A 94,985-nucleotide genomic window follows, 5' to 3' on the forward strand; every position below is an offset into this window, starting at 1 on the left:
CGTATACCCGGCATGGGCAGCAACACCCAGGTCGCGTTCGGTCTGAAAAACCTGTTCGATCAGCAGTACTACAGCCTGAGCGGCCCGGACCAGCCCTACGGCGCCGGTATCGACATCGGTGCGCCGCGCACCGCCTACCTCGAACTGTCGATGGGCTTCTGATCCCTTCAGCGTACAGGAGTACGGACCGACCGGCAGGGACGCCGGACCCCCAAAAGTTTGATCGGCATAAACCTGGGCTTTTAATCGTCAGCATTTTCCGTATGCGGGTTCCGGACCTAGACTGGATGACAACTGACTCACAATACCCAACACCGCAGCACAGGTTTGTACGATGAAGAACTACACAAGCATGGATCATTTCTGGATGCCGTTCACCGCGAACCGGGCATTCAAGGCGGCGCCGCGCATCATCGAGCGGGCCGAAGGTATGTGGCTCTACGCTGAGGATGGTCGCAAGATCCTCGATGCCACCGCGGGTCTCTGGTGCGTCAATGCCGGTCATGGCCGTCAGAAGATCGCTGACGCCATCGCGCAGCAGGCGATGAAACTGGATTACAGCTCGCCGTTCAACCTGGGCCATGATATCGGCTTCGAATTCGCCGAGCGGCTGACGAAATATACCCCGGACAATCTGAACCGGGTGTTCTTCACCAATTCGGGCTCCGAGGCGGTGGAGAGTGCGCTGAAGATCGCCCTGGCCTACCAGAACGCCCGCGGCAAGAAGGGCAAATACCGCTTTATCGGCCGCGAGAAGGCGTATCACGGTGTCAATTTCGGCGGTATCTCCGTCGGCGGCCTGACCCCGAACCGCAAGGGGTTCGGTCCGCTGCTGCCGGTCGACCACCTGCCGCATACGCTGGACCTGCAGCGCAACGCCTTCAGCAAAGGGTTGCCGGAGCACGGCATCGAGAAGGCCGATGAACTGGCCAATCTGCTGCAGTTCCACGATCCGGACAGCATCGCCGCGGTGATCGTCGAGCCGATCTCCGGCGCCGGTGGCGTGGTATTGCCGCCGATCGGTTACCTGAAAAAGCTGCGTGAACTATGCACCAAGCACGATGTACTGCTGATCTTCGACGAAGTGATCACCGGCTGGGGTCGCCTAGGCGCCTCCTTCGCCTCCAACCGCTTCGAAGTGGAGCCGGATATGATCACCTCCGCCAAGGGGATCACCAACGGCGCCATACCGCTGGGTGCCGTGTTCGTGCGTGACGAGATCTGCGATACCGTGATCAATGCCGGTGCGCAAGGTGCGATCGAGTTCTTCCACGGCTACACCTACTCGGCGCATCCGATCGCCTGTGCCGCCGGCCTGGCGACCCTGGATATCTACGACGAAGAGGGTTTGCTCGAGCGTGCCAGCGGCGAGATCGGTGCCTACTGGCAGGAGTCGCTGCACTCGCTGCAGGGCGAGCCGGGCATCGTAGACGTGCGCAACTACGGCCTGATCGGTGCCGTGCAGTTCGCCGCGCCGGACGGTTCGCTGGTCGGTCCGAAGATCATGCAGCGTTGCTACGAGAAGGGGATGTCGGTGCGTGCCGTCGGCGACATCATCGCCTTCTCGCCGCCACTGATCATCGAAAAAGAGCATATCGACCAGATCGTCGAGACGCTGAGCGCCATCGCCCGCGAGATGTTTGCCTGAAACTGAGGGTTTAACGCCGTTTCGCCCTCATCACCCCCAGTACGATATTGACATCGTGCATTGCCGGACCTTCTGCCGCAGGGAGGTCCGGTTTTTTTTACCCGCCATTGCGGTTCTTGCTCAGCCTGTCAGATTTTCAGATGAAATAGTTGCCGGGTTCCCATTACAGCGGATCACAACCGTTCCTGTCTGGCTTTTTTTGCACAGTGGGGGAATGGAAACCGGTGGAAAGTATTATATTAAGTGAGGTTAATTTAAGACTCTCTTAAGTTTGGGGATGCTAGCCTTTGGCAAAAAAGGGGATAGGCAGCGTGAAACTCTCAACCGTTATATTGGCAGGCGTCGCACTCTCGACAGCCGCTCCACTCTATGCAGGCGAGCTACCACTTGGCGCCGTGGCGATCTATTCAAATGGACAGGTCAGGAAGCTGGTTCAACAGGGGCCGGATTGGACGCTTTGGGAAAGCGCGCGGAAAAGACTCTACAAGGAGTCTTACCTGCCCTATCTGCCGACACTGGAGTATCGCCGTTTCCCCGCCGAAAGCGGTGGCTATACGCAGCGGGTCGTAGCGGGAGATGTAGCGCAGTTGGTGCCCTTCGGTGATCGGCGCTCCGTTGACTTCACGGTTGATCGTCGCAAAAGCGATGGCACCAGTGATCAACGTCAGTGGCGCTGCAGTTACGAAGGGACGGGGCGGGAGTCGTTGATGGACAGGAGCCTGGGCGTTCAGCTTTACCGCTGCACACGCTTCGCTGCGACCTCCGGGAGCGAGATCAAGGAGCTAAGGGAGATCAGCTACGCCCCCGATCCGGGGATCCAGGTCAAGGAGACCGTATCGCGTCCGGGCAGAGAGAGCGAAGTGACCCGTCTGGAGTATCTGTTGTCGCCGCAAGAGGCGAGTTATGAGCGCATAGCCGATCTGGTCAAGGCGCTGCGCTAGTGTGGTGATTAGTGAGGCGGGTCGCTCGACACGAGCCGTATGTGAGAGGGAGAAAATGTTGATCTCGAATCTGATTGCCGGTGCGAAACGGGCATTCATCACCCGCAATGTCGATCTGTCATTGGCAACGGGTTTTGGCGGCGCGGCCCCCGAAGCGGGGGATCTGGTGATCGCGCGCGTCGAACGAATCCGCCAGCATGCGCGTCTGGAGGATATCTACGGCAGGCGCGTTTGGTTGTATCCGGGTGACCGGCTGGTGTTGGCGGCCGGATCCCGGTATTCCACCGCGCAGTATCGCGCAGAGCTTCCGCATGAGCTGGGCGAGTGTCAGCTGGTGGCCGCGGGTGGCATAGCGGCTCGCGTTGCCGATCGCAACGCTCAGGTAAAGCCGGCAACGGACCTGTTTATCGAGGGGATACTGGTCGATAGCGAAGGCGCCCCGCTGAACCTGAAACGGTTTCAGCGTTTGCCGGCAGCTCCTGTGCTGACGGGTTCCGCCCTACCGGCAGTGGTGGTGTTTGGCAGTGATATGGATGCCGGAAAAACCACCACGGCCTGCGCCGCGATCAGGGGGCTGAGTAACGCCGGATATCGGGTGCAGGGGGCAAAATTGACCGGTACCGGTGCCGGCCCCGATTTCTGGCGAATGCACGATGCCGGGGCCGTCGATGTTGCCGACTTTGTCGATGCGGGGTACGCCTCGACGGTGGGCATGACGCCGACGCAGATTCTGGAGATATTGTCGCGCATCGAGCAGCGGGCACTGCAGCACAGAGCCGATGTGATGGTGATCGAGATTGCCGATGGGGTGTTGCAGCCGGAAACCTCGGCACTGATCGCCGACCCGGATTTTGTCGGTCGCTTCGATGGTGCTTTGGTTGCCGCGGATAATGCCGCTTCTGCCGCCTATGTGGCGCAGCGGGTTGCGATGGCCGGCCTGCCGATTCTGGCGATCAGCGGTGCGCTGACACGTTCTCCGGTCGCCTGTCAGGAGGTGGTGGCGGCGACGGCGCTATCGGTGTTTACGCCGGACCAGTTACAGACCGCCGAGGTTATTCAAACGGTGTTGGCTCCGCTGTTCAGAGGTGGCGATGTTGCCCTCGGTGCTGGCGAGTAACCTGAGAGCCAGGTTGCTCGGTCTGCTGATCTGCAGCGGGCTTATGCTCTCGGCTGCGCTGGCCTCCCTGGTTCTGCTCACGCGTCGGCTGGGTGGAACTGCGCCGACGGGCGATAGCCTCTATCCGCTGCTGGGCATTCTTCTCGCGCTGGTTGTGCTGGCCTGCGGACGTTTTGTCGAGCGTTATGCCGCAGAGGTGATGGCGCAGGATTACGTACATGAGCTGCGCCAGATGGTACTGGCGCATGCCTTGAACCTCCCCGCTCGTCACAACGGCAGAATCGCCAAAGGGGGTACGTTGCTGAGGTTGACCGGTGACATGGGTGCGGTCCGCAACTGGATCGTTCAGGGCATAGCACCGATGGTGGTGCTGGGCACCTGGTTGATCGCTTCGATGATCGCGCTGGCATTTTTGCACTGGAGTCTGGTGGCGGCGATCACTCTGCCGTTGTTGTTGTCGGTGTTCGTCAACTATCGGTTGGGTCGCCGGTTGTACCGGGTGTCGGAGGCTGCACGGCTCAAGCGGACGCATCTGATCCGCAACGTAACCGAGAAACTGGCCGCGATCGATGTCGTGCGCTCGTTCAATCAGCTGGGGCGGGAGAGTCGTCGTTTCGATCGCCAGGGCGCCCGCCTGCGTGATGCGCTTAACCGTCGTGCGCGGGTTTCGGGCCTGCTCCGTGGCGCCAACGAGGCGGCGGTACTGATCACGCTGGTGATTTTGGTGCTCGTCGGTCAGCAGCTGGTGTCCCGGTCGATCCTGACGCAGGCGGACTTTTCATTGATGCTGATTGCGGCGATCTACCTGCTGGCCAATCTGCGGCGATTGAGTCGCATCTACGAGCTGTGGACGTTGAACAGGGTGGCCAGCGACAAGCTTGAACACTTCCTGTCGATCAGGATACCGCCGCGTATCAAGGCGTCTGGCAAGATGCGGCGGAGCGAACGCGCGCCCCTTACGCTGATCGGCGCCGCAATTCCCGGGCGGTTGATGCCGGTCGATGCCGCCCTCGATACGCGGGATCGAGTGCTGTTGAGCGGCCCCGGTGGCAGCGGTAAAACCACGTTGTTGCGGATGCTGGCCGGGCTTGAGTCCGGTATCGAAGGTCGCATAGAGCTGGACGGTGTGTCTCAGCGAAAAATCGAGCCCAAGGCGTGGAGCAAGGTTGTGGCGCTGGTGAGCAACGATCTGCCGTTGCTGCGCGGAACCGTGCACGGCAACCTGTTCTACGGTCGCCGCCAATACGATGAAACCTACTATGCCGAAGTACTCCGGCTCTGCGGCCTGGAACACGCGATCGAGGCCGAACTGAGCCCCGATACCGCGCTGATCGAAGGCGGTGCGAATCTTTCCAGCAGCAACCGCTATCGCCTGATGCTGGCGCGTGCCATGTTACGGCGCCCGCGCTACCTGCTGCTCGACAGCCATGAAGCCCATCAGGACCAGGAGATCATCGCAGTGCTGATCGAGGTGTTGAGCCGGTATCGAGGCGGCGTCCTGATCTGCACCAATCTGGCGGAGCTGCAGCCGCACTGTACCCAGAGCTGGCAGTTGACGGCGGACCGGGGGTTCAGTGTGCGGCAGTTGAGGTTGCCTGCCCAGCAGTCTGAGATGGAGGTCGGATATGTCGTCTGAGTTTTTCACCCTGCCGGCGCCCGGTGAAATGGGCGAACTGACCCTGGCAGCGGCTCAGTCGCTAAAGTGCCTGATCTACAGGCCTAATGTAGAGCAGCGCCCGGACCGCCTGCTGGTTGCGGTGCACGGCATATCACGCAACTACCGGAGCCAGGCAGCTGCATTCCGTTCGATGGCGGATCGTCTCGGCGTCTGCTTGATTGCACCGCTTTTCGACACTGAACATTTTCCCAACTACCAGCGGCTGGCCGCCAAACCGGGTCAGCGCCGGGCTGATCAGGCATTCAGTATGCTGCTGCTGGTGTGGCAGACCGCTCGTAGTCTGCCGGAATTGAAAATACATCTGTTCGGTTACTCGGGAGGTGCACAGTTCGCGCATCGATACGCCTGCCTGTACCCGGAGCGTATTGCGACACTGAGTGCATGCAGTGCCGGTTGGTACACCCTGCCCAGCCCGGAGATTCCTTATCCTTACGGTCTCAAGAACTGGCCTCGGTGGTTGAGTACGCCGCGCGCTGACGAGTTTATACGCTTGCCGGTACTGGGTCTGGTCGGCGAGCTGGATTGTCAGCGCGATGCTTCCTTGCGCAAGAGCGCCCGTCTGGACCGCTGTCAGGGAGGTAACCGAATCGAGCGGATCGAGGCCTGGATCGCGCATATCAACAGACGACGTTCCGAACTTGGCATAACGAGCCAGGCGTTACTGCAACTGATGCCGGGGCTAGGCCATGACTTTGACGCCTGTGCACAGAGCGGCCTGATGTTGCCGCCGATCGAACAATTTATTCAGCACCAAGGGGGGTAGGGGATGATGTGGGGGAAGATGTTGGGTGGCGCTGTGGCGTTGGCTGTCCTGGCGGGTTGTCAGATCAAGCCTCAAAGTGACAGGACGCAGCTCAGCGGGGCGGAGCTCAGGGCGCTTTTCGTTGGTAAAACGGTCGAGTCCTACAGCCTCTCTTCCGGGGCAACGAGTTTCAGTTATTACCATCCGGATGGGCGGGTGGAGCAGCTGCGGTATTGGGAGCCGCGAGAGGGGCACTGGAAGATCAGCGACAACCAGATCTGCCTGAGTATGGAGGGCAGGGATTTCTCCTGTCGTCCCGTGTTTCGGGAGGGGGATCGTTACTATAAGTATCGGTCTGAGGGCGATAAGCTGGTCAAGATCCTGCGCTATCGCCAGTTTCTGGAGGGGCGACGGCTTTAACCCAGGGGCGCTATGGTGTCAGGCGGCGTGATTGACTAACTTTTAATTGTCGGTAGTGATCGGAGTGCTTGTCGAATCGCACCGATGATGTCAGTCCCTCTAGCTGGCGGGCAGCTCTTGCCTCAAGGGCAGGAGGGCTTCGTCGACAGGATAATGGCAGGTAAATGCAGTCAGACTTAGCGCTCAGTGTCGATCTGCGCCAGATGATCATGGCGATCGAAACCGCCGTGTCACTGGTCGGTATGAACGATACCAACCATGGCAAGCGGGTGGCGTTTATCGCCAGTCAGCTGGGCCAGGAGCTCGGCTATGACGAGCAGGAGCTGGCGTATCTGTTCGAGCTGGGGTTGCTCCACGACTGCGGTGTATCCACCGAGCAGATGCATGCCGGCCTGGTCAACCATTTCGACTGGGACGAGGCGCATATCCACTGCGAGATCGGCCATCGGCTACTGAGCCATTTCAAACCGTTGACCGGATTTTCCGTACCGGTACTGCACCACCACACCCATTGGACCGACTTTGCCGGCCTGGCGGTGAGCGAGCGCGACGCGCGGATGGCGAACCTAATCTTCCTGGCCGACCGTATCGACGTGATCGCCTTTCCCCATTACGGGGTGGACATCCTGCTGGAGCGGGACGAGATCCTGGCATCGATCCGCCGCTATTCCGGTAGCTACTTCAACCCTGAGTTTGTCGATGCGTTCAGTCGGGTTCAGCGGCACGAAGCGTTCTGGATCGCGCTGGAAGATCGTCATATCACCCGTTATGTCTGGGATATGGGCAATCTGCAGCGGCGCGAGCCGTTGACGTTGAAGCAGCTCAAGCAGTTGTCGATGATCCTGGCCTACATCGTCGATCAGAAAAGCCCCTGTACCGCCAAGCACGCGTTGCGGGTGGCAGATCTGGCCAAGTATCTGGCGAATCGTCGGGGCTTGACCCAGGTGCAGTGCGACAAGATCGAGATCGCCGCCCTGCTGCACGATCTGGGCAAGTTGCATACCCCGGACCGCATACTGGAGAAGGCCGGACCCTTGAGTGCGACGGAGCGGGCGATCATGCATCAGCACAGCTTTGAAACCTACGAGATACTCCGTCATATCAGGGGGTTGGGTGATGCGGCCCGGTGGGCGGCCTATCACCGCGAAGGGGTCAACGGTGGCGGATATCCTTTCCATCCGCACGAGAGGGATCTAAGTATCGAAGCGCGCATTATCGCCGTGGCGGATATTTTCCAGGCGCTGGTGCAGCGGCGCCCCTATCGACCGGGGCTGGAACTATCCGAGGTGCTGGACGTGTTGGATGAGATGGCTGCCGGTCGACGGGTGGATGCCGATGTGGTGGAGCTGGTCGAACGACACGCGGCGGAGTGTTTCGAGATCGCGCGGGGTAACGATGTCGCCTTCAACCAGCCCTATATCGACTTTTCTCGCGCTGACACCGACGGGGTCAGTCGCCGCTCGTAAGTCCGCGTGCCGCCATGATATCGGTGATGATCGGCACCGGGTTCATCATATGTTCGAACATGATTCGCCGCGCCCGGGTACTGTCGCCGGAGAGGAGCACGTCGAGAAGCTGGCGATGCTCCTCGCGCTTGGTCTCCAGCGCCTCGGCAGAAAAGACCGTCTGGCGTAACCAGAGTTGTCGGTAGCGTTCCGCCTGTTCCAGCATGGTCAGGCGCAGCTCAAGCAGCTTGGCCGAGCCGCAACCCCTGGCGATCGCCAGGTGGAACGCCTTGTGTCGGCTGTCCCAAAGCCCGAGCATCTCCTCGGCGCTGTGCACCTCGGTCACCTTCGACAGGGTATGGGCGCTGGCGATCACGCCCGCCTCCCAGCTTTCGTCTCCTCGCTCCACCGCCAGCTCGGTGATCATCGCCTCCAGTTGCGCACGGGCGAAGTAGATATCCTTGAGCTCCGCGATCGACATCGGCGCGACGCGAAAACCCTTCTGGCTCTCCGCCGTTACCAGCCGTTCCGCCACCAGGCGTGACAGTGCCTCGCGCATCGGGCCGGCACCGATCTCATAGCGCTCACGCAATGCACTCATCAGCAACTTGTCACCGGGGATAAAGGCTCCCTCGGTGATGTCACGCTTGATCAACCCATAGGCGATATCCGCCAGGTTGCTCTTTGCCTCTTTTTCGCTCATCCGGTGACGGCCTCTGTCTGCACGGGTGAGGCGATTATAGCGACTGTCGAGATAATGCCGCAAAAATGATTATTTGTTGACGTTTTTTAAAAATGTAGATATTTTTACGAAACGTAAATATTAATGCTCTGCGAGTGTGCGTCTTAAAAAAGAGGTCCCGTCATGTCCCTTGTAGCCGAGAAGATCGAATCCGCCGATGTTGCCGAAAGTGCCGACTGTGGTTTTACCCTGAGCCCCTCCGCAATCAGTCCGCGCCTGTTGGAGCTGCGCTTTGAACCGGCAGTTGTCAGCGCGTTTCTGGAGGCGATCGCCGATTGGCCGGTGCAGGCGCTGGAGTACAAGTCGATGCTACGTTTCCGGGTCGGCAAGATCCTGGATAACCTGTGCGCCAACCAGCTCCAGCCGCTATTGGTCGAGACCTTGGTTAACCGCGATACCGGCGCGTTGCTGATTACCCCCGAGGGGCTGGACAGCGTGGAGCAGGCCGAGGATATGGTGCGCTTCACCACAGCCGTGGCGCATCTGTTCGGCCGCTCCAACTTCGATGCCATGAGCGGCCAGTACTACGCGCGCTTCGTGGTGCAGAACCAGGACAGCTCCGACAGCTACCTGCGCCAGGCGCACCGCGTCATGGAGCTGCATAACGACGGCACCTTTGTCGAGCAGGATACCGACTACGTGCTGATGCTGAAGATCGACGAGCAGAACATGGTGGGTGGCAACTCCCTGCTGCTGCACCTGGATGACTGGGAGGATCTGCACAGGTTCAGCTCCAATCCGCTGGCGTACCGCGAAATGCGCTGGTCGGCGCCGCCGAGCAAGAACACCCGCCAGGATGTGTTCCACTCGGTGTTCGATATCGACCGCAGCGGCAAGCCGATCATGTCCTACATCGATCAGTTCGTGCAGCCCAAGGACGATGAGGAGGGGAACTGGCTGACCGACCTTTCCGAGTCGCTGGAGGGCAGTCCGGCGATCCTGTCGGTACCGGTGCCGGTGGGCAGCTTCCTGCTGATCAACAACCACTTCTGGCTGCACGGGCGCGACAAGTTCACGGCGCACCCGGGACTGCGCCGTGAACTGATGCGTCAGCGCGGCTACTTCAGCCATGCCAAAACCCTGCGCAATCCGCGCCAGTAATCGATCAGCTAAGTTTAGGCGCGAACTCGCGATATCATGTTAAACCACCGGCCATGATGCCGGTGGTTTTTATGTACAGGATCTAAGCTATGCCGCAGGCGCGGCCGCTTTTTGCTCCTGCAAAAGCGGCATACGCGCGGGGCGGCCATCCGCCATCCATGGCGCTTATGCGCAGGAGCGGCGAAGGGGGCAGTATGTACGATTTTCTGATCATTGGTGGCGGCATCGTCGGCATCTCCACCGCCATGCAGTTGCTGGATCGCTATCCGGATAAAAAGGTGCTGGTACTGGAGAAAGAGGCTTGTGCCGCCCAGCACCAGACCGGGCATAACTCGGGCGTTATCCATGCCGGGGTCTACTATACGCCGGGCAGTCTCAAGGCCAGGTTCTGTCTCGAGGGCAACCGCAACACCAAGGAGTTCTGCCAGCAGAACGGTATCCGCTACGATGAGTGCGGCAAGCTGTTGGTGGCCACCAACGCGCTGGAGCTGGAGCGGATGAAGGCGCTGTGGGAACGCACCGAGGCCAACGGCCTGGAGCGTTACTGGCTCAGTGCCGAAGAGCTGCGTGAGCGGGAACCCAATATCACCGGCATCGGCGGTATCTTCGTACCCTCCAGCGGTATCGTGAACTATCGCGAAGTGACCGACGCGATGGCGCGCAGATTCGCTGAGAAGGGTGGCGAGATCCGCTACGGCGCCGAGGTCACGGCACTGAAAGAGACGGCGACCGAGCTGCGTGCGCACACCGCCCAGGGCGAGTTCCAGGCCCGTTACCTGATCTCCTGCTCCGGCCTGATGGCGGACCGGGTGGTGCGGATGCTGGGCCTGGAGCCGGAGTTCCGCATCTGCCCCTTCCGTGGCGAGTACTACCTGTTGCCGTCGCAGCACAATCAGATCGTCAACCACCTGATCTATCCTATCCCCGATCCGTCGATGCCGTTCCTCGGCGTGCACCTGACCCGGATGATCGACGGTACGGTAACCGTCGGCCCCAACGCCGTGCTGGCCTGGAAACGGGAGGGTTACAACAAGACCGATATCTCGTTGAAGGACAGTCTGGAAACTCTGGGCTACCCCGGTATTCGCAAGGTGCTGTACAAGAACCTGAAGCCCGGCCTGATAGAGTTGAAAAACTCGTTGTTCAAGGGCGGTTATCTGAAGGAGGTGCAGAAGTACTGCCCGAGCCTGACCAAGGCGGATCTGACCCCTTATCCGGCCGGTGTCAGGGCGCAGGCGGTGTCGCGGGATGGCAAGCTGGTGGATGACTTCCTGTTCGTGAAGACCGCCCGCACCATCAACGTATGCAACGCGCCCTCGCCGGCGGCGACCTCGGCCCTGCCGATCGGGCGCTATATCATCGCCGAGGCCAGCAGCCAGTTTGACCTGGTCTGATTCCGTCCCGCATCGCGAGATAAGTTTGAACCCGGTGAAACTGAACGTTTACAGCCGTGTAACTGTGACCGGCGGTGCCGGTGCTAGTATGGGGTAAAGTGGCAGCATGAGACTGCCAGAGGTAACCCATAAAGAGAGAGGGCTATGCAGAGCACAATTATCCGTACCCAGGCTTATATCGATGGCCAGTGGGTCAGCGCTGCCTCCGGCAAGACGCTGGCCGTGACCAATCCGGCAACCGGGGAACACCTGGCCGATGTGCCGGATATGAGCGCTGCCGAAGCGGCGGCGGCCGTCGAGGCCGCGGATCGCGCATTCACCAGCTGGAAGAAGACCACCGCCAAGTCCCGCGCCCAGCTGTTGCGTCGCTGGTACGAGCTGATCATGGAGAATCAGGAGGCCCTGGCCCAGTTGATGACCGCCGAGCAGGGCAAGCCGCTGGCTGAGTCGCGCGGCGAAGTGGCCTACGGCGCCTCCTTTGCCGAGTGGTTCGGCGAGGAGGCCAAGCGCACCTATGGCGAGCAGATCCCGTCGCCGTCACCGACCTCGCGCCTGGTGACCATCCGCCAGCCGGTGGGTGTAGTGGCCGCGATCACGCCGTGGAACTTCCCGGTGGCGATGATCACGCGCAAGGTGGCGCCGGCCCTGGCTGCCGGTTGTACCGTGGTATTGAAGCCGGCGGAGGATACGCCACTGTGTGCGCTGGCGCTGATGGCGCTGGCCGAGGAGGCGGGTTTCCCGGCCGGGGTGATCAACATGGTCACCACCGCTAACCCGATCGCTGTCGGCGATACGCTGACCTCCCATCCGCTGGTGCGCAAGGTCTCCTTCACCGGCTCGACCCCGGTCGGCAAGCATATCCTGCATCAGGCCGCCGATACGGTGAAAAAGGTCTCGCTGGAGCTGGGCGGCAACGCGCCGTTCATCGTGTTCGAGGACGCGGACCTGGACGCGGCGGTTAAAGGTGTTCTGGTGTCGAAGTACCGCAACGCCGGTCAGACCTGCGTCTGTACCAACCGTGTCTATGTTCAGCGCAGTGTGATGGAGGCATTCGTCGCCAAGTTCACCGAGCAGGTGGCAGCACTGAAAGTGGGCCGCGGCGACCAGGAGGGGGTCGAGATCGGTCCGCTGATCAACCGCAAGGCGATCGAGCGTGTGGAGCAGGTGGTGAGCGATGCCGTCAACGAGGGTGCGCAGCTACTGCTGGGCGGTGCCCGTTCAGACGCGGGCGAACTGTTCTATCAGCCGACCCTGCTCGGCGACGTCAATGAGACGATGGCGATCGCCAACCAGGAGCTGTTCGGGCCGATCTCGACCCTGTTCGTGTTCGACGAAGAGGATGAGGTGATTGAGCGCGCCAACGCCACGCCGTTCGGTCTGGCCGCCTACTTCTATTCGCGCGATATCGGCCGCTGCTGGCGCGTCGCCGAGGGACTGGAATATGGCATGGTCGGTATCAACGAATGCATCCTGTCCAACGAGGTGGCGCCCTTTGGCGGCGTGAAGGAGTCCGGTACCGGCCGCGAAGGTTCCCGCCACGGCATCGACGATTATCTGGAGATCAAGTATCTCTGCATGGGCGGCATCTGATCCGCCATGCTCTCCCGAAACCGCCCGCCTTGCCGGGCGGTTTTTTTATTCTGACGGCAGTTTTCCGAACAGACATTAAAAAGTTATTCCGGCCCGCGGATTGCCCTGCGTTATCCCAAGGGAGTTGGGCGCATGGCGCAGGGTGAAGCCCAGGCGGTCTATTTGATGGCGTATATTTTTACATACTCATACTAAAGTAGTAAAAAACACCGCGAATCAGTAAATCTTAACTTTTATTTATGCGTAAACCGCATAATTAGTGGTAGATTGTGGTGCCAGTTCCCGCACTGGATAAGTGCATCTCTGTTTTCCCGAAAAATACCCCCTGCGACATATTGATTTTGTTTGACCGGCCTCAAAGTGAACGTGTGGCTGGCGTTGTTTATCGTCATTCAGCGCTTTGAGATAGTCGATTAAAGGCTGTCATCTGACCGTCTCAAAGCGGGCCCGGCTCCCCATCCGAGGACCCGCTCGATAACTAACTAAATGGAGAGACCGATAACATGAAGAGCATGTTGGGAAAGTTTTCACGCACCGTTGCCGCGGGCGCAATGGCGTTGTCACTGGCGGCCGGTTCTGTCACCAGCGCGGTTGCTGCCGAATATAACTGGCGTTTTGCCAACCTCTACAGCCGCGGAACCGCGTTTGGCGAGGTGTACCAGGGGATGGCGGACAACATTGAAAAGATGTCCGGTGGTCGTATCGCGGTGAAGATGATGTACGCCGACGAGGGGGTCAGCACCAACGGTATCTTCGGCGCGGTCAAATCCGGTCTGATCACCATGGGCGCGCCGTTCCAGCCGATGCACGCCGGTGAGATGCCCGCCGGTATCGTCGAGGTCGGCCTGCCGGGCGGTACCGCCGATGTCGGCGAGCTGATGGACCTGTTCAACGAGAAAGGCTTCGGCGACATCCTGGATGAAGCCTACGCCTCCTACGGCATCAAGAATCTGGAGCCCTACATCCAGCCGCCGGTCTACATCATCACCAAGAAACCGATCAACTCCATCGAAGATTTCAAAGGGCTGAAGATCCGTGCGCCGGGTGCTTACGGCAAGTTCCTGCGCAACCTGGGCGCCTCTCCGGTCAACCTGACCTGGGGCGAGATCTACACCGCCCTGTCTACCGGCGTTATCGACGGCTCCATCGGTTCCAACCTGATCGACCACCGCGATGGTAACCATGTCGAAGTTGCAAAGTACATGTACCGTCTGCCGCTGGCCGGTGCGCAGGTGTTGCCGGTGATCGTCAACCAGAAGGCCTGGGATCAGCTGCCGGAGGATCTGCAGGCGATCGTGCGCGCCGCTACCGCGGTTCATGCCCAGGAGCAGCTGACCAAGTCCCGCGCCTGGGAAGCTCAGGCCGTGGCCGATATGCAGGCCAAGGGCATGGAGTGGAGCCCGGAGCCGAGTGCGGCTGACCGCGAAGCCTGGAAAGCGGCCGGTGCCGGCCTGTGGGATGAGTACGCCAAAGAGGGCCCGTTCAGCGCCCGTCTGATCGACGTGCTCAAGCAGGACGCCAAGTAAGCGCTAGCTTTGATCGGGGCGGATACTCATCCGCTCCTCTTTCAGCTTACACGGATGGATCGGAAGCCGGAGTGCTTCGGGTGTGCATCCGCGTAAGCTGATCCTTTTTCAGGAAGTTCATTATGGTAGCCACGCTGTTAAGAGCCTACTGTCTGAGCGTTCAGTTCATCGTCCGCTTCGTTGGCCGCTCGGTCTCCTATCTGGTCCCGCTGCTTGCGTTCGTCGTCGCCTTCGAAGTGTTTTCCCGCTATGTGCTGAATCGCCCGACCATCTGGGCCTACGACCTGTCGCTGTTTATTTTCGCCTATATCGCGGCATTGGGCGGCGCCTTTGCCCAGCAGAAACAGGCGCATATCAACGTCGACATTCTTTATCTGAAGGTGTCCGAGCGCACCCGTCGCCTGTTCAACCTGCTGACCTATGCGCTGGCGATCTACTTCATGCTGGTGCTGATCGATATCAGCTACGACAAGCTGCTTGAGGCACTGAAGTACAACTATCGCCGGCAGAGCGAGTGGGCGCCGCATATGCACCACTTCTGGGTGATGATGATCAGCGCCGGCGGTCTGATGGCGGTGCAACTGCTGGCGCAGTGGTTAGAGGATATCTACGCCCTGATCAGTGGGCGCGAGCTGTTTGTAGAGCGGGAGAGCAACAATGATGAGTATTGAGATGCTGACCGCGGTGCTGCTGGTCTGCCTGCTGGTGGCGTTCGCTTTCGGTGCGCCGGTGGGGCTGGGCCTCGGCGGTATCGCCATGGCGGTGGGTTACCTGACCTGGGGCGAGGGGATCTTCAACATCATCCCCTCGACCATCGATTCCACCTATTTCAGCTTTATCCTGCTGGCGATCCCGCTCTATATCTACATGGGCCAGCTGCTGACCCGCTCCGGCATCGGCGATGCCATGTTTAACGCCAGCCAGCTGATCATCGGCCGGGTGCGTGGCTCGCTGGCGATCAGCGTGATCGGCGTCTGCTCGATGATCGGTGCGATGGTCGGCATCATCGGTGCCGGTATCATGACCTCCGGCAGCATCGCGCTGAAACCGATGCTGGAGCGCGGCTACGACCGTCGCCTGGCGCTGGGCGTGATCATGGCCGGCGGCGGCCTGGGTATCCTGATTCCGCCCAGCGTGCCGATGATCATGTTCGCCTCTGCCACGCAGAACTCGGTCGGCCGGATGTTCATCGCCGCGCTGGTGCCGGCGGCGATCTCGGTGGTGTCGCTGGCGTTGTACGTGATCATCAGCTGCCGGCTGAACCCGGAGCGGGCGCCGATGGGCACCGGCGACGAGGTGTCGATGACGCCGAAGCAGAAGGTGGTGACACTGCGAGATGGTTTGTTCTCGGTGCTGCTGATATTCGCTGTACTGGGCAGCATCATCTCCGGTATCGCCACTCCCACCGAATCGGGTGCCATCGGCGTGATCGGCGCGATCATCCTGGCGATCCTGTTCAAACGCTTCAAGCTGTCGATGTTCCAGCACGCCGGGTTCGAGACCTCCATCCTGATCAGCGTGGCGATGTGGATCATCTTCGGTGCCACCCTGTTCAGCAACTTCCATCTGCTGATGGGGGTGCAGGATATGGTCGCCTCCTTCACTGAGGACCTGGGGCTGCCGCCGCTGGGCGTGATCATTATGATGCAGCTGATCATGATCCTGCTCGGTTTCATCATCGACGAGTTCATCATTGTGTTGATGTGCGCGCCGCTGTTCACGCCGATCGCGGTATCGCTGGGCTTCGATCCGATCTGGTTCGGTATTCTGATGATTCTCAATATCGAGATCGCGGTGCAGACGCCACCCTACGGTTTCGCGCTGTTCTACCTTAAGGGTATCGCGCCGCCCGGGGTAACCATGTCCGATATCTACCGCTCGGTGCTGCCGTTCATCAGCATCAAGCTGGCGGTGTTGATTCTCTGCATGCTGGTGCCGGAGCTGGTGCTCTGGTTGCCGAACAAGATCATGGGGTAAGGCGATGTACAGCAATATTCTGATACCGATGGATCCGGACCATGCCGATCTGTTCGGCGCCCAGGTGAAGGCGGCCCGGCGGCTGCTGTCGCCGGGCGGCACCATCTCCACGCTCTACGTCAACCAGAACTACGTGCACCACGTGCTGGCGGCGACCTCCTCCGAGCGGCCCACGGAGATCGAACAGGCGATCCTGCAACAGGTGAAAGCGCTGTTCGAGGCCGAGGTGCCCAAGGAGCAGCGCGGACATGTCTACTCCAGACGCGGTGTGGTGCACGACGAGATCGTGAAAAAGGCCAGGAAGATCGGCGCCGATCTGATCATCATGGCGGCGTGCAAGAAACCGTTGGAGCGCTACTTCCTCGGCTCAAACACGCGCAAGGTGATGACCGAAGCGAGCTGTTCGGTGTTCGTACAGCGCTAATCCGCTGTCACCGGTAAGCTCTCTTTGTCGACTGGGGGATCCTAATCCGTTGTCAGCTGTCACACTGGCAATGAGAGGGATAGAATCCCCCTATCGGTCCAGCAGAGAGAGCTCACCATGCGCGACACAGTCAACAGACCCCTGCATCGAATTCTGGCGTTCCTGGCCCTGTTGCTGGCCACATCGATGGCCGCTGCCGAGCTGGCGCCGGCGCGGATCGAAGCCTACATCGCCAGCCTGAGCAGCGTGCGCGAGCTTGGCGATCAGCTCAAGGCGGAGGGCAAGCAGGAGCTGCTTGCTCGTCAGATCATGCCGCGCGCCGGCGAGCCGTTCGATCCGCACCAGCGTGCGGTTCGAACCTTGAATCGCGACGAGCCGAACTATTTTGTACGGCTTGAAAAGAGTGTGCTGCAGCAGGGCTTTACCAGCGTCGACAGCTGGGCCAAAACCGGCGATCAGATCGTCCTCGCCTATGGCGCGGTGAAAGTGTCCGCCGAGAGTCCGCAGATGCTGGCACTGGCGGCGCGCAGTGGCCCGGAGCAGGAACTCCTGTTGCAAACCCTGCCCGAGCCGCAGCAGGGGCAGCTCAGGCAGGCACTGGTGGTAGCCAAGGCGCTGGCACGGGTGCCGGAAGCGGATAAACGGGCGGTACGGCCCTATGTGGGGCAACTGGACAACATGTTCAGTCAGTAGAGTGTTACTTCAGACTCTCAGCCAACCGCTGCACCGCCAGCTCCAGCAGCAGCGGGCTGATCTCGTGATCCGTACCCTGTTCTGTATCCAGCGTGACTTGCGCGCCGAGCGATTCCAGGCGCGCGCAGGCGGCGCGGGCATGACTGACCGGGATCACGCTATCGCTCTCGCCGTGCAGCAGGTGGATAGCGGTGTGCTTGGGCGCGTGGTCGGGCAGCGATGCGTAACGGCCGGAGAAGCCGAGCACCTGACCGGCGATACCATCGCGCGCTTTGATCGCCTCCAGCGACATGATGGTACCCTGGGAGAAACCGACCAATACGGTGTGCCCGGCATCAACGGTATAGCGCTGCTGCAGGGTTTCGATCATCTCGATAAAGGCGGGCAGGGCGGCGGCTACCCGCTGCGGACGGTTATCTTCGGTAACGCCGCGCAGGGAGAACCACTGGCGGCCGCCGAAGCCGCCGTCGAAGGGTTCGAAACCGTCGACTACCAGGCAGCAGGCGTGGGGGAAAGCCGCATGCAGGGCATGACCCAACGGGGCCAGATTCTCTTTGTTGGCGCCGACGCCATGGGCCAGGATAAACAGCTGGCGGGTTTCGCCCTGTGCCGGAATTTCGACCATCGCCGGTAGTGTCATCTGCTTCTCGACCTTTCAATCACTCAACTGACAATGTGTGTTTTATACAGGTTTGCGCAGCCTATACGCCAGTCTATTCGGCTGTTGTATTAGTAGGTGCGATCCACTAGGCTGAATGTGTGGATCCAATCTGTCTAGACCGGACCGATGCGGTGAGAGTATGACGCAGTACCTGCGATTCCCGTTCACCCTGCTGCTCGCGGTCACTGTTGCTCTGCTGTTGCTGCAGCTTCCGCATGGCAAACTGGCTGATGAGCGAAATCTGAATACCCTCGTACTGGTAGAGGGGGTATTTAACCTCGAACTGCAGGGCGGCGTAATACTGGATCCAGATAGTGGTTCAGCCCTGCCGTTGAGGTATGAAGTAACCACATCACGAGTTCATCACCTATCTGGCGCGCGCCCTGCATACGCGATCATCAGTTCTCCACTCACGTTACCGCCATCGCGGGCACCGCCGACGCTGACCTGATCCCTGTTGTTCGGTTTCTACACTATATCTACCATTCTGCCCTCATAGGGCAGGAGGAGTCTGTTCTATGCATCCTTATCATGAATTGAAAACCGTCGGTCTGAGTGACTACCCCTCCGTCATTGAATCGGATCAGGTGGAGAGTTTTGACCTTAACAGCCCCGCACGCCTGGTCATGACCGACTTCCTTTATCATCGACCACTGACGCTGCTGGCGGACGTGAGTATCGATGATGCCATCGCCGCCATGCGTCGGGCGCATGTGCGTTCGATCCTGGTCACCGACACCGCCGACGCGTTTCGCGGCATCATCACCGTAGCCGATCTGGAGAGTCGCAAGGTGCTGAGCCTGGCGACCAGCTCCGGTCAGGCACGAGGTGATCTGACCATCGGCGATCTGATGACGCCGAAAGAGAAGCTGCGCGGCGTGACGCTCGGCGCGGTGGAGAAGGGCAGCATCGGTGACCTGCTGCAAACGCTGAAGAACGAGGGGCAACCGCACATGCTGGTGGTGGACCCCGATAGCCAGCGTATCCGCGGCATCATCTCCTCCAGCGATATCGCGCGGCGCCTGCGCATCTCGGTCGAGCTCAACCTGCGCGCCACCAGCTTCCGCGAGCTGGTCGATATTATCTCCTCCGGACGCGAAGTGGGCTGAGCAAGCATCGTTCGCCGTCTATCCTGATACTGGCACGGACCCTTTCTGCAGCGGAGTTGGTCTGTGTCAGTTTCTCTGCGTGAGTCACCTGAGATACTCAGGTAATAGCTCAGGTAATAAATACGTGCCGGCGGATAGAAGGAGAACCGAATGGCGCCCGAATACCGCATGATGGATGGCAACGAAGCCGCTGCCACCATCGCTCACCTGCTCAACGATGTGATCGCGATCTACCCGATCACTCCCGCCTCGCCCATGGGTGAGCTGTGCGATAGCTGGAGCGCCAACGGGCGCCCCAACCTCTGGGGTGCCGTGCCCGATGTGATCGAGCTGCAGAGCGAGGCCGGTGCCGCCGGTGCCGTGCATGGCGCGCTGCAGGCCGGTGCCAAGACCTGTACCTTCACCGCCTCCCAGGGGTTGCTGCTGAAGATCCCCAACATGTTCAAGATCGCCGGTGAGCTGACGCCGACGGTGTTTCATGTCGCCGCGCGTTCGGTGGCCACCCATGCCCTGTCGATCTTCTGCGATCACTCCGATGTGATGGCCACGCGCAGCACCGGGTTCGCGCTGCTGGCCTCGAATTGCGGCCAGGAGGTGATGGATTTTGCCTGTATCGCCGAGATGGCGACGCTGGAGGGACGGGTGCCGGTGCTGCACTTCTTCGACGGTTTCCGCACCAGCCACGAGGTGAGCAAGGTGGAACTGGTCACCGCGGAGCAGCTGCGCGAACTGATCCCGGCGCATCTGGTCCAGGCCTGTCGTGACCGCGGCATGTCGCCGAACCGGCCCCAGGTGCGCGGCACCTCACAGAACCCGGATGTTTTCTTCCAGTCGCGCGAGGCGAGCAACCCCTTGTACAACGCCTTCCCCGGCATCGTGCAGTCGGCGATGGACCGTTTCGCCGCGGTCACCGGTCGCCAGTACCGGCTCTATGAATACTGCGGTGCGCCCGATGCCGAGCGGGTGATCCTGCTGATGGGCTCGGGTGCGCAAACCGCGGTGGAGACGGTGGCGCATCTGAACGCGTCCGGCGGCAAGGTCGGCGTGCTGAAGGTAAGACTGTTCCGCCCCTTCGATGGCAAGCGGCTGATCGCGGCGCTGCCGGCGACAACCAAGGCACTGGCGGTGCTCGACCGCACCAAGGAGCCCGGCGCCGACGGCGAGCCGCTGTACAAGGATGTGGCTACCGCGCTGCTACAGGCATACGCCAGTGGCGACTGGCAGGGGGCAACTCTGCCGCGGATCGTCGGCGGCCGTTTCGGCCTGGGTTCCAAGGAGTTTACCCCGGCGATGGTCAAGGCGGTGTTCGACTACCTGGACGGCGAGACACCGCGCCACCCGTTTACCGTCGGTATCGACGACGACCTGAGCCAGCTGAGCCTGGCCTACGATGCCGATTTCCGCACCGATGCCTGCAACCAGTGGGTGCAGGCGGTGTTCTACGGCCTGGGCGCCGATGGTACCGTCAGTGCCAACAAAAACAGTATCAAGATCATCGGCAGCGAGCCGGGGCGCTATGCCCAGGGCCATTTCGTCTACGACTCGAAGAAGTCCGGCGCGGTGACGGTATCCCATCTGCGTTTCGGTCCCGAGCCGATCCACGCCGCCTACGAGATTCAGCCGGGGCAGGCGGATTTCGTCGCCTGTCATCAACCCCAGTTCCTCGACCGTTATCCGATGTTCGAACTGGCGAAGCGGGGCGCCTGTGTATTGATCAACACACCTTTGACCGGCGCAGCCTTTTGGACCAGCCTGCCGGGTGAGGTGCAGCGGTTGATGCAAAACCGCAAGCTGCGTGTGTATCTGATCGATGCCTACAAGGTGGCGGAGGAGGCCGGGCTCGGCAAGCGGATCAATACCATCATGCAGACCTGCTTCTTTGCCCTGACCGAAGTGCTGCCGAAACAGGCCGCGATCGCGGCGATCAAATCCGCGGTGGAAAGCAGCTACGGCAAACGCAGCCGCCGGATCGCCGATATGAATATCGAGGCGATCGATAATGCGCTGGCCCACCTGAACGCCTTCGAAGTGCCTGCCAAGCCACCTGGGCAGATCCCGATGCGGGCGATCGAGGTGGCAGAGGATCCCTTCCTGAAGAGCATCACCGCCGAGCTGATCACCGGACGCGGTGATGCGTTGCGCGTGAGTCAGCTGCCGCTGGACGGGGCCTGGCCCTCGGGCACAGCACAGTATGAAAAGCGCGACCTGGCGCTGCAGATCCCCAGCTGGGAGCCGGATCTGTGCACCCACTGCGGCAAGTGCGTGCTGGTCTGCCCGCACAGCGTGATCCGCTCCAAGGCGTTCGATGCTGCAGCACTGGCGGACGCGCCGGATGGGTTCAAGGCGGTGCCGATCAAGGGCGCGAAGGAGTTCCCGCCCGATACGCTGATCAGCTACCAGCTCTCGCCGGAGGACTGCACCGGCTGTACCCTCTGTGTCGAGATCTGTCCGATCAGCGACAAGAGCAACGCCAGCCGCAAGGCGATCAACATGGTGCCGAAGGCGCAGACGCTGGAGCAGGAGACGCGCAACTGGACCTTCTTCAACGCGCTGCCCGAATTCGACCGCACCCAGGTCAAGGAGACCACCCTGAAGGGCGCGATGCTCTATCAGCCACTGTTCGAGTTCAGTGGCGCCTGCTCCGGTTGCGGCGAAACGCCTTACGTGCGCCTGCTCAGCCAGCTCTATGGCGACCATATGCTGGTGGCCAACGCCACCGGCTGCTCATCGATCTACGGTGGCAACCTGCCCACCACGCCCTGGACCCATAATGCCGAGGGGCGCGGCCCGGCCTGGAACAACTCCCTGTTCGAGGACAACGCCGAGTTCGGCCTGGGGATGCGCGCGGCGCTGGATGCGCAGAGCGCCTACGCGCGGGCGCTGCTGGAAGACCTGGCCAGCAAGCTCGACGCGGAGCTGGTCACGGCCATTCTGAACGCCGACGAGAGCAGCGAGGCGGGGCTGGCGGCGCAACGAGAACGGATCGAAACACTGCGCGATGCGTTGGCTAAGATCGACGACCCTTGTGCCCGTACCCTGTTGGCGGTGGCGGACAAGCTGGCGCGGCACAGCGTCTGGATCGTCGGCGGTGATGGTTGGGCCTACGATATCGGCTACGGCGGTCTCGATCATGTGCTCGCCTCCGGGCGCAACGTCAACATTCTGGTGCTCGACACCGAGGTCTACTCCAATACCGGCGGCCAGACCTCCAAGGCCACGCCGCGGGCGGCGGTGGCCAAGTTCTCCGCCGGTGGCAAGCCGGGACCGAAGAAGGACCTGGCGCGGCTGGCGATGGACTACGAGCATGTCTACGTGGCCCACGTGGCCTATGCCGCCAAGGATGTGCAGACCCTGCGCACCTTCCTCGAGGCGGAAAGCTACGACGGACCCTCGCTGATCATCGCCTATTCGCCCTGTATCGCCCACGGTTTCGACATGGCCGACAACCATGAGCATCAGCGGCTGGCGGTGGAGTCCGGGCACTGGCCGCTGTTCCGCTACGACCCGCGCCGGGCGATTGAAGGGCAAAACCCGTTACGGATGGACTCCAAACCGCCTTCGATTCCCTACTCACATTTTGCCCGCACCGAAGCACGTTTCAGCATGCTGATGCGCACCCACCCCGAGGCCGCCAAGACGTTCCTCGATGCCGCCCAGCACGAGGTGACCGAGCGTTACCACCGTTACGCCCAGCTCGCCGAGCTGAGCTGGGAAGAGGTGGCATCGCCGGCCGAGGACGAGCAGCCGCAAGCAACCGGTGCCGAGGAGGTACAACCATGAAACAACGACTGAACGCGCGCTATCTGGGGCTGGATCTGAAAAGCCCGCTGGTGCCCTCGGCCTCGCCGTTGACCGCCACCCTGAGCGGCGCCCGCGCACTGGAGGATGCCGGTGCCGCGGCGATCGTTATGCACAGCCTGTTCGAGGAGGAGTGTCAGAAGGATCAGCAGATGCTGCATCAGTTCCTCTATGACCGGGAGCAGGGCCATGCCGAATCTGAAGGTTATCTGCCGGAGCCCGATGGCTTCAAGACTGCCGAGGAGCGTTACCTGGAGACACTGCGGCAGATGAAAGAGCATCTGGAGGTACCGGTGATCGCCAGCCTGAATGGCGTGACCCGGCGTGGTTGGTCAGATCATGCCTGGCAGATCGCCGAGGCCGGCGCCGATGCGCTGGAGCTGAACGTCTATTATGTCGCCGCGGATGCGGACGAATCGTCGCAGGATGTAGAGCGGCGTTATCTGGATATCCTGCATGCGGTCCGCTCCTCGGTACCGGATCTGCCGCTGGCGGTGAAGATCTCCTCCCAGTTCACCAGTCCCGTGCATTTCGTCAGTCAGCTCAAGCAGGTGGGTGCCAATGCCGTGGTGCTGTTCAACCGCTTCCTGCAACCGGACATTCAGCTGGAGACCCGCCGTCTGCGCTCGCTACTTGAGTTGTCGCGCTCCGAGGAGCTGCGCGAGCGGTTGCGCTGGATCGCCATCGTGCGCGCCCAGGTGGCGATCGATATCGCCGTCACCGGTGGTGTGCACAGCGCCGAGGATGTGCTGAAGGCACAGATGTGCGGTGCCGACATCACCCAGATGGCCAGTGCCCTGATGCAGCGCGGCCCCGGCATCATCCGCGAGATGGAGGCGATGCTGCTCGACTGGCTGGATGAGAACGAATACGACAACCTGCTGCAGCTCAAGGGCAGTGTCTCCTACCGCAATGCGGCCGACCCTGCAGGGTTCGAGCGGGCCAATTACCTGGAGACATTGGACAGCTGGCGGCCTTGACCGAATGGTCAGGGGTGACAACTCTATATCTGGTGTTAGTATTCTGTGAACGAATGTTTTAATCGGGCGTGCAGGTGACAGAACAACCTATCACTCTGTAATCTGATCGGGGCATTATCCATGAGGTAGCGGGAATGCTAACCCACACTCCGATGACCAAAGGGCTTTGGAATGGATATTAAAGCGATAGAAAAAATACTGGAGGCGGACGGCATCGTCTTCCTCACGTATGGCGGTTTCATCACTCAGTCCCTGATCGCCGGCATGACCGACGCGCTGGAGCGCGAGAGTGAAAAAAAGGATATTAATCAAAGGCTGGCGAACAATATATTCGTCATATTCATCGAGCTTTCGCAGAATATGATGAACTACTCCAAGAGTCGCGAGAGTGCAGGTGAGGCGTTCGATCCCAAGGGGCTGATCGTTGTCGGCAAGGGCGAGAGTGATTCTTACTACATACTCAGCCAGAATATCCTCGATCGTAGCGACAGAGACAAGATTCAGCCCAAACTCGAGGAGATCCAGAGACTGGACAACGAGGCGTTGAAGCTGCGATACCGGGAGCTGCGCAAAAGTGGTCGGGATAGTCACGGTAAGGGAGCGGGGATCGGCTTCTACGAGATCGCCAAACGCTGTGACCGGATCCAGTACGAATTCATTCCCATCGGCGACGACAAATATTACTTTCAGTTCAAAGCTATCGTGAAATGATCCGGGGTGCTGTCATGGAAAAACTGCATTTGGAAGCGACTCAATACACACCGGAGATCAGCCTGGATCCCAACGGGGTCATAGCCTTTACCGGCAAGTCCTATCCGGAGAACACCTTCGATTTCTACCAGCCGGTAATGGAGTGGCTGGACCAGTACTTTGGCAATGAGTTGCCGGAGCGGACGGTGGTCAACATGGAGATCATCTACTTCAACTCCAGCAGCTCCAAGTTGTTCTTCGACATGTTTGACATGATGGAGGAGGCCGGCAGCGAGCATGCTCTGGAGGTTAACTGGATCTACGATCCTGAAAACGAGAGCGCACGCGAGGCGGGTGAAGATTTCATCGAAGATTTCGACAAATTGACCATTAACCTCATCGAAAAGGGATAAACCGATGAGTATCAATCCGGACGAAAAGCTCATCATGGAGCTTGAGGGGTTGCGCGAGCGATTCAACAAGACCACCGACAAGATCATCAGGGATATCAATCGTCAGAAGAAGATCATGGAGCGCAGCGACAAGCGCCAGCGACAGGAGTATGACGAGATCCAGAAGCGGGTGGCGGAAGTCGAGGCGCTGAACCGCGAGATCGAGGAGACCCAACGCGAGGTGGTGTTCACCATGGGCGCCATCGGCGAGAGTCGCTCCAAGGAGACCGGTAACCACGTCAAGCGTGTGGCAGAGTACTCTAAACTCTTTGCCCTCTATTATGGAGTGGACCCGGATCAGGCCGAGCTGCTCAAGCAGGCTTCGCCGATGCACGATATCGGCAAGGTCGCCATCCCCGACAGCATCTTGAACAAACCGGGTCGTCTCGACGACGAGGAGCTGGAGGTGATGCGCACCCATGCCCAGTTGGGGCATGAGATGCTGGCCTACTCCACCCGGCCATTGCTGAAGCTGGCGGCCACCGTGGCCCTCGAGCATCATGAAAAATGGGACGGCAGCGGCTATCCACGGGGACTGAAGGGTAAGGATATCCATATCGCCGGCCGGATCACGGCGTTGGCTGATGTGTTCGACGCACTGGGCAGCGATCGCTGCTATAAGAAAGCCTGGGACGATGAGCGGATCTTCGCGCTGTTCCGCGAGGAGCGCGGGCGCCATTTCGATCCCGATCTGATCGATATCTTCTTTGAACATATCGATGAGTTTCTGGAGATCCGCGAACAGTTGAAGGATGACTATTGACCGGGTGTCCGGTTAAGGCTCATTGATGGGCCGGGCCGGCTGGAGGACAGTTCTAGACGGAGTCCGGCGCTTGGTCGGTCCGTGGCAGCACAGGGATTTCAGGATGAGAAGATTGTGTGCACTGCTGTTGCTCCTGTTCAGCTGCCTGGTACAGGCCGACCCCGCTCAATTCAGGGCCTCCCTCGACAGAACGCAGCTGGGGTGGCTCGATAGCCACCCGCAGATCCGTATCGGTGCGATGGATGGCTGGCCGCCGATGAATTTCGTCGACTATCGCCAGCGCCCGCAAGGGATAGGTGCCGACCTGGTGGCGGCCCTGAACCGGCGCCTGGACGGCCGTCTGCAGATCGTCTCCGGCCCCTGGAGCGAGATCTACGAGCAAACCCGGCAGGGCGAGCTCGATGCGCTGCTTGATATAACGCCAAAACCGGAGCGGGAAGCGTTCTTCAACTTCACCCGACCTTACCTGCATATCCCTCACGTGATTGTCGCCCGTAAGGACGTTGCCTACCTGTCCAGCCTGGACGCGTTGGCCGGTAAGACCGTGGCCTTGGAGGCGAGTATCGGTACGGTCAAATATCTGCAAACCCACTACCCGCAGATCACCATTCGCGAATACCGCGATACCTCTCACTGCCTGGACGCGGTCAACCGGGGCGAAGCGGATGCCTATGTCGGTAACCGCGCCGTTGCCGATTATCTGATCGCACAGGAGCTGCTGCAGAACCTCAAGGTACACGGGCGAGACAACACCCGGCCGGGTTCGGTGCTGGCGATCGGCACGCCGAAACAGGATCCGATACTGCGCGATATTCTGCAGCTTGCACTCGACGATATCGCGCCGCCGGAGTTCAACACCATCCTCTCCCACTGGAGTGCGGCACAGGCAGACGATATCGAACTGACGGCACAGGAGCTGGCCTGGATTGCGCAACAGACCGAGGTTCGGGTCGGCGGTGAAACCGACTGGCCACCGTTCGACTTTGTCGGCCAGGATGGCCGTTACCAGGGAGTATCGCGCGATATCCTGGATCTGGTCGCGAACAAGACCGGTCTCAAGCTGCGTTACATCACCGGCCAGAGCTGGGCGGAGATGCTGGCGGCATTCAAGAGCGGTGAGCTGGACATACTGCCGGCGATCTACAAAAGCGAGTCGCGTGCCGAGTATACCGAATTCACCGACCCCTACCTGGAGGTCAAGGACTACGCCTTCATGCGCAGCGATGCACCGCCACCGGCCTCGCTGGAGGCGCTGGCGAAGATGCGCATTGCGGTGATCGAGGGGTATCAGATTGCCGAAAACCTGCGTAATCGCTTCCCCGATATCAAGCTGGTGCGAGTCGATTCATTGCAGCAGGGGATCGATGCCGTACTGCTTGGCCGTGCCGATGCCTACATCGACGGTTATGCGGTTGTCAGATATCACCTGGCGCGTAATCTGCAGACGGGAATCGAACCAGTGCTGCCGGTGGACTTTTACGTCAATACGCTGCATGTGGGGGTGAGCAAGCGCCAGCCTCTGCTCGCCGGCATAGTGCAGAAGGCGGTCGCCTCGATCAGCGACGAGGAAAAAAATGCGATCCTGTTGAAGTGGTTTGGCGAGCAACCGACGCTCGTTCGGCAGCGGATCGAACTCTCCGCACAGGAGCGCACATTTATCGCGGAGCATCCGCAGATCCGGGTATTCCACGATGCCAACTGGCCCCCTTTCAGTTTCGAGGAAAAGGGGCGGGCAGAGGGACTCTCCGTTTCGTTGATGAACCTGATCGCCGAGAAAACCGGTTTGAGCATCGACTATGTTACCGGCCCCGCCTGGGATGAGGCGATGCAGGATGCACGTGACGGCCAGATCGACCTGCTGCTCGACGTGTCGCCGTCGCCCGAGCGGGCCGAGTATCTGACGTTTACCTCACCCTATATCCAGGCGTTACGCGGCATCGTAATGCGCCAGGGAGCGCCCCCGGTAGAGCGTTTCGAGCAGTTGCTCGACAAAACCATCGCCTTGCCGCGGGGGTTCTATTACACCGAGTATTTCCAGAAATACCACCCCGAGGTGAAGCTCTACCTGGTCGACACCGATGAGGAGGCGCTGCAGGCGGTCGCTTACGGCAAGGCCGACCTGACCCTGGGGGTGATGGCGGCGCATCAGTATCTGATGGAGAAGAACTACATCACCAACCTGAAGATTGTCGGCTTGCCCGAGTCGGAGCTGGATTCGGATCTGTTTCAACCTTCGCCGCTGGCGATTGCCATACGCAAAAGCGCTCCCGAACTGGCCTCGATCCTGGACAAGGGGCTGGCCGCGATCAGTACCGATGAGATGCGCGCCCTGATCCAGCTCTGGCTGGGGGACTCCAACAGCTATCCCGATCCGGCGGCGCTGGAGGCGCTGAACCTGTCCCGGGAGGAGAAGGAGTGGCTGCGTAGCCATTCGGTTGTCCGCTATAGCGAAGTCAATTGGAAACCGCTGTCGATCATCGACAACGGGCGGATGACCGGCATCATGGGCGAGTACCTGTCGCTGGTGGAGCGGCGCACCGGCATTGAGTTCCAGTACGTACCGGCGCAGAGCTGGCCGGAGGTGCTAGACCTGTTTACCAGCGGTGTGATCGATATGGTTCCGGGCGCGGGCGACTCGCCGCAGGAGCGCTCTCTGGGCCTGATGAGCGACCGTTATGCCGGGTATCCGATGGTGATCGTGACCAACAGCCAGATCGCCTATGTGCGCTCGCTGGATGAACTCGGTCAACGCACCTTTGCCGTGCCCCAAGGCTATACCAGCGCTTACTATCTCAAGCAGGCGCTGCCGGGGGCGAAGCTGATAGAAACCCAGGATATTCCCGAGGCGCTGGGTCTGGTTGCCAGCGGCAAGGCCGACGCATTCGTTGGGCATCTGGCGCCGGCACTCTACTACATGGGGCAGATGTCCGGCGGTGAGCTGCGCATCGCCGGCAATGCCGATTTCCAGTTCAGTCATCACTTTCTGATCTCGCCGCGCTACCCGGAGCTGCTGTCGATCGTCAACAAGGTGTTCGCTACGCTGACCGAGAAGGAGCGTGAGCAGTTCTATCACGACTGGGTGCAGGTCGAAGTGCAGCAGGGCTTCGACTACTCGCTGTTCTGGAAGGCGTTGGCGGTGGTTCTGGCCCTGGCAGCGGTGATGATCTACTGGAATCGCTCGCTGAAGAGCCGCGTGCAGCGGGCGACCGCCGAGCTGACCGCACTGCTCGAATCGTTTGACCGCCATGTCATCGCATCAAAAACCGATACCGAGGGACGCATTACCTACGTATCCGATGCTTTCTGCGCGATCAGCGGCTACTCCAGGGCGGAGCTGCTGGGCCAGAATCACCGAATAATCAAGCACCCGGATAACGATCCTGCCCTCTATCGGGAGTTGTGGCACACCATTGCCAAGCAGCGGGAGACCTGGCGTGGAGAGCTGAAGAACCTGCGCAAGGATGGCAGCCATTTCTGGGTCGAGGCGATCATCCAGCCGGAATATAACCATCGGGGTCAACACCTTGGTTACAGTGCCATTCGCCAGGATATCACCGCCAAGAAAGAGGTGGAGGAGCTGAGCGACTCGCTGGAGCAGAAGGTGGTGGAGCGCACCGAAGAGCTCAATCAAAGCCGGCTACAACTGGAGGCCTATAACCGCAAGATTTCCGATTCCATCGAATATGGCTCGCTGATTCAAAACGCCCTGTTGCCAGAGCCAGCCCTCATGCAGACGTTTTTCGACGACCACTTCACCCTCTGGGAGTCCAAGGATGTGGTCGGTGGCGATATCTTCCTGTTCGACCCGCTGCGCAACGAGCATGAAGCGCTGCTGTTTGTTATCGATTGCACCGGACACGGCGTGCCGGGAGCGTTCATGACCATGCTGGTCAAGGCGGTGGAGCGGGGTATCGTCAGCGATCTGCGCTCGAACGGGCTGGAGGTGCACCCGGCCGAGATTCTGCAGCGGTGCAACCGTACCATTAGGACGCTGCTGCGGCAGGATAATCCCGATTCGGTCAGCAATGCCGGGCTTGATGGTGCGGTGCTCTATTTCGATAAGCAGCGTGATCTGCTGCGTTTTGCCGGAGCCGAAACCCCGCTGTTCTACTTCGACAGGCTGGGCAGCCTGCAGACGATCAAGGGGGATCGCCAGGGGATAGGTTATCGCACTTCGGACCCCAACTTCGTCTTCAACGAACATGAGCTGAGGATCAGCGAGGTGCAGCGCCTGCTGCTGACTACCGACGGCTATATTGACCAGAATGGCGGCGAGAAGGGATTTCCATTAGGTAAGCGGCGATTGAAAGAGTTGTTAACGACCTACCGGGATCGACCTCTCGACGAGCTCTATGAGGGGTTGCAGGCCGCGTTGATCGACTGGCAAGGAGCACAGGAGCGCAACGATGATCTGACCCTGGTCGGGATCGACCTGCATCGCCCTGATTGAGCGACATAACGGCTACTGTTTGTCGCCACTATGCTCCAACAACAGCTGTGTCATCGCCTCAGCCGGTACCGGGCGGCTGATCAGGTAACCCTGGGCGAAGTCGCAGCCCTCGTCGCGCAGGAACTCCAGCTGCTGCTGGGTTTCCACCCCCTCGGCGATCACCTTCAGGTTGAGGTTGTGGGCCAGGGAGATGATGGCGCGCACGATCTCCGCGCTTTTCTCCTCCTGGAACAGCCGCTGTATGAAGATGCGGTCGATCTTCAGCGCGTCCAACGGCAGGTGTTGCAGGTAGCCGAAGGAGGAATAACCGGTGCCGAAGTCATCGACGGATACTGCGATGCCCAGAAACTGAAACGCGCTGAGGGTGGCTATGGCGCTTTCGGGGTCGTGCATCATCATGCTTTCGGTGATCTCGAACTCGATAGCCTCACGGGGCAGCTGATACTGGTCCAGCAGCATCCCGACCTGTTCCGGTAGTGCCTCCTGCTGCAGTTGCTTGACCGACAGGTTGACCGCCACGCACTGGCTCAGGCCATGTTGGTCACGCCAGTGTTTCAGTTGGCGGCAGACCTGGTCGATGATCCAGTCGCCCAACTGGCCGATACGGCCCATCTCCTCCAGCTTGGGTATGAAGATGTCGGGACCTATCGTCATATTACCGTCCGGTTTCCAGCGCACCAGCGCTTCGCAGCCCTGGATCCGGCCGCTGCTCAACTCCAGCTTGGGCTGGTAGTACAGCTCGAACTCCTGCTCGACCAGCGCGCGGCGCAGATTGCGCTCCAGCTCCATAGCCGCCAGCGCCTGTTGCTGCAGCTCCTCGGTGAAGAACTGAAAGTTTTGTCGCCCGCTGCTCTTGGCCTTGAACATCGCCAGCTCCGCCGCCTGCAGCAGCGGCTCGAACAGCTCCCCCGATTCGGGGAAGGTGGCGATGCCGATGCTGGCGCCGATGAAGAACTCGTGGCCGTGGATCTTGAACGCTTCCGACAGTACGTCGATGATCCGTTCCGCCAGTTGGGCGGCGTTGCGGTTGTGATGCTCGGTGAAACTCTCCAGCAGGATAATGAACTCGTCGCCGCCGAGGCGGCCGATCAGATCACCGTCATGGAGCAGGCGGCAAACCCGGTGGCTGACCTCCTGCAGCAGCAGGTCGCCCACGTCATGGCCGTACTGATCGTTGATCTGGCGAAAGTGATCGATATCCAGGTGCAGCAGCGAGAACCCGCGCCGATTGGTATCCGCCCGTTCGATGGCGCGATGCAGATGTTTCTCGAAGGTGCTGCGGTTGAGCAGGCCGGTCAGGGTGTCGAACTGAGCCAGCCGTGATAGCTGCTCCTCGATCTTGCGTCGCTGGGTGATGTCTTGAAACGCGATCACCACACCGACCATGCGGTCGCCGTCGTGGATCGGGTTGGCCAGGTATTTGACCGGGAAGACCTGTTTATCCTTGTTGTAGAACAGGCCGAACTCCTCGCGGAAGGTGAGGCCGGTGCTGCAGCGCTGGAACACCAGTGAGTCCTGCCAGGCGATGTGCTCCTCCTGCTGGTGCGACAGGTTGACGAACTCCTGTATCCCGCGTCCGCTCAGTTGCGCCTCGGGCAGCCCAAGAATCTTCTCGCAGGCGGGGTTGGTGTAGGTGATGCGGCCCTGGGCGTCGACGCCCAGAATCCCTTCGCCGATCGATTCCAGCAGCAGCCTGTTCTTGCTCTCCAAGCGCTGCACGTCGCCCAGTGTGCGCTGCAGTCGGATGCGCTGATCCTCCAGATCGAGAAACACCTGTATCTTGCTGCGCAGGGTATGGGCGTTGATCGGTTTGAACAGGTAGTCGACGGCGCCCACCTCGTAGCCCTTGAACTCAAGTTCCTCGGTGGGGTCGGCGGCGGTGATGAAGATCAGCGGCACATGCCGGGTGCTTTCGTTACAGCGCAGCAGCGAGGCGGTCTCGAAGCCGTCCATCTCCGGCATCATCACATCGAGCAGGATAACGGCATACTTCTCCCTGAGCGCCATCGCCAGCCCCTCCTTGCCGGAGTGGGCGTAGTGAAAGGTCGCCTCGACCTCATGCAGGATACGTTTGATGACGCGATGGTTTTCGGGGCGGTCATCCACGATCAGTATGTTGGGCCGCGCGCCGTCGCTGCGGCGGGACTCTACACCATGTTCTTGCTGCACCTTGGTTTCTCCTGTCCTGGCTGCGCGAGCGGTTTCCTTGGAGTTCCCCCCATGTCGGTGACAATGTGGTCATGCTCGGCGGCGAGGCTGTCAGCATTGACCGTCTGTTTGCGATAGATACGTGCCTTCCTGTCCAGTAGCTCGAAATGTGACTGCTCCATCTTCCGGTCCAGGCTCTCCTTGTCGCCCAGACACAGGAATCCGTGTGGATCGAGGCTCTGATGGAACAGGGACAGAGCCCGCCGTTTCAGGTGCCGGTCGAAATAGATCATCACATTGCGGCAGATGATCAACTGCATCTCGCCGAACACGCCATCGACCGCCAGGTTATGGTGGGCGAAGGTGATATGCTCGCGCAGCCGCCGGGCCGGTTTTGCCACGCCGTAGCGGCAATGAAAATGCTGTTTCAGCGCGCCCTGGCCGCCGGACTGCCGGTAGGCCTCCTGTCGTGCATCCAGGTCGACCTCCTGGAACACCGCTTCCCGGGCCCTGGCCAGGATGCCGTGGTTGAAGTCGGTGGCGTAGAGGCGGGCGCGATCGAGCAGGCCCGCCTCGTCGAGCAGTATCGCCAGGGAGTAAACCTCCTCGCCGCTGGAGCAGCCCGCATGCCAGATCTTGAAGAAGGCGAAGGTCTTCAGCACCGGCAGAACCCTCTGCTGCAACGCGCTGAAAAAAAACGGATCGCGATAAAACTCCGTTACGTTGATCGACAGACACTGCAGCAGTCGCTGCAGGGCATCCGGTCGATACAGGATCAACGGGATCAGTTCCGACAGATGCTCCAGCCCTTCGATCTGCAGATGCTGGGTGATACAGCGCTGCACCGAGGTGCGCGAGTAGTGGCGGAAATCGTAACCGCTATGCTGGTAGAGACACTCCAGCAGGGCGGTCAGTTCGATCTCGGAGACAGTTGTATTGCCCTGCATCGGCCGCCTCCTAGTGGTATAACCAGACCTTCATCATCGACAGCAGACTGTTGATATCGACCGGCTTGGGCATGTAGTCGCTGGCGCCGGCCTCGATGCACTTGTCTCTGTCGTCGGCCATCGCCTTCGCCGTCAGCGCGATGATCGGCACCGAGCGGGAGATCTGGTCTCGAATCCGCTTCATCGCCTCATAGCCGTCCATGATCGGCATCATGATATCCATCAGGATCAGCTCCACATCCTCTTCCGCCTGCAGCTTCTCCAGCGCCAGCTGGCCGTTGTCGGCCAGACTGACCTTCAGGCCGTGCTCCTTGAGCACCTTGGCCAGGGCATAGGTGTTGCGCAGGTCGTCGTCGACCACCAGCACCTTGCGGCCGTTGAGATCCACCGCCTGAATCACCTCCTGCCCCTGCTGTAACGAAGGCGGTAAGGTTTGGTGCACGCTGTGCAGAAATAGTTCCACCTCCTCCTGCAGTCGCTCGGGTGAATGGCCGTCCTTGATCACGATGCGGTCGGTGTAGCCCATCAGTCGCTTGTACTCCTCTTCGCTCAGCTCCTTGCCGGTGTAGACCACCACCGGCGGCATGCTGAGCTCGGGGTCCTGGTCCACCTGATCGAGGAAATCGAAGCCGCTGATATCCGGCAGGCTGAGATCCAGGATGCAGCAATCGATATGCTGCCGCTTGAGCAGTTCCAACGCCTGCTCACCGCTGTGGGCGGTATGGATCTCCAGTGAACGGCTCGCGAGCAGGCGTCGGATCGCGTGGCAGGCGTTGCTGTCGTCCTCGATCAGCAGTAACTGCTTGATATTCTTATGGGTTACCGCCTCAAGGCGGGCAAAAGCCTTGTCCAGCTCCTCCATCGAGGCGGGCTTGGTGAGGAGGTTCAGAGCCCCCTGTTGCAGCGCCTGCGGGTCGTCGTCGTGAGCCGATACGATATGCACCGGGATATCGCGGGTGTGGGGCGAGGCCTTGAGCGCCTCAAGCACCTGCAGACCGTCGGTGTCGGGCAGCCCCATATCGAGGATAACCGCCTTGGGTTCATGGCTGAGTACCAGTTTCAGCGCCTCCTTGCCCTGGTTGGTCACCAGGCTGGTGAAGCCGCGTTTCTCAGCCATTTCAGCCAATATCCCGGCGAACTGGGGATCGTCTTCGACAATCAACACGTGGTTGCCCGGCGGCGCTACAGCGCTCGATCCCTGGATCGGCCCGGGCGTTGCCTGCTGTGCCGGGTAGGTGGCCGGTGTAGCTGTCGGCAGGGGCGTGTCCTCGCCGTTGCCCTTGGCCTTACGGCCGGTAGGGGCAGGCGTGAGGCGGGCCTGGAGGGGCAGGATAAGGCTGAAGGTGCTGCCCCGCTCCAGTTCGCTCTGCAGCTGAATCTCGCCGCCGAGCAGGCCGGCCAGTTCGCGCGAGATGGTCAGCCCCAGTCCGGTGCCGCCGTAGGCGCGGCTGGTGGAGCCGTCGGCCTGCTGGAACGCCTCGAAGATCGCGTCCTGCTTCTCCTTGGCGATGCCGATGCCGGTGTCGATCACCCGAAACGCGAGGCCTGTGTCGACCGCTTCGATCAGCAGGCGGACACTGCCGCTACGGGTGAATTTGAAGGCGTTGGAGAGCAGGTTGCGCAGGATCTGCTCCAGCCGCTGCTCGTCGGTGTGGATCTCTGGAGTGGGGGCGGTGGTGATCTCTATTGCAAACTCCACCTCCTGCTGCTGGGCGACCGGCTTGAACTGGCTCAGCAGCCGCTCGCATAGCGCGTCGAGATCGGCCCGGGTGTTGTTGATCTGCAACTTGCCGGCCTCGACCTTGGACAGGTCGAGGATGTCGTTGATCAGTAAAAGCAGCGCCTTACCGCCTTCATGGATGACCTGCAGATCCTCGACCTGGGTGTCGCTCAGGTTGCCCTCCCGGTTGTCCGCCAGCGACTGCGACAACAGCAGCAGGCTGTTCAGTGGTGTGCGTAGCTCATGGGACATGTTGGCCAGGAACTCCGACTTGTAGCGGCTGGTGATCGAGAGCTGTTCCGCCTTGTGCTGCAACTCGGCGCGGGCCTGTTCTACCTCCGCCTTCTGCCGCTCCAGATCGCCGGTTTTCAGCTGCAGTTCGCGGTTGGATTTTTCCAGCAGTTCCTTGCGCGAGGTCAGCTCCTCCTCTGAGCGTTTCAGCGCCTGGGCCTGCTCCTCCAGCTCCTCGTTGGCCGCCTTCAGCTCCTCCTGCTGCGTCTCCAGCTCCTCGGCTGTCTGTTGTGACTCCTCCAGCAGTTGCTGCATGGTGTCACGGTCCTGGGCGGAGCGGATGCTGATGGCGACGGTCTCGCCGACCTGATCGAGCAGGTCGAGCTGGGCATCGCCGAAGTCGGCGAAAGCCCCCAATTCGATCACCCCCGAGACCCGGTCATCGTAAATCAGCGGCTGCACGATGATGTTGCGGGGGACCTGCTCGCCGAGACCGGAGCTGACGGCGATATAGTCGCTCGGCACATTGGTCAGCAGAATCGGCTTGCGCTCCTTGAGCACTTGGCCGACCAGCCCCTCACCCGGTCTTATCCGGGTCGACAGATGCTTGCGACGGGTAAAGGCGTAGCTGGAGGCCAACTCCAGCGTACCGTCGGTCTGGGTGACGTAGAAGACGCCGATCTGCGCCTGCAGGTAGTCGGCCAGGAAACGCAGGATCCTGTCGGTCAGCTCTGCGATATCCGGACCGCCGCGCACCAGCATCGCCAGGTCGGCCATGCCGGTCTTCAGCCACTTCTCCCGCTCGCTCTCGGCGCTGAAGCGGCGCAGGCTGTCGACCATCTGGTTCAGCGCTCGACTGAGCCGGTCCTTCTCCCCCTTGGGGTCCAGACCCACGTCGTAGTTGCCTTCGGCGATCGCCTCGGCAACCCGGCCGATATCCTGCAGCGAGGCGACCATCCGGTTCATCGACAGGCCTAGTTGATCCCTGTCGTTGCGCGGGCGGACCTGGATGTCATAGTTGCCCTCGGCGATCTCCCGCGCCTGGCCGGCGACCAGCCCCAGGCTCTCGATCAGCTGGTTGATCGGCTGTTCCAGGCCGTCGTCCTGCTGTTGGCTGACGTAGCGGACGTTGAAATCCCCGGTCGCCGCCGTGTTCACCACGCGGGCGGTCTCGGCCACGATCTTGTTGGTCAGCTCGCCCTGCAGACGTATGGTTTCCATGCTCTGCCAGGAGTACACATGCATGACGATATTGGCATCGAGCTGCACCAGCTTGCCGATGGCGGTGATCAATTCGAAGCAACGATCGCTCTCCTCGATCTGCCGGCGGGCGTGGTTGCCGAGCCAAACCTGGCAGAAGTTCATGCCGGCCAGGTAGGCCGATACCGGCAGGTTGATCGAGGCGTGCACCTTGCCCACGGTGATCCGTCTTTCCGTGTAGGCGTCGTCCACCTGGGCCTTGAGAAAGTCCCGCCAGTAATCGTTTTGCAGCGATTTGACCCGCGGTGGTACCCCGGAGGCAAAGAAGTCTCGGTACCAGCCCTGGTACTGCAGCCATTCGTAGAAATCCTCGATCAGATTGTCGACATCGACCTGAGGCAGTTGACCGAATTCGCGGATGAGTAGAAGGTCTGACTCGCTGATCTGAAACTGCTTGAGCAGCTCGGAGGCCCTGATCTGTTCGAACGCCATGATTCCCTGCTCCCTGCGTATTTGCGCCTGCCGCAGGAGTCTGCGGCAGGCTGAACCTGTGCCGCGATTAGTATAGTAAACAGGTTGGTTTTTGCTGCATCAGACCAGGCAGAGATTGTTTACATCTCCCACTCTTTCATGATGATGTGGGTCTTCACGCGCATCATCTTGTGGAAGTTCTCGATCGCCGCGCGGATCTCGATCAGCCGCGCCATGCTGGCCGCCTCGATGTAGACCAGCATGTCGGTTTCGCCGCTGATGCCGCAGCAGCGTTTTACCTCCGGAAAGGCTCGGATCAACTCCACGTAATCCTCGCAGCGACTTTCGTTGTAGAACAGCTCGAGAAAAGCGCGCACGCTGGGTGCCTCGGGGGAGGCGATGCGGGCATGGTAGCCCTGGATGATCCCCTGCTGTTCAAGATGGCGGATCCGCTCGCTGACGGCGGTGCGCGACAGATTCACCGCGCGCGCGATCTGCGTCACCGGTGTTCTGGCATCGTTGCGTAACAGGGTGAGTATCTGCTGGTCGAACTTGTCCACGGTGCTCCTTTGCTGCTGTGTCCGGCGCTCCTGGCGCGCCATGCCCCTATCATCGCTCTTTTTTCCCGCCGCCGGCAGATCGCCGCTCAGTTCCGACGAACTGCAGGTCAAAACCGCCGCTTTGCCAGCTAACCGCCGGCCTGGCGCGGCTTACTATATCAGCACCCGTTACAACCACCTATGCGCAGGCGGCGAGCCGGTATGACCCCACCTCACTGCGCACCGTAGAGCATCCGATCATGAGTCGATTATCAAAGGAGTTGAGCCTGGCGCAGGGGGTCGGTCTGCTGACCACTTCGCTGCTGGGCACCGGTATCTTCATCGTGCCCGCCGTTGCGGCCACACTGGCGGGGCGTGCGTCGCTCTGGGCCTGGCTGCTGTTGATTCTGCTGGTGCTGCCGATCGCCTTCACCTTCGCCCAGCTGGGCAAGCGCTTTCCCCATGCCGGTGGTGCACCATCGCTGATCGGGCGGGCGTTCGGTGGGCGCATGGAGCAGGGCACCGCGTTTCTGTTTCTGGCGGTGATACCGGTCGGCCTGCCGGCGGCACTGAAGATGGCCAGCGGTTTCTGGCATGCGCTGTTCGATCTCTCCTCTGCACAGGAGCTGCTGATCCAGCTGGCGACGCTTGGGTTGATGCTCTGGCTGGGGCAGCGACCGGCACAGGCCTCTGGCCGGGTGCAGACCGCAATCGCCGTGTCGATCATTGCCACGGTGGCGGCGATCTGGTGGCGCGGTGGGTTGCTCGGTGGCGAGCAACCGCTGCAGCACCTGGATGATCTGAGCTGGGGAGCCATACCGGCAGCGCTGGCGGTGATGTTCTGGTGCTTTGTCGGTATCGAGGCATTTACCCATATGGGTGAGGAGTTTCGCAATCCGCAGCGCGACTTCCTGCCCTCGCTGCTGATCGGCGTGCTGCTGGCCGGCTTGGTGTACTGGAGCTTCTCGGCTGCCGTGCTCCACTTCGGTATGTATGGGGATGCACAGAGCAACGCGACCTCGCTGCCGGCGATGATCGGCAGCCTGTGGGGGCCGCGAACGAGCTGGCTGGCGGCGTTGATCGGTTACCTTGCCTGTTTTGCGTCGGTGAATATCTACCTGCAGGGCTTCGCCCGGCTGATCTGGAGTCTGGCCGACGAGGGCAAGTTGCCCTCGTCACTGGCCCAGCGTAATGGGCAGGGCGTACCGGCCCGGGCGCTGGCGGTGGTGGTTGCTGGCTGTGCATTGGCAACGATACTGGCCTGGTGGAACACCACATCGGTCGATGAGCTGATCCGCTACGCCAACGGTAACTTCGTGTTGGTCTACCTGTTCAGCATGGCGGCGGGGTGGGTGCTGTTGCCCGGGTTCTGGCGCTGGCTGGCCGGGATCAGCGCACTGCTGTGCGGGCTGACGCTGGTAATGCTGGGCATGCAGATGCTCTATGCCCTGAGCATGCTGGCGCTGTTTATGCTGGTGGGTTACCTGAGGCCGATGATCCTGCGCGGTCGCCGCGGCACGCTCTGAGCCAGCCTGGCGTAGCGCATATCACCGGGCTTCAGCGGCCAGCGCGTGCAGCCCGGCCATGACGAACGCTTTGATATGGGCGGCGACCTCCTGTGCCGGGCGCTGGAAGATCGGTTTCAGCGGTGTCGGCAGATCGGGATTGATCACCATCAGCATCAGGCAGGGTGACATCAGACCGAGCAGGCTGTAGCGCAGTTTCACATCCGTAATGCTTAGGCCAGTGATCTCGGCCAGGATCGGCATCGCGATCTCCACCCTGGGCAGGGTTTCCGTTTCCAGTATCCGGTCGATCAGCGGCGAGGGGGTCAGGATCTCCCGGGCCCAGACCCGCGGGTGCCAGCTGCGCTCGTCGATCAGGCCCTGCACCAGGCCGTCGATCATCTGGCCCAGTTTCTGTTCCGGAGTGTCGCCGCTGCCGGCGATCCGGGCCAGATAGTCCAGATTCAGCAGGTGCTGCATCACCTCGTTCATTACCGCCAGATAGAGTTCGTCGCGGCTGCCGAAGTGGTAGTTCACCGCGGCGATATTGGTACCGGCCTTGGCGCAGATCGCCTTGCTGGTGGTCTCCTGATAACCGCGCTCGGCGAACAGTTGCCCGGCGGCTTCCAGGATCAGCGCGCGGGTAGCGTCGCCGTCGGTGCGCCCCCGGCGGGTAGCGGTTTTGGCTGTCGGGTGTTTCCTATTCTCTGTATTCGGCATAACAGGATTGAGGCTGTCTCACAGTTGCGTTGTTAGTTGTAATTTAAATTTGAATTTAATATTGTGCAAGCTAATCTACAGACTAAACGGTTACAGCGACAGGGACTGGGCAATGCGAAAGCTAGTCGTTCTGATTCTGATAGTGGCACTGGCCGTCGGTGTCGGTTGGTGGCAGTACACCCAGCCGGCTCAGGTGGAGGGACGGCTGGTGCTCTATGGCAACGTGGATATCCGCCAGGTGTCGCTGGCGTTCAGCCTCAGCGAGCGCATCACCGAGATGAGCGTGGAGGAGGGTGACAGGGTCGTTCAGGGGCAAGCGTTGGCGCGGCTCGATACCGAGACCCTGAAGCTCCAGATTGCGCGCACCGATGCCGCCATCGCGGCGCAGCAACAGCAGGTCGACAAACTGCACAACGGCAGTCGGCCACAGGAGATCGCCCAAGCCAGGGCCCAGGTCGAGGCCGCGCGGGCGGAGCTTGGCCTGGCCCGCAGCCGTTTGAACCGCTTACTCGACGTGGCGCAGAAAACCGAGGGCCGGGGTGTCAGCGCCCATGAGATCGATGCCGCCCGTGCGCAGCTGCGCGCGAGCCAGGCTCAGTTGAACAGCCGCGAACAGGCGTTGGCGCTGGCCGATGCCGGGCCCCGGGCCGAGGATATCGCCCAGGCCGAAGCGCAGCTGCAGGCGTTGCGGGCAGACCGGTCGTTGCAGCAGCACCAGCTGGAGTTGTCGACGCTGATCGCACCAACCGATGCCGTGGTCCGCTCCCGCCTGCTCGAACCCGGTGATATCGCGTCGCCGCAGAAACCTGTCTATACCTTGGCGCTGACCGATCCGAAATGGGTGCGGGTCTATGTCGCCGAGCCCGATCTTGGCCGTATCCGTCCCGGCATGGCGGCGCAGGTGGTCACCGACAGCTATCCCGACCAGCCGATCGAGGGGCGCGTGGGGTATATCTCATCGGTGGCCGAGTTCACGCCGAAATCGGTGCAAACCGAATCGCTGCGTACGGCGCTGGTCTACGAGGTGCGCATCCTGGTCGAGGATGTCGGCGACCGCCTGCGCCTGGGGATGCCGGCCACGGTGTATATCGATACCGGCGCAGCTGGTGACAGCAGCGGACACTCCTGATGGACGTCGGGCAGTTGGCGGTGCGCGCCCGGGCGGTTCACAAAGCCTTCTACGATAAGCAGACCCGCATCACCCAGCAGGCACTGAAAGCGGTCGACCTGCAGATACCCAGCGGTTCGTTGACCGCGCTGGTGGGGCCGGATGGCGCCGGCAAAACCACGCTGCTGCGACTGATGGCGGGTTTGATGCAGGCCGATAGCGGCGGGTTGGAGGTGCTGGGGATCGATGTGGACAGGGAGCCTCAGGCGGTGCAGGACCGGATCAGCTACATGCCGCAGCGGTTCGGCCTGTACGAGGATCTCAGCGTGCAGGAGAACCTGGACCTGTACGCCGATCTGCACGGTGTCTCCGCCGCGCAGCGCAGCGAGCGCTACCGCCGACTGCTGCACATGACCGATCTGGCCCGCTTCACCGACCGCCCGGCGGGCAAGCTCTCAGGTGGTATGAAACAGAAGCTGGGGCTGGCCTGCACGCTGGTGCGCTCACCGGATCTGCTGCTGCTCGATGAACCCACGGTCGGTGTCGACCCGCTCTCGCGGCGCGAGTTGTGGCAGATCATCCAGCAGTTGATCGCCGAGGAGCAGCTCAGCGTCATCGTCAGTACCGCCTATCTGGATGAGGCTGGGTTATGCGACCAGGTGTATGTGCTGCATGAAGGCGAGTTGCTGGCCCAGGGCTCTCCGGCGCAGCTGCGCCGACATGCCGCCGGACGCTGCTATATCGCGACCCCCTCAAATGGGCAGAGCGCGCTGCAGTTGCAGGCGCGACTGATCGATGCCAACCGGCTGATCGTCGATGCCGTGCCCCACGGTGGCGAGGTGCGCCTGGTGACTCAGGCCGATGTGGCGCAAGTACAGCTGTCCGAGCTACTCGGCGGGGCACCTTTGCGCGGCACCGAACCCCAGTTGGAAGATGGCTTCATGGTCCTGCTGCGGACCCGTTTAGGGGGCGCCCCTGCGCAGGTCGATGCGCTGGAGCAGAAGCCGCCTGGCGATAATGTCGGCAGCGGATCGGATGTGGTGATCGAGGTGCGCGATCTGGTGCGCACTTTCGGCGATTTCACCGCCGTGGCCAGCACCAGTTTCGAAGTGCGCCGGGGCGAGATCTTCGGCCTGCTCGGACCCAACGGCGCCGGCAAGACCACTACCTTTCGCATGCTCTGCGGCTTGCTGCCCTCGACCAGCGGCTTTCTGCAGGTGGCCGGGGTCAACCTGCGCCATGCGCGTGCCTCGGCGCGGCGGCGCATCGGCTACGTGTCGCAGAAGTTCTCTCTCTACGGCAATCTGACTGTGCTGGAGAACCTGCGCTTTTTCGGCGGCGCCTACGGTCTGCGAGGCAAACAGCTCAAGGCCCGGACCGATGCGGTGCTGGAGCAGTTCGACCTTAAGGGCCAGGAGCGCACCCGCAGCGGCGAGCTGCCCGGCGGTTTCAAGCAGCGTCTGGCGATGGCCGCGGGCCTGATCCATGAACCGGAGATCCTGTTCCTCGACGAACCCACCAGCGGTGCCGATCCGCTGGCCCGGCGCTCGTTCTGGCGCCGCATCACCGCCCTGGCCGAGTCGGGCACCACGATCATCATCACCACCCACTTCATGGAGGAGGCGGAATACTGCGACCGCATTCTGATCCAGGATGCCGGCAAGCGGCTGGCGATGGGTACGCCGCAGCAGGTCCGCGAGCTGGTGCAACCGGTCCGCGCCCCGACGCAACCGGTGCTGAGCATGGAGGAGACCTTTATCGGCATCGTCGAGCGCGGCCGCAACGGCCTGGGCGCGGGGGAGGTACAGGTATGAGCCAGTACTCCAGCGGCGGTTTCTGGCGCAGGCTTATGTCGTTGATCCGCAAGGAGACACGGCAACTGCTGCGCGACAAGAGCAATCTGTTGATCGGCATCGGCCTGCCGATCGTGCTGATCTTCATCTTCGGCTACGGTGTGTCGCTCGATGTGCGCAATATCCGCCTGGCCGTGGTTCAGGACGATCACTCGCCCGTTGCCAGCGACTTTGTCTCCGGGTTGACCCTGTCACGCTACTTCAACCCGCTTCCGGCGCAGTCCCTGCACAGCGCCAAGCAGATGATGCACGACGGCCGGGCGGAGGGGATTCTGCACCTGGCCAGCGACTTCTCCCGTCAGCTCAGCACCGGACAGGCCCAGGTACAGCTGATCGTTTCAGGCTCAGAGGCGCCGCGCGCCGGGCCGATCGTCAACTATATGAACGCCCAGGTGGCCCAGTGGCAGCAGAAGCGCGTCGACCGCTTGGGGCTGGGCCAAGCGCCGGGTGCGCGCATCCAGCTGGTCGAGCGGATCTGGTTCAACGACGCCAACACCAGTACCTGGTTTCTGGTGCCGGGGCTGATCGTGCTGATCATGACCCTGGTCGGCACCTTTCTCACCGCGCTGGTGATGGCCAGGGAGTGGGAGCGCGGCACGCTGGAGGCGTTGTTCGTCACCCCGGTGCGCCCCACCGAGGTGCTGCTGGCCAAGGTCACCCCCTATTTCGGCGTCGGCATGCTCGGGCTGGTGCTGTGCATGCTGGCGGGGCGCTTCCTGTTCGATGTACCGATCAACGGCTCGCTGCTGGTGTTGCTGCTGGCCTCCATGCTCTACCTGCTGGTGGCGCTCGGTATCGGTCTGCTGATCTCGTCGGCGACCAAGAACCAGTTCCTCGCCAGCCAGATCGCGATACTGGCCAGCTTCCTGCCGGCGCTGATGCTGTCCGGTTTCGTGTTCGATCTGCGCAACCTGCCGGTCGGCATCCAGGTGATCAGCTACGCGCTGCCGGCGACCTACTTCATCGAGCTGATCCGCACCCTGTTCCTGGCCGGCAACTTCTGGCCGTTGATCGTCAAGGACTGCCTGATCCTCGGCGGCTATGCCCTGGTGCTGCTGAGTTTGGCCCGTTACGTCACCCGCAAGCGATTGGACTGATGCAATGAACTGGTTGATGGCGTTTATCTACCGTTTGATCAATATCTGCAGCAAGGAGCTGCTGGCGGTGCTCAAGGATCCCTCCAGCCGCGTCATCCTGGTGGTACCGCCATTGATGCAGAGCCTGCTGTTCGGCTACGCCGCCAGCTACGATCTGACCGATGCCCCCTATGCGGTGCTCGACCAGAGCAACTCCCGGCACAGCCGCGAGCTGATCGCGGCTATCGACGGCACCGGCGTGTTTCACCGTATCGCCACCCTGCACAGCAGCGATCAGATCGCCTCGGTCATCGGCAATGGCGACGCGCTGCTGGTGCTGCAGATTCCGTCCGATTTCGACGCGCGGTTGAACCAGCGGCAGGTATCGCCGATTCAGATGATTCTCGATGGCCGCAACTCGGCCACGGCAAATACCGCCGCGGGCCATATCGGTGCCATCGTCGCCGGGTACAACCAGCAGCTCGATCCGGATAGCGGTCCGCTGGTCCGGGTCGAGTCGCGGGCCTGGTTCAACGAGAATCTGCAGACGCGCTGGATCATCCTGCCCGGCATGATTGCCGCGCTGAGCATGATCCAGACCATGATGCTGACCGCGCTGTCGGTGGCGCGAGAGCGGGAGCAGGGCACCTTCGACCAGCTGCTGGTGACGCCGCACACGCCGCTGGAGATCCTGATCAGCAAGGCGGTGCCGTCGATCCTGATCGGCCTGGTGCAGTCCACGCTGGTGCTGCTGGTATCGCTGTTCTGGTTCCAGATCCCGATGGCGGGCTCGCTGATCACTCTGTACACCGGGTTGCTGATGTTCACCGTTGCCAGCGTCGGCATCGGCCTGTCGATCTCGGCACTGTCGGCCAATATGCAGCAGGCGATGCTCTACACCTTCGTGCTGATCATGCCGCTGATGCTGCTATCGGGCCTGGCAACGCCGGTGGAAAACATGCCCGATCTGCTGCAGACCGCCACCTATATCAACCCGCTGCGCTTCTCCATCCACCTGGTGCGGGAGGTCTACCTGGAGGGCGCGCAGTTGGCCGACGTGGTGCCGGATCTGATCCCGCTGATCATCATTGCGGTGGTGACCCTGCCGCTGGCCGCCTGGCTGTTCCGCCACCGGCTGGTGTGAATGGGCGGCTGTTGTTAATGGAGAGCTTCATGTTGTTGAACCGCCAGTCTTTAACCCCGTCTCGGCCGCGCGCTACCAAACCGGGTGGGACGCTGCTGCTCGCCCTCGCTGCCATCGTGCTGTTGCCTGGCTGCAACACTCTGGGCCCGGATTTCAACCGGCGGGAGCCTGAAGCACCGGCGGCTTGGTCCGATTGGCACTCCGCTCAGCAGGCCTGGGACGATCCGGCGATCGATACCGACAACACACCCGCGGCCCAGTGGTGGCGGGAGTTCGATGATCCGGTGCTGAATCGACTGCAGCAGCGTTTGCCGGAGGCGAGCCCCGACCTGCGCAGCGCCATGCTCAACTTCAGCCGCAGCCGCCTGCAGCGCCAACTGGCGGCCAATGTCGGTGTCGATATCGCGGCCAACGGCGGTTTGAGCCGGCAGAAGCTCAGCGAACACGGCGCCCAGATGCGGATGGCGGCGATCTCGGCGCCCGGCAATCAGGATGCCCTGATCAGTGCCCTGGCCAAGCCCTACCCGCTGTATCAGGCCGGTTTCGATGCCGGTTGGGAGCCCGACCTCTGGGGCCGCGTCAGCCGCACCGTCGAGTCCGCCGATGCCAATACCGAGGCCAGTGCGGCCCTGCTGGCGCAGACTCGCCTGGCGCTCCACGCCGAACTGGCCCGCGCCTACTTCGAGTTGCGCGCGCAGCAGCGCCAGATCGCCCTGCTCAATGCCGAGATTGCACTGAGCGAGGCGCAACTGGCGCTGCTCGAGGCGAACCGGCAGGCGGGGCTGGTCAGCGAGATGCAGCTCGAAAGCCTGCGGCAGCAACTGGATGAGCAGCGTGCCGCGCTGCCGCCGCTGCATAGCGCCGCCGTGGCCTCGGAAAACGCCATCGCGCTGATGCTCGGCGAGCAGCCCGGTGCCCTGAGTGAACTGTTGACCGCAGACACATCCGCGGAGGAGGAGCCTGAGATACAGGCCGATCTAAGCCTCGGCCTGCCGTCGGAGCTGGCGCGCCGCCGCCCGGATATTCGCGCCGCCGAGGCACGGCTGCACGCCGCCACCGCGGAGATCGGCGTCGCCATGGCCGATCTCTATCCGCGCGTCACCCTGAGTGCCGGATTTGGCTTCGAATCCTTCGAACAGGGCGCCTTCGGCGACTGGGCCAGCCGCCGCTGGAGTATCGGCCCCGGCTTCTACCTGCCGATCTTCAACCAGGGGCGACTGAAAACCCGGGTCGAACTGACCCGTCTGGCCCAGCAGCAGGCCGCCGTGGCATATCAGCAGACCGTACTTGCCGCCTGGCAGGAGGTCGACAACGCGCTGAGCGGCTATAGTGCTGAACGGCAGCGTTACCGACAGCTGCAGAGAAAATTGCAGAGCGCCCAGCGCCGGCGGCAACTGAGCAAGGCCGAGGTCGACGCGGGGCTGAGTGACGCCAACATCGAGCTGCAGGCCGAAAGCCAGGTGTTGGCGATAGAGCGGCAACTGGCGCAGAGTCGCGCCGTACTGAAGATCCAGCGCGTGGCGGTATACAAGGCGGTCGGCGGTGGCGTTGAGATCCAAAACATGCAGGAGCGGAAGAGGAGCACAGAATGAAAGCGAAAATCAGCCTGATCACCCTGGGCGTGGACGATCTGGACCGAGCCACCCGCTTCTACCGCGACGGCCTGGGCCTGCCCCAGCACGCGTTAGAAAGCGAAGGGGTCGCCTTCTTCGATCTGGAGGGCACCTGGCTGGGGCTGTTCCCGCGCGAGGAGCTGGCCAAGGATATCGGCCTGCCCAGCGCCGCGAGCAGCGGCTTCGGCGGCGTGACCCTGGCCCACAATGTCGCGAGCAAGGAGGCGGTCGACGCCCTGCTCGAACAGGCCGTCGCGGCCGGCGGCACCCTGGTCAAACCGGCGCAGGAGGTGTTCTGGGGCGGCTACTCCGGCTATTTTCAGGACACCGAGGGACATTACTGGGAGGTGGCGTACAACCCGTTTATGGATCTGACCTGATCACCCCTCACTACCTCGGATAGCACGGCGCGAACCGGCGCCGGTATTGCATCGGCGACAGCCCAGTGGCGCGCTTGAACAGGCGTCGGAACGATGCCGCATCCCGATAGCCGACTTGCGCGGTGATCGCATCGAAATCGGTACGCGAACTTTCCAGCAACTCCTTGGCCCGCTCGATCCTCAACGCCTGCAGATAGGCCAGCGGCGCCATGCCTGTGGCGCCGACGAACCGACGGTTCAAGGTGCGATAACTGACATGCAGCCGGTCGGCCAGCGCGTCGACGGTCAACTGCTGCGAGAGCCTGCCCGCCATCCAGTCGATGGCGCGTTGGACCAGCGGATCGGCAAAAACCCTCGGCAGCGACATGAAGGGGCGTTGGGAGAAGCGGGCGCCGTCCACCAGCATGATGCCGCCCACGTTGCGTGCCAGGGCACTTCCGCCGAGACGGCGCAGCAGATGCAGGACCAGGTCGGTATGCGCGGTCATCGCCCCGGCGGTGATGGCGCGTCCACAGTCGCTCAGAGTCAGGTCCGTCGCCGGCGTCACCTTTGGATAACGTTCCCGGAACGTTTGCGCGAACCACCAGGCGGTGGTGGCGGTACGTCCATCCAGCAACCCCGCCTCGGCCAATAGAAAGGTACCGTGGCAGCTGGCGGCCGCCGTTACCCCTTCCGGGAGATCGCGCAATCGCAGGATCGCCTGCCGCCAGGTGGTGTGCAACTCCTCGGTAACCTGCGCCGCCGTCTCGGCGAAAAAGCCCGGCACCACCACCGCAGCGCAGTCGTCGAAGTTGGCAGGCAGCGGCCGGGTATCCACCGACAGCCTGTCGGACAGCGCTATAGGCCCGCCCGAGCGGGAGTAAAGACTCAGGCGCCAGCCCGCGTCCGGCTGGAAACGCTTGGCCAGTGCGAGCATATCCATCGTGGTGGCAACGCTGGACAGGGTGGAGCCTCGTTCAATCAGCAGGGCGATCTTCATATCGGCAATATTCGCATCCATTTGGGCAATTATGCCACTTACGGCCGGACAGGAGCGGTGCGAGGATAGCGTCGAACCAACATGAAGGAGTCCCCATGAACACCGAACAAACAATCGCCGAGATCATCGCGCTGGAGCGTGCCGCTCTGGATCGCTGGGGCGCGGGCGACCCGGATGGATATCTGGAGATCTCGGCCCCGGATGTCAGCTATTTCGATCCTTTCCTGGAGCGGCGTATCGACGGGCGGGAAGCGCTGTCGGCCTGGTACGCACCGCTGCGCGGCACGATCCATATCGAACGTTACGATCTGATCGAGCCCCAGGTGCAGCTGTACGGCGACACCGCGGTGCTGACCTTCAACCTGATCTCATACCAGGGGGAGGGCTCGATACACTGGAACTGCAGCGAGGTCTATCGATGCGATAGCGAGGGGTGGTGCGTCGTGCAGACGCACTGGTCGATCACCCGGCATCTGCAGATGTGAAGCGCCGTCGGTAACGGACCGGGTCAATGGGAGGTACGCCTTGCCCAGTGCAGGGCGTTGCCCCACCAGGCCAGATCATCCAGCGCCCGCTGCAACTGATCCGCATCGCGCTGGTCGCCGCTGAAGGCGCCGTTTTCGATCTTCTGGTGCACCCCGGCGATATGCACGGCGTTGCGGATCGGCGCCATCTGCAACTCGACCATCACCTGGCGCAACTGCTCCACCGCGCGGGCGCCCATCACACCGCCGTACGACACCACGCCGGCCGGCTTGCGGCCCCACTCCGCATAGACATAATCCAGCGCGTTCTTCAGCACCGCCGAATAGCCGTGGTTGTACTCCGGGCAAACGAACAGATAGGCATCCGCACGCTCGACGCTCTTGGCCCAGCGCTGCTGCTGCTCATCCTCATAATCCCCTGCGGCCGGGGACTTGGGCAGGTTGAACATCGGCAGCGGCCAGTTTTTCAGATCGACCAGCTCGACCGTCATATCGTCCCGCTGCTTGGCATGGGTGAATGCCCAGTCCGCAACAGGTTTTGCCGCACGTCCCTGACGAACACTGCCGATGATGATCTGAAGGTGCATCTAGGTGCTCCTGTTACTTGTTCCAATGCTGATAGCTTAGCGTCTGTTCACGCGCTCTGCGCCGCTCTCGATACAGACAGAGAGTGGTCTGACAACGATATGTTGGAAAAGAGCCCGCAAGATGCGGATTGTGCCTGCCAGACAGTCGTCGATCAACGTTTGTGATTCTGATAAGAGACATTCTTGGGTTTGGATCGAAACGGCGGCAAGGGTTTTGTCACACAGATAACCGCTTTGTCGAGAGCGGGGGCATATCATGTCGATAAAAGTAGAAAAAATCGACATGTTCCCGGCGCATGTCGATTACGTCGACAGATGCAAGATGGCGAGTGTGTTTGGTGACCCGGATTCACTATCGACGACTGAAAAAAGAATTTGTTTAAATTCAATTGGTTATCGTTATTTAAAAAGCTGAAAAATAGTCCTTTCTGTTGGTGGGATTTTTGATACTGAAATAGTCCTTTAAAACAATACTATCCGTTAAGTGTTCCCCGCCCCCGTGGGGATGGACCGGCCTACGGGTTGAGCCCGGCAATTCTGGACCTGCGTTCCCCGCACCTGCGGGGTTGAATTGTGTCTGCTGAGAGGTCGAATTGTAGTCCCGTTGTCATTGTTGTGGAGCTTGTTCTTAATCGTATGTAATCAGGGCATTTGACTTGAGTGCGCGGGTTTATCGGTCGAACGTCCAGTATCCATCGGTGCTCGGAAAACACGTATATTAGGGTAGGAATATCCCTACTTTATTGTTTTTAAAGGATTATTTTGTTCTTATTTTGCGGCAGTGTCGTTGCGAATAATGGATGCAGGGGGATAGTATGACGTGAGTGTCTACCAAAAAATAACATCTATGTATGCTTGAATATTCGGTGCTAAATCCGAAACGACGAGATTCTGTTGAGCGGTATATTCGATCCATAGGCCGCTACTATGTCATATCTGTCGTGATAATGAGCCTGCTGATCGGCGGGACCTATCTTATCGTCAAAGCTGCGCTGGATCGTAACGCCATCCAGCAGGAGATCAGTTTTTTTACCAATCAGCAGTTCATCCGTTTTCAACAGCTAGCCAACCAGACGCGGTCGCTGATGCGTGCGTCGGCGGACGCGACGCTGCCCGATTACATACTGGAGTCGATGGAGGGGGAGATAAAGGGTAAGGCTGATTCGGTCCGGCAGACCATGTCGCAGTTAGAGAGTATGCAGCAGCAGTTGGACGGCAGCATGCTGGAGCGGTTCAAGAGTGAAGATGTCGAGTATGAGCGCTTGCGTGCCGATCTGAACCGTCAGATCGGTGATTTTCTCGAACGGGTGGGGCGTGTGGTGGAAGCGAGTCGGGACGAGCGGATGCGTCGCTATTCGTTCTGGGGGCCGATCGACTTTGCCGTGTCTGCCGACAGTCAGTTCATGCGTCAGTTTTACGAGTTGGTGTTGAACGCTCATCGTCGCAGCGGTGCAGCTGTCGATAACGCGATGCTGATCAGCACCCTGCTGTTGTCGATTCTGGCGGCTCTGCTGATTCTGGCTGCGCTGTTCCTGTTTTCGCCGTTGTTGACTCGCTTGCGTAACGAGCATCATCGCAAGATGGAGTTCGAACAGCGGTTGACCCATTTGGCGCAGACCGATGCGTTGACCGCATTGAAGAACCGCGCCTTTTTCAACGATGCATTGCGAGAGCTGCTTAGACGCTTCCGTGAGGAGGACGAAGGGTTCTCGATGCTGCTGATCGACCTTGATCACTTCAAAACGATCAATGACAACTTCGGCCACCCGGCGGGCGATGCCACGCTGCGCCATGTGGCGGGGGCCTTCCAGAGGAGTTGCCGGGGGCGGGATATCATCACCCGGCTGGGAGGGGATGAGTTCGCGGTGCTGCTGCCGGGCCTTGTGGATGCCGGCAAGTTGAAGGCCGTAGCGGACCGGATTGTCGAGGCTATCGGTGATGAGTTCCGGTTCGAGCAGCATACGCTGTCGTTGTCGGCGAGTATCGGCGGGGCGATCGTGCCGAGCCATGCGACGGACGAGGCTGGCCTGGTGCGTATCGTCGACCTGGCGCTCTATGAGGCGAAAGCCAGTCGTAACGGGGTAGTGATCTTCGACGAGGAGACGTTGGCAACCCAGTTGAAACAGACCGAGTTGGCTGCGGCGCTGGTCGGTGCCGCCGAGCGTAACGAGTTCGTGGTGTTCTACCAGCCCAAGGTTGGGGTCGATTCCGGCGAGCATCTGGGGTTCGAGGCGCTGGTGCGCTGGAACCACCCCTCGCTCGGCATTTTGGCGCCGGGCGCGTTCCTGCCGCTGCTGGACGGCACCGGCTTGATCCGCGAGATGACACGCGCCGTCGTGCGCGGGGTATGCCGCGACATCAAGGCGTGGAAAGCGGCGGGGCTGAACCCGGGGCCGGTGGCGATCAACGTGCCGGAGGAGCTGCTGGTCAGCGATCAGGGGGTCGGTATCTTCACCTCCGCGCTCGATGAGTTCGGTCTGGCGTGGCGCGATATCGCGGTGGAGGTGACGGAGGATGTGTTCCTCAATCGCTATGCCGAGCGGATGTTCGAGTCGATTACGCGTTTCCGCCGCAAGGGTGTGCCGGTGTCGCTCGATGACTTCGGTACCGGTTTTGCGTCGCTGGTCCACCTGCGCGATTTCCCGTTCGACGAGTTGAAGATCGACCGCGGCTTCGTGTCGGATATCGGCGTCGATACGCGCTCCGAGCAGATTGTCCGCACCATCGTCGACCTGGCCCGTAACCTGGGCAAGGCGTGCGTGGCCGAGGGGATCGAGACCGAGACACAGCTCCGCTTTCTGCAGCAACTCGGTTGCAGGGTGGGGCAGGGTTATCTGTTTGCGAAGCCGCTTCCGGCGCGCGAGGCCACAGAGTGGCTCGCGGCCGATCGCTCTCGTGTGATCGATGGCGATGCTGGGGCGCTTGTGGGGTGTCCAGTGCAATGACGAAAGGAGATCAGTGGATATGAACAGGTTTTCGGCGGCTCTTCTGTTTTTGGTTGCACTGACGCGTGCCGCCACGCCGCTGCAGGCATCGGAGGCGCAGGGCAAGTCGGTCGATGTCGTGCATTTCTGGGTATCGAAGAGCGAAGCGGCGGCGCTGGACGTGTTCCGGCAGGACTGGATCCGCATGGGCAATCGCTGGATCGATCTGCCCGCCGAGAACAAGGTGGCGGTGCAGCGGATCGTCAGTGACCGGGTCGCCGGCGGTTACCCGCCCGCGGTCATGCAGTGGAATGCCAACGAGGGCGCCCGCGAACTGCCGGCCATGGGCGTGTTGCAGGATATCGAACTGGTGGCGCAACTGCAGAAGTGGCGTGAAGTGTTGCCCCCCTTCGTGCTCGATCGGATCAGCTACCGGGACAGGATCTACTTTGCGCCGACCAATATCCATGCCGAGAACTGGCTCTGGACCAGCCAGACCCTGTTCGATGAACTGGGTCTGGCCACTCCCACCACCTGGGATGAGATCTTCGTTGCCGCGGAACGTATGCAGGCGGCCGGGAAACGGCCTCTTGCGCTGGGCTCGGGAGCCTGGGAGGTATCGCTGCTGTTCAACGATATCATGTATCACAAGATGGGTGCCGAGGGGTATGCACGGATCATCGGTGCCGATGCCGAGGCGGTGCTGGATCCGCGCATGCTGGAGGCGCTCGACATGCTGCGCCGCCTGTCGCGCTATGCGGAGTCCGCGCAGGAGCGCAGCGGGAAGACCTGGGCCGATGCCTCGGCAATGGTCGGTCGGGGCGAGGCCGGTATGCAGTTCATGGGTGACTGGGCGAAGGGTGAGCTGCTCCATCGCGGGTTCGAGGTCGACGAGGATTTCGGCTGCGCCCTGGTACCGGGAACCTCCATCGCCTATTTCATGGTGATCGATGCCTTCGCCTTTCCGTTGCTCAATCGCGAGGGTGGTGCCGATGCGCAGCAGGCGTTTGCCGGGGTGCTGCTGGATCGTACCAACCAAGTCGAGTTCAGTCATATCAAGGGTTCCCTGCCGGTGCGGACCGATGTGGATCCGACCGGTCTTGATCGCTGCGGCCGGATCGGTCTGGCGCAACTGATCAACGACGATCGCCGGGTCAGTGCCCAGTCGATGGCGATGCCGTCGCAGATGTCGGAGGGCTGGATCGGGGTGCTGGGCGACTTTTTCAACGACCCGAGCATGAGCAGCGAGAGCGCCCGGCAGCGTCTGTACGAGGTGGTCAAGCAGGGCTGAGCCGATTGCGTGCTGTCGAATAATAGTCTTCCAAGTTGCTGCCGGGTTGAAAATCTGGTCATAGTACGCAGAAGGTGTTGTGCTATGGGTTTATCTTTAGGATACCGGGCTTAGGGATTTTTCCCGCATGGGAGTGGTCTTACTTCCATTTGCCGGCACTGAGGGCATGATATTGCTATCGATTTTGTGGAGATTTGCTGTGCACCGTTTCCTCCTACTGACGTTGCTTCTCCTGTCGTTGTCGGGCTGTTCAAACATGCAGACCGGTGATGTGCTTGGACGCCCTGCGGAATGGCTCGGCAATTGGGGGGCCTCCGAGCGTGAGGACGCCTACGACCTCGAGGTCAAGCAGCTGTTTGACCAGCCCTATATCGATCCCCTGACGCGCTATCTTGAGCGCTATCGAAATGACGAGTCTCGTGCCGCTCATCTACAGCGGGTGCTGGATGAGCGCAACCAGCGCTGTCGCCAGATCGCCGACAAATATGCCAATCGCCCGCTGAACGTGAAGACGCTGGAGCAATACCGCAGTGGTTACAGTTACTCCTGCCCTCAGCAGGTCGAAGCCTTTGCCGGCCGTTTGCAGCAGGCGACCGAGAGCGGTGAGGTAGAACAGGTGACGACGCCGGTCGAGCCCGCGGCCGAGATCGCCTGGAGCGGCCAGCTGGCACAGCAACTCAATGACTGCTACCTGCTGACCACCATCGGTAATTTCAGCGCTGCGCGCGCCGCCTGCACGACGCCGGCGGAAAAGGGCGATCCCCGAGCGCAGTACAATATGGCGTTGATCGCCCGCTCCTTGACCCAATACGACGAGGCGCTGAACTGGGCGCATCTGGCGGCCAAGCATAGCGCCGAGGCCCGTTATCTGCTCGGCCAACTGTACGAGGCGGGGCAGGGGGTTGAAGAGGACGAGATCAACGCATTGACCTGGTATCGGGACGCCGCGGAACAGGGTAATGCATCGGCTCAGTATCGGGTAGGGCGCTTTCTCTACGAGGGGCGAGGCGTCGAGCAGAACCTGGGTGCCGCCATGGGCTGGTATGAGCGTGCCGCGGCGCAGGGGCAGGCCGAAGCCCAACTGGCACTTGGGGACATGCTGCTGCAGGGTGAGGGGGTGCCGCCCGACCCGGCGCAGGGGCGGTTTTGGGTGCTCAGGGCCGCACGGCAGGGGTTGGCCGAGGCCCAGTTGCGTCTCGGTGAGCTGGCGGAGCAAGCGGACAATACCCTGTCGAACCGGGCCGAAGCGGCGGTCTGGTATGAGCTGGCTGGTCAGAATGGGCTGCAGCCCGGCACGATTCGAGCGCAGAAACTACGGGTCGAGATCGCGGCGGAAACCCTGCAGGACGCCCGGGTCAGGGTGCGGCGCGCCCTGGAGGGAGGTCGCTGATGCCGATCAGTCGTGCGCGAAAGCTGCGTCGCTGGATGCGGGGGCTGAGCGACGTTGCGCAGGCATCGTCGAAACGCTCGATCAAATGGCTGCTACTGCTGCTGGTGGCACTGTTCGTGGCCGGCATGTGGATTCTCTCCTCGCTCAATCTCAACTATTCGCAGCGGGCGTTGGCCGATCTGAGGCGGGCTGAGATCGAGGAGATCTTCCTGGCCAATCTGAATCAGATCGTTTCCCGCCAGCACGTGTTCGGCCTCTACACCGAGGGTCTCGCCCGATTTGGCGAAACCACCTACGCGCTGGCCGGCGACGAGTTGAAGCCTCGGCTTGAAACGGCGATGAAGTCGATGCTGCAGGACTTTGTCGGTGTCGCCGGGATCGGAGTCTGGTTCGAGAAGGATCGACTGCCGGCTGGCGCACGGGATTACACCCCTTACCTGTTTGCCGGCCACGATGCGGAGGTGGGATCGCGCACCTCCGGCCTTGCTGCGGGGAGTGACTACCGGCAGCAACCCTGGTTCCAGATGGTGATGACACCGGAGCGGCTGCAGAAGCTGGCGCCGAAACAGATGTTTTGGACGCCGGTCTACTACAGCGAACAGACGGATACCGCGGTGCTGACCATCATCAGTCCGATGTTTACCGACGATGGCCGTTTATTGGGCATGGTCACAACCGACTGGGAGGCGGAGCAGATCATCGATCTGGTCAGCCGTGTCGAGGTGACGCAAAACAGCTTTTCCTTCCTGATCGACAGCAACAATCGCAAGCTGTCGAGTCTCAGCCGTAGCGGCGATCCGCTGCACGCGCAACACGTAATGGATGCCCTGGTAGCGCAGAGTCCGAGCTATGTGGCGCCGGATTACAATGCGCTGATCACCAGCCAGACCACGGAAAAGAGCCTGGAGTCCAGCGTGTTGGAGGTCGACGGGCTCACCTATTCGCTGTATCTGGCCGGAACACCGGCTGGCATGAGCTTCGGTATCGGCGTACCGCAGGAGGAGATCGACGCCGTGCTGGTGCCGATGCGGGACAGCAACTACCGCATTCTGACCATCACCGGCCTGGTGATACTGCTGCTCTCCGGCTATCTGGTGTACCGCATATCGGAGCTGGTGAAAGAGCTGCAGGCATCCTATACCGATCCCTTGACCGGTCTGCCCAATCGCGCACGCCTGTTGCAGGATCTGAATCGAGCCGCCGACGGTACCCTGATGCTGATCAACCTCGACCGTTTCAAGGAGATCAACAGCCTGTTCGGTCACCGTTGCGGCGATCAGGTTATACAGACCATGAGCGAACGGCTGCAGCAGTTCGCCCGGGTGCATAAGATATGGCCGGGTGCCCGTCTGTACCGGCTGCAGGGCGATGAGTTTGCACTCTTTGGTCCGAACACCGAGGAGGATACGCAGGATCTACTGCAGCGTTACAGCGAATTTTTGCAGGATCAGCAGCTGGTATGGCAGGAGCAGGAACTCAATGTCGACGCTACCCTGGGCATCGCCAATGCCGGTGACAAGGGCCGTGGGCGGCTGGACAGCCTGCTCAGCCAGGCGACGGTCGCACTGCGCCAGGCGCGTTTGCAGGGACGCAACTTCCACACCTACGACTCCGAGCAGGGGGTCGAGCAGGCGTATGAACAGAATCTGGTGTGGGCGCGCAGGGTCAAGGATGCACTGCAGGCAAACCGGTTCGAGCCCTGGTTTCAACCGATACTGGATAATCGAAGCGGCAAGATCGCCAAGTACGAGTGCCTGGTGCGGATGATCGATGCCGAGGGCAACACGGTGGGACCCGGATTGTTTCTCGGCGTGGCGCACCGGTTGCGACTGGGGCGGCAGATCACCCGGATCATGGTGGACAAGTGTTTTAATGCCTTCGCTGACCGCAGCATCGAGTTCTCCATCAATCTGGCCTACTCCGACATGATGGACGCCGAGCTGACCGCTTATATCTGCCGGCGGTTGCAGGAGACAGGGGTTGGTCCGCGGGTGATATTCGAGCTGCTCGAGTCCGACGGTATCGAGAATTACGACGAGATCCGCCAGTTTATCGACCAGGTCAAAGCCTATGGCTGCCGCATTGCGATCGATGACTTCGGGACCGGTTATTCTAACTTCGAGCATCTGCTGCGGCTGAATGTGGATCTGATCAAGATCGATGGCAGCCTGATCCGCCATCTGCACCAAGACCGCACCGCCTACCTGGTCACCCAGGGGATCGTCCAGTTCGCACGCAGCCTGGGGATCGGCACCGTGGCCGAGTTCGTGCACTGCGAGGCGGTGCAGCAGCAGGTGCTGGCGCTGGGTGTCGATTTTTCTCAGGGCGAGTTTGTCAGTATGCCCGCTCCCGATCTGGTTCAGGGCCACGCTGCCTGAGCGGACCAGGTTGTCTTCCCGCTTTCCGTTGCCCATAGTCCCTGCCGGTTGTGGCGTTTATTTAACCGGTGGGGCTGCTATATTAGCCTGCTCGCATTTACTTAAGGGATGGAACAGATGCTGCCGATAACGGTTTGGGGGCTGGCGCTAGGACAGGCGCTGTTGGTAACCGGCAATATCCTGCTGGTATCGGTCACGGCGCTGATCGGCCAGAAGATCGCTCCGGATCTGGGGCTGGCGACGCTGCCCGCGGCACTGCAGTTCCTCGGTCTGATGAGCGCAACCCTGCCGGCGGCGCACCTGATGCGCTGGTTCGGGCGCAAGGTAGGGTTTCTGGCCGGCAACCTGATCGGTGTCGGTGGCGCGGTACTGTCCGCGTTGGCATTGGCGCAGGAGGCGTTCATGCTGTTCTGCCTCGGAACCTTCCTGCTCGGTATGGCGATCGGCGTGGGCCAGCAGTATCGCTTCGCCGCGATTGAGGGGTGCTCGCCGGCGCAGCATCCGAGGGCGATCGGTCTGGTGATGGGCGGCGGCGTGCTGGCCGCCATACTGGGGCCAAACCTGGCGGTCTGGTCGGGAGACCTGGCGCCGCAGAGTTCTTATCTTGGGGCGTTTTATGTCCTGATCGGCCTCTATCTGTTGACCACGCTGCTGATTGCGTCGCTGCCGCTGCGGGCGCCGGATTACGCCGAGCAGCACGGTGAGATGCGGCCCTATCGGCAGCTGCTGAGCCAACCGGCGCTGGTGGCAGCGGTGACCGCCGGGGCGATCGGTTACGGGGTGATGGTGCTGGTGATGACCGCCACGCCTCTGGCGATGCAGGCCTGCGGTTTCGCCTTCGACAGTACCGCCAGCATCATCCAGTGGCATGTGCTGGGGATGTTCCTGCCCTCGTTCTTCACCGGGCGGTTGATTACCCGTTTTGGCGATACCCGCATCATTCAGAGCGGTTGCCTGCTGTTGGTGGCCTGTGTGCTGCTCAATCAGTTCGGCGTCACCTATTGGCACTTCTGGTTCGCACTGGTGGCATTGGGTGTGGGCTGGAACTTCGCCTTCATCGGCGCCACAACGCTGCTGACCCACACCTACTACCCGGCGGAGAAGGCGCGGGTACAGGGGATGAACGATTTTCTGGTGTTCGGCTTTTCGACGCTGGGCGCGTTGCTGTCAGGGCATCTGCAGGCGTTGGTCGGTTGGGAGCGGTTGAATCTGCTGATGTTGCCGGCGATCGCGATCGCGATGCTGCTGGTATGGTGGAGTGCACACCGCCTGCGCGCGCAGGCGGTGGCGGCGAACTGACTTATTCCAGTGGGCAGCTGTCGCTGAGTTCCTGTGCGCGAGCGTACACCTTGCGCGCCGGCAGCCCCTTGCCCTCGAGTTCGGTGAGTACCGCCTCGGTGGTCTCGTCGAGCACCGGTTTCCAAGCCGGGTTGTTGGCCCCACCCTCGACGGTGTAGATCTCCTGGCCCATATCGAGCGCCTGCTTGCGGCCAGTGATATCGGCGGCGTCGAAGTTAACGCCGGCGATCTTGGCCCAGGCCTGGCCGGAGGCTTCGTCGATCACCTGCTGCAGGTCGGCCGGCAGCGAGTTATACACATCCTTGTTCATGGTCACGATGAACGACAGCGAGTACAGACCGCCCACCTCGGTGTGGTAGGGGGTCAGCTCGTTCAGGCGGAAGGAGAGCTGGCCCTCCCAGGGGAACATGACGCCGTTGATCACGCCGCGCTGGGCCGCCTGGTAGGTTTCCGGTGCCGGCATGCCGACCGGTTGCGCGCCCAGGCGGGTGAGCATATCGCCGACCACGATGGTCGGACGGCGGATGCGCATCCCCTCCAGGTCGGCCGGTGTCTTCACCAGCTTGTCGGTGGTGTGCAGGTGGCCCTGACCATGGGCGAAGAAGAACAGCGGGTGGGTATCGGCATATTCGTCGGCCAGCAAACCTTCGTCATACAGGCTCTGGATAACGCATGAGCCCTGTACCGCGGTCTTGACCACGCCGGGCAGCTCGATCACCTGGGTCAGCGGGAAGCGGTTGGCGGTGTAGCCCTGTACCGTCGCCGTCATGTCCATGATCCGGTTTTTCACCGCGTCGTACTGCGCCGGTGGCTTGGCCAAGGTGGAGGAGGGGTAGATCTCGACCTTGATACGACCGCCCGATGCCTCCTCTACCTGGTCGGCCCAGGGCTGGAAAATGTTCTTCTGCGTGCCGGCGACGCTCGGCCATATATGGCCGAAGCGTAAGGTAACATCGGCAGCCTGAGAAGAGCTCGCGGCTCCCATCATCAAAACGGTTGACGCGGCGACTGCCACGCCCAGCTTTTTCAAGTTCATAGTGCCTTCCTGCGTTGTTTTTATTGGTTAACTTATTAAGTACGGCGAGGCGTTATATATCAAGTACCAGACGCTTGCTCTTTGCGCGAGAGCAACAGGGGGCGAACTCCTCGTTGGCGGCTTTCTCCTCCGTGGTCAGGAACATATCGCGATGATCCGGCTCGCCCTCCAACACCCGGGTGACACAGGTACCGCAAACACCGTTCTCACAGGCGAAGGGGATGTCGATATCCCGTTCCAGCAACACCTCGAGCACGCTTTGGTCGGCCGGTATCTCGATCACTTCACCGGAGCTGGCAAGCTGCACCTCAAATGCGCTGTCGCCGTCGTGGCTGACCTCATCGGCGGCGAAATATTCACGATGCAGCTGGGCTTCGCTCCAGCCGCTACTGCGAGCCGTGTCGAGAATATGGTCCATGAACGGATTCGGACCGCAGACATAGAGGTGGGTGTCGGGCTGCGGATCGCTCAACAGCGTAGCGGCATCAAGCCGGGTCGAGGGGGTGGCGCGGCTATGGTGGAACTGGACCCGATCGGCGAACTCGGAACCGAGGATCCGCTCGCGAAACGCGGTCTGCTCGGCCGTCTTGGTGCAGTAGTGCATCTCGAAATCGGCGCCCTGATGGCTCAGGCGTTCGGCCATGCACAGGATCGGCGTGACGCCGATGCCGCCGCCGATCAGCAGGTGGCGGCGCGCACTGTGCTCCAGCGGGAACAGGTTGCGCGGCTCGCTGATGCTCAGCTTGTCGCCCTCGTTGATCTGCTCGTGCACCGCAACGGAGCCGCCGCGTGAATCGGGATCGCGCAGCACCGCGATCTCGTAGCGGTGATTTTCACTTGGATGGTTGCACAGCGAATACTGGCGTATCAGACCGCCTGGCAGGTGCAGGTCGATGTGCGCGCCTGCGCTGAAGGCGGGCAGTGACGCGGCATCCGGACGTGCCAGTTCCAACAGACAGATATCCTCTGTCTCGTAGTGTTTGCGTACAACGATAATATCGATCACAGCATGCTCTCTCTTGGCCCGCGTAGCGGGCTTAAAAACTGTCTTCTATTTATAGCAGGCGTGTGGGCAACCTGGGCAAGCTGCCCGCACGCCTTTTTATTATGTGTGTTTGCCGGATCAGGCGTTGACGCTCTCCAGCGGGATCTGGCCCTGCTGCTCCTGTTTCAGCATCTTGTCGATCATGCGTCGGGCCTGGACGCCGCCGGCGTCGATATCGAGCTTAAGCAGATCCCGTTCCGGGAACTTGAGCAGGTTCTTCTGCTGCTGCTCCAGCATCTCCAGATCCTCGGCAAAGATACCGCCCTGACCCTTGCGGATGGCATCGGTCAGCGCCTGCACCTCGGGCTGGAAGTTGCGCGCCATGCCCCAGAAGTACCAGTGGCTGGTTTCGGTTTCCGGGGTGATGAAGTCGACCACGATGCTGTTGACCCGCTTGTCGGCCGGTGCATCCTTGCCTCCGTGGCCGGCCAGTGCCACGCCGACCTCGATCAGTACGTGGCTGGGCGGCGAGAAGCGGCATATCTGCCAGCGGTCTACCGGTTGATCGTCCGGCAGCCCTTTGGTGCGCAGGTTACTCTGCCAGAACGGCGGCGCGATGACGTTCTCCATGATCCGGCTGGTGACCACCTCTCCGTCGATGACGCGGGTATTCACCGGCATCTCGTCGATCTCTTTCTGGCCGATGCTGGTGGAGTGCACGTAGGTCTCATGGGTCAGGTCCATGAGGTTGTCGATCATCAGCTTGTAGTCGCAGTTGATGTGGTACAGGCCGCCACCGTAGGCCCACTCCTTGCTGACCGCCCACTCCAGGTGGGGGATATCGTCGGCATTGGCGAGGCTCTTATCGCCTGTCCATACCCAGATGAAGCCGTAGCGCTCCTCAACCGGGTAGCTCTTGACGCAGGGGAAGCCGCCGACCCGCTGTTTCGGCATCGAGATGGTCTTGCCGTCACGGCCCATCTTCAGACCGTGATAGCCGCAGACCAGCTGGCCATCTTCGATATACCCCAGTGACAGCGGTGCGCCGCGATGGGGGCAGAAGTCCTCCACTGCGGCAACCTTGCCTTCATTGTCGCGGTAGAAGGCGATCCGCTCGCCGCAGATCTGGCGGCCCAGGGGCTTTTCGGCGAATTCGTCGGGGGTGCAGGCAACGTACCAGCAGTTTTTCGGGAACATGACAGGGCTCCTCTGATCGGTAATTGTTTTAGTTATGGATCCAATATGCTGGGTATATTGCCCCAATGAGCGTAAAAAATGCCAGAATGGATCCATTGTATTTTTGTATTGTTACATATAAAAACAATTGTAATTTTCTATTCTCACATCGGAGATCATCGGTTTATTGATGTTTTATAAGGCTTTTTGCAGTCTGTTCTTAACGGTCTTGTGCATTTCTGTATAGCGGATTTACCGGCTGAAGCAAGCTGGATATTGGATCCAATGTGGTACACTGGATCCAGATTTGTAGGTCCATGAGGTGCAGGACGTTATGAGCAAGGCAGGCCAGCGGGTGTTGAGTACACTCAGGCAGATGATCATCTCCGGCGAGCTGGCAGCGGGTGAGCGCATCGCCGAGATCCCCACCGCCGAAAGGCTTGGCGTGTCGCGTACCCCGGTGCGGATCGCCTTTCGCGCGCTGGAACAGGAGGGGATGCTGATCAAGCTGGAGGGGCGAGGTTACCGCGTGCGTGAGGTGACGCCGGACGAGGTGGCCGGTGCCATCGAGGTGCGCGGGGTGCTCGAAGGGCTGGCGGCGCGCCAGGCGGCCGAGAACGGGCTGACGCCGGCGCAGCGCCGGGGGTTGTTGGAGTGTCTGGCCTGGGGCGACGAGCTGTTCGACAAGGGCTATGTGACCGAGGAGGATCTGGAGGCCTATCACGACCTGAACAAGCGTTTCCACGCCCTGATCATCGAAGCGAGCGGCAACCCGGCAATCGGCTCGGCGATGCAGCGCAACGAGCATCTGCCGTTCGCCTCGGTCACCTCGCTGGCGATCGACCGCAACAACCTGAAGCAGGAGTATCGCCGCTTCAACTTTGCCCATATGCAGCACCACGCCGCGTTTGACGCCATCGACCGGGGTCAGGGCGCGCGCGCCGAAGCGATCATGCGCGAACATGCCAACGCCACGCTGAGGTATGCGGACCTGTTTGCCCAGCAGGACAGGGATGAGAGTGAGATGCGGGTGATCGGCGGTGTTGCCGCGCTGTAAGGATCGATACGCTAGCGATCGATCCAGTTCGCGGTGGTTACCCGCGCCGGTTCCCGGTGCATGATCACCTCGCCCCTGCGCACCGACAGCAGTACCTCGCCCTGGTTGCGCAGCACGCTGTAGTCGTCCTCACCATCGAGCAGGATAAAACTGCCCGGCTTGCCCACCTCGATGCCGTAGTGGTGCTGGATATTCAGCGTGCGGGCGCTGTTGTCGGTGATCAGATCCAGCGCCTGGCTGAACTCCTGATAACCCATCATCTGGCAGATATGCAGGCCGAAATCCAGCGTGCGCAGCAGCTTGCCATTACCCAGCGAGTACCAAGGGTCGAAGATCGAGTCCTCGCCGAAGCAGACGTTGATGCCCGCCTCGTTCAGCTCCTTGACCCGGGTCAGCCCGCGCCGCTTGGGATAGCTGTCGAAGCGCCCCTGCAGGTGGATGCTCTCGGTCGGGCAGGAGATGAAATTGATGCCTGAGTTCTTCAACAAGCGAAACAGCTTGGAGCAGTAGGCGTTGTCGTAGGAGTGCATTGCCGTGGTATGGCTGGCGGTGACCCGGGGGCCCAGATCATTGAACAGCGCCTCGCAGGCCAGCACCTCAAGGAAGCGGGAGTTGGGATCGTCGATCTCATCGCAGTGCACATCGACCAGGCGGTCATACTTCAGTGCCAGTTCGATCACCGTTTTCATCGACTTTTCGCCCAGCTCGCGGGTGTACTCGAAGTGCGGAATGCCGCCCACTACGTCGGCACCGTACTCCAGTGCCTGTTCCATCAGCGCCAGGCCGTTGGGGAAGGAGAGCAGGCCGTCCTGTGGAAAGGCAACTACCTGGATCTCGATTCTTTCCTTCAGTTCATCACGGATATCACATAGGGTTTTCAGGCCGACCAGGCTCGGGTCGGAGATATCGGCATGGGTGCGGATATGCTGCACCCCGTTCTGCACCAGCAGCTCGACGGTCTGCAATACCCGGCGGCGGATATCGGCCTCGTTTAACAGCGGCTTGCGCTCGCCCCAGCGTTCGATCCCCTCGAACAGGGTGCCGCTGCGGTTCCAGCTCGGTTCACCGGCGGTCAGTGCTGCATCCAGGTGGATATGCGGCTCGACGAACGGCGCGCAGAGCAGCTTGCCGCCGGCGTCGAGCTGCTTGCCTTGAGCATCGAGTTCCATATTTTGTTCGGTGATCGATGCAAACAATCCATTGCTGATTTCGAGGGTATGAAGGGCCGACTGATGGCGCAGGCGCGCGTTGATGATCTGCATAGGGGGCAACTCCTGCTGTCTGGGCTCGATTCGACATTGTGGTGCCAAAACACTCTCCGCTCAATCAGTTGCCAGCCAGTGGTCTGATCTTGAACACCTGCTAAGATGGCCGGGTGTTCCAATAACAAACGGCAGCCCGATGCTGAGCAAAAACCAACTGCGCAAACTGGACGTTCAGGATATCGCCATCTTCCTGTCGCTGTTCAGTACCCGCAACGCGCGCAAAACCGCTGATGAGCTGAGCATCAGTCCGCCGACGGTGAGCTACTCGCTGAAGCGACTGCGCGAGAGTCTCGGTGATGAGCTGTTTATCCGCGACAGCAGTGGTCTGCTGCCGACAGGGCGGGCCTTTCATATCGAACCCTATCTGCGCAGTGCGCTGGAGGCGATCAATCGCTCGGCCGAGGGGTTCGGTGAGCCGGATGATCGTGAGCTGCCGCTGGAACTGTGCGTGCCGGAAGCGTTCGAGCTGCTGCTGTTGCCCAAACTGATGGCGCAGGCGCTGAGCTGCTCCCCGCGGCGCATTCTGCATATGCGCAAGTTGAGTGAGAAACTGCCCACCGAGGAGCTGCTGGCGGGCAAGCTGGATCTGCTCTGTGTGCCCGGCCCCGGCGCCTATTTTCAGCTGCATCCGGAGCTGGAGCGGCAATCGCTGTTCGAGGACCGTTTCGTCTGCGTGGCGCGGGGCAATCGCCCGCGGCAGGTCACGCTGGACGAGTACTGCGATGCGCTGCATGTCTACCCTTCGCCCTGGCAGTCGCCGCGCAACATGGTCGATACCTGGCTGGAGCAGTTGGGCCGCCGCCGCACCATGGTGGCCTGGGCCAGCACCTACCAGGCTTGCCTCAACATGCTCGAAGAGCTGCCCTGCATGCTGATGCTGCCGTCAAGCCTGGTCTCGACCTTGCGTATCCCGCCCGGGGTGCAGGTGAACCAGCCGCCCCTGGGTTGTCCCAACTTTACCTTCGATATGGTCTGGGCGCCGGGCAACGACAGTCCGCGCCGGCGCTGGCTGCGCCAGCAGCTGCTGCGGATCTGCGATAAGGACGAACGGATCGGGCGCACCGGCTAAGACCGGATGGACTGGATCAGGCCAGCGCGGCCAGACGCTCATAGGCGGTGGTCAGGCTTAGTTCCCGGCTATCCGGCGACAGGTCCAGGCCATCGGCGATCAGCGTGTGGATCCGGGTGATGCCGATCAGCCCCAGCAGCTGTTTGACCGCGGGGACCTGGTGGTCGTCCGCACTGTCGAGTACGCCACCGCGGGTGGCGATCAGGTACAGATCCTTGTCGCGCAGCAGTCCACGTGGTCCCTGTTCGGTAAACTCGAAACTGATGCCGGCCCGGGCCAGCAGGTCGAAGTAGGCTTTCAACTGCGACGGGATCCCGGCGTTGTACAGCGGCAGTGCGATCACCACCCTGTCGGCCCGGTCGAACTCGGCAATCAATCGGTCCGACTGCCGGCGATAGGCCAGCTGAGCCTCGCTGAGCTCAGTGGGCGGCAGGCGCAGCGCATCCCACTGCTCGGGCCCGAGGTGGGGCAGGGGGGCGCCGACCAGATCGCGCTGGATCACCCGCGTTTCGGGGTTTGCCTGCACATGCTGACGAATGAAGTGTTCGCATAGCTGGGACGAGCGGCTGCGCGTGCCGTTGGCGCTGGTCTTGATGTAGAGCAGTTCGGACATGGTGTCTCTCCTGTGAATGGCGGAACCCATTCAGCCTATCGTCGACGACGTCGGGCCAGGATCGAAAAATCCGAACGCGCCTTTTAATCTTTAAACGCCCCCTACCCCTGATTAACGGCATGCTGTCCCTATGCGCTCTTGAACCTCTCCGGTTCGGAGCGAGCGATTCGATAGGGAGACAAAATGGACAAGATGCTGAAAACGACCCTGGGTGCGCACCTGATGATGCTGGTATGGGCACTGCTAGTGGGCGCCTCCTTCCCGCTGGCGGCCACCTTCGACGCGGCGCTGTCGCCGCTCTGGCTGACCCTGGTGCGCTTCTTTATTGCCGCGGCACTGATGCTGCCCTGGGTGGTGCGCAGCCCCGGATGGCTACCGAGAACCTGGCGCGCCTGGGGCGGCTACACTCTGCTCGGCGCCTTTCTGGCGGCGTTTTTCGGCTCCCAGTTTGTGGCGTTGAATCTGACCTCGGCACTGTCGGTGGCGGCGTTGTTCGTGACCCTGCCGGCGATCGCCTGGTTGTTGGCGGCGCTGGCGGGGATCGAGCGCACCGGTATCGGACGGCTGGCGGTGTTGCTGTTGGGGGCGATTGGGGCGCTGGGGTTGACCCTGCATGGGCGGGATGGCGGCTTTAACGGGTTCGGCCCCGGTGAGTGGCTGTTTCTGCTCGGCTGCGCCTGCTCTGCGGCCTATTCGGTGTCGTCGCGTTTTCTGGTGGTCAGGGAGTGGCTGCCGGAAAACCCGTTGCAGGCCACCTTCTGGAGTCTGCTGATCGGCGCCTGTCTGATGACGCTGGCGGCATTGGGCCAACCCGGTGACGGGCAGCTGTTCTGGCAGCTACTGAGCGGCCGTGATCTGCTGGTGCTGGGGCTGTTGGCGCTGTTTGCCAGCTTTATAACCTTCTGGATACTGCAGCATGCGATGCAGGTGCTGATGCCGAGCAGCGTCGCCGCCTACTGTTACCTGACGCCGCTGGTTTCGCTGGGCCTGTCGCTGCACAGCGGCGCCACGCAGCTGGACCTGGTGCTGGCGCTCAGCCTTGCCCTGCTGGCGTTGACGGTGTGCTGGCTGATCGGTTCGGACCGGCTCAAATCCCGGTATCCCTGACATTCTCCATCACCACGAAGGTACTGGTCTGCAGTACATGGGGCAGGGCCGAGATCTGCTCTCCAAGCACGGTGCGGTACTCCTCCATGTTGCGGGTCCTGACCTTGAGCAGGTAGTCGAAGTTGCCGGCGATCATGTGACACTGCTCCACCGCGGGGATCTTGCGCACTTCGCGGTTGAACGCCGCCAGTGCCTTGCTGCTGGTGTCGTTGAGGGTGACCTGGGCAAAGGCGATATGGTTCAGCCCCATCTTTTTGTGGTCGACCAGTGCGGTGTAACCCTTGATATAGCCCTGCTCCTCCAGCCGCTTCATGCGCACCTGGCAGGGGGTTTTCGACAGCCCGACACGGGATGCAAGCTCCGTCACCGTGATGCGCGCGTTTTGCTGAAGTTCGTCGATGATCGCGAGATCGAATCTGTCCAGATCGTCCATATGCTCCACAAATAGGCTGTTTTTGTACTTATGAACTCTATCAATAAAGGCTAAATAACCTTAGTTGTCGAGTATATGGTGAATTCGACTAAAGGTGGAGCGGTATACTGGTCGAATGTTCCGGTGACACTAACCATAAAATCGGGAATTCACATGACCATCTCCAGCCCGCCGCTCAACCCAACCCTGTTTGAGCCGCTCGCGCAGGCGATTCGGCAACAGCTCGATGAAGCCGATGCCGAGTCTGCCATAGCCTTCGCCCGCCAGTTGTACTCCCAGTCCCCGCCCGAAGCTCTGTCGGGCTCGAGCGTGGATCAGCTCTGTGCCGGTGTGCTGTTCTGCTGGCGTGGCCTGCAGCGCCAGGTGGAGGGACAGTCGCGCTCCTGGGATGAAGATCTGTGCGAGCAGCTGATTGCCGACTGTGGCGACGAGGAGGGCGCACGGCTTGGCCGGCTGTTCAAGGGCGCCTTCCCGACCGCTTACCGGGAGCGCTTCTCACCTGCGCATGGGGTGGCGGATATCCGGCAGCTGCAGTCTCTGCGGCAAGCGGGTGAGGTGCCGATGAGCTTCTACCCCTCGGTCACCGCTTCCGAGCGGGAGACGCGGTTCAAGCTCTACAGCGCGGGTAGCCCGGTGGTGCTGTCGGATGTGATTCCGATTCTGGAAAACCTGGGTATGCGCGTGCTGGGCGAGCACCCCTATACGATTCTGCGCAGCGATGGTGAGAGCTTCTCCATCAGCGACTTCACGGTGAGCTGTTATGGCGCGCACGATGAACTGGCCGAGCCGACCAAGGTGCTGCTGCAGCAGGCGTTCGAGCAGATCTGGCGCGGGCAGGCGGAGAACGATCCGTTCAACCAGTTGATCGTTGGCGCAGGTCTCGACTGGCGCGAGGCGGCGCTGCTGCGCGCCTATGCGCGCTACATTAAACAGCTGCGCTTCGGCTTCAGTCAGCCGTTCATCGCCGGCACGCTCTGCCGGCATCTGGATATTACCCGCGATCTGGTGGCCTGGTTTCGAGCCCGGTTCGAACCCGCAGCGATTGTCGATGAGGCCAGGGCCGAAAGTATCGCAGGGTTGGGTCAGCGCATTCTCGGCGCATTGGAGAACGTCGAATCCCTGGATGACGACCGTATCCTGCGCCGCTTTTTTGTGCTGATCGGTGCCACCCTGCGCACCAACTACTACCAGTGCGACGAGGCGGGCGAGCGGAAAGCCTATTTCTCCTTCAAGCTGGACCCTTCCGGGATCCCCGATATTCCACAACCCCGGCCGCGTTTCGAGGTGTTCGTCTACTCGCCGCGCATCGAGGGGGTGCATCTGCGCGCCGGGCCGATCGCGCGTGGCGGCCTGCGCTGGTCGGACCGGATCGAAGACTATCGCACCGAGGTGCTGGGGCTGGTGAAGGCGCAGCAGGTGAAGAACTCGGTGATTGTACCGGTGGGTGCCAAGGGCTGCTTTATCGTCAAGCAACCGCCGCAGGGCGGTGATCGCGAGGCGCATCTGGCCGAGGGGATCGCCTGCTATCGCACCTTTATTCGCGGTCTGCTGGATATCACCGACAACCTGAAAGGGGGCGAGGTGGTACCGCCACGCGAGGTGGTGCGTCACGATGGCGACGATCCCTATCTGGTGGTAGCGGCCGACAAGGGCACGGCGACCTTCTCCGATATCGCCAACGGGATCGCTCAGGAGTATGGCTTCTGGCTCGGCGATGCCTTCGCCTCCGGCGGTAGTGAAGGTTACGACCACAAGAGGATGGGGATCACCGCGCGCGGTGCCTGGGAGTCGGTCAAACGTCACTTCCGGGAGTTGGGGATCGATACTCAGACCCAGCCGTTCACGGTGGTGGGGATCGGCGACATGGCCGGTGACGTATTCGGTAACGGCATGCTGTCGTCTCAGCAGATCCGCCTGGTCGGTGCCTTCAACCACCAGCATATTTTCATCGATCCGCAGCCCGATGCGGCGGTCGCCTTCCGCGAACGCAAGCGACTGTTCGAGCTGCCGCGCTCCTCCTGGACCGACTACGATGCCGGGCTGATCAGCGAGGGAGGCGGTGTGTTCTCGCGCTCGGCCAAGTGGATACCGATCTCGCCGCAGATGCGGCGGGTGTTGGCCATCGATGCCGAGCGTCTGGCACCGAACGAGCTGATCAACGCACTGCTGCGCGCGCCGGTGGATCTGCTCTGGAACGGCGGTATCGGTACCTACGTCAAGGCGCGTCAGGAGAGCCACGAAGAGGTCGGTGACAAGGCCAACGACGCGCTGCGGATCAACGGCGATCAGTTGCGCTGCAAGGTATTGGGTGAGGGGGGTAACCTGGGGTTTACCCAGCGCGGCCGCATCGAGTTCGCCCTGGCCGGCGGTGCAGCCAATACCGATTTCATCGACAACGCCGGTGGTGTCGACTGCTCCGACCATGAGGTCAACATCAAGATCCTGCTCAATGAGCTGGTTGAGCAGGGCGTGCTGACGCTTGAGCAGCGCAACGTGCTGCTGCGGGAGATGACCGACGAGGTGGCGCAGCTGGTGCTGAACAATAACTACCGCCAGGCGCTGGCGCTGAGCATCGCGCAGACCGACGGCGTGGCGGGGTTGGATGATCATACCCGCTTCATCCGCCGCCTGGAGGCGGATGGCAAGCTGGATCGGCAGTTGGAGTACCTGCCGGACGACGAGGAGCTGCAGCAGCGGCAGGCGCGGGGGAGAGGGTTGACCCGGCCGGAGCTGTCGGTACTGATCTCCTACGCCAAGATCGAGCTGAAACAGGCACTGGTCGACACCTGGATCGCGGCTGATCTGCGCTTTACGCCGGCGTTTCATGGTGCCTTCCCCACTTCGCTGCTGACGCGCTTTGCCGGCGAAGCGGCGAACCATCGGCTGCGTGCCCAGATCACCGCCACCCAGATCGCCAACGATCTGGTCAACCGCATGGGGATCACCTACGTCAATAAGATGAAGCGGGCCGCCGGTACCGGCTACGCTGAAGTGGCGGCGACCTACCTGATCGTCAAGGATCTCTACGGCGTGGATCGCTACTGGCAGGCCGTCGAGGCGCTGGATGGCCAGGTCTCCCCCGCTGTGCAGGTCGAGCTGCTGAAGGATCTGGTCGGGTTGATCTCGCGCGGTAGCCACTGGCTGCTGCAGCATCGTCGTACGGAGCTGGACCCGGCCGTCAACGTGGCACGCTACCGTGACGCGCTCGGTGCGGTAACCGCGTCGGCCGAGCATCTGAAACGGGTGATTCCGGAGGATCGCTGGAACCAGCGCTACGAGTACTACCTGCAGCAGGGCGTGCCTGAGCAGACGGCGCTATACTGTGCTTCGGCGGAGAGTCGATACTGGCTGATGGATATCATCGAGATCGCGCTGCAACTGGAGCAGGATCTGGAGCGGGTCGCGGCGGTTTACTTCACCTTGGGCGAAGGGCTGAACCTGGTTTGGCTTGATCGGCAGATACGCGCCTACCGGCCGGGTAACCACTGGCAGTTGATGGCAGCAACCAACTTCCGCAACGAGTTGGATACCCAGCTGCGTCATCTGACCGCCGGTGTGTTCGAGCTTGCCGGGCAGGAGTCGGCGTCAGGCACGGGGGTCTCATCGCTGGTGGCGTGCTGGTCGGATGAGAAACGCCTGATACTGGAACGTTGGAAGCAGATGCTGAGTGATATGCAGGGCAGCAAGGAGATCGATTGCGCCGTGTTTTCGGTCGCTCATGGTGTGCTGAAGGAGTTGGCCATCGCAAACGGCTGATCACTTGTTCGCCGCTCCCATCAGGAGTCGGGCGGGAGCGGCACCATCAGGGCCGGCGCGGTGTTGTCGGTCCAGTCTAGTCAAATCGTCTTTTTGCCTGATGTTTATAGGCGGAATGCATATTTTTGCCGGTAAATAAAAGTTCATATTTGTCATTTTTGGCTATCTTAAGGAGAAAGTGGCCAAATTTGTTTGTGTAGAATGCCCAGGCTATACACGAATAAGAGGATAACGATATGGCACTGGCTCAAGCTGTAACACCGACCATCCACGAATGCCGACAAGCTATCCACGACTACTATCTTGCTGACGAGTACAAGGTGATCAGCGAGTTGATAGCCGGTGCCGAGCTGTCCCTGTCCGTGCGCGAGGCGATCTCCACGCGCGCCGCGGAGCTGGTGCGCAATGTGCGTGGCAACTCCAAACCGACGATGATGGAGAAGTTCCTCGCGCAGTACGGCCTGAGCACCAAAGAGGGTGTGGCGCTGATGTGCCTGGCCGAAGCGCTGCTGCGTGTCCCCGATAACATCACCATCCATGAGCTGATCGAGGACAAGGTCTCCTCCGGAAAATGGGGTGAGCATCGCGGTAAATCCCAATCCTCTCTGATCAACACCACCACCTGGGGCCTGATGGTCGCCGGCAAGCTGATCAGCCCGGCCGACAAGCAGAGCCTGGTCGAGACCCTGCGTACGCTGGTCAAGCGCATGGGCGACCCGATGGTGCGCACCGTCGCCCATCAGGCGATGAAGGAGATGGGCCGTCAGTTCGTACTCGGTCGCACGATCGAGGAGGCGCTCAAGCGTGCCAAGAAGTACGAAGAAAAGGGTTACACCTACTCCTACGACATGCTCGGCGAGGCGGCGCGGACCGACCGGGATGCGCTGCGTTATCAGCGTGCGTATTCCAACGCGATCGCGGAGCTCAAGGTCAACTGCGTACACTCTGATATCCGCAAGAACCCCGGTATCTCGGTCAAACTGTCGGCACTGCATCCGCGCTATGAGTTCGGCCAGCGCGATCGCGTGATGAGCGAGCTGGTGCCGCGCACCCTCAGCTTGGTCAAGCAGGCGAAAGCAGCCAACATGGGCTTCAATATCGATGCCGAAGAGGCGGATCGCCTGGACCTGTCGCTGGATGTGATCGAAGCGGTGCTGTCTGATCCGGAACTCGCCGGCTGGGACGGTTTCGGTATTGTCGTGCAGGCGTTCGGCAAGCGTGCCTCCCATGTGCTGGACTGGCTCTATGCACTGGCCTCCAAACTGGACCGTCGCATCATGGTGCGCCTGGTCAAGGGCGCCTACTGGGACGCCGAGATCAAGCGTGCCCAGGTGATGGGGCTGGAGGATTTTCCGGTCTTTACCCGCAAGGCGTGCAGCGATGTCTCCTACATGGCCTGCGCCAAGAAGCTGTTGGGCATGACCGACCGCATCTATCCGCAGTTCGCCACCCATAACGCCCACTCCGTCTCCGCGATCCTGGAGCTGGCCGAAGGGCGTGACTGCTTCGAGTTCCAGCGCCTGCACGGTATGGGCGAGTCGCTGCATGAGGCGGTGATGAGCGGCGGCAATACCCGCTGCCGTATCTACGCCCCGGTGGGCGCTCACCAGGACCTCTTGGCTTACCTGGTGCGCCGACTGCTGGAGAACGGCGCCAACAGCTCCTTCGTTAATCAGATCGTCGATACCCGGATCACGCCGGAGATGATCGCCCGCGATCCGATCAGCCTGGTGCAGGAGCTCGGTCGTGAGATCTCCAGCAAGGCGATCGTGCGTCCGTCCGATCTGTTTGGCAAGGGCCGCACGAACTCCAAGGGGTGGGATATCACCGATCCGGTGCAGGTTGAGGAGATCGAGAAAGCGCGCAGTCAGTTCCGTGAGCATCAGTGGACGGGTGGGCCGGTACTGGCGTCGGCGGTCGTCGGCGCTGAAGTGAAAGAGGTGCGCAACCCGGCGGATCCGGACGACCTGGTCGGTCATGTGACCCAGGCTGCGGCTGAGGATATCGAAGCGGCGATTGCGGCTTCTCAACAGGGCTTCGCCCTCTGGTCGGCCATGTCGGCGCAGGCGCGTGCGGAGTGTATTGCACGGGTCGGTGACCTTTATGAAGCGCACACGCACGAGCTGTTTGCACTGGCGACCCGTGAGGCGGGCAAGACGCTGCTCGATGGCGTTGCCGAGATCCGCGAGGCGGTGGATTTCGCCCGCTTCTACGCCAATGAAGGGCTCCGTAACCGCGAGGCGGGCGACGCGCGTGGCGTGATCTCCTGTATCTCACCCTGGAACTTCCCGCTGGCGATCTTCACCGGCCAGGTGCTGGCCGCGCTCGCTGCCGGTAATGCGGTGCTGGCGAAGCCGGCGGGTCAGACCGCGCTGCTTGCCAGTCGTGCTGTCGAGCTGATGCATGAAGCGGGTATTCCGAAAGAGGCGATCCAACTGCTGCCGGGCAGCGGTGCCACCGTCGGTACCGCGCTGACCTCCGATCCGCGCATCGCCGGGGTCTGCTTTACCGGCTCCACCGCCACCGCGCAGCGGATCAACAGCGTCATGGCACAGAGCATGGCGCCGGATGCGCCGCTGGTCGCCGAAACCGGCGGTCTGAACGCGATGATCGTCGACTCCACAGCGCTGCCGGAGCAGGTGGTGCGTGATGTGCTGGCATCCTCGTTCCAGAGTGCCGGTCAGCGCTGCTCGGCGCTGCGTATGCTCTATGTGCAGAAGGATATTGCCGATCACCTGCTGGAGATGCTGTTCGGTGCCATGGATGAACTGAGCATCGGCAACCCCTGGCTGCTCTCCACCGACGTCGGTCCGGTGATCGATGAGGCAGCCAAGGCGGGCATCGACGCGCACTGCAAGAAGTTCGCGGCCAAAGGCCGGGTAGTGAAAACCCTGGCCAAGCCGGAAAAAGGGCTGTTCGTGGCGCCGACGGTGATCCGCCTGGAGGGTATCGAGGAACTGGAGGAGGAGATCTTCGGCCCGGTGCTGCACGTGGCCACGTTCGAGGCGGACCAGCTCGACCGGGTGGTCGATGCGATCAACGCCAAGGGCTTCGGTCTGACCTTCGGGCTGCACACCCGCGTCGATTCCCGCGTCAAGCGGATCGTCAGCCGGATCAAGGTGGGCAACACCTATGTCAACCGTAACCAGATCGGCGCCATCGTCGGCTCCCAGCCCTTTGGTGGTGAGGGACTCTCCGGTACCGGGCCGAAAGCGGGCGGTCCGCACTATGTGCGCCGCTTCAAGCGTGCCGAAAGTGAGCAGGTCGGGGCGGATCCAGCGAGTCGTAGTGTCGGCGCGGAGAGCCTGAGTGCCGCGATCGGCAAGTTGAGTGGTATCCCGGTCAAGGAGCCGCAGGAGCGGATTCTCGCCCTGCGTCCGTTCTTTGCCGATGCGCCCGCGCCACTGGATGCCGAGCCTGAGCTGCTGCCGGGGCCGACCGGGGAGCTGAACCGGCTCTCCAACTGCGCGCGTGGTGTCGTGCTCTGCCTGGGCCCGGATAAGAAAACAGCGTTGCAGCAGGCCGCAGTGGCGCTGTCGCAGGGCAACAAGGTGGTGGTGATTGCACCGGGTGTGGAGGCCGCCGTCGCCAAGGTAACCGAGGCGGGGCTGCCGATCATCGGCCTGGATGGGCTGCTGCAGCCGCAGGCGCTCTCAAGTGTTGAGGGGTTTGAGGCAGTGGTCAGTGCCGCCGAGCCGGAGCTGCTGCGTGAATACCGCCAGGCACTGGCCGAGCGTGATGGTGCCTTGCTGCAGCTGATCACCGAGTACACTCTGCCTGAGCGTTATGTGATCGAACGCCACCTTTGCATCGACACTACGGCGGCCGGCGGTAACGCTAGCCTGATCGCATCGTCCGAGTGATAGCAGCTCGTGGCGTGATCGTTTTGTAAGCGTCGAGAAGCACCGGAAAGGCCTCGGACATATTCATGTCCGAGGCCTTTTTATGTACAGGATGTACGGTATGCCGCGGGCGTTCAGGCGGTACCCGAGCGCATCTTCTCGCTGCGTGCGCGCAGGTATTCCATAGTGAACAGCAGCAGGCCGGACAGGATAACCAGCAGCGTGGCGACGGCGAGGATGGTCGGGTTGATCTCCTCGCGCAGGCCGGAGAACATCTGGCGCGGAATGGTGCGCTGTTCGGGACCGGCCAGGAATAGCACCACGATCACCTCGTCGAACGAGGTGACGAAGGCGAACAGGGCGCCGGAGATAACGCCGGGGCGGATCAGCGGCATGATCACCTTGAAGAAGGTGTACACCGGCCTGGCACCCATGCCGAGCGACGCGCGCACCAGCGAGTAGTCAAACCCGGCCAGCGCCGCATTCACCGTGATCACCACGAACGGGGTGCCCAGTGCGGCGTGCGCCAGGATCACGCCGATGTAGCTGCCGGCGATATCGAGCTGGGAGTAGAAGAAGAACATACCCGCGGCGGTGATGATCACCGGCACGATCATCGGCGACAGCAGCAGCGCCATGATCATGCGCTGGAACGGCATATCGGCGCGGGTCAGACCGATCGCCGCCGTGGTGCCGAGCACCGTGGCGATGATGGTGGCCATGAAGCCGATATAGAAGCTGTTCTTGATCGCCAGCAGCCATTTATCGTCGGCCAGGATCTCCTGGTACCACTTCAGCGAGTACGCCTCCGGGTCGAGCGCCAGCATTCCCTGGGTGAAGGTAAAGTAGGGCTCGGCATTGAACGACAGCGGGATGATGACCAGGATCGGCGCCATCAGGAACAGCAGCACCAGCCAGGCGGTCAGCTTGACGCCGGTGAGACCGAGTTTCTGCCAGAGTGTAAAGTAGCGTGGAAATTGAACCATCCGAAAGATCCTCTTAGCCCAGCTTCAGGTTGCTGATGCCGACCAGACGGTCATACAGCCAGTAGAGCAGGGTGATCAACAGCAGCAGTAGCGAGCCGAGCGCGGCGGCCAGCTCCCAGTTGTTGGACGACTGCATATGGAAGGCGATGAGGTTGGATATCATCTGCCCCTCGGTACCACCGACCAGGGCCGGGGTGATGTAGTAGCCGATCGAGATGATGAACACCAGCAACGCCCCGGCGCTGAACCCCGGTACCGTCATCGGCAGGTAGATGCGGATGAACGCCGGTATCGGCTTGGCGCCCAGCGACAGCGCGGCGCGGAAGTAGCTCGGGTCGATCCCCTTCATCACGCTGTACAGCGGCAGGATCATGAACGGCAGCAGAATATGGGTCATCGCGATGACGGTGGCGAACTGGGTATACATCATCTCCAGCGGCTCGGAGATGATATGCAGTGTCTGCAGGGTCGAGTTGACCACGCCGTTGGTCTGCAGCAGCGCGATCCAGGAGGTGGTGCGCACCAGTAACGAGGTCCAGAACGGCAGCAGCACGAAGATCATCAGCGTGTTGGCGATCCGGGTCGGCGCGTTGGCCAGGTACCAGGCCAGCGGAAAGCCGATCAACGCCGTCAGAAGGGTGATGTAGAAGGCGATCTTCAGGCTCTTCCAGTACAGGTCCAGATAGATCTGGGTGCCGCGCTGGACGATCTCGCCGGAGGGGCTCCGCTCCAGGTCCAGGGCGGTCAGGTAGTAGTCGGCGGTAAATACAGAACCCGCTTTCTTGATCGCCTGCCAAAGCTCGATCTGCTGCCATTTGCTGTTGCTGTCGAACAGCAGAGCGGCGCCGCCGGTCTCCAGCTCGGCGGTATCGGCCCGGCTTACCAGGCGGGCAGTGGACTTGATCAGGCTCGAAGAGCCGGGGAGCGCGCGGTTGATCTCTTCGGCCAGCTTGCCGGAGAGACGCTCTTCGAACAGCGACTTCAACTCGACGGCAAAGATGTTCAGGGTGGGGTTCGGTGGCAGTTCACTGCCATCCTCGGACCAGTCGTCCAGCGCTTCAAGCGTGTTGGGAATCAGCTCGGATACGGTCGGGTGGTAAAAGCTTCTGTACAGCATCGTGCCGATCGGGGCGACGAAGGTGACGAAGATGAACACCAGCAGGGGAACGACAAACAGGGTCGCCAGCAGCTTGCTGCGGCGGCGGTTGCGGTCGGCCTGCTTGATCTCGTCGGGTGTCAGCTCTGGGTTGGACATGCGATAGAACCCTGTCAGGCCGGGCCCATCGCCGGTTGGCGGCGGGCCCGGGGTGTTACGCGTAAAAGTTATCTACTTACTTCAGCAGCCACTCGTTGAACTTCTCGCCGAGTGACTCGCCGTAGTCTGCCCAGAACAGGGAGGAGGCTTTCAGGCCTTCATCCAGGTGGGCAGACGGCAGTTTCGGCAGAACAGACGCATCGATGTAGGCGGCAGATGACTTGCGGGTCGGCGCATAGGCGACTTCAGGCATGCCGGAGAGCGGCTTGGAACCGGTGGCGAACTTGACGAAGTCGATTGCCGTTTCCTTGTTCTTGGCGCCCTTGACCACAGCCCAGACGTCCAGGTCGAAGACGTGACCGTCCCACACCATCTCGAACGGCTTGTTCTCCTGCTGGATCGCCGCGAAGAAGCGACCATTGGCAGACTGAACCATCACGGCACCACCGTCGTTGAGCAGTTGCGGTGCCTGAGACCAGCTGTCGAACCAGACGATGTCGTCTTTAATGGTGTCCAGCTTGGCGAAGGCGCGTGCCTGACCCTCTTCGGTGGACAGCAGGTCGTAGACCTGATCCTTGGGTACGCCATCGGCCAGCAGTGCCCACTCCATGTTGACCTGCGGACGTTTGCGCAGTGCACGCTTGCCCGGGAAGGTCTTGGTGTCGAAGAAGTCGTTCATGCTCTTCGGCTCGCCACCCTGGATGGTGTCGTGGTTATAGGCGTAGAGTACGGTCCAGACGATGTTGCCGACACCGCACTCGTTGGCGAGGGCTTCCTTGCTGAAGTCTTCGGCCGCCGGCGTGCCATCGTCGCCCGGGGGTAGTTGATCCTGCGGGAACACCTCCAGCAGACCTTCGGAGCAGGCACGCTCAAGGTCGATAACTTCCATGTCGACTACGTCCCACAGCACGTTGCCGCTCTCCACCTGGGCTTTGAGCTCGGCCACACCGCCGGAGTAGTTTTCGAACAGGACCTTGTTGCCTGTTTTTGCCATGTACGGGTCGATCATGTGCTTCTGCTGCGCTGCACCGTAGGCACCACCGAAGGATACGGCAGTCAATTCGGCTGCGCCGGCCAGGTTTGCAACCATGCCGACAGATACGGCGGCCGCCAGGCTTAACAGTTTCTTCTTCATTAGATCACCTCTTCCAGACATTGAGTCGTTGGTCCACTTTGTCCTCAAGGCGCGCTTTACGCGGCCTTGACAGGATTCTTTCCAGCTGGCTTGTCCAGCGCCAGGCCGCGTTCGGTCGCCCAGGTCAGGCGGGTCTGAGTGCCCGGCTCGAGAACCGGTGCGTCCTGATCGTTCAGTACCTTGACCATCAGTTCGGCGCCATCGCTCATCTTGAAGAAGTAACGGATGGAGTCGCCGACGTAGAGTCGGGTGATGAATTCGGCGGATATGACGTTGTCGTATTCGCGGCCAGTGCCGGCGATAAACAGGTTTTCCGGGCGAACAGCGAGGATGCAGGGTTCGCCGACCGGCGGGCAGTTGATATCCAGCGCCCGCACGCGGTCACCGCGCGAGAGGCTGATCTCGGCGATCTTGCCGTCGTTGGACTCAACCTTGCCGTTGATATGGTTGTTCTCGCCGATGAAGTCGGCGACGAAGGAGTTGGCCGGTGTTTCATACAGGGCAGATGGCGGCGCACACTGCTGCACCACGCCATCGTTGAATACGGCGATGCGGTCGGACATGGTCAGCGCTTCGGTCTGATCGTGGGTGACGTAGATCGCGGTGAAGCCCAGTTGCTCGTGCAGACGTTTGATCTCGTACTGCATATGTTCGCGCAGGTTCTTGTCCAGCGCGCCGAGCGGTTCGTCCATCAACACGATGCTGGGTTCGAAGATCAGTGAGCGTGCCAGCGCCACGCGCTGCTTCTGTCCGCCGGACAACTGGCCAGGATAGCGTCCGCCGAAGGCATCGAGTTCGACCAGAGCCAGTGCATCCTTCACCTTCTGCTTGACTTCACTTGCCGGCAGCTTGCGCACCTTGAGCGGATAGGCCAGGTTTTCCGAGATGGTCATATGGGGGAACAGGGCGTAGTGCTGGAACACCATGCCGATATTGCGGTGGTAGGGGGCGACATCCTGTACCGACTTGCCGTTAATCTGGATGGTGCCGCTGGTGACGTCCTCGAAACCCGCCAACATCATCAGACAAGTGGTTTTTCCCGATCCCGAGGGGCCGAGCAGAGTAACAAACTCCCCCTTGCGGATATCGAGGCTGAAATCCTTTACTACCAGTGCTCTCTGGTCGTAGCTTTTCTTTACATTGATGAAGCGAACATACTGATCGTTGATGTCGTGAGTTGACACGTATAAACCCCTTCTCTGGCATCCGTGGGCGCGCAAGTTGTGCTTTGTAACGCAAAGGCTATGCCAACCGGAGCAAAACCGGGTGTTTCAGGTGTTGCAGCTCAGTCGGTCAGGGCTGCTTAAACCCTGTCCTCACCACTATGCACTGTTTATGTGCGCGCATGCACTTTTTTTGTGTATGTTTGAAAAAATAGTGATCTTATCTACGTTTTATTTTTTTTGTGGATGAATATCTTTTTGTGCGTCCTCAGGCTTGCCTGTTTCCTTTTGTAACAACTGTTACGTAACACTGGTGTAACCCCTTCACAACGGCGAGCATCCTGCGGACCCCGAAATTACCGCTCCAGGTACTTCTCTGAACCAGGACACCTCGAACAAACCGCCCAGCACCACATACTCTTGCTCGCCCTGCAGCTGACCGGGCAGCAGGCCGTCGAAGCAGACGATCTTGCTAACGGGTACCGCCACTTCCAACACCCGGTCGCCAAAGCGCAACGCCTCTTCGGGGTCCAATGTAAACGAGCTCAGATTGTTGAACAGCTTGATCGGTTTGCCGTTATGCTCGCCGTACAGCCCGCCACGGCTGCCGCGATATAAACGCAGATGCCGCTGTCCCGGATAGCGTAGAGTCAACTCGTACTGACAGAAGGTATAGAGCAGGTCGAGCTGAGTTTCCAACGCGTTGGTGTTGTAGATGCCGCGTATCCGTTCCTCCATAAAGCGGTCGTAGGCTTCACTCTCCGGGCTTGGAATCGGCTCTTTGTGGAAGCGGGTCAGCAGGCCGAAGCGAGATTCGGCCCAGCCTTTCCAAACCGCGCCTTCGCGGCTGTCGGCGTCGAACAGCCAGCCGCGGATGAGCCGGTTGTAATGTGCCTTGGGCCGCAGCTGGGGTTCATCCAACGGCGACACGGGCAGATCATCCGCCGGCAGACGGAATCTCAGCGTCATGTAATTGCGAAACTGTTCCAGGCGTTCGCGTGCGCCCTCAGCGGATGAGAGGTGCTGCAGGAGATCGCCGTACAGCGTATCGACGCCATCTATCCTCAGCGGAACCGGGTGGCGCTGGTAGTCGAGACTGGCGATGATGCGTGCCGGCAGGTTGCAGCGGTTGATCGGCAGCAGCGCATTGCGCGGCGGTTGCGGCTCTCGACAGGGCGGGATCGTTCTGTCGTTCATGGTGTAATCAGCAGGGCAACGCCCGGCAGTTGGCGGGCCAGGCGCTCTTCGTCTTTGGGATCCGCGAATCTCTCGGCGGGAATCACGATAAGCCCTACCTGCCAGGCGCGCAGCATCGGTCTGAGACTGGCGGAATCGTATCCGACCAGGTCGGTGCGTACGCTGACCCCCTCCGGCAGCGAGTGCGCCCTGTGCCAGGGCGAACTGGGCAGGGCCAGCAGCAGCAGGGGGATCTTTTCGCTTTCCGCGATTCTGCGGGCATACGCCAGGGCGCGCTCGGAGGCCTCGTCACCGCTATGGATCACCGCCATATGCGGCTTTACGGTGGCCGCTGCGCTGGCCGTTCGCGGCGGTTGTGCAGCACGCAGCAGCGCCGTGTCCGGATCCGGCGCCGTGGCTTCGGAGCGACGGGTGCGCACCAGTTGCCAATGCAGCGGTGAGCGGCGCGCAATCTCCTCGAGCTCGGCACGCAGGCGGCGCATCAACCGCTCGTTGCGGCGATGCAGTGAGTCGCGATTAAGCGGCCTGGATACCGCGCCTGTCCGACAGATCTCGGTGATGAAGGGCAGGGCGGCCAGCTCATCCAGGTGCTCGTCCTCCTCCAGCTGGGCCAGCAGTTCGGCATTGAGGGCTCGTGCCAGCGCGGCGTAGATGGTCAGCTCCGAGTGCTCGGCACAGCGGGGGTCGAGTTTCAGTATCAGACGTCTGATCATGGTGAGCCCCCTAACCTCGTATCCGGTCTCATTTATCCGCCTTGGCGGAGAGTTTGCGCGCCTGCTCGGTCCAGTCCAGCAGTTGCTGCTGCACGCAGCCGTTGACGCTGGCCGGCGGATAGCGACCGTCTTCGTCGGCCTTGCCCGGTTTGTGATCGAACAGCAGGGCGATCAGTTCATCGAGCTCCCGGACCGCATAGATATGGAACTCGCCCCGCTCACAGGCCTCGACCACCTCCTGATCGAGGATCAGGTGGTCCACGTTTGCGGCCGGGATCACCACCCCTTGCTCTCCACTCAGGCCGCGACTTTTGCACAGTTCGAAGAAACCCTCGATCTTTTCGTTGACGCCGCCGATCGCCTGGATCTCGCCGCGCTGGTTGATCGAGCCGGTCACCGCCAGCGACTGCTTGATCGGCAAGCCGCTGATCGCCGACAGCAGCACGCAGAGCTCCAGCGCTGAGGCGCTGTCGCCGTCGACCATGCCGTAGGATTGCTCAAACACCAGGCTGGCATGCAGGGATAGCGGCGAGTTGCGGGCGTAGCGGGCGCCGATGCAGTTGGAGAGGATCATCACCCCCTTGGAGTGGATCGGGCCGCCCAGTTCGGTCTCCCGTTCGATATCGATCAGCTTGCCGCTGCCCAGGCGGGCGGTGGCGCTGATCCGGGCCGGTTTGCCGAAGCGCTGGTCGCCGAGCTGGAACACCGACAGACCGTTGGCCTGGCCCACGGCGCTGCCGCTGCTGGCAACGATGATGGTGCCGCGTTCGAGCTGCTCCTGCATCAGTTCGGAATACTGGGCGCTGCGGGTTCGCGCCAGTTTCAGTGCCTGGCTGACGTGCTGGGCCTCTACCCGGCTGGCGCCGGAGCGGATGGCGCAATAGCTGGCTTCCCGCAGCAGGTCGATCAGTTGGCCGCGGTTCAGCGACAGTTTGGCGCTGTCGTCGACACGGCGTGACCCCTGCTCGACCACCCGTTCGATCGCCGAGCAGCCGAACGGGGCCAGTCCCTCCTCGCGCACCAGTTGGGTGATCAGGCCCAGATAACCCTCAAGGTTCTCCTGCGAGCGGTCCAGCTGTTCATTGAAATCGGCGTAGATCTTGAACAGTGAGCTGAACTCGGGATCGTACGCCTTGAGCAGGTAGTAGAGTCGGCGCTCGCCGATCAGGATCACCTTCAACTTGAGTGGCATCGGCTCCGCCTCCAGCGAGCGGGTGCCGCTGATGCCGTACATCTTCTCCAGCGGGTCGATGCGGATTTCGTCGTTGCGCAGGGCGCGCTTGAGCCCCTCCCAGGCAAAGGGGTAGGAGAGCAGTTTCTGCGCGTCGACGATCAGGTAGCCGCCGTTGGCCCGGTGCAGCGCGCCGGGCTGGATCAGGCTGAAATCGGTGCTCAGGGTACCGAAGTGGGCCTGATACTCGATGCGGCCAACCAGGTTCTGGTAGCTGGGGATGTCCTCCATCACCACCGGGGAACCGCCGTTATGCTCGTGGCTGACCAGCAGGTTGATGCGATAGCGACGGAAGGTGTCGCTGCGCGCCAGCTTGTGCAGCGGCATCTTGGCGTTCTCATCCTTGTCCTGGGCGAAGAAATCGTCCACGTTCTCGATCATGTCCTGGTGCACCTGGTCGAGAAACTCGAGCACCGCCGTTTGGCTACCATACTTCTGGCGCAGTTCGCTCAGTGCCGGGTCGATCACGCTGTGGGTGATCTCGTCGTCGAGTTGGCGGATCGCTTCGCGGTGCTCCTGCTGCAGGCGGGGCAGTTCCCGCACCAGCGCGGTCAGTTCGGCATTGAGTTGCTCAAGCGCGGCTTTGATCCGCTCCTGCTCCTCTTTGGGCAGGGCCTTGAACTGGTCCGGTGTCATCAGCTTGCCATCGTGCAACGGGCCCAGTGTGTACCCCGCCGGGGTGCGCATCAGCGTGATCTGCTCCTGGTGTGCCTTGTCGCCAAGGGCCTGGAACTGGCTCTCTTCGCGCTGCTCGAACTCGTCCGACAGTTCCTGCACCCGGTTGCGGTACTCGTCGCTTTTGAAGGTGGCCGGGATCTGCAGCAGCAGGCGCTCGATCAACTGCTGCATATCCTGGCGCAGGCCCTGGCCCGAGCCTTGGGGCAGGCAGAGCATGCGCGGTTCGTGGGGGCGTTCGTAGTTGTGTACGTAGACCCAGTCCTGCGGTGACTCGCCCTGAGCGGCGCGCGCTTTGATGGTGCGGGAGACCAGCTCTCGTCGACCGACACCGGTGGAGCCGCTGACGAACAGGTTGTAGCCGGGGTGGTGCATGCCGATGGCAAACTGAATTGCATCCATTGCCCGCTGCTGTCCCAGTGCCGACAGATCCGGTGTCAGATCGTCGGTGGATTCGAAGCCGAATCCGCTGAGATCGCAGTGATGGTAGAGTTGGGTGCTAGCCAGAGGTTTGAGAGCCATGGTCCGCCTTTCCCGTTCACTAATGGTCTCTATAGGGTAGATCAGAGTTCGGCCTCAGCGCGTCTGATCCAGATCAGATCAACAGCAAAAACTGTCGATCCACGCAGGCGAAGCAGAAGCGCCAAGCCTTGATCAGGACGACCGTGATGGCGCTCGGCTGGCTGCAACCGCAGTAATTGCGTCGGATCAATAAAGATGTATCTAGCATTCAGCAATTGATATCCGTCAACCTGCGCCGTCCTTGCCGAGCCCTAGAATGTCCCGGAGTGTCAATTACCTACTGGGAGGGATTCCTCATGAAGCTCCGCTCACTCTACGCTGCAATGTCACTAGCCTTGTCCTTCAACGTCCTGGCCGGCGACCTGCCGGCTATAGAAGCCAATCTGACCACCCCGCCGATGGTGCCACCCGCGATTACCCGCGACCACTCCGCGAAGATGGTGGTCCATCTGGAGACGGTCGAAAAGGTCATGAAAATGGCCGATGGTGTCGAATATAACTTCTGGACCTTCGGCGGTTCGGTACCGGGTAGCTTTATCCGGGTGCGAGAAGGGGATGAGGTGGAGTTCCACCTTTCCAACCATCCCGGTTCCAAAATGCCGCACAATATCGATCTGCATGCGGTCACCGGCCCCGGTGGCGGTGCGGTCTCCTCCTTCACTGCTCCCGGCCATACGTCCACCTTCAGCTTCAAGGCGCTGAACCCCGGCCTCTATGTCTATCACTGTGCCACCGCACCGGTCGGCATGCATATCGCCAACGGCATGTATGGCTTGATCCTGGTTGAACCCGAAGAGGGGCTGCCGTCGGTCGACCGCGAGTACTACGTGATGCAGGGTGACTTCTACACCAAGGGCGGATACGGCGAAGAGGGATTGCAGCCGTTCGATATGGAGAAGGCGATCCATGAAGACGCTGACTACGTGGTGTTCAACGGCTCGGTCGGTGCGCTGACCGGTGACCAGGCATTGACCGCCAACGTCGGCGAAACCGTGCGTCTCTACGTCGGCAACGGCGGGCCGAACCTGGTGTCATCCTTCCATGTCATCGGTGAGATCTTCGACAAGGTTCATGTCGAAGGCGGCACCGCCATCAACGAGAACGTACAGACCACGCTGATTCCGGCCGGCGGTGCCGCGATAGCCGAGTTCAAGCTGGATGTACCGGGCAACTTTATCCTCGTCGATCACTCCATCTTCCGTGCATTCAACAAGGGCGCACTGGGGATGATGAAGGTGGATGGCCCTGAAGACAGCATCGCCTACTCCGGCAAGCAGGCCGACAGCGTCTATCTGCCGGAAGGCTCGACTATCCAGGATGTCAACGGGGCGGCGCCGGCGCCGAAAGTCGCCGGCAGCAAGGCTGAGCAGATCCGCTTCGGTCAGCGCCTGTATGAGCAGAACTGCCAGGCCTGCCACCAGGCGGGTGGGGTCGGCATTCCGGCTGCCTTCCCGCCGCTGGCCAGCTCAGACTTCCTCAACGCGGATCCGACCCGTGCCATCGATATCGTATTGCATGGCCTCAGCGGCAAGATCACCGTCAACGGCAGCAAATACAACAGCGTGATGCCGGCGATGCGCTTGAGCGACGCCGAGGTGGCCAACGTGCTGACCTACGTGCTCAACAGCTGGGACAACAAGGGTGGCCAGATCAACCCGGAGCAGGTAGCCGAGCGCCGCCGGGAGGGCAGCAAGGTTCAACTGAACGGTGCGGCCGATCACTGATGAAAGCACAGGCGTACCTCTGCCTGGCCACCATTCCGCTGGTGGTCGGAGCAGACGAGATGGTGACGCTGCCGGCCGGTAGCTACCGGCCGTTGCCGAGTGGGAATTTACCGCCCGCGCCAGCGAGGCTGCGGCCGACGGTAGCCGCGAGCCGGGGTATAACCAGCGCATCCTGGAATGGTACGCCCGCCCCGGCAGCGACGGGCTGCGCCCGGTGGGCCGGCAACCGGCCAATTTCTGGGGCGTGCAGGATATGCACGGACTGATCTGGGAGTGGACCGAGGATTTCAACTCCACGCTGGTCGCCGACCTGCAGCGGGTCGAGAAAGCACTGCCGGAGGTGTGGCGTGACAAGGTCGGCTTCGTACTGGTGTCGCTGACGCCGGAGCAGGACAGCGCTGAAACCCTGAGGGAGTTTGCCGACAAGCGAAACCTGAACCTCTCCCGATGGGAGCTGTTGCGAGGCACGGCGGAGGATGTGCGCTCGCTGGCGATGGCGCTGGATATCAAATACAAACGGATCGCCAATGGCGAGATGGCGCACAGCAACAAGTTTGTCGTGCTGGATGAACAGGGCCGGGTCCTGTTCAGTGAAACCGGCCTGCCGGAAGGCCCGGATGCCATGGTAAAACGGCTCATTGCCGGTAGCTGACTGCGCTGGCGTCGTTCAGCGCGCAAGCGTGGCACAGACAGGTGTCTGCTCGAGATCACAATAGCAGCAAAATTCCGCCGCCAGACAGGGCCAGCGCCAACCCCAGCCAGAGCTGGCGCATCAGTTTCCAGCCGCCGGCCAGCGCGGCCAGTACCCCCTTGACCAGAGTGTTGCTGATTGCCGCCAGGGTAATGCCGGTCACTGCGGTATCCTGGGCGATACCGTTGTGGGCCATGCGTGCCAGGGTCAGGGTGATGGCGTCGACATCGGTAAGACCGGCAATAATGGAGACCAGCCACAACCCCTGCTCGCCCATATGGGTCTTGATCCCCTCCGCGGCGAGCATGATGACCACCAGCAGCAGACCGAACTTCAGTGCCGGACCTAGCTGGAACGGGGAGGTCGCGATCTGCTCCATGTTGACCTGGCCATGCTCCTCGTCGTGACGCCAGAGCCAAACCGCGGCGGCCAGGCTGATCAGGCTCATGGCGCCCAGCGGCAGCAGCAGATCGGGCAGCAGTGCCCGGTTGAGCACGGCGACCTCGAACAGGATGCGTGGGTACATGATCGCGCTGGCCAGCATGATGCCGCCGGCCAGCAGGCGGTGCAGGGGCAGTCGCTGGCTCATGCGCGCCAGACTCAGGGTGGTGGCGGTGCTGGATGCAATGCCGCCCAGCGCACTGGTGATCATCACCCCCTTGTCGGTACCGGCCAGCTGCATGGCGAAGTAGCCGGTCAGGCTGATACCGGCGATCAACACCACCAGCAACCATATCTCGTAGGGGTTCAGCGCCTGCCAGGGGCCGAAGCCTTCATTGGGCAACACCGGCAGCATGACGGCCGAGATCAGGGCCAGTTGCAGTATGCCACGCAGTTCGCTGCTGCTGAGCCGTGCCAACCAGCTGTGCAGGGTCTCTTTGAAGTGCAGCAGCACACTGATGATGACGGCGGCGGATACCGCCAGGCCGGGTTGATTGAGCGCGACGAGAACGCCGAGCAGATAGGTGAGTATCGAGGCGACGAATGAGGTGGCGCCATAGTCGCGGTCCTCGTCGGCATTGAGCCGGTAGCCGATACCCAGCAGCCCGGCAATGGCGAGCAGTGCGGTGACGGTGATCCAGGGTGAGAGCAGGGTGCCGAGCAACCCGCCAATCTGGCCGCTGATCGCGATCAGCGTGAAGGTGCGGATACCGGCGATGCGTCCGCCGGTGCGGGTTTCGCGTTCATGCCAGCCGCGCTCGAGCCCGATCAGCAAGCCCAGGGCGGCGGCCGTCAACAGTTGTACGATAGGTTCCGTAATCACATCCATCTTCCATGCCCCGGAGCGGTCTCTGCTTTAAGCTTAGAAAACAAAGATAAACCTTGCCTCCGACGCCGCGTCAAGCGCACCGGGTAGAGAAGATAGTCGGCAAAAAAAGCCCCGTACGCGATGACGGGGCTGGGATGCTTGATGCACGGTGCCGTGCGGTGGATTCAGGCGCTACTGCTTTTTCTTCAGCGGTGCGAAGCCGTCTTCGCTGACCGGTGCCGGTTTGGCGCGGCGCTTGCCGACCTGCTTCTGATCGCGCAGGCGGTTCTTCACCTTGGGCTTCTCGGCCGGCTTTTTCTTGCTCTCTTTCTTCTTGGCGGTGCCCGCTGCCTTGCCCGAGGCCTTGAGTTTCTTCGGCCCCGTGTAGCCGCCCTCGAGCCCTTTCAGCGTGCGCTTCTCGAAGCTCTGCTTCAGATAGCGCTCGATACTGGCCTTCAGGTTCCACTCGTTGGGTGCGATCAGACAGATCGCCAGACCCTCGCGGCCGCCGCGGCCGGTACGGCCGACACGGTGCACATGCTCATCGCCGCTGCGTGCCAGGTCGAAATTGACCACCAGATCCACGCCCTCGATATCCAGACCGCGGGCGGCCACGTCGGTAGCGATCAGTACACTGATCTTGCCTTCACGCAACAGATTGAGGATGCGGGTGCGCTGGGGCTGATCCAGCTCGCCATGCAGCACGCCCACACGCAACCCCTGGGACTGCAGGCGAGGACCGAGCTCGTCACTGAGCGCGCGGGTATTGGTGAACACGATCGCCTTGTCGTAGGACTCGTTCTTCAGCAGCCAAACCAGCTGCTTCTCCTTGAGCTTGGCGTCGTCGGCCAGGATCACCTGCTGCCGAATGCTCTCGATCTCGGTCTGCGCGGTACTGAGCTGGATGGTTTCCGGCTCACGCAGCACGCGGTCGAGAATGTCGCCGACGCCCCTGTGGGTCAGGGTGGCGGAGAACAGCATGCTCTGGCGCTCCTTGCGGCAGGCGTCGGTGACGAACAGCACCTCCTCGCGGAAACCCATGTCGAGCATACGGTCGGCTTCATCCAGTACCAGGAACTCCAGATCGTCAAAGTCGATGGAGTTGCGCTCGATATGCTCCTTGATCCGGCCCGGTGTGCCGACAATGATCTCCGGATTTTTGCGGATCTTGGCGGTCTGGTTCTGGTAGTTTTCGCCGCCGCACACGGAAAGTGCCTTTACCTGGGTAAAGGCTGCGAGCTTGACGCAGGTGGCGCTGACCTGCTCGGCCAGCTCGCGAGTCGGCGTGAGGATCAGCGCGCGGGTGCCGCTGCGCGGCGCCGGCTGCTCGACGCAGCGTTGCAGAATCGGCAGCAGGAAGGCCAGTGTCTTGCCGCTGCCGGTCTCGGCGCTGACCATCAGGTCGCGGCCATCGAGGGCGAGGGGGATCACCGCCTGCTGAACCTCGGTCGGCTCCGTGAAGCCCTGGGAATCGATCGCCTTGATCAGGCGCTCATTGAGTAACAACTCTTCGAACACGTGGGGAGAATCTCCGCGCAATAGTGGGATATGACACAAGCGTGCATCCTAGCAGAAAAGCGCCGCCGGCGCCGATCAGTCATTGAACGAAATCCTCTGTGACTCGTAACACTAGGGGCCTGGCGATCTACCCCCGCACTCTTCCTCTACTTATCCACAAATTGAGTGGATAACCCGGCTTAAGATGCATGTGAGATCTTTTGTAATAGATCAAAACTATTAGTTGTTTATCGACAATTAATTTTTAACTGGATTTGTCTGCTCATACACTGGCTTCAACATAAATGATCAGCCTTAAGCCAACAGGTCTTAAGCCTTTCGAAAGGAGCACAGCATGTTAGAGAATCGCGAAGGTCAGCGCGTACCGAACGTTACTTTCCCGACCCGGGTCGGCAACGACTGGGTCAATGTCACCACGGATGAACTGTTTGCCGGCAAGACCGTTATCCTGTTTGCGCTGCCCGGCGCCTACACGCCGACCTGCTCCAGCACCCACCTGCCACGCTACAACGAGCTGGCGTCGGTGTTCAAACGCGAGGGGGTGGACAGCATCATCTGCCTGTCGGTCAACGACCCCTTCGTGATGAGCGCCTGGGCCGGCGATCAGAACGCCGCCAACATCTATATGCTGCCGGACGGCAACGGTGAGTTCTCCGACGGCATGGGGATGCTGGTCGAGAAGCGTGATCTGGGCTTCGGCAAGCGCAGCTGGCGCTACTCGATGCTGGTCAAGGATGGCGTGATCGAGAAGATGTTCATCGAGCCGGAGGTGCCGGGCGACCCGTTCGAGGTCTCCGACGCCGATACCATGCTCAACTACATCAATGCCGGTGCCAAACTGCCCAAGCGTGTCACCCTGCTGACCAAACCCGGTTGTCCGCACTGTGCGCGTGCCAAGAAGCACCTGAGCGAGAACGATATGCCCTACGAGGAGATCCAGCTGGGCAAGAACGGCGTAACTTACTCTTCGCTGGTGGCGGTCAGCGGTAGGGGAACGGTGCCGCAGATCTTCATCGATGGCGAGCATGTCGGCGGTGCCGACGAGCTGGAGCACTGGCTGGCGAGGAGCGCCTGATCGTCGAGGCGGGGCCGCGTTGCATGCGCCGCCCCGTTTTTAACCCCTCCTTAACCCCCTTTTCGAATCAGACAGGGCTTCAACTTGCATCCGTTCGGCCGATTACTTAGAACATAGTAAGCGTGCGAATCGAAGAGGTCCCTATGCGTCTGATATCTGTTGCCCTGATGCTGATACTGCTGGCAGGTTGCAGCAGTGCACCGCATTACGCCACTGCCCCCTATCAGCTCTCCAGCTCCCAGGCCCGGGTCAGGCAGGATCTGATTGATCAATACCGGCGCTGGAAAGGGGTACCCTACCGTCTCGGCGGCCTGGACCGCCAGGGCATCGACTGCTCGGGCTTCGTCTACCGGGTGTTCGATGAGCTTTACGCCCTGCGTTTGCCACGCACGACCGAACAGCAGATCGAGTTCGGCCTGCGCATCGATCGCGATCAGCTGCAGGTCGCCGACCTGGTGTTCTTCAAGACCAGCTGGAAAGTCCGCCACGTTGGCATCTACCTGGGCAACGGCGATTTTCTGCATGCTTCCACCAGTCGTGGTGTGATGATCTCATCCCTGGATAACCCCTATTGGCAAGACCACTATCTGGCCTCGCGACGCGCTATCGAACTCTCACGCTGACGGGGTTGTGCACAGCGCGGGCGGCTGTGGATCAAATACAGGTCGGAATCCCGTGGATAACCCCTGGGGATAAAACGCGTAGATCAACTCTTCTCGTCGTTGTAAACAGCGCCGGAGTATCGATTTGGCTGTTGACAACTTTAGCTTTTGCATAACCCCAGTGGGGGCGAACAATATTTAAACGCTTTTTGCGAGGCCAGGTTTCATCGGGCCTGCAGCCTTAACTCCTCGTGCTGTCCCTAAGTTTTCCAGAATCTTGTGCACAGATTCTGTTTGCAACCCTGAACCTTTATCAAGCTGTCCACCGCAACGCTTGGTACACGGGGACCAGGCTGTGGGTATCGGGTTGATAGGGTGAGTGTAACCCTGGCGCTTCGCGAGATGGGGATGGATTTTAGTCAACTGGAGAGGCGTGTGGATAAGCGCTCAACTTGAGTCGACCGGTGGCCGGACTGGACTGAAACTATCCGCCTATAGCCCGGTGACGAAAAACTCGGATAATCGAGCGAGCAGATTGAAACTTTTCCTCTCCAAATGAGGATATGGATTTGGCTATACCTTCGCTCTATCGCATGCTCCTGCTGGTGACACTTGCTCTGTCGATGCTGGGCTGCAACGACTCACCCCATCCGCCGCTGAAGATCGGTACCAACGTATGGCCCGGTTACGAACCTTTATATCTGTCCCGCGAGTTGGGGTATCTGGACCGGAAACAGGGACAGTTGGTGGAGTTGCTGTCGGCCAGTGAGGTGATCCGGGCCTATCGCAATGGCGCCCTGGATGTGGCGGCATTGACGCTGGACGAACTGTTGCTGCTGCGGGAGGGGGGGATAGCGGCCCAGGTGCTGCTGATTACCGATACCTCCTACGGCGCCGATGCCATCATTGCCCGCGAGGCTAGGACGGTGGCCGAACTCAAGGGGCAGCGTATAGGCGTGGAGACCAATGCGCTGGGGGCCTATATGCTCAGTCGCGCTCTGAACCGGGCAGGGCTGACCAGCTCCGATGTGGAGATCGTGTCGCTGGAGGCGAACCAGCATGAGGAGGCGTTTCTGCGCGGCAGTGTCGATGCGGTCGTGACGTTTGAGCCGATGCGGTCGCGTTTGCTGGAGAGTGGCGGTGTCGAGGTTTTCAACAGTCGAAGGATTCCGGATGAGGTGATCGATCTGCTGGTGGTCAGGCCCGAGATTGTCGAAAACCGACCCGAGCAGCTGGCCCAGTTGCTCGATGTCTGGTTTCGCAGCGTCGATTATCTGACAACCCAGCCGGCCAAGGCGCACGCGCTGATGTCCACTCGTCTAAGATTAACGCCAGAGCAGGTCAGTCAGGCGCTGACGGATATCCGTATACCGGATCGGCAACGCAACCAGCTGATGATCTATAAGGAGCCCTCAATGCTGTTACAGCAGGCCAAGCGCATGTATGAGGTGATGAACACACGTCATCTGATATCCAGACCGGTTGATCTGCACGATCTCGTCGTGCCCCAGGGTATCTGGGAATGAAAAAAGTGTCCGCACCGCCGCTGCGCCTGTTGGTGCCGGGGGTGATCCTGTTGGTCGGGATCCTGGCCATGGTGTTTGCGTTGCTGGTGGTGCGCCCCTATCTGCTCAGCCTCTCCAGGGAGTACACCGAGAGCGATATCCGTTACTCCTTGAACCGGTTGCAGGGCACGCTGGAATATTTGCTGATGCGCGGCGATATCCGCGGAGTGCAGAGAGAGATCGCGGCCAACAGCGTACGGCGAGACGTCAAGTATCTGCTGGTCGTCGACGAGCAGCGCCGGGTGGTGGCGTCCTCCTCATTATCGGGGGTTGGACAGACGCTTGAACAGATGAAGCTGCACGGTGCCTCCGAGCTGTTTGACCGGGTGGTGTCGATCCGTTCGGTCCAGTTGGCGGATTCGCCTGCGGAGAAAACGATTTATGGCGCTGCGCCTCTTCACTTTCCCGACGCTGGGCGTCTGCGCAGTGACAGTTGGGGCGCGGTACTGATCGAGTTGGATCTGGAGCACTCCGATGGTCGGCTGGTATCGGGTATCGAGCAGTTGTTTGTCTGGATTTCACTGGGCATTCTGCTGTTTGGAGGACTCTTCCTGTTTGCCTTTGATCGGCACATCAGCCGTCGCCTGCGCAAGATTATCGATGGCATCGCACTGCTCGAATCGGGACGATACGACAGCAAGATCAAACTTAACGGACGGGATGAGCTGGCCAAGATCGCCAGGGTACTGAATGGTCTGGCCAACTCTCTGAGCGCAAGCCGGGACGCGCTGCTGAGTCAGTACGCGTTGTTCGACGACGTGATGCGTCACATACCGGCGATGGTCAGTATCGTATCCACTCCAGGACGCTTCGTGTACGTCAATCCCCGTTTCGTCAGTACCTATGGTTTTGATCCGGTCAGTGATAAAAACGCCCGGAACCCCTTGCCCGCTGACCTGATCGAAAAGCATCGCCGGGCGAACCGGGAGGTGCTCGAAAGTGGGGAACCGGCTCAGTTCGAATGGTCGGTAGCGCTCGGTGGGCGTGTTCGGACGTTGTTTATGGTCAAGTTCCCGCTTTATGAGGCAGAGGAAGCACGGGTCTGCACCATCGCCATGGATATCACCGAAAAGCAGCAGAACGAGCAACTGTTGATGATCTCCCGGCGGATTTTTGAGAACACCACCGAGGGGATCATTATTACCGATGCCGACAGGAAGATCGTCGAGCTCAACGACTCCTTCGCCAGGATCGCCGGATACCGCAAACATGAGCTGATCGGCAAGCGGCCGGAGCTGCTCAAGTCCGAGGTGCAGGATGCCGGTTTTTATCAGACGTTCTGGCAGCGGCTGCGCAGCGAGGGGCGTTGGCAGGGGGAGGTGGTGAATCGCCGTCCCGATGGCACCCTTTACCCGGTGCGCCTGTCGGTAAGCTCGATCGTTGAACGGGATGGCCGGATCAGCGGCTATTTTGCGATCTACCAGGATATCAGTGCCGAAAAGCGTGCCGAGGAGGCGCTGCGCGAACTGGCATACTACGACACCCTGACCGGGCTCTATAACCGCGCCTCGTTCAAGCAGAAGGTGAGTGACGCGGTGCTGAGGATGCAGCGTTACAGGGAGCCCTTTGGCCTGCTGTTCATCGACCTCGATCGCTTCAAGGAGATCAACGACAGCAATGGCCACGAGCTTGGCGACAAGCTGCTGGAGCAGGTGGCGCGACGTATCGAAAGCCGGTTGCGCAAGCTCGATGTGGCCTGTCGATTGGGCGGTGACGAGTTCACCGTACTGGTGCCTCACGTGGGCAATGAAACCGAGCTGGCGGTGATCGCGCAAAAACTGATTGAGGCGATCGCTCAGCCCTATACGGTTGGCGAACAGGAGCTGTGCATCGGCTGCAGTATCGGCATTGTCGTTGCCCCACGCGATGGCGAGGATCGGGATCAGTTGATGCGCAATGCCGATGCCGCGATGTATCACGCAAAGGAGAGCGGCCGCGGCCGGTACGCGTTTTTCGACACCCGCATAGAGGAGCGTAACCGGCGCTTGGTCAGCATTAAACATGGCCTGCGTCTGGCCCAGGCCAGGGGCGAGCTGAGCCTGGTCTACCAGCCGGAGGTGGATCCGCTGACCGGAGAGGTGCGGATCTACGAAGCGCTGATGCGCTGGAATAGCGCCGAGCTGGGACCGGTGTCGCCGGCGGAGTTTATCCCGGTGGCGGAGGAGTCTGACCTGATCGTCGATCTGACCCGTTGGCTGATCGAGCGCGTGGTGGAGGAGTGCCGCACCGAACCGTTGCAGAGCAGCAAGATCAGCATCAACCTGTCCCCGCGTCAGTTCCGCAGCGAAAGCTGGTTGGGCATGGTGCGTGACCGGATACGCGACCGGGAGCTGGATCCGGCGTGCCTGTGCATTGAAGTCACCGAGAGCGCGCTGGTGGAGGATTTCGAGCTTGCCGGTGAGCAGCTGCGGGAGATCAAACAGCTGGGGATCGAGGTGGCGATCGACGACTTCGGCACCGGCTATTCGTCACTGGCTTATCTCAAGCGGCTGCCGATCGATTACCTGAAGATCGATCGCTCCTTCGTCGCCGATATTCACCAGGATGTGGATGATCGCACCATCGTCGAAACGGTGATCGTCATGGCGCATGCCCTGGGGCTCAGGGTGGTGGCCGAAGGCGCCGAAACCGAGCAGCAGGTCGAATTTCTGCGCGAGCAGGGCTGCGATCTGGTTCAGGGGTATTACTATGCCCGTCCGTTACCGCTAAGTGTGTTGCAGCAAGATCTGGCGAACAACTGAACAAGGATTAATCAATAGCTGGCCAGATACGAGAAAGTTGCGCTAAGTGGTTGACACTCAAAATTTTGGCGGTAATATTTGCGCCCATCCTTACGGAGGGATGGCTGAGTGGTTGAAAGCACCGGTCTTGAAAACCGACGAGTCGCGAGGCTCCCAGGGTTCGAATCCCTGTCCCTCCGCCATAAGGATATTTAGGGTTATTCCTCGATAGCTCAGTTGGTAGAGCAGTAGACTGTTAATCTATTGGTCGCTGGTTCGAGTCCAGCTCGAGGAGC

The 94,985-nt window shown here is 61.1% G+C and carries 72 protein-coding genes, 2 tRNA genes and 1 pseudogene (1 of these 75 only partly in view); 51 read left to right on the forward strand and 24 right to left on the reverse strand.

The features are described 5' to 3' along the window. From KQ940_RS02010 to KQ940_RS02045, 8 genes are all read left to right on the forward strand, one after another. Positions 1-162 carry the end of a TonB-dependent receptor family protein gene (locus KQ940_RS02010; protein ID WP_217411162.1) on the forward strand. Its footprint begins 2,013 nt before the window's first position, so the window shows 162 of its 2,175 coding nt (coding positions 2,014-2,175); its start codon lies beyond the left edge, outside the window; its stop codon occupies positions 160-162. Between the two features lie 172 nt (positions 163-334). Then, a complete protein-coding gene (aptA, locus tag KQ940_RS02015) occupies positions 335-1,648 on the forward strand; it encodes an omega-aminotransferase AptA (protein WP_217411164.1) in 1,314 nt (437 codons plus the stop codon). A 311-nt stretch (positions 1,649-1,959) separates the two neighbouring features. Further along, the gene (locus KQ940_RS02020) at positions 1,960-2,589 is read left to right on the forward strand and encodes a hypothetical protein (RefSeq protein ID WP_217411166.1); all 630 of its coding nucleotides are present in this window, start codon (positions 1,960-1,962) and stop codon (positions 2,587-2,589) included. A 55-nt stretch (positions 2,590-2,644) separates the two neighbouring features. After that, entirely contained in the window at positions 2,645-3,706 is a 1,062-nt protein-coding gene (locus KQ940_RS02025; RefSeq protein ID WP_217411168.1) for a hypothetical protein, read from the forward strand. Then, on the forward strand, positions 3,681-5,342 hold the full coding sequence (locus KQ940_RS02030; protein WP_217411170.1) for an ABC transporter transmembrane domain-containing protein: 1,662 nt from the start codon (positions 3,681-3,683) through the stop codon (positions 5,340-5,342). The genes KQ940_RS02025 and KQ940_RS02030 overlap by 26 nt, the downstream gene beginning before the upstream one ends. Beyond that, complete coding sequence (locus KQ940_RS02035) at positions 5,332-6,147, forward strand: alpha/beta hydrolase (protein ID WP_217411172.1); 816 nt, start codon at positions 5,332-5,334, stop codon at positions 6,145-6,147. The genes KQ940_RS02030 and KQ940_RS02035 overlap by 11 nt, the downstream gene beginning before the upstream one ends. Before the next feature lie 3 nt (positions 6,148-6,150). Then, entirely contained in the window at positions 6,151-6,546 is a 396-nt protein-coding gene (locus KQ940_RS02040) for a hypothetical protein (protein ID WP_217411174.1), read from the forward strand. A 164-nt stretch (positions 6,547-6,710) separates the two neighbouring features. Continuing rightward, a complete protein-coding gene (locus KQ940_RS02045) occupies positions 6,711-8,012 on the forward strand; it encodes an HD-GYP domain-containing protein (protein ID WP_217411176.1) in 1,302 nt (433 codons plus the stop codon). On the opposite strand, the gene csiR is transcribed toward KQ940_RS02045, so the two are convergent. Continuing rightward, the gene (gene csiR / locus KQ940_RS02050) at positions 7,996-8,694 is read right to left on the reverse strand and encodes a DNA-binding transcriptional regulator CsiR (RefSeq protein WP_217411178.1); all 699 of its coding nucleotides are present in this window, start codon (positions 8,692-8,694) and stop codon (positions 7,996-7,998) included. The two genes, KQ940_RS02045 and csiR, sit on opposite strands and share 17 nt — an antisense overlap. A 162-nt stretch (positions 8,695-8,856) precedes the next feature. Between csiR and glaH the strand changes: the two genes are divergently transcribed. From glaH to KQ940_RS02090, 8 genes are all read left to right on the forward strand, one after another. Continuing rightward, positions 8,857-9,834 (forward strand): glutarate dioxygenase GlaH, encoded by a 978-nt coding sequence (glaH, locus tag KQ940_RS02055; protein ID WP_217411180.1) that lies wholly within the window; start codon positions 8,857-8,859, stop codon positions 9,832-9,834. Between the two features lie 194 nt (positions 9,835-10,028). Continuing rightward, positions 10,029-11,228 carry an L-2-hydroxyglutarate oxidase gene (lhgO, locus tag KQ940_RS02060; RefSeq protein ID WP_217411182.1) on the forward strand — a complete coding sequence of 400 codons (1,200 nt, stop codon included), beginning with the start codon at positions 10,029-10,031 and terminating at the stop codon, positions 11,226-11,228. Between the two features lie 144 nt (positions 11,229-11,372). Then, the gene (locus KQ940_RS02065) at positions 11,373-12,818 is read left to right on the forward strand and encodes an NAD-dependent succinate-semialdehyde dehydrogenase (RefSeq protein WP_217411184.1); all 1,446 of its coding nucleotides are present in this window, start codon (positions 11,373-11,375) and stop codon (positions 12,816-12,818) included. A 512-nt stretch (positions 12,819-13,330) separates the two neighbouring features. After that, on the forward strand, positions 13,331-14,344 hold the full coding sequence (locus tag KQ940_RS02070; protein ID WP_425515612.1) for a TRAP transporter substrate-binding protein: 1,014 nt from the start codon (positions 13,331-13,333) through the stop codon (positions 14,342-14,344). Positions 14,345-14,466: 122 nt separating this feature from the next. Beyond that, entirely contained in the window at positions 14,467-15,015 is a 549-nt protein-coding gene (locus tag KQ940_RS02075) for a TRAP transporter small permease subunit (protein WP_217411188.1), read from the forward strand. Next, a complete protein-coding gene (locus KQ940_RS02080; protein WP_217411313.1) occupies positions 15,005-16,321 on the forward strand; it encodes a TRAP transporter large permease in 1,317 nt (438 codons plus the stop codon). Before KQ940_RS02075 ends, KQ940_RS02080 begins: the two co-directional genes overlap by 11 nt. A 4-nt stretch (positions 16,322-16,325) precedes the next feature. Then, a complete protein-coding gene (locus KQ940_RS02085; protein ID WP_217411190.1) occupies positions 16,326-16,745 on the forward strand; it encodes a universal stress protein in 420 nt (139 codons plus the stop codon). 117 nt (positions 16,746-16,862) lie between these two features. Beyond that, positions 16,863-17,438 carry a hypothetical protein gene (locus KQ940_RS02090; protein WP_217411192.1) on the forward strand — a complete coding sequence of 192 codons (576 nt, stop codon included), beginning with the start codon at positions 16,863-16,865 and terminating at the stop codon, positions 17,436-17,438. 4 nt (positions 17,439-17,442) lie between these two features. Here KQ940_RS02090 and ypfH read toward each other — a convergent pair whose 3' ends face one another. Further along, positions 17,443-18,078 carry an esterase gene (ypfH, locus tag KQ940_RS02095; RefSeq protein ID WP_217411194.1) on the reverse strand — a complete coding sequence of 212 codons (636 nt, stop codon included), beginning with the start codon at positions 18,076-18,078 and terminating at the stop codon, positions 17,443-17,445. A 160-nt stretch (positions 18,079-18,238) separates the two neighbouring features. Between ypfH and KQ940_RS02100 the strand changes: the two genes are divergently transcribed. The 8 genes from KQ940_RS02100 to KQ940_RS02135 all read left to right on the forward strand — a co-directional run bounded on the left by KQ940_RS02100 (position 18,239) and on the right by KQ940_RS02135 (position 30,341). Then, positions 18,239-18,550, forward strand: a complete 312-nt coding sequence (locus KQ940_RS02100) for a hypothetical protein (protein ID WP_217411196.1) — start codon at positions 18,239-18,241, stop codon at positions 18,548-18,550. A 67-nt stretch (positions 18,551-18,617) separates the two neighbouring features. Next, the gene (locus KQ940_RS02105; protein WP_217411198.1) at positions 18,618-19,208 is read left to right on the forward strand and encodes a CBS domain-containing protein; all 591 of its coding nucleotides are present in this window, start codon (positions 18,618-18,620) and stop codon (positions 19,206-19,208) included. A gap of 150 nt (positions 19,209-19,358) precedes the next feature. Continuing rightward, positions 19,359-22,988, forward strand: a complete 3,630-nt coding sequence (gene nifJ / locus KQ940_RS02110; RefSeq protein WP_246589610.1) for a pyruvate:ferredoxin (flavodoxin) oxidoreductase — start codon at positions 19,359-19,361, stop codon at positions 22,986-22,988. Then, positions 22,985-23,986, forward strand: a complete 1,002-nt coding sequence (locus KQ940_RS02115) for a dihydroorotate dehydrogenase-like protein (RefSeq protein WP_217411200.1) — start codon at positions 22,985-22,987, stop codon at positions 23,984-23,986. The genes nifJ and KQ940_RS02115 overlap by 4 nt, the downstream gene beginning before the upstream one ends. 171 nt (positions 23,987-24,157) lie before the next feature. Beyond that, complete coding sequence (locus KQ940_RS02120; protein WP_217411202.1) at positions 24,158-24,697, forward strand: SiaB family protein kinase; 540 nt, start codon at positions 24,158-24,160, stop codon at positions 24,695-24,697. Between the two features lie 14 nt (positions 24,698-24,711). Next, on the forward strand, positions 24,712-25,089 hold the full coding sequence (locus KQ940_RS02125; protein WP_217411204.1) for a DUF1987 domain-containing protein: 378 nt from the start codon (positions 24,712-24,714) through the stop codon (positions 25,087-25,089). Positions 25,090-25,093: 4 nt separating this feature from the next. Next, positions 25,094-25,891: an HD-GYP domain-containing protein gene (locus tag KQ940_RS02130; protein WP_217411206.1), complete on the forward strand. Its 798-nt coding sequence runs from the start codon at positions 25,094-25,096 to the stop codon at positions 25,889-25,891. Positions 25,892-25,994: 103 nt separating this feature from the next. Further along, positions 25,995-30,341, forward strand: coding sequence for a transporter substrate-binding domain-containing protein (locus KQ940_RS02135; RefSeq protein WP_217411208.1), 4,347 nt, complete (start codon positions 25,995-25,997; stop codon positions 30,339-30,341). A gap of 12 nt (positions 30,342-30,353) precedes the next feature. Here KQ940_RS02135 and KQ940_RS02140 read toward each other — a convergent pair whose 3' ends face one another. From KQ940_RS02140 to KQ940_RS02155, 4 genes are all read right to left on the reverse strand, one after another. Further along, positions 30,354-32,510 carry a GGDEF/EAL domain-containing response regulator gene (locus KQ940_RS02140; RefSeq protein ID WP_217411210.1) on the reverse strand — a complete coding sequence of 719 codons (2,157 nt, stop codon included), beginning with the start codon at positions 32,508-32,510 and terminating at the stop codon, positions 30,354-30,356. Beyond that, the gene (locus KQ940_RS02145; RefSeq protein ID WP_217411212.1) at positions 32,489-33,436 is read right to left on the reverse strand and encodes a CheR family methyltransferase; all 948 of its coding nucleotides are present in this window, start codon (positions 33,434-33,436) and stop codon (positions 32,489-32,491) included. The genes KQ940_RS02140 and KQ940_RS02145 overlap by 22 nt, the downstream gene beginning before the upstream one ends. A gap of 10 nt (positions 33,437-33,446) precedes the next feature. Next, positions 33,447-37,079, reverse strand: coding sequence for a response regulator (locus tag KQ940_RS02150; RefSeq protein ID WP_217411214.1), 3,633 nt, complete (start codon positions 37,077-37,079; stop codon positions 33,447-33,449). 119 nt (positions 37,080-37,198) lie between these two features. Further along, positions 37,199-37,618 (reverse strand): Lrp/AsnC family transcriptional regulator, encoded by a 420-nt coding sequence (locus KQ940_RS02155; protein ID WP_217411216.1) that lies wholly within the window; start codon positions 37,616-37,618, stop codon positions 37,199-37,201. A gap of 239 nt (positions 37,619-37,857) precedes the next feature. Here KQ940_RS02155 and yjeH point away from each other — a divergent pair, with 239 nt between their 5' ends. Beyond that, positions 37,858-39,123 (forward strand): L-methionine/branched-chain amino acid transporter, encoded by a 1,266-nt coding sequence (gene yjeH / locus KQ940_RS02160; RefSeq protein ID WP_217411218.1) that lies wholly within the window; start codon positions 37,858-37,860, stop codon positions 39,121-39,123. Between the two features lie 21 nt (positions 39,124-39,144). Here the strand turns inward: yjeH and KQ940_RS22910 are convergent, their stop codons facing one another. After that, positions 39,145-39,822, reverse strand: a complete 678-nt coding sequence (locus tag KQ940_RS22910; RefSeq protein ID WP_217411220.1) for a TetR/AcrR family transcriptional regulator — start codon at positions 39,820-39,822, stop codon at positions 39,145-39,147. A gap of 112 nt (positions 39,823-39,934) precedes the next feature. Between KQ940_RS22910 and KQ940_RS02170 the strand changes: the two genes are divergently transcribed. The 6 genes from KQ940_RS02170 to KQ940_RS02195 are packed head-to-tail and all read left to right on the forward strand — an operon-like array spanning position 39,935 to position 46,996. Then, positions 39,935-40,951: an HlyD family secretion protein gene (locus tag KQ940_RS02170; protein WP_217411222.1), complete on the forward strand. Its 1,017-nt coding sequence runs from the start codon at positions 39,935-39,937 to the stop codon at positions 40,949-40,951. Further along, positions 40,951-42,744: an ATP-binding cassette domain-containing protein gene (locus KQ940_RS02175; RefSeq protein WP_217411224.1), complete on the forward strand. Its 1,794-nt coding sequence runs from the start codon at positions 40,951-40,953 to the stop codon at positions 42,742-42,744. Before KQ940_RS02170 ends, KQ940_RS02175 begins: the two co-directional genes overlap by 1 nt. Next, on the forward strand, positions 42,741-43,880 hold the full coding sequence (locus KQ940_RS02180; protein WP_217411226.1) for an ABC transporter permease: 1,140 nt from the start codon (positions 42,741-42,743) through the stop codon (positions 43,878-43,880). The genes KQ940_RS02175 and KQ940_RS02180 overlap by 4 nt, the downstream gene beginning before the upstream one ends. Before the next feature lie 4 nt (positions 43,881-43,884). After that, a complete protein-coding gene (locus KQ940_RS02185) occupies positions 43,885-45,003 on the forward strand; it encodes an ABC transporter permease (protein WP_217411228.1) in 1,119 nt (372 codons plus the stop codon). Positions 45,004-45,032: 29 nt separating this feature from the next. Next, on the forward strand, positions 45,033-46,595 hold the full coding sequence (locus KQ940_RS02190; RefSeq protein WP_217411230.1) for an efflux transporter outer membrane subunit: 1,563 nt from the start codon (positions 45,033-45,035) through the stop codon (positions 46,593-46,595). Continuing rightward, positions 46,592-46,996: a VOC family protein gene (locus tag KQ940_RS02195; protein ID WP_217411232.1), complete on the forward strand. Its 405-nt coding sequence runs from the start codon at positions 46,592-46,594 to the stop codon at positions 46,994-46,996. The genes KQ940_RS02190 and KQ940_RS02195 overlap by 4 nt, the downstream gene beginning before the upstream one ends. 10 nt (positions 46,997-47,006) lie before the next feature. Here KQ940_RS02195 and KQ940_RS02200 read toward each other — a convergent pair whose 3' ends face one another. Beyond that, complete coding sequence (locus KQ940_RS02200) at positions 47,007-47,996, reverse strand: GlxA family transcriptional regulator (RefSeq protein WP_217411234.1); 990 nt, start codon at positions 47,994-47,996, stop codon at positions 47,007-47,009. Between the two features lie 74 nt (positions 47,997-48,070). On the opposite strand from KQ940_RS02200, the gene KQ940_RS02205 reads away from it, so the two are divergent. Next, positions 48,071-48,460 (forward strand): YybH family protein, encoded by a 390-nt coding sequence (locus KQ940_RS02205; RefSeq protein WP_217411236.1) that lies wholly within the window; start codon positions 48,071-48,073, stop codon positions 48,458-48,460. 23 nt (positions 48,461-48,483) lie between these two features. On the opposite strand, the gene KQ940_RS02210 is transcribed toward KQ940_RS02205, so the two are convergent. Continuing rightward, positions 48,484-49,047, reverse strand: a complete 564-nt coding sequence (locus KQ940_RS02210; protein ID WP_217411238.1) for an NADPH-dependent FMN reductase — start codon at positions 49,045-49,047, stop codon at positions 48,484-48,486. A gap of 947 nt (positions 49,048-49,994) precedes the next feature. Here KQ940_RS02210 and KQ940_RS02215 point away from each other — a divergent pair. The 5 genes from KQ940_RS02215 (at position 49,995) to KQ940_RS02235 (ending at position 58,329) form a co-directional block, all read left to right on the forward strand. Beyond that, on the forward strand, positions 49,995-51,992 hold the full coding sequence (locus KQ940_RS02215) for a putative bifunctional diguanylate cyclase/phosphodiesterase (RefSeq protein WP_217411240.1): 1,998 nt from the start codon (positions 49,995-49,997) through the stop codon (positions 51,990-51,992). A 19-nt stretch (positions 51,993-52,011) separates the two neighbouring features. Next, positions 52,012-53,262, forward strand: a complete 1,251-nt coding sequence (locus KQ940_RS02220; protein ID WP_217411242.1) for an ABC transporter substrate-binding protein — start codon at positions 52,012-52,014, stop codon at positions 53,260-53,262. 256 nt (positions 53,263-53,518) lie between these two features. Then, the gene (locus KQ940_RS02225) at positions 53,519-54,652 is read left to right on the forward strand and encodes a tetratricopeptide repeat protein (RefSeq protein ID WP_217411244.1); all 1,134 of its coding nucleotides are present in this window, start codon (positions 53,519-53,521) and stop codon (positions 54,650-54,652) included. Next, positions 54,652-57,030: a bifunctional diguanylate cyclase/phosphodiesterase gene (locus KQ940_RS02230; protein ID WP_217411246.1), complete on the forward strand. Its 2,379-nt coding sequence runs from the start codon at positions 54,652-54,654 to the stop codon at positions 57,028-57,030. The genes KQ940_RS02225 and KQ940_RS02230 overlap by 1 nt, the downstream gene beginning before the upstream one ends. A 117-nt stretch (positions 57,031-57,147) precedes the next feature. Beyond that, positions 57,148-58,329, forward strand: a complete 1,182-nt coding sequence (locus tag KQ940_RS02235; protein WP_217411248.1) for an MFS transporter — start codon at positions 57,148-57,150, stop codon at positions 58,327-58,329. 1 nt (position 58,330) lies between these two features. Here the strand turns inward: KQ940_RS02235 and KQ940_RS02240 are convergent, their stop codons facing one another. From KQ940_RS02240 to KQ940_RS02250, 3 genes are all read right to left on the reverse strand, one after another. Then, positions 58,331-59,365 carry a TRAP transporter substrate-binding protein gene (locus tag KQ940_RS02240; protein ID WP_217411250.1) on the reverse strand — a complete coding sequence of 345 codons (1,035 nt, stop codon included), beginning with the start codon at positions 59,363-59,365 and terminating at the stop codon, positions 58,331-58,333. Between the two features lie 52 nt (positions 59,366-59,417). Continuing rightward, entirely contained in the window at positions 59,418-60,371 is a 954-nt protein-coding gene (locus KQ940_RS02245) for a PDR/VanB family oxidoreductase (protein WP_217411252.1), read from the reverse strand. Positions 60,372-60,488: 117 nt separating this feature from the next. Next, positions 60,489-61,547, reverse strand: coding sequence for an aromatic ring-hydroxylating dioxygenase subunit alpha (locus tag KQ940_RS02250; RefSeq protein WP_217411254.1), 1,059 nt, complete (start codon positions 61,545-61,547; stop codon positions 60,489-60,491). 313 nt (positions 61,548-61,860) lie between these two features. Here KQ940_RS02250 and KQ940_RS02255 point away from each other — a divergent pair, with 313 nt between their 5' ends. Continuing rightward, positions 61,861-62,583, forward strand: a complete 723-nt coding sequence (locus tag KQ940_RS02255; RefSeq protein WP_217411256.1) for a GntR family transcriptional regulator — start codon at positions 61,861-61,863, stop codon at positions 62,581-62,583. A gap of 11 nt (positions 62,584-62,594) precedes the next feature. On the opposite strand, the gene codA is transcribed toward KQ940_RS02255, so the two are convergent. Then, complete coding sequence (gene codA / locus KQ940_RS02260) at positions 62,595-63,845, reverse strand: cytosine deaminase (protein ID WP_217411258.1); 1,251 nt, start codon at positions 63,843-63,845, stop codon at positions 62,595-62,597. 139 nt (positions 63,846-63,984) lie between these two features. On the opposite strand from codA, the gene KQ940_RS02265 reads away from it, so the two are divergent. Then, positions 63,985-64,917 (forward strand): LysR family transcriptional regulator, encoded by a 933-nt coding sequence (locus KQ940_RS02265; protein WP_217411260.1) that lies wholly within the window; start codon positions 63,985-63,987, stop codon positions 64,915-64,917. A 16-nt stretch (positions 64,918-64,933) separates the two neighbouring features. Here the strand turns inward: KQ940_RS02265 and KQ940_RS02270 are convergent, their stop codons facing one another. Beyond that, on the reverse strand, positions 64,934-65,530 hold the full coding sequence (locus KQ940_RS02270; RefSeq protein ID WP_217411262.1) for an FMN-dependent NADH-azoreductase: 597 nt from the start codon (positions 65,528-65,530) through the stop codon (positions 64,934-64,936). Between the two features lie 183 nt (positions 65,531-65,713). Between KQ940_RS02270 and KQ940_RS02275 the strand changes: the two genes are divergently transcribed. Continuing rightward, on the forward strand, positions 65,714-66,637 hold the full coding sequence (locus KQ940_RS02275) for a DMT family transporter (RefSeq protein ID WP_217411264.1): 924 nt from the start codon (positions 65,714-65,716) through the stop codon (positions 66,635-66,637). On the opposite strand, the gene KQ940_RS02280 is transcribed toward KQ940_RS02275, so the two are convergent. After that, the gene (locus KQ940_RS02280; RefSeq protein WP_217411266.1) at positions 66,618-67,070 is read right to left on the reverse strand and encodes an Lrp/AsnC family transcriptional regulator; all 453 of its coding nucleotides are present in this window, start codon (positions 67,068-67,070) and stop codon (positions 66,618-66,620) included. The two genes, KQ940_RS02275 and KQ940_RS02280, sit on opposite strands and share 20 nt — an antisense overlap. Before the next feature lie 153 nt (positions 67,071-67,223). Between KQ940_RS02280 and KQ940_RS02285 the strand changes: the two genes are divergently transcribed. Continuing rightward, on the forward strand, positions 67,224-70,826 hold the full coding sequence (locus tag KQ940_RS02285; RefSeq protein ID WP_217411268.1) for an NAD-glutamate dehydrogenase: 3,603 nt from the start codon (positions 67,224-67,226) through the stop codon (positions 70,824-70,826). A 236-nt stretch (positions 70,827-71,062) separates the two neighbouring features. Continuing rightward, positions 71,063-74,689 (forward strand): bifunctional proline dehydrogenase/L-glutamate gamma-semialdehyde dehydrogenase PutA, encoded by a 3,627-nt coding sequence (gene putA / locus KQ940_RS02290; protein ID WP_217411270.1) that lies wholly within the window; start codon positions 71,063-71,065, stop codon positions 74,687-74,689. A 113-nt stretch (positions 74,690-74,802) separates the two neighbouring features. Here the strand turns inward: putA and KQ940_RS02295 are convergent, their stop codons facing one another. From KQ940_RS02295 to KQ940_RS02325, 7 genes are all read right to left on the reverse strand, one after another. Next, positions 74,803-75,654, reverse strand: a complete 852-nt coding sequence (locus tag KQ940_RS02295) for an ABC transporter permease (protein WP_217411272.1) — start codon at positions 75,652-75,654, stop codon at positions 74,803-74,805. A gap of 13 nt (positions 75,655-75,667) precedes the next feature. Then, the gene (locus KQ940_RS02300; protein ID WP_217411274.1) at positions 75,668-76,909 is read right to left on the reverse strand and encodes an ABC transporter permease; all 1,242 of its coding nucleotides are present in this window, start codon (positions 76,907-76,909) and stop codon (positions 75,668-75,670) included. A 76-nt stretch (positions 76,910-76,985) separates the two neighbouring features. Beyond that, positions 76,986-78,044 carry an ABC transporter substrate-binding protein gene (locus tag KQ940_RS02305; RefSeq protein ID WP_217411276.1) on the reverse strand — a complete coding sequence of 353 codons (1,059 nt, stop codon included), beginning with the start codon at positions 78,042-78,044 and terminating at the stop codon, positions 76,986-76,988. A gap of 56 nt (positions 78,045-78,100) precedes the next feature. Further along, the gene (locus KQ940_RS02310) at positions 78,101-79,228 is read right to left on the reverse strand and encodes an ABC transporter ATP-binding protein (protein ID WP_343222600.1); all 1,128 of its coding nucleotides are present in this window, start codon (positions 79,226-79,228) and stop codon (positions 78,101-78,103) included. A 303-nt stretch (positions 79,229-79,531) separates the two neighbouring features. Beyond that, on the reverse strand, positions 79,532-80,404 hold the full coding sequence (locus KQ940_RS02315; protein ID WP_217411278.1) for an NAD(+)--dinitrogen-reductase ADP-D-ribosyltransferase: 873 nt from the start codon (positions 80,402-80,404) through the stop codon (positions 79,532-79,534). After that, on the reverse strand, positions 80,401-81,117 hold the full coding sequence (locus KQ940_RS02320) for a hypothetical protein (RefSeq protein ID WP_217411280.1): 717 nt from the start codon (positions 81,115-81,117) through the stop codon (positions 80,401-80,403). Before KQ940_RS02320 ends, KQ940_RS02315 begins: the two co-directional genes overlap by 4 nt. Before the next feature lie 28 nt (positions 81,118-81,145). Next, positions 81,146-83,545 carry a Lon protease family protein gene (locus KQ940_RS02325; protein ID WP_217411283.1) on the reverse strand — a complete coding sequence of 800 codons (2,400 nt, stop codon included), beginning with the start codon at positions 83,543-83,545 and terminating at the stop codon, positions 81,146-81,148. A gap of 296 nt (positions 83,546-83,841) precedes the next feature. On the opposite strand from KQ940_RS02325, the gene nirK reads away from it, so the two are divergent. The 3 genes and pseudogenes from nirK to KQ940_RS22660 all read left to right on the forward strand — a co-directional run bounded on the left by nirK (position 83,842) and on the right by KQ940_RS22660 (position 85,921). Beyond that, positions 83,842-85,269: a copper-containing nitrite reductase gene (nirK, locus tag KQ940_RS02330; RefSeq protein ID WP_217411285.1), complete on the forward strand. Its 1,428-nt coding sequence runs from the start codon at positions 83,842-83,844 to the stop codon at positions 85,267-85,269. Between the two features lie 94 nt (positions 85,270-85,363). Next, positions 85,364-85,549: pseudogene (locus KQ940_RS22915) on the forward strand (SUMF1/EgtB/PvdO family nonheme iron enzyme); the annotation flags it as partial. Continuing rightward, entirely contained in the window at positions 85,523-85,921 is a 399-nt protein-coding gene (locus KQ940_RS22660) for an SCO family protein (RefSeq protein ID WP_246589645.1), read from the forward strand. The pseudogene KQ940_RS22915 and the gene KQ940_RS22660, both read left to right, overlap by 27 nt. A 55-nt stretch (positions 85,922-85,976) precedes the next feature. Here the strand turns inward: KQ940_RS22660 and KQ940_RS02340 are convergent, their stop codons facing one another. Together KQ940_RS02340 and KQ940_RS02345 are read right to left on the reverse strand one after the other, a co-directional pair. Further along, positions 85,977-87,230: an MgtC/SapB family protein gene (locus KQ940_RS02340; protein ID WP_246589611.1), complete on the reverse strand. Its 1,254-nt coding sequence runs from the start codon at positions 87,228-87,230 to the stop codon at positions 85,977-85,979. Between the two features lie 171 nt (positions 87,231-87,401). After that, complete coding sequence (locus tag KQ940_RS02345; RefSeq protein ID WP_217411287.1) at positions 87,402-88,727, reverse strand: DEAD/DEAH box helicase; 1,326 nt, start codon at positions 88,725-88,727, stop codon at positions 87,402-87,404. A gap of 334 nt (positions 88,728-89,061) precedes the next feature. On the opposite strand from KQ940_RS02345, the gene KQ940_RS02350 reads away from it, so the two are divergent. From KQ940_RS02350 to KQ940_RS02375, 6 genes are all read left to right on the forward strand, one after another. Continuing rightward, positions 89,062-89,802 (forward strand): glutathione peroxidase, encoded by a 741-nt coding sequence (locus tag KQ940_RS02350; protein WP_217411289.1) that lies wholly within the window; start codon positions 89,062-89,064, stop codon positions 89,800-89,802. Positions 89,803-89,945: 143 nt separating this feature from the next. Beyond that, positions 89,946-90,425, forward strand: coding sequence for an NlpC/P60 family protein (locus KQ940_RS02355; protein ID WP_217411291.1), 480 nt, complete (start codon positions 89,946-89,948; stop codon positions 90,423-90,425). 548 nt (positions 90,426-90,973) lie between these two features. After that, positions 90,974-91,930, forward strand: coding sequence for an ABC transporter substrate-binding protein (locus KQ940_RS02360; protein WP_217411293.1), 957 nt, complete (start codon positions 90,974-90,976; stop codon positions 91,928-91,930). After that, complete coding sequence (locus KQ940_RS02365) at positions 91,927-94,710, forward strand: EAL domain-containing protein (RefSeq protein WP_217411295.1); 2,784 nt, start codon at positions 91,927-91,929, stop codon at positions 94,708-94,710. The genes KQ940_RS02360 and KQ940_RS02365 overlap by 4 nt, the downstream gene beginning before the upstream one ends. 94 nt (positions 94,711-94,804) lie before the next feature. Next, a tRNA-Ser gene (locus KQ940_RS02370) sits at positions 94,805-94,892 on the forward strand. 19 nt (positions 94,893-94,911) lie between these two features. Further along, positions 94,912-94,984 (forward strand) — tRNA-Asn (locus KQ940_RS02375). Position 94,985: the final 1 nt, after the last annotated feature.

The organism is Marinobacterium ramblicola (assembly GCF_019084545.1).
Taxonomy (GTDB): domain Bacteria; phylum Pseudomonadota; class Gammaproteobacteria; order Pseudomonadales; family Balneatricaceae; genus Marinobacterium_D; species Marinobacterium_D ramblicola.

Bases quoted from the DNA above. Each gene is read 5' to 3' on its own strand.
- aptA (WP_217411164.1), top strand. From the start codon at position 335: ATGAAGAACTACACAAGCATGGATCATTTCTGGATGCCGTTCACCGCG.
- KQ940_RS02025 (WP_217411168.1), top strand. From the start codon at position 2,645: ATGTTGATCTCGAATCTGATTGCCGGTGCGAAACGGGCATTCATCACC.
- KQ940_RS02030 (WP_217411170.1), top strand. From the start codon at position 3,681: ATGTTGCCCTCGGTGCTGGCGAGTAACCTGAGAGCCAGGTTGCTCGGT.
- KQ940_RS02035 (WP_217411172.1), top strand. From the start codon at position 5,332: ATGTCGTCTGAGTTTTTCACCCTGCCGGCGCCCGGTGAAATGGGCGAA.
- KQ940_RS02040 (WP_217411174.1), top strand. From the start codon at position 6,151: ATGATGTGGGGGAAGATGTTGGGTGGCGCTGTGGCGTTGGCTGTCCTG.
- KQ940_RS02045 (WP_217411176.1), top strand. From the start codon at position 6,711: ATGCAGTCAGACTTAGCGCTCAGTGTCGATCTGCGCCAGATGATCATG.
- csiR (WP_217411178.1), bottom strand. From the start codon at position 8,694: ATGAGCGAAAAAGAGGCAAAGAGCAACCTGGCGGATATCGCCTATGGG.
- glaH (WP_217411180.1), top strand. From the start codon at position 8,857: ATGTCCCTTGTAGCCGAGAAGATCGAATCCGCCGATGTTGCCGAAAGT.
- lhgO (WP_217411182.1), top strand. From the start codon at position 10,029: ATGTACGATTTTCTGATCATTGGTGGCGGCATCGTCGGCATCTCCACC.
- KQ940_RS02065 (WP_217411184.1), top strand. From the start codon at position 11,373: ATGCAGAGCACAATTATCCGTACCCAGGCTTATATCGATGGCCAGTGG.
- KQ940_RS02070 (WP_425515612.1), top strand. From the start codon at position 13,331: ATGTTGGGAAAGTTTTCACGCACCGTTGCCGCGGGCGCAATGGCGTTG.
- KQ940_RS02075 (WP_217411188.1), top strand. From the start codon at position 14,467: ATGGTAGCCACGCTGTTAAGAGCCTACTGTCTGAGCGTTCAGTTCATC.
- KQ940_RS02080 (WP_217411313.1), top strand. From the start codon at position 15,005: ATGAGTATTGAGATGCTGACCGCGGTGCTGCTGGTCTGCCTGCTGGTG.
- KQ940_RS02085 (WP_217411190.1), top strand. From the start codon at position 16,326: ATGTACAGCAATATTCTGATACCGATGGATCCGGACCATGCCGATCTG.
- KQ940_RS02090 (WP_217411192.1), top strand. From the start codon at position 16,863: ATGCGCGACACAGTCAACAGACCCCTGCATCGAATTCTGGCGTTCCTG.
- ypfH (WP_217411194.1), bottom strand. From the start codon at position 18,078: ATGACACTACCGGCGATGGTCGAAATTCCGGCACAGGGCGAAACCCGC.
- KQ940_RS02100 (WP_217411196.1), top strand. From the start codon at position 18,239: ATGACGCAGTACCTGCGATTCCCGTTCACCCTGCTGCTCGCGGTCACT.
- KQ940_RS02105 (WP_217411198.1), top strand. From the start codon at position 18,618: ATGCATCCTTATCATGAATTGAAAACCGTCGGTCTGAGTGACTACCCC.
- nifJ (WP_246589610.1), top strand. From the start codon at position 19,359: ATGGCGCCCGAATACCGCATGATGGATGGCAACGAAGCCGCTGCCACC.
- KQ940_RS02115 (WP_217411200.1), top strand. From the start codon at position 22,985: ATGAAACAACGACTGAACGCGCGCTATCTGGGGCTGGATCTGAAAAGC.
- KQ940_RS02120 (WP_217411202.1), top strand. From the start codon at position 24,158: ATGGATATTAAAGCGATAGAAAAAATACTGGAGGCGGACGGCATCGTC.
- KQ940_RS02125 (WP_217411204.1), top strand. From the start codon at position 24,712: ATGGAAAAACTGCATTTGGAAGCGACTCAATACACACCGGAGATCAGC.
- KQ940_RS02130 (WP_217411206.1), top strand. From the start codon at position 25,094: ATGAGTATCAATCCGGACGAAAAGCTCATCATGGAGCTTGAGGGGTTG.
- KQ940_RS02135 (WP_217411208.1), top strand. From the start codon at position 25,995: ATGAGAAGATTGTGTGCACTGCTGTTGCTCCTGTTCAGCTGCCTGGTA.
- KQ940_RS02145 (WP_217411212.1), bottom strand. From the start codon at position 33,436: ATGCAGGGCAATACAACTGTCTCCGAGATCGAACTGACCGCCCTGCTG.
- KQ940_RS02150 (WP_217411214.1), bottom strand. From the start codon at position 37,079: ATGGCGTTCGAACAGATCAGGGCCTCCGAGCTGCTCAAGCAGTTTCAG.
- yjeH (WP_217411218.1), top strand. From the start codon at position 37,858: ATGAGTCGATTATCAAAGGAGTTGAGCCTGGCGCAGGGGGTCGGTCTG.
- KQ940_RS22910 (WP_217411220.1), bottom strand. From the start codon at position 39,822: ATGCCGAATACAGAGAATAGGAAACACCCGACAGCCAAAACCGCTACC.
- KQ940_RS02170 (WP_217411222.1), top strand. From the start codon at position 39,935: ATGCGAAAGCTAGTCGTTCTGATTCTGATAGTGGCACTGGCCGTCGGT.
- KQ940_RS02175 (WP_217411224.1), top strand. From the start codon at position 40,951: ATGGACGTCGGGCAGTTGGCGGTGCGCGCCCGGGCGGTTCACAAAGCC.
- KQ940_RS02180 (WP_217411226.1), top strand. From the start codon at position 42,741: ATGAGCCAGTACTCCAGCGGCGGTTTCTGGCGCAGGCTTATGTCGTTG.
- KQ940_RS02185 (WP_217411228.1), top strand. From the start codon at position 43,885: ATGAACTGGTTGATGGCGTTTATCTACCGTTTGATCAATATCTGCAGC.
- KQ940_RS02190 (WP_217411230.1), top strand. From the start codon at position 45,033: ATGTTGTTGAACCGCCAGTCTTTAACCCCGTCTCGGCCGCGCGCTACC.
- KQ940_RS02195 (WP_217411232.1), top strand. From the start codon at position 46,592: ATGAAAGCGAAAATCAGCCTGATCACCCTGGGCGTGGACGATCTGGAC.
- KQ940_RS02200 (WP_217411234.1), bottom strand. From the start codon at position 47,996: ATGGATGCGAATATTGCCGATATGAAGATCGCCCTGCTGATTGAACGA.
- KQ940_RS02205 (WP_217411236.1), top strand. From the start codon at position 48,071: ATGAACACCGAACAAACAATCGCCGAGATCATCGCGCTGGAGCGTGCC.
- KQ940_RS02210 (WP_217411238.1), bottom strand. From the start codon at position 49,047: ATGCACCTTCAGATCATCATCGGCAGTGTTCGTCAGGGACGTGCGGCA.
- KQ940_RS02215 (WP_217411240.1), top strand. From the start codon at position 49,995: ATGAGCCTGCTGATCGGCGGGACCTATCTTATCGTCAAAGCTGCGCTG.
- KQ940_RS02220 (WP_217411242.1), top strand. From the start codon at position 52,012: ATGAACAGGTTTTCGGCGGCTCTTCTGTTTTTGGTTGCACTGACGCGT.
- KQ940_RS02225 (WP_217411244.1), top strand. From the start codon at position 53,519: ATGCAGACCGGTGATGTGCTTGGACGCCCTGCGGAATGGCTCGGCAAT.
- KQ940_RS02230 (WP_217411246.1), top strand. From the start codon at position 54,652: ATGCCGATCAGTCGTGCGCGAAAGCTGCGTCGCTGGATGCGGGGGCTG.
- KQ940_RS02235 (WP_217411248.1), top strand. From the start codon at position 57,148: ATGCTGCCGATAACGGTTTGGGGGCTGGCGCTAGGACAGGCGCTGTTG.
- KQ940_RS02240 (WP_217411250.1), bottom strand. From the start codon at position 59,365: ATGAACTTGAAAAAGCTGGGCGTGGCAGTCGCCGCGTCAACCGTTTTG.
- KQ940_RS02250 (WP_217411254.1), bottom strand. From the start codon at position 61,547: ATGTTCCCGAAAAACTGCTGGTACGTTGCCTGCACCCCCGACGAATTC.
- KQ940_RS02255 (WP_217411256.1), top strand. From the start codon at position 61,861: ATGAGCAAGGCAGGCCAGCGGGTGTTGAGTACACTCAGGCAGATGATC.
- codA (WP_217411258.1), bottom strand. From the start codon at position 63,845: ATGCAGATCATCAACGCGCGCCTGCGCCATCAGTCGGCCCTTCATACC.
- KQ940_RS02265 (WP_217411260.1), top strand. From the start codon at position 63,985: ATGCTGAGCAAAAACCAACTGCGCAAACTGGACGTTCAGGATATCGCC.
- KQ940_RS02270 (WP_217411262.1), bottom strand. From the start codon at position 65,530: ATGTCCGAACTGCTCTACATCAAGACCAGCGCCAACGGCACGCGCAGC.
- KQ940_RS02275 (WP_217411264.1), top strand. From the start codon at position 65,714: ATGGACAAGATGCTGAAAACGACCCTGGGTGCGCACCTGATGATGCTG.
- KQ940_RS02280 (WP_217411266.1), bottom strand. From the start codon at position 67,070: ATGGACGATCTGGACAGATTCGATCTCGCGATCATCGACGAACTTCAG.
- KQ940_RS02285 (WP_217411268.1), top strand. From the start codon at position 67,224: ATGACCATCTCCAGCCCGCCGCTCAACCCAACCCTGTTTGAGCCGCTC.
- putA (WP_217411270.1), top strand. From the start codon at position 71,063: ATGGCACTGGCTCAAGCTGTAACACCGACCATCCACGAATGCCGACAA.
- KQ940_RS02295 (WP_217411272.1), bottom strand. From the start codon at position 75,654: ATGGTTCAATTTCCACGCTACTTTACACTCTGGCAGAAACTCGGTCTC.
- KQ940_RS02300 (WP_217411274.1), bottom strand. From the start codon at position 76,909: ATGTCCAACCCAGAGCTGACACCCGACGAGATCAAGCAGGCCGACCGC.
- KQ940_RS02305 (WP_217411276.1), bottom strand. From the start codon at position 78,044: ATGAAGAAGAAACTGTTAAGCCTGGCGGCCGCCGTATCTGTCGGCATG.
- KQ940_RS02315 (WP_217411278.1), bottom strand. From the start codon at position 80,404: ATGAACGACAGAACGATCCCGCCCTGTCGAGAGCCGCAACCGCCGCGC.
- KQ940_RS02320 (WP_217411280.1), bottom strand. From the start codon at position 81,117: ATGATCAGACGTCTGATACTGAAACTCGACCCCCGCTGTGCCGAGCAC.
- KQ940_RS02325 (WP_217411283.1), bottom strand. From the start codon at position 83,545: ATGGCTCTCAAACCTCTGGCTAGCACCCAACTCTACCATCACTGCGAT.
- nirK (WP_217411285.1), top strand. From the start codon at position 83,842: ATGAAGCTCCGCTCACTCTACGCTGCAATGTCACTAGCCTTGTCCTTC.
- KQ940_RS22660 (WP_246589645.1), top strand. From the start codon at position 85,523: ATGCACGGACTGATCTGGGAGTGGACCGAGGATTTCAACTCCACGCTG.
- KQ940_RS02340 (WP_246589611.1), bottom strand. From the start codon at position 87,230: ATGGATGTGATTACGGAACCTATCGTACAACTGTTGACGGCCGCCGCC.
- KQ940_RS02350 (WP_217411289.1), top strand. From the start codon at position 89,062: ATGTTAGAGAATCGCGAAGGTCAGCGCGTACCGAACGTTACTTTCCCG.
- KQ940_RS02355 (WP_217411291.1), top strand. From the start codon at position 89,946: ATGCGTCTGATATCTGTTGCCCTGATGCTGATACTGCTGGCAGGTTGC.
- KQ940_RS02365 (WP_217411295.1), top strand. From the start codon at position 91,927: ATGAAAAAAGTGTCCGCACCGCCGCTGCGCCTGTTGGTGCCGGGGGTG.